A 115,343-nucleotide genomic window follows, 5' to 3' on the forward strand; every position below is an offset into this window, starting at 1 on the left:
TTTGGACTGTAGCTCAAACAAGAGAAAAGGTTGCAAGAAGTTTCTCAACAGTATTAAAGCTTATGGAGGAATATCCAGAATACATATTCATGTCTTCTCAACCTCAACTTTATAAATTCTTAAAAGAAGATCATCCAAAGGTTTATGAGAAAGTTAAAGAAAAAGTAAGAGAAGGGGTTTGGGAACCAGAAGGAGCAATGTGGCTTGAAGCTGATTGTAATGTAACTTCAGGAGAATCTTTAATAAGACAAATATTACATGGAAAAAGATTCTTTAAAGAAGAATTTAATGTGGATAATGAAATACTTTGGCTTCCAGATGTTTTTGGATATTCAGCAGCCCTTCCTCAAATATTAAAGAAATCTGATGTTAATTATTTTATGACAACTAAGATTTCATGGAACCAAATTAATAAAATGCCTTATGACACTTTTATGTGGAAAGGAATAGATGGAACAGAAATATTAACTCATTTTATAACTACAACTTACCCAGATCAAGATCCATTTAAGGAAACTATGACAACATACTGTGGAAATATTCATCCAGGTTCAATAATGGGAGCATGGAATAGATATCAGCAAAAAAATATAAATAATGATGTTTTAGTTGCCTTTGGATTTGGAGATGGTGGCGGTGGTGCTACTTATGAAATGCTTGAAAATGGAAAGAGACTTTCTAAAGGAATCCCAGGAGCACCTAAGGTTAAAATAGGTAAGGCTAAGGATTACTTTAAGAAATTAGAGGAAACTGTAAAAGATAATAATAAACTTCCAAAGTGGGTTGGAGAATTATATCTTGAGTATCATAGAGGAACTTATACTTCAATGGGAAGAAATAAGAGAGATAACAGAGTATGTGAAAATCTATATACATCAGCAGAAAAATTTAACTCAATGGCTATGTTGTTAGGGAAAAATTATCCTTTAGCTGATTTAAATGCTGCTTGGGAAACAATACTTTTAAATCAATTCCATGATATTTTGCCAGGTTCATCAATAAAAGAGGTTTATGATGTAACTAAGGAAGAATATAAGGATTTAATTGAAAAAGGAAATAACTTTGTAGGGTCAGCTTTAGATAATATAACATCAGAAATAAACTTAAAGGAAAGAAGTGTTGTTGTATTTAACTCTCTAGGATTTGAAAGAGATGATATCGCTACTTTTGATGTTCCAGAAGATATAGAAAATCCAGCTGTATTAGATGGAGAGGAAGAAATTATTTGTCAAAGAATAGAGGATGGAGAAAAAGCAATATTCTTTGCTAAAGGAATACCTGCAAATGGATATAAGAGCTTTAAAATAATAGAATCTACCAATAAAGAAGTAGAGAATGTATCTCTAAATGAAAAAGAAGCTGAAAATGACTTCTTAAGAATTAAATTTAATGAAGAAGGAAATATAGTTTCATTATTTGATAAGAGAGCAGAAAGAGAAGTATTAAAAGAAGGAACTTTAGGAAATAGACTTCAAGCTTTTGAAGATAAGCCTATGGAATATAGCAACTGGGATATAGATATATACTATAAAGAAAAAATGTGGAATGTTGATGATGTTAAAAGCATTGAAGTTGTGGAAGAAGGCCCAGTAAGAAGTACATTAAGAATTGAAAGAAAATTCTTAGAGTCTACTATAGTTCAAAATATTTATATTTATAGAGACTTAGATAGAATAGATTTTAATTCATATGTTGATTGGAAAGAGCATGAAGTATTATTAAAAACTTCATTCCCAATAGATTTAAATGCTACAGAGGCTACTTATGAAATTCAGTATGGTAATGTTAAGAGACCAACTCATAGTAATACATCATGGGATGAAGCTAGATTTGAAGTTTGTGGCCAAAAATGGGCTGACCTTTCAGAGGGAGACTTTGGAGTATCCTTATTAAATAATTGTAAGTATGGCCATGATATACAAGATGGAGATATGAGACTTACTTTATTAAAATCAGGAACACATCCATGGACTGAAACGGATCAAGAGGAGCATTTCTTTACTTATTCTATTTACCCTCATATGGGTACATGGAAAGAGGCTCATACAGTTCAAAAGGCTTATGAATTAAATCAACCTTTATATACAAAGGTTTGTGAAAAACATGAGGGAATATTAGATGATACTTTAGGCTTAGTAAAAGTGAATAAAGATAATATCATGATTGAGGTTATTAAAAAAGCTGAAGATACAGATCATTTAATAATTAGAATGTATGAATTCTTTAATAGTAGAACTAAGGCTACTTTAGAGTTCTCAAGGGAAATAGAAGAAGCCTTTGAATGTAACTTAATGGAGAGAAACTTAGAAGAGGCTAAATTTGAAGGAGAGAAAATAGAGTTTACTATAAATCCATTTGAAATAAAAACATTTAAGGTGAAATTAAAATAATAAAAAAAGAGGCTATATCAAAATGAAGTGATTTCATTTTTGATGTAGCCTTTTTCTGTGTTTATTTTTATAGCTTAAAGCCTAAGTAAATTTCAAATACAGCGATTATAATAAAGTAAATACCTATTATAAATGGTGTAGCTATTAAGAATGAGATTGGCTCAAATAATATTAATAATCCTAATATTATCAATAATATAGAATAAAGTGTTGTAGCATTGAAACCAAAGCTTTTATAAGTAAACTCACCAACAAGCAAGAATATACCGTTAACTAATGCCCAAGAACCATAGAATATAATTAATACGTCAATACTTTCTAGTGGAACAAAACATAGCATTAAACCAAATAATACTGATATTATACCTGTAAAAATATATAAGCCTTTTCTTGAAGATTTAAAAGCTTTAATTATTGTAAATATACCTGAACCGATTATTAATATACCTGCTATTATTGTGAAATATAGCAATGAATCAATTGGTTTAATAAAGAATAAGATACCTACAATTGCCATTAGAATTCCTTCTAATATACAAAATATTTGTGCACTTTTTTCCATTTAAATCACTCCTTAATTTTTAAAAAGTCTGTTATCTATAAATTTAAGAAATATTGCTATAAATAAATAATAACATTTGTTTAAAAAATGTTCATATTTTAAATTTAACATATATTTTTAAATTGGCATATAAATTTGATACTTTTCAATTGAAGTAATACAAAAAGTAATAATATTTCTAATGAAAAGGTATTTATTAGAAAAAATATGAAATGTTTTATGGAAGATAATAAATTATATAATTTCATTAAATTTATAAATAGAGAAAGTCAAATAAATATAAAAAAACTCCACTATGAAAATGTTTAAATGGGCTATATAATAAACCTGTAAACGATATTAAGGGATTTGAAAAACAAAGGTTTAATAGGGAGGAAAACATAATGTTAAAATTTAAGAAACTAATAGCTTTAACAGCTTGTGCAATGTTAACTACTTCAGTTGCACTAACTGGATGTGGAGCAGACAAAACAGCAAATGCTGGAGAGGGAGAAACAGTAAAACTTACTTGGTATACAATTGGACAAACACCAAAAGATTTAGACATGGTTCAAGAAAAAGCTAATGAATATTTAAAAGAAAAGATCAATGCTACTATTGATATGAAATTTATTGATTACGGTGATTACACTCAAAAAATGGGAGTTATAATAAATTCAGGAGAACCATATGACTTAGCATTTACTTGTTCATGGGCTAACCCATATTTAGAAAATGCTAGAAAAGGAGCTTTCTTAGAACTAGACGAATTATTAGAAACTAAAGGAAAAGAAATGAAGTCTGTTATAGATGAAAGATTCTGGGCTGGAGCTAAAATAGATGGTAAAACATATGCAGTTCCAAACCAAAAGGAAATAGGGGTTGCACCTATGTGGGTATTTACTAAGGAATATGTTGATAAATACAACATACCATATCAAGATATCCATACTTTAGAAGATTTAGAGCCATGGCTAAAAGTTATCCATGAAAATGAGCCAGATGTTACACCTTTATATATAACAAAAGGATTCTCAGCACCAGCTTACTTCGATCAATTAGTTGATCCAGTAGGAGTTGAGTACGGAGATAAAAGCTTAACAATTAAAAATATGTTTGAAACAGATAAAATGAAGAGCGAATTAGAAACTTTACAAAAGTACTATAAGGAAGGCTATATAAATGCTGACTCAGCTACAGCTAAGGATGATAAATCAGTTAAGAGATTTGTAACTAAAGCTGATGGACAACCATATGCTGATGGATTATGGTCAAAGGATTTAGGATATGAAGTAGTTTCATCACCAATAATGGAGACTCATATCACTAATGGTTCAACTACAGGTTCAATGATAGCTATTTCTAAGACTTCAGAGCATCCAGAAAAAGCTATGGAATTCTTAAACTTATTAAATACTGACGTATATTTAAGAAACTTACTTAACTATGGTATAGAAGATGTTCACTATGAAAAAACTGGTGATACTCAAATAAAATTAACTGATAAAGCTAAAGATTACTCAGTTGGATATTACACTTTAGGTAACTTATTCATAACTTATACTTTAGATAATGAGCCAGTTGATAAATGGAAAGAATTCGAAGCATTCAATGATGCATCAGTTGAGTCACCTGCTTTAGGATTCAAATTCAACACTGAAAAAGTAAGTAATCAAATAGCTGCTATAAACAACGTTCTTGAAGAGTTTAAATCAACTATATACAGTGGATCAGTTAATGAAGCTGAATATTTAGAGAAAATGAACAAGAAATTAAAAGAAGTTGGAATAGATGAAGTAATTTCAGAAATGCAAAGTCAAATAGATGCATGGAAAGCTGAAAACGGAAAATAATATAATTTAAAAATAAGTGTAAACTCTATGCCAAGCATAGAGTTTACTTTTATAAAAATATAAATAAAACTTATGAAAGTATTCTTACATAATCTAAGGAGTAGATTATAAATATATGTATAGCGGGGGATGATTTTATATGAAGAAATATGTTGTTATTGATATTGGAGGAACGAGTATAAAACATGCTTTGATGACTGAAAGTGGAGATATTTTAGAAAAGGGAAGCATGAAAACTGAAGGGGATAATATAGATATTTTTATTGAATCCATAGGAAAAGTTGTTGATTCATATAAAGAAAAAAATGAGGTTTTTGGATTAGCATGTAGTTCGCCAGGTGCTGTAGATGTTAAAACAGGATTTATAGGAGGAGGAAGTGCCATTTCTTGCATACATGGTCCAAATATAAAAGAGCTTTTAGAAAAAAGATGTGGTTTAGAGGTTTCTATAGAAAATGATGCAAATTGTGCTGGATTAGCGGAAGGATGGCTTGGATCAGCTAAAGGAGTAGAAAATTATGCATGTATTGTAATTGGTACAGGAATAGGTGGATGCATAGTTATAAATGGAAGAATTTTAAGAGGAAAGCATCTTCATGGGGGAGAATTTGGTTATATGTTTACTAGAGATAGTGAAGGATTAACAGATAGAATTTGGAGTGAAGTTTCATCCACTAATGCTTTAGTTACAAGAGTATCTAAATTAAAAGGAATAGAAAAATCAGAACTTGATGGAAAGAAAGTTTTTGAAATGGCTGAAAATGGAGATGAGGAAGTTAATAAGGAAATAGAATCATGGTATATGGACCTTGCAAGAGGAATATACAATATTCAATATATAGTTGATCCTGAAAAAATTGTTATTGGTGGAGCTATAAGTGCTAGAGATGGATTTGATAAGAAAATAAATGAAAAACTTGCTTTATTAAAAAGTGATATAGCGACCTTAGATATAAGTGTTGAAAAATGCAAATTTCAAAATGATTCAAATTTAATAGGAGCATTATATAACTTTCTTTTTGTTAGCAAATAAATAAATTTTATTATTTAAAGAAAAATTATATAGATAAAAAGGGGAGTGCCTTATGTCACAATTAAATTATAGAGAAAATCTAAATATGAAATTTAAAGCTTATAATGGGGGATTGAGAGTTTTTAAAAATTATGAGATTAATCATAATAATATAGATATTTATTTTTCAAACATGAAAATAACGCTTACTATATTTGAAAATGATATAGTTAAAGTTTTTATTGGAGATAAATATGAGGAAAGTCTTTCAACTAATGGTGTAGTCGGTGATTTAAGAAAAGGTGAATTTATAGTAGAAGAGGATTCAAACTTTGTAATTATAAAGGGTAAGAAGGTTTTAACTTTTGTAGATAAAAATACTACAGAGATAAGTTTCAAAGACTTAGAAGGAAATATAATAAATGAAGATTTTCAGCCAAGCTTTAAGGATGAAGAAGGAAATGTGTACATATCAAAGGTAAATGATTGTTTAGCATATTATGGACTTGGAGAAAAGGGTGGAGATTTAAATAAAAAGGGATGTTATACAGAAAACTTTAATACTGATGATCCAGAGACTGACGATGATTCCATAACTTATTATAAGACAATTCCTTTTTATGTTGCCTTAAAAGAAGAAGCTACCTATGGAATATTCTTTGATAATAGTTTTAGAAGTTATTTTGATATGGGAATGGAAATGGGAGATAGGATTTTCTTTGGAGCAATAGGAGGACAAATTCAATATTACTTTATTCCAGGAGAAAATATTAAAGAGGTAGTTAAGAATTATACTGCTTTGACAGGAAGAATGGAGATGCCACCTCTTTGGAGCTTAGGATATCAGCAATGTAGATTTAGTTATTTTAGCCAAGAGGAAGTAAGAGAGTTAGTAAAAACCTTTGAAGAAAAAGATATTCCCTTAGATGTAGTTTATTTAGATATAGATTACATGGATGGATTTAGAGTTATGACTTTTAAAACTCCTAATTTTGATGATGCAGCTGGTCTTATTGGTGATTTAAAAGAAAAGGGAATAAGAACTATTACTATTATTGACCCTGGTGTTAAGGTAGATGAAGAGTATCCTGTATTTAAAAGAGGTAAAGAAGGAAATCATTTTACTAAGAAGCTAGATGGAGAAATATTTATTGGAGCAGTTTGGCCAGGTGATAGTGCTTTCCCTGACTTTTCAAATAAGGATTGTAGAGAATGGTGGAAAAGTGAACTTAAAAAATTCATAAGTGAACATGGCATGGATGGAATTTGGAATGATATGAATGAACCATGTGTCTTTAATAATGATCATAAAACAATGTTAGAAACCTGTCTTCATAATAGTGATAATGGAGTTATAGAACATAAGGAATTTCATAATAGATATGGCTTTGAAATGAGCAGATGTTCTAAGGAAGCGCAAGAAGAATTGCATCCTAATGAAAGAGGATTTTCAATGACTAGAGCTACCTATGCTGGTGGACAAAGATATTCATCAGTTTGGACTGGAGATAATATGAGCCTTTGGAGCCAAATGAGAATGTCAATATCAATGAATGCTAATTTGGGAATCAGTGGATTTTCTTTTGTTGGAAATGATGTTTCAGGTTTCGGGTTAGATTCAAGTGAAGAATTATTTATAAGATGGATGGAAATGGGACCATTTATTCCTATATTCAGAAATCACTCAAATATGTACACTAGAAGACAAGAACCATGGGCTTTTGGACCAAGAGCTGAAAAAATAGCAAAGAAATCTATTGAGTTAAGATATGAGTTACTTCCATATATTTATGATTTATATTATATATCACATAAAGAGGGACTTCCTATATTTAGACCTATGATAATGGAATATGAGAAAGATATGAATCTTTTAAATATGAGAGAACAATTTATGTTAGGTGAAAATATGCTTGTTGCACCAGTATTATATGAAGGGGAAAGAAGCAAAACTGTATATTTACCAAAGGGAAGTTGGTTTAATTATTTTACAATGGAGAAGTTACAAGGAGGAAAGTGGTATAAGCTTCCTTGTGAATTAGATGAAATTTTAGTTTTTGTTAAAGAAGGATCAATAATACCAACATATAATAAGAAATTTAGAAATGTTAAAGAAAGACCAAAGAATATACTTCTTAAGGTTTTTGGAGAGAATGCTAAAGGATTCCACTATAATGACGATGGACATACTATGGAATATTTAGAGGGAAAATATACTTATATGGGCATAGAGTTTGTAGATGGAAAAGAAGAATTTAAGCTTATTAATAATGACTATATTATAGAGGATATGGAAATTCAAATAATAAAATAGTCTATTACGAGTTATTTTTTATACGTAGAGAAATAATTGCATTAATTTAACATAATAAATGATATATGGCCACTAATACTTAGAAATATTAGTGGTCATACTTATTACTCTATATTGCTTTAATTTTAATAGGATGTTAAAATTAATGGGTAATATTTAACGTTAAAATAATTTATAACAGATTTTCTATGAATTCTTTTAAAGATGGACAAGTATTTTTAAGAAAATTTATAGGGGAATATTGTGGAAATAATTATTAGGAGGAAAAAGATATGGGCAATAGCAATGATGGAAAGAAGCTTATGTGGTATAACCTTGGTCTAATGGCATTCGTGTCAGTTTGGGGCTTTGGTAACGTAGTAAACAACTTCGCAACTCAAGGGTTAACCGTAGTAACTTCATGGATATTAATTATAGCTTTATACTTCGTACCATATGCACTTATGGTTGGAGAATTAGGTTCAACTTTTAGAGATAGTAAAGGTGGGGTAAGTTCATGGATAGGTAAAACAATGGGGCCTACATTAGCTTACTTAGCAGGATGGACTTATTGGGTAGTACATGTACCTTATTTAGCACAAAAACCACAAGCTGTACTTGTTTCATTAGGATGGGCAGTATTCCAAGATGGAAGCACTATAAAAGCTATAGATCCTAAAATTACTCAAGTAGTATGTTTAGTAATATTCTTATTCTTTGTGTGGATTGCTTCAAGAGGAGTAAATTCATTAGGTAAAATAGGTACAATAGCAGGAACAGCAATGTTCGTTATGTCTATTCTTTATATAGTACTTATGTTAACAGCACCAGCTATTACAGGAACTCATATAGCAAGTCCAAATATGACTTCTATAAAAACTTATATACCAAAATTTGATTTTGCGTATTTTACCACTATAGCTATGTTGGTATTCTCAGTTGGAGGAGCTGAAAAGATATCTCCATATGTTAATAACATGAAAGATTCTAAAAGAGGTTTCTCAAAAGGTATGATAGCCTTAGCTATAATGGTTGCAGTTACAGCACTTCTTGGATCAGTAGCAATGGGAATGATGTTTGATGCAAATAATGTTCCTGATGATTTAATGTTAAATGGTGCTTACTATGCATTCCAAAAGTTAGGTAATTACTATGGAATAGGAAATTCTTTATTAATATTATATGCATTAGCAAACTTTGCAGCTCAAGTTTCAGCATTAGTATTCTCAATAGATGCTCCATTAAAAGTTTTATTAGCAGATACTGATGCAAGATACGTTCCAATATCATTAACTAAGACTAATAAGAATGGAGCTCCAATAAATGGATATATAATGACTTCTATTTTAGTTGGTATATTAATAATAGTACCAGCTTTAGGAATTGGAAACTTCAATGCTTTATTTACTTGGTTATTAAAATTAAATGCTGTTGTTATGCCAATGAGATATTTATGGGTATTCTTAGCTTACATAATGTTAAGAAAAGCTATAAAAGGCCAATTCAAGTCAGATTACAAATTTGTTAAAAATGATAAATTTGCAATGTTAATAGGTACTTGGTGTTTTGTATTTACAGCATTCGCTTGTATCTTAGGTATGTTCCCAACAGATATTAAAACATTCTCAGGAGAATGGATTTTCAGAGTAGGAATGAATATTGGTACACCTTTAGTATTAATAGGATTAGGTTTAATATTACCTAAGATAGCTAAGAAAACTAACGGAAAAGCATATGATGATGCAGTAAGAGAAGCTGCATCATCAAAATTAGAAAATAAATAGTAAAAAAGGCACTCTTTAGAGTGTCTTTTTTTTATATACTTATATCATTATATTTTAGAAAGTTTATTAGATTAATTATAATGACAAAATATATGAAATGTGATAATATGATAATTACAATATATTTTGATAATCAAACAAAATGCTGTTATAAATTAAAAAGAGAAGAGATAAAGCTCTAAAGAAAATATGAGAGTTTAAAAATAATAAATGGAAAGAAGAAGGGAGAGAAATCTTAATGATAGTAGAACCAAAATTTAGAGGATTTATATGTACTACATCACATCCTACAGGTTGCAAAAAAAATGTTGAGAATCAAATAGAGTACGTAAAAGAAAATGGAAAGATAGAAGGTGCTAAAAGAGTACTTGTACTAGGGGCTTCTACTGGATATGGATTAGCAAGTGCTATTGTTGCTTCAGAGGCCTGTGATGCAGAAGTTTTAGGTGTTTCATTTGAGAGAGAGGCAAAAGGTAAGAGAACAGCTTCAGCAGGTTGGTATAACATAGAATCACTAAAGAAATTTACAGCAAGTGAAGGTAAAAAGTTTATATCAGTAAATGGAGATGCCTTTTCTAATGAAGTTAAAAATGAAGTTATAGAATTAATAAAAGAAAATATGGGGAAAGTAGATTTGGTTATATACTCCTTAGCAGCTCCAAAGAGAAAGGATCCAGTTTCAGGAGAAGTTTATAGTTCTTGTTTAAAAACTGTAGGAGCTCCATTTACTAGTAAAACTTTAGATTTCCACACAGGAGAAATACATGATATCACTATTAATCCAGCTACAGAGGAAGAAATAGAAGGTACTAGAAAAGTAATGGGTGGAGAAGACTGGATGCTATGGATTAAAGCATTAAAAGAAGCTGATGTTTTAGAAAAGGGAGTTAAAACAATAGCTTATTCATATATTGGACCAGAAGTTACTTATCCAATATACAGAGAAGGAACTATAGGAAGAGCTAAAAATGATTTAGAAAAAACTGCAGGAGAGATAACTAAGGTTTTAAAATCATTAAATGGAGAAGGATATATATCTGTAAATAAAGCTTTAGTAACGCAAGCTAGCTCAGCTATTCCAATAGTATCTTTATATATTTCAATTCTTTATAAAGTTATGAAGGAAAAAGGTACTCATGAGGGTTGTATTGAGCAAATATACAGAATGTTTAAAGAAATTTACCAAGGAAACTTAAATTTAGACTCAGAAAATAGAATTAGAATAGACGATTTAGAAATGGCTGAGGATGTACAAAAGGCTATTGAGGAAATATGGCCACAAATAACTAGTAAGAATGTTTTTGAATTAAGTGATGCAGAAGGGTTTAAAAAAGAATTCTTCAAGTTATTTGGATTTGGATTAGAGGGAGTAGATTACTCAGAGGATGTTGACATAACAACAGTTTAATATAAAAAATATTATTTCATTAATTTTAAAAAATATGAAAAGGTCATACTTTAGTTAAACTACTAGAGTAAGGCCTTTTATATTTTATTTAAAGTTAATTTAGTTAAGAATTTATAGTTGCTTTTGGTATGTCAAGGTATTTATATTTTGAATAGAACTTAATTGTATCTAAAAAATAATAAATAGTGACAATATAATGATTATTATTCCTGCAATTAAGTTACTGTTTTTTGAAATATTTTTACTTTTTATTGTTTTTGATAAATAGAAGCCTAAAGATATAAATGTCAATGAAATAATAAAGGTTGATATTGTTGTAAAGGCAATATTAAGTCCAGAGATGCTAGCACCTATTCCTAAACCAAAGTTGTTTAATGCTAGGGCTAAGGATAAGGCTAGAGATTCTTTAAAATCAATATTACCAGACTTATCTTTATCTGCAACTTCTGGATTTTCTAATATAAAGGTGGGAGAGGAATTATTTTCACTATTATGTGAGGTTAGGATTTTTTTCTCTTTGAAATAAGAATATATAGAATAAAAACCTAATGCAAGAAGAACTAAACCACCTATAATATCTCCTAATTTAACAGGAATTAAATCCACTAAAAATTGTCCTAATATCATTGAAATAAAAGTTCCTAAAGCAGATATGGATGCTATGACAAGAGTACTTGAAAAATTTATTTTTATGTCTTTTAAACCATATGCTAGAGAAACAACAAGTATATCTAAACTTGCAGCAATTACAAAAAGAAGTATACTTAAAAAGCTCACTTGTTCTGCCTCCAAAATTTTACTGTTAATTCCAATATATTTTATTAATATATAAATTGTGACAATTTTGGAGTGTGAGTAAGTTTAAGACTGAGAAATATAATAAGATAATTCCTTAGGGGGAAATTCTATTTTCTTTACTAACTTTGTTAAATAAACTTTAGCTTTTTCATATTCCTTTTCATTAATAAGCTTTTTAAAATATAGGGATTCTCTATTACTTATATAATCTCTTAAAATATTAAAAGCTAGTTCTAAAGAGTATTTAAAGCCTATAATATCCTTAGGAGATAATAATAATTTATCTAAATAATTATAGAATTCTACTAAACCCTTAGAAAAGGAGTTAAGCTTTTCCTGAAAGTCTTTATCATGTTGGAGCAAAAGTAATTTATAATTTTCTATCTCTTCCCTATAAGCTTTATGATCTAAAGTTTTATTTATTTCTTTTAAGGAGTTTATGCACTTAATTGCAGAAATATCCTTATCCTTAACTTCTAACATTATGTCAGGAGAAAATTCTTTAATCTCTTCATAATATTCTAAAAAACTATTTATAGAAATTGAAGGAGAGTGGGAACCTTTCTTTTTAAAAATATCCTGCTCACTATAATGTACTTTCATATTTCCATCTAATTCTTTATTCCATGTTTTGATAACAAGTGAGTAAATTTCTTTTAAACTATAGGAATTATCCCCATAGCATATATTATGTAAATTATCAAATATAACAGGAATGTTTAATTTACTAGAAATATCTAATACATCATCTAGGGAAAAATTTCTCTCATCATTTTCTATGACCAATCGCTTTTTAGAAGAATCTGAAAGTTTCTTAAATCCCTTTAAAAAGTTTTCCTTTGCTAATTTTTTATCTCCATATACCCCTCCTATATGAAGTATTATTTTATTTTTATAATCTACATTTAAGGAGTCTAAAAACTCACAGTGATACTCAATATCCTTTATAGACTTGTATAATACATCCTCCTTAGGGGTATTTATTACTGTATATTGACCAGGATGCATAGAAACTCTAATGTTATTATTCTTAATAAAAGTTCCTATGAATTCTAACTTATCTTTAAATTCTTTTTGCCAGCTTATATTATTTATTTCATGGGAACCTAAGGGGATAATATCTGAGCTTATTCTAAATAAGTAAATATTATTTTTAATATTCCATTCTAATATTTTTTGTAAATCATCTAAATTTTGTTTTGTAATAGAAAGGAATTTATCCTTAGAAAAATCCTTTAGTAATATTCTGCGATTTGTTCTAGCATTAGTTGTTATTGGAGTACAAGCATATCCTATTTTCATATATAATCAATCCTTTTCAAAATATTAATTATATATTTTGCATTTAAATAAAAAATAAAACAAAAAGCTTTAGAAATATATTATTTTTTTTAAATATAAATAGTAAAATAATTTTAAATTAATAAATCTAAAATTATAGTAATCATTGTTTTTATTTATAAATTAATAAATTTGTAATAATTCATAAGGGGGTTATATGGCAAAATTATATTATGAAAAAAGATATATTTAGATTTAAGGATATATAAGAAGTTTGTAAATTTGGTTTATTGTAATTAAATATATAAATTTAAATTAAATCTAAAGGACAGTGATGTTAATGTAACTATAGGGTATATGAAAATCTTTGTAAAAGGTTTAAAAGATGGGGCTAAGTTTTATACTTAGATTAATACACTGAAAACATGACGATTATATGGTTAGTAAAAGAAAAATAATAAATGCTTATGAGAAAGAAATTTAAAAATTTCTTTGGAAAATTCAAGAGGAACCTTTGAAAAAGAATGGTTGTTTACAATAAAGAGATAAAGCAATTATTTCAAGAAAATATGGGACTAAGTTTTTAGGAATTTAAAACATATTAAATAGATAAATAGTAACATTTTAAATTTTGGTGCAATTGATTCATAAAATATATTTTGTTTTATGAATCAATTGCTATGAAAATTTTACGATGATATTTATTCTAAATTGTTGATTTTATTCCATTTACCATGTTTTTTTGATAATTTATTAAAAGATAACAAAAAATATATTTTACAAAATATATAAACAACTGTTATAATGTCAGAGGTTAATTTAAATTATAGGAGTGGAATTTATGGAAAAGTATATATTTTGGGTAACAGCTATTTTTCAAATAGGCGTATTTGCTCTAATGCTATACTATTTATTCATAGCGTTATTTGGATTCTATAAGAAAAAAGATACAAAGACTTTTGAGCCTCAAAAGAAATTTGCAATGCTTGTAGCAGCCCATAATGAAGAAGTAGTTATAGAAAATCTAGTTGAAAGTTTAAAACATTTAGATTATCCAAAAGAATTATATGATATATTTGTTATTGCAGATAACTGTACTGATAATACTGCTAAGATTGCAAGAGCAGCAGGGGCAAATGTATTTGAAAGATTTAATAAAGAGAAGAGAGGTAAGGGTTTCGCATTAGAATGGATGTTTGATAAAATATTCAAAATGGATACTCATTACGATGGAATAGCAGTTTTTGATGCCGATAACTTAGTTGATAAGAATTTCTTAAAAGAAATGAACAATAAAATGTGTGAAGGATTTAAAGTTGTTCAAGGATATATAGATTCTAAGAATCCACAGGATTCATGGATAACAGAATCTTATGCTATAGCATTTACATCAGCTAATAGAATGCTTCAATTAGCTAAGAGTAATATAGGTTTATCAGCTCAAATAGGTGGAACAGGATTCGTTATAGATACTGCAACTCTTAAAAAGTTAGGATGGGGAGCTACTTGCTTAACAGAAGACTTAGAGTTTAGTTGTAAGCTTATATTAAATGGAGAAAAAGTAGGTTGGGCACATGATGCCATAATATATGATGAAAAGCCATTAACTTTAAAAGCTTCATGGAATCAAAGAAAGAGATGGATGCAAGGATTTGCAGATGTTGCTACTAGATATGGAATGAAACTTTTAAAGAAATCTATAAAAGATAGAAGCTTAGTTGCTTTTGACTGTACTTTATATGTAATGCAACCATTTGTTACTTTAGCAACTGGATTAGCTGGTTTGTTAACTTTCGTACAAATAAGAGCAGTAGATGGTCTTGGAATATTCGTTATAAGTTATTTATTTAATGCCACAGTATGGCAATTATTCTGTGTATTCCAATTCTTATTAACACCATTTGCTTTATTATTTGATAAAAAGATGAGCGGAAAGTTATTCGTAGTTTTAGGACTATATGCATGTAACGTATTTATACAACCATACTTAATAAATCAATTAGGTATATTAGATAATATAATGTTATTAACATTATTCAATGTGGCTTATGTAGGAATATTCTTAATAGGAACATTATTATTCCTAGGAAAGAGAAATTTCCAAATATTCTACAGATACTTAATTTATCCATTATACATATTAACTTGGATACCAATAACAATCCAAGGTATAATCGATAAAGATAAAAAAGAATGGTCACATACTAAACACGTTAGACAAATCGGAATATACGAAGTTTAATTAATATAAGACATCCATTAATGGATGTCTTATATTTTTTCTGTAAAAATGATTATGAGTATATAAAGTTGACAATATTATTAGAAGATATTTATTTAAATAAGGTAAGTTTTTGTATTTTAAAATCTTTTGATATAATTAATAATCGTGAAGTACTATAAAGATATGTTCGATGGGAACAAATGTTTGACAATGTATTTTTAAAGAATTATACTATTTTAGTAAATTGAAAGGATGATATATAAATGTTTGGATTAATAAGTTATGAGGAGATATATGGACATGAGGACGAGTATATCTTTATAGATGTTAGAAGCCAAAAGGAAGCCTTTGAAGAACCTATGATAGGGTCTATAAATATTCCAGTGCTTTTAAATGAAGAGAGAGATGTAGTCGGAACTTTATATGTTAGAGAGAGTGCAGAGGCTGCAAAAGAGCAAGGAATAGAATTCATCTCTAGAAGATTGCCAGAAATATTTAAACAAGTCCAAGAGCTTTATAGAAATAAGCATGGTAAAAAACTTGTTATTTTTTGTGCAAGAGGTGGAATGAGAAGTGGAAGTCTACATTCATTACTAAATAGTTTAGGAATAAATTGTTATAAACTAGAAGGTGGATATAAATCATACAGAAGTTTTATAATAAATAAAATAGAAGAATTCTCAAAGGAAATTGATTTTATAGTATTATATGGAAATACTGGTGTAGGAAAAACTGAAATGCTATATAAATTAGAAGAAAAGGGATATGATGTTTTAGACTTAGAAGGATGTGCAAATCATAGAGGTTCAATTCTTGGAGGAGTTGGATTAGGTGATTGCAACACTCAAAAGAGATTTGATGCATTAGTTTATGATAAACTTAGACATAGAAATTCTAACATTGTATTTATTGAAGGAGAAAGTAAAAGAATAGGAAGAATTCTAATACCAGATCCTTTATTTGAAAAGATGTATGAAGGAGCAAAACTTAAAATAAGTGCTGATCCAGAAGTTAGGGCAGAGAGATTAGTTAGAGAATATACTGCCTTTGAAAATGTAAATGAACAATTAGACGAAGCTTTAGGAGTTCTTAAAAAGCATATAAGTCCAGAAAGAGTGGAACAATATAAAGACTTAGTAGCCAAAGGTGACTATAAGAAAGTAGCCTTAGAACTTATGGAAAAATATTATGATCCTAGATATGGAACAAGCGCAAAGAAAAAAACATTTAGAAATGAATTAGAGATAAATGATATAGAAAATGAATTATTTAAATTAGAGGAAATATATAAAGAGATTTCAGAGGAATTAAGGGAGGATGTATATGAGCAATAAAAATAACAATTATGATGTTACCTCTTTAACTTCTTTAGAAAAGTTAGAACCAGTAAGAGTAAGACCAGGAATGTACATAGGTTCTACAGGAAGCAAAGGACTTCATCATTGTATATGGGAAATATTAGATAACTCTATAGATGAAATATCAAATGGATATGGAAATAAGGCTAAAGTTATTTTAAATAAAGATAAAAGTGTAACTGTAATAGATAATGGAAGAGGAATTCCTACGGGAATGCATCCAATAAAGAAAAAAACTGGTGTTGAGATGGTATTTACAGAGCTTCACACTGGTGGTAAGTTTAATAACCAAAACTATAAGACCTCTGGAGGTCTTCATGGTGTTGGGGCAGCCGTTGTTAATGCCTTATCAAGATGGCTAGAAGTTGAAGTAAAACAAAATGGAAAAATATATAGACAAAGATTTGAGTATGCTTATGACAAAGAGCTTAAAAAAGATATGCCAGGAACACCAGTAACTCCATTAGAGGTAGTAGGAGAATCTAAGGAAACTGGAACAAAGGTTACTTTTTTACCAGATAGGGAAGTGTTTTCAACATCAGATTTTAAATTTGACATAATAGATGAAAGATTACAAGAATTAGCTTTCCAAAATAAAGGAATAAGATTAGAACTTATTGATAATAGAAAAGAAGAAAGTGTAAGTAAAGAATATTACTCAGAAAGAGGACTTTTAGACTTTATAGATTATTTAAATGAAAGTAAAACCCCTCTTCATCCAACTCCTGTTTTATTTGAAGGAGAAAAAGAAGTAAACAACATACAAATGTATGGAGAGATATGTCTTCAATTTACTGATTCAACAACAGAGAATATAGTTAGTTACGTAAATAATATTCCTACTACAGAGGCTGGTACTCATGAGACTGGGTTTAAAACAGGAATGACTCGTGCTTTTAAGGAATGGGCTAAAAAGCTTAACCTTATAAAAGAAAAAGATAAGGAATTTGAAGGCGATGATTTAAGAGAAGGTATGACAGCTATTGTCAGAATAAAAATCACAAATCCAGTCTTTGAAGGTCAAACTAAAACTAAGCTTGGAAATAATGAAGCTTACACAATGATGAATGATTTAGCTTATACTAAGTTTGGTCATTGGATAGAGGATAATAAAGAAGTTGCAACTATGATTATAAATAATGCCTTAGATGCAGCTGCTAGAAGAGAAAAAATTAAAAAGATTAATGATGCAGAGAGAAAGAAAATAGGAAAAGGAACAGCACCTTTAGCAGGAAAGGTTGCAGTATGCACATTAAAAAATAAAGAAGCTAATGAGTTCATAGTAGTTGAGGGAGATTCAGCAGGTGGATCAGCTAAACAAGCTAGAGATAGAAGATTCCAAACAATAATGCCTTCAAAGGGTAAAATAATGAATACAGAAAAACAAAAGTTAGAAAATGTTATAGCTTCTGAGGAATTAAAAATCTTTAACACTGCCATAGGTACAGGAATTTTAGATAATTATAATGAAGAAGATTTAAAATATGACAAAATAATAATAATGAGTGATGCTGACGTAGATGGATATCATATAAGAACTCTTTGGATGACATATATCTATAGATACATGAGACCTCTTATAGCTAATGGTCATCTTTATTTAGCACAACCACCTCTTTATAAAGTTGCTAAATCAGGTAAGGGTAAAGATAAGATTCTTTATGCTTATAGTGATGACGAATTAGAAGAAGTTAAAAAGAAGGTAGGAAAGGGAGCAACTATTCAAAGATTTAAAGGACTTGGAGAAATGAATCCAGACCAATTATGGGAGACAACTTTAAATCCAGAAACAAGAACTTTAGTACAAGTTACTATAGAAGATGCCGCTAAGGCTGAAAAAATGGTTTCTTTATTAATGGGTGATGTTGTTCAGCCTAGAAAGAACTATATGTATAAGTATGCTGAGTTCTAAAGGAGGAGATTAAATGGCTAAGAAGAATATTGAAATACCTAAGGATAATAATATTATCAGAATGCCTCTTGAAGAGGTTATGCCTGATAACTATTTACCTTATGCAGTAGAAGTTGCTAAGGATAGAGCACTTCCAGATGTAAGAGATGGATTAAAGCCTGTACACAGAAGAATTTTATATGGTGCATATATGTTAAAGGCTTTTCCAGATAAACCTTATTACAAATCAGCTAGAATAGTTGGGGATATACTAGGTAAATATCACCCACATGGAGATAGTTCAGTTTATGATGCCATGGTAATTCTAGCTCAAAATTTTAGTACAAGAGCTCCCCTTATTGATGGACACGGAAACTGGGGAAGTATAGATGGAGATGGAGCAGCGGCTATGAGATATACAGAGGCTAGACTTTCTAGTATATCTATGGAGATGCTTAGAGATATAGAAAAAAATGTAGTAGATATGGTTCCAAACTACTCAGATTCTGAAATGGAACCTAAGGTATTACCAGCTAGATATCCAAATCTTTTAGTAAATGGAACTTTTGGTATAGCAGTTGGACTTTCAACTAATATACCACCACATAATTTGAGAGAAGTTATAGATGGTACTTTAGCTTATATAGATAATAATGAAATTACTACTAGAGAATTAATGAACTATATAAAAGGGCCAGACCTTCCAACTGGAGGAGTTTTAATTGGCGAGAAAACTCTATTATCTGCTTATGAAACTGGAGAAGGAAAAGTAACTTTAAGAGCTAAGGCTAAAATTGAAACTTTAGAAAATGGAAGACTTGGAATAGTAATAACTGAATTCCCTTATAGAAGAAATAAGGCTAGAATACTTCAAACAATATCAGATATGACTGGTGACAAGAGACATGCTAAAGCTTTAGATGGAATAGTGGATATTAGAGATGAATCAGATAGAACTGGTATAAGAGCCGTAATAGAATTTAAGAAGGCTGTAGATCATGATATGGCTGATAAGGTTCTTAAGTATCTTTATAAAAAAACTGATCTTCAAGGTAACATAAGCTTTAATATGGTTGCCTTAGCAGATGGAAAACCAGAGACTATGGGATTAAAAACAATAATATCTCACTATGTAAATCATCAAAAGGATGTTGTTACAAGAAGAACAAAAAGAGAGTTAGAAGTAGCAGAAAAGAGATTCCACATAGTTGAAGGTTTCATAAAGGCTATAGGAATAATGGATGAAGTTATAGCTACAATTAGAGCTTCAAAATCAAAGAAAGATGCCCATGAGAATTTAGTTTCAAAATTTGGATTTACTGACTTACAGGCAGAGGCAATTCTAGAATTAATGCTTTATAGATTAACTGGATTAGAGATAAAAGTATTCCAAAAAGAGCATAAAGAATTATCAAAGAAAATAAAGGCGCTTAGAAAAATTTTAGAAAATGAATCAGTTCTTTTAGGTGTTATAAAAGATGAATTAAAAGAAGTGGCTGAAGTCTATGGTGATGAAAGAAGAACTGCCTTAATAGAAGATGAAAGCGAAGCTAAGATAGATTTAGAAGAGTTAATAGTAGCAGAGGATGTTATGGTTACTCTATCAAATGAAGGATTTATAAAGAAGATTCCTCTTAAGACTTATAATCGTTCAAATGTTGATGAAAATGAAATTGAATATAGAGAAGGAGACTATTTAAAATTCCTTATTAAATCAAATACTAAGGATACCTTAGCTATATTCACTGATAAGGGAACTGTTTATCAAATAAAATGTAATTCTGTAGCAGATAAGAAATGGAAAGATAAAGGAGAAAGACTTGAGGATTTAATAAGAGGATTAAGTTTAGAAGATGAAAAAATTATTGCTCTTGAATCAATTGAGAATTTCCTTCCAAACAAATGCTTTAAGTTTATAACTGCTAATGGATTAATAAAGAAGACTACTTTAGATAAATTTGTTACTGCTTACTCAAAACTTATGGCTATAAAGCTTAAAAATGACGATTTATTAGCAAGTGTATCTTTAATAGATTCACAGGATGAAGAAAGATTTGTTGAAATTGAAACAACTAATGGATTAAACTTTGTTGTTTCAGAACCAGAATTAGAGTTCACAGATAGAAATATACTAGGAGTTCAATTAGTACCATTAAAGAGTGGTAACCAAATTAAGAGTATAAGATTTGTAGATAACTATGAATATAAAGAATTCATCATAGGAATAAATAAAAAGGGAAATATAAAAACTTTCAGCAATATGAATAGCAATTCTTATGAAAAGGTAAAGGTTAATTCCTTTAGAAACATAATTGCTTTCTCAAATAAAGGAAAGGTATTTAAATTCCCAGCATACTTACTTCAAAATACAGAAGAAAGTAATATTTCAGATTTAGTAGATGGATTTGAAAAGGATGAACTTATAATAAAAGTAGCTCCTATAAATGAATTTGGAAAAATAGGTGAAGATTTATTTGTTTATTTCTTCTCAAGAGAAGGATTAGTTAAAAAGACATCTTTAAGAGAGTTCTTAGGAGAATTTAATAATCAAATAGCTTATAAGTTTAAAACTCCAAAGGATGAATTAGTAAATGTAGATATAAATTTTGAAAATGCTACAGTAATCTTAGTAACTAAGAATGGTATTGGAATTAAATTCTCAGCTACAGCTATTAATCCAATGGGAAGAGTGGCTTCAGGGGTAACAGGAATAAGCTTAAAAGATGATAATAAAGTCATATTTGGTAAGGTTATACCACCATCTGAAGGTATTGATGATAAAACTTTAGAGGCGTATAATGACTATAAAAAAGAATTAACTAGTAATTATGAAAAACTTATTTTAGAGTCTAAGCAGAAGGAAAAGGCTGAAGTCAATATTGAAGATATTAAACTGCAAAATAGAGCGGGAAGAGGAAGTAGTTTAATGATTTTAGTATTAGAAGACTATATAAGGGACGTAATTATTAAGTAGGAGGTATGGTCATGAAAAAAGTATTAGTATTTTTAGCAGAAGGTTTTGAGACTATAGAAGCATTATCTGTTGTAGATGTTTGTAACAGGGCTAAGGTAACATGTCATGCATGTAGCCTTACAGAAAACAGAACTGTTAATAGTGCTCATGGAACAATGGTGCTTTGTGATAAATTAATATCAGATAATGATTTAGAAACTTATGATGCAATTGTACTTCCAGGTGGAATGCCAGGATCAACAAATCTTAGAGATAATGAGAAAGTACAATCATTAATAAAGAAATATAATAAAGAAAATAAAATTGTTGCTGCAATATGTGCTGCTCCAATAGCTTTAGCTAAGGCTGGCGTTATTGAAGGAAAGAAGGTTACAAGTTATCCAGGATTTAAAGAGGAACTTGGAAATGTTAATTATGTAGAAGAAGACACAGTAGTTGTAGATGGAAACATAGTAACTAGTAGAGGGCCTGCAACTGCCTTAGTATTTGGATTAGAAATATTAAAAAAGTTAGGATATGAAAAAGAAGCAGAGGAAATAAGAGAAGGAATGCTTATTAACTTTTTCTTAGAAAAAGAAGGTAAGTAGCACTTTTATAAATTAAAGAGAGTTGTATCAAAATAACTTAAAAATAAAATTTATAAACATATTTGGAAAATTACTTAGTTAATCTAAGAAGTTTATAGTAAATATTCCATTTATAAATTTTATTTTGAGTTTTGATACGGCTCTTTTTATTTTTTACAAGCTTATTAGGTATGTTAAAATATAATAAGATTTAATATATTTGGAGGGAAATATATGCAAAAAATAATTTTAAATAATGGTGTTAGATTATTATATAAATTTAAAGATATAGAACATACATCTTTTTGCATAAGCTTAGAGAGCGGAGCTAATGCAGAAAATAAAGATGAAATAGGAATGGCACATGCCCTAGAGCATATTTTGTTTAAAGGAAATGAGAAGCTTAAGGAAGATGAGATAAATGAAAAATTAGATGATTTATTTGGATTTAATAATGCTATGACTAATTTCCCTTATGTTATTTATTATGGAACTACTGCAAAGGAAGATTTTGAAGAAGGATTTTCTTTATATTCAGATATAGTTTTAAATTCAAATCTTGAGGAATTTGGTTTTTCAGAAGAATTAAATGTTATAAAACAAGAAAGTGATGAGTGGAAAGAAGATTTAGAGCAACATGTAGAGGACCTTGCTTTAATGAATGGCTTACCAGATGAAAGAATAGGAAACTTAATAATAGGAGAAAAAAATCATATAGAATCTATAAGTTTTAAAGGACTAAAAGATTTTTATGAAAAAAACTATTTAAGTGAAAATATGATTGTCTCAGTTGTTTCCTCTCTTTCTTTAGAAGAAGTAAAAGAGATTGTAGAGAAAAATTTTAATAGAGCAAAAAGTGGAAAAATATCTAAAGATAATTTAGAAAGAAATATTAATTGTGGCATATTCTCTAAAAAGATAGAGGGTAATACTGGGGCAAAAATATGCTGTTTATTTGATATAAATGATTTAAGTATGGAAGAGGTAACTTTACTTAAGGTATTTAATCTTTGGTTTGGTGAAGGGGTAAGCTCCGTATTATATGATGAAATTAGAACTAAGAATGGACTAGCCTATGAAGTTTATAGTGAAGTTAAGTATGAAAAGGGAATAAGATTATTTAAAATTTATTTAGGAACCCCTAAGGAAAAGGAAGAAGAGGCCTTAGGACTTATTGAAAAGTGTATATCAAAGGCTATGGATATAGAAAATTATTTAAGTGAAGAGGGATTAAATAAACTAATAAAGAGATTTAAGCTTAAAAATTCATTAGATTTAGAAAAAAGTATAGTTCTTGCTAATAGAATGGCTATATATGAAACTATGTTTAATAGAGGAGAATATATTTTTGAAGAATTAAACTTAGTTGAAAATTTAAGTTTAAAAGATATGAAAAATTTAATTAAAAGAGTTTTAAAGAAATCCATTGTGCAAATAATTAACTAAGAGGTGATGGCGTGAGAGAGCAGTGGCTACTTAAACAAAGAAAAAGAGATGAAATAGAAAATTTAAAGGAAGAATTAAATATAGATTTATTAACATCTATTCTTTTGGTGAATAGAAATATAAAAGATGAAAAAGATGCACGTGAATTTTTATTTGGTGGAATTGAAAATTTAAATGACCCTTATCTTATGAAAGATATGGAGAAAGGGGTTAAGAGGGTAAAAGAAGCCATAGAAAAAGGAGATAAAATAACCATATATGGAGATTATGATTGCGACGGTGTATCAAGTACTTCAATTCTTTATAAAGGGCTAAAAAGATGCAATGCTAACTTTAATTATCATATTCCAGATAGGGAAGATGAAGGGTATGGTATGAACTCTAAGAGAGTTAAAATTTTAAAGGAAGAAGGCACTAAGGTAATTTTAACTTGTGACAATGGAATTGCAGCCTTTGAAGAAATAGATTTAGCTGAGAAATTAGGCATGGATGTAATATTAACAGATCATCACGATATTCCTTTAGTTAAAGATGAAAATGGAGAGATAGATAAAGAAATTCCAAAGGCCTATGCAGTTATAAACCCTAAACAGGAAGACTGTAATTATCCATTTAAATTCCTATGTGGAGCAGGAATTGCCTTTAAATTTATATGTGCATTATATAAGGAACTAGGGATTCCACAGGAGGAAGCTTTAGAATTATTAGAGATTTGTGCCATTGCCACTGTGTGTGATGTAGTTGATCTATTAGGGGAAAATAGAATAATAGTAAAAAATGGCTTAGAAATGCTTAATAATACTAAAAATAAGGGATTAATAGCCTTAAAAAAATATACAGGTCTTGAAGGAAAGGAAATGGCACAATATCACTTAGGGTTTGTTATAGGCCCTTGTATAAATGCCACTGGAAGACTTGAAACAGCTGACTTATCTGTTGAATTACTTTTAGCTGAAGATGATGAAAAAGCAGATGCTTTAGCTAAGGAGCTTTTTGAGCTTAATCAAAGAAGACAGGAATTAACTAAAGACAGCGTTGATATGGTAATAAAGCAAATAGAAGATAATAATATGGAAAATGACAAGGTTATTTTAGTTTATAATCCTTATATACATGAAAGTATTGCTGGAATTGTGGCAGGAAGAATAAAAGAAAAATATAATGTTCCTACAATAATAATGACTAAGGGAAAAGATATGCCTAAGGGCTCTGCAAGATCTATAGAAGAATATAATATCTTCGAGGAATTATCAAAATGTAAAGAGCTTATAAGCAAATTTGGAGGCCATCCAATGGCTGCTGGTTTATCTGTTGAAGAAAAAAACATACCTATATTAAGAAATATGTTATTAGAAAACTGTAAATTAACAGATTATGATATAATACCAAAGGTTAGAATAGATGTTAAATTGCCTTTAGAAAGTCTAAATTACGGATTAGTAGATAGTTTAGATAAGTTAGAACCCTTTGGAAAAGGAAATTCTAGCCCGCTTTTTGGAGAGAAAGATGTTAAAGTAAGCAGGGTTTGGATAATGGGAAAAGAGCAGAATGTAATTAAATTTAGATGTAAATTAAGGAATAGTTACAAAACCATAGATGCCATAGCCTTTGGAAATAAGGTTGAGGAATTTAAAGAAGATTTTGCTAATAAATATGGAGAAGAGGAATTATTAAGAGTATTAGATGGTGGAAACTGCAACTTTAGCGTTGATTTAATTTATTACCCAAATATAAATGAGTTTAATGGGAATAAATCTATTCAAGCTAATGTAAAATACTTTAGATTATAAAATTAAAGGAGCAATATTTTAAAATATTGCTCCAATGTTTTGTATATAATTAGGCATAAATTAATCATATACAATATCAATATTTAATTTTATTTAATAGTAGACTTTAATAGGTTCAGGTTAAATTCCTTTTTCGTATTGTTCTACCATTCTTTTAACCATTTCTCCACCAACGCTTCCGCATTGTTTAGAACTTAAATCTCCATTGTAATCTGAGAATGGTACTCCCATTTCAGCTGCTACTTCATTTTTGAATTTTGATAATCCGTTTTTTGCTTCTGGTACTAAATGTTGTGACATTTTTCATTCCTCCTTAGTTATTAATTGAGTTTGTATTACTATTAATTGAGTTTGCATTTATATATTGTGCAGAATAGAGTAAAATATGAGAGGGAATTATAGGAGTTATTACAAAAAAATATTTATAAAACCATAGTTTATTTAAAATATTATAAAATCACATTTTATTAAGGGAGTTGATTTTTTGAAAAAGTATAAAATAATTATGACTGGTGGAGGTTCAGCAGGTCATGTTACCCCAAATTTAGCTTTAGTTCCTAAATTAAAAGAGTTAGGGTTTGAAATAAAATATATAGGAAGTAAAAATGGTATAGAAAAAGAAATAATAACTAAGGAGAATATACCTTATTATTCAATATCATCAGGTAAGCTTAGAAGATATTTTGATATAAAAAACTTTACAGATCCATTTAAAGTATTAAAAGGTGTTATGGATGCCTCAAGAATACTTTCAAAAGAAAAACCAGATGTTATATTTTCAAAGGGTGGATTTGTTACAGTACCTGTAGTAATAGCAGCCTCAATGAAAAAAATTCCTGTGGTATCTCATGAATCAGATTTAACCCCTGGATTGGCAAATAAAATAGCATCACCATTTTGTGATACCCTGTGTGTTACATTCCCAGAAAGTCTAAAATATATAAAAGATAATAAAGGGGAATTAACAGGAACACCAATAAGAGAAGACCTTTTAAAGGGAAACAAAGAAAGAGGAAGAAAGTTCTGTAACTTCAAAGAAAATAAAAAAGTTCTTATGATAATTGGTGGTAGTTTAGGTTCAAAAGTTATAAATGAAAGCGTTAGAAAAATTTTAAATGAGATATTAAAAGAATATAATGTTATACATTTATGTGGAAAAGGAAATCTAGATGAATCATTAAAAACCTTAGATGGATATAGACAATATGAGTATATATCAGAGGAACTTCCAGATTTAATGGCTTTAGCAGATTTAGTTATATCTAGAGCAGGAGCAAATACAATATTTGAATTATTAGCTCTTAGAAAGTTAAATATATTAATACCTTTATCAGCTAATGCTTCAAGAGGAGATCAGGTTTTAAATGCTAACTCCTTTGAAAAGAGTGGATATTCTATGGTCATAAAAGAAGAAGAGCTTAATTCAGAATTATTATTAAAATCAATAAAGGATTTAGAAAAAAATAGAGAAAAGTACTTAAATTCCATGAAAATGAGCAAAATAGGCAATGGTGTTAATAATATCATAGATATAATAAAGAAATCGGCACATATGTAAATTTTTATAGATAATTCTTAGCATATAGTAGAAGTTTTACAAGAATTAAGAATAAACTATGAAAATATGTTTCAAAATATCGGAATATGAAACTTGAAAAATTTCTATCAAAGAGTATAATTATTAATGTCGAGTAAAATTAGTTTTGTATCAAATAATATTGGGCTTTAAGATAAAAGATATTATCAAGTATAAGAGGTGTTTTTATGAGTAAAGTATCAGTAATATATTGGAGCAATGGTGGAAATGTTGAAGTATTAGCAAACACTATTGCAGATGAGTTAACAGATTTAGGAGCAGAGGTTTTAATAAAACATGTTTCAAATGCTAAAGTAGAAGATGTACTAGAAGCCGATGCAGTAGCTTTAGGCAGCCCTTCAATGGATAATAATAGAATAGAACAATACGATATGGAACCATTTGTTAATCAATTCAAATTAACTCCAAATAACAACAAAAAAATGATCTTATTTGGATCATATGGTTGGGATAATGGAGAGTTCATGGTTGAATGGGTTAAAAGAATGAAAGATTATGGATTCGACGTTGTTGGAAGTTTAGCTGTAAATGAATCACCAAACGATGATGAAATTAATTCAGCAAAAGAATTAGCAAAAAAATTAATAAAATAATACTTATGCTAATAAGTAATTTTAATTAATTACTTTAAATATATTATAATTTTTAAGATTTTAATTTATATATCTACAAAATTAATGAAAGAGAGGTCATCTCAATGGCAATGAGAAAAATGAAAACTATGGATGGTAACACAGCTGCCGCTTATATATCATATGCGTTCACTGATGTTGCAGCAATATTCCCTATCACTCCATCATCACCAATGGCAGAGTGGGTTGATGAAAACAGTGCAAGAGGATTAAAGAACATATTTGGTCAACCTGTAAAAGTAATGGAAATGCAATCAGAAGCAGGTGCTGCTGGAGCAGTTCACGGTTCATTACAAGCTGGAGCTTTAACTACTACTTACACAGCTTCACAAGGTTTATTATTAATGATACCAAACATGTACAAAATAGCTGGTGAATTATTACCATCAGTATTCCATGTATCAGCTAGAGCATTAGCTACTTCAGCATTAAACATCTTCGGTGATCACCAAGACGTTATGGCTGCAAGACAAACTGGATTCGCTATGTTAGCAGAAGGATCAGTTCAAGAGGTTATGGATTTATCAGCAGTTGCTCACTTAGCAGCTCTTAAAGCTAGAATACCTTTCGTAAACTTCTTCGATGGATTCAGAACATCACATGAAATACAAAAAGTTGAACTTTTACAATACGATGAATTAAAAGAATTAGTAGATATGGAAGCTGTAGAAGAGTTCAGAAGAAGAGCTCTTAACCCTAACAAGCCTGTTACAAGAGGTACAGCTCAAAACCCAGACATCTACTTCCAAGAAAGAGAAGCAGTAAACAAATTCTACGATGCAGTTCCAGAAATAGTTGAGAGCTACATGAAAGAAATCACTAAGTTAACTGGTAGAGAGTACAACTGTTTCGATTACTATGGAGCAGCAGATGCTGAAAGAGTTATCGTAGCTATGGGATCAGTTACTGACTTAATAGAAGAAACTGTAGACTACTTAAACGCTAAAGGAGAAAAAGTTGGTTTAATCAAAGTAAGATTATTCAGACCTTTCTCAAATGAAAGATTAATAAAAGCAATGCCAAAAACTGTTAAAAAGGTTGCTGTTTTAGATAGAACTAAAGAACCAGGTGCTGCAGGAGAACCTCTATACTTAGAAGTTAAGAATGCATTCTACGGATTAGAAAATGCTCCTGTAATAGTTGGTGGTAGATTCGGATTAGGATCAAAAGATACTGTACCAGCTGATATCGTTGCTGTTTACGAAAACTTAAATAAAGAGGATGCTAAAAATGGATTCACTTTATCAATAGTTGATGACGTAACTAACACTTCATTAGAACCAGTTGGAGATATAGATACTACTCCAGAAGGAACTAAAGCTTGTAAGTTCTGGGGATTAGGATCAGACGGAACAGTTGGAGCTAACAAGAGTGCTATCAAAATCATCGGAGACCATACTGACATGTATGCTCAAGGATACTTTGCATATGACTCTAAAAAATCAGGTGGGGTTACAATTTCTCACTTAAGATTCGGTAAACAACCAATAAAATCACCTTACTTAATAAACAAAGCTGATTTCGTTGCTTGTCATAACCAATCATATGTTAACAAATACTTCGTTTTAGATGGATTAAAGAAAAACGGAACATTCTTATTAAACACTATCTGGACTCCAGAAGAAGTTGCTGAACATTTACCAGCAAGCTATAAGAGATTCTTAGCTGAAAACAACATTAAGTTCTACACTTTAAATGCTGTTAAGATAGCTCAAGAAGTTGGTTTAGGTGGAAGAATCAACATGATCATGCAATCAGCATTCTTCAAACTAGCTAACATAATACCAGTAGAAGACGCAGTTAAATACTTAAAAGACGCTGTTGTAACTTCATACGGTAAAAAAGGTGAAAAAGTTGTTAACATGAACCACGCTGCTATAGACAAAGGAATCGACGCTATCGTTGAAATCACTGTTCCAGCTGAGTGGGCTAACGCTAAAGATGAAGTTGTTGAAGCTAAAGAAGTTCCAGCATTCATCAAAAACATTGTTGAACCAATGAACAGATTAGAAGGAGATAAACTTCCTGTATCAGCATTCAACGGAATGGAAGATGGTACTTTCGAACCAGGTACTGCTGCATACGAAAAGAGAGGAATCGGTATAAACATACCAGAATGGATAGCAGACAACTGTATCCAATGTAACCAATGTGCTTACGTTTGTCCTCATGCTACAATAAGACCATTCTTATTAACTGAGGAAGAAGCTAAAAATGCTCCTGCTTCAACTAAGTTAGTTGCTGCTAAAGCATTAAAAACTGAAGAGCCAATGCAATTCACTATGGCTGTAAGTACTTTAGACTGTACTGGATGTGGAAACTGTGCTCAAGTTTGTCCTGCTAAGGAAAAAGCTTTAGTTATGAAACCACAACATACTCAAGAAGATCAAATAGAAGCTTGGGATTACTGTGTAAATGATGTTGCACCTAAGAAAAACCCAATGAACAAAAACACAGTTAAAGGTAGCCAATTCGAGCAACCATTATTCGAGTTCTCAGGAGCTTGTGCTGGATGTGGAGAAACTCCATATGCTAAACTTATAACTCAATTATTCGGAGATAGAATGATGATAGCTAACGCTACTGGATGTTCATCAATCTGGGGTGGATCAGCTCCTTCAACTCCATACACAACTAACCACAATGGTCATGGACCAGCTTGGGCTAACTCATTATTCGAGGACAACGCTGAATTCGGATTAGGTATGTTCTTAGGAGTTAAAGCTATAAGAGAAAGATTAGTTGATCTTGCTGGAAAAGCAATTGAAGCAGGTGTTAAACCAGAAGCTAAAGAAGCTTTAGAAGCTTGGATAGCTGAAGTTGACAACGGAGAAGGAACTAGAGATAGAGCTGACGCTGTTGTAGCTACATTACAAGGTGAAACTAACGAGTTCGCTAAAGAAATATTAAAAGACCAAGACTACTTAGCTAAGAGATCACAATGGATCTTCGGTGGAGACGGATGGGCTTACGACATCGGTTACGGTGGAGTTGACCACGTTTTAGCTAGTGGAGAAGATGTAAACATACTTGTTATGGATACAGAAATCTATTCAAATACTGGTGGTCAGGCTTCTAAATCAACTCCAACTGCTGCTATCGCTAAATTCGCTGCTGCAGGTAAGAGAACTAAGAAGAAAGATTTAGGAATGATGGCTATGAGCTATGGTTACGTATATGTTGCTCAAATAGCTATGGGTGCAGATAAGAACCAAACTCTTAAAGCTATAGCTGAAGCTGAAGCATACAAAGGACCATCATTAATAATAGCTTACGCTCCATGTATCAGCCACGGATTAAAAGCTGGTATGGGTAACTCTCAATTAGAAGAGAAGAGAGCTGTTGAATGCGGATACTGGGCTATGTACAGATTCAACCCAATGTTAAAAGAAACTGGTAAGAATCCATTCTCATTAGACTCTAAAGAACCAACTGGTGATTTCAGAGAATTCATAATGGGAGAAGTTAGATACGCTGCATTAGCAAAAGCATTCCCAGAAGCTGCTGAAGCTTTATTCGAAAAGACTGAAAGAGATGCTAAAGAAAGATTAGAAAACTACAAAAAACTTGCTGCTAACTAGTAAGTAGTAGATAACTAATTACGTTTAATATATATTGATTGAAGTATAAAATAATATAAGAGTTAGAGTGTTAATACTCTAACTCTTATTTTTTTATTTAAATTTACTTGTAAAGGAGAAGAGCTTATATATAAGTAAAAAAACTAATCTTATAAGGTGAAAAGAATTAATATATTTAGTTTTTATAAAAAATTAAAGGATAAATATCAATATAAATTAATAATTAAATATATTGGTATAGATATAAATATTAATAAATTTTAAATATAAAATTATTATATGGTCAATTAGAAAAAATAAAATTTTAAATAAATAAATATTCTTTTTTATATTTATTTAATAAATTTTTAATAAAATGTTAATTAAATAAGTCGCTTAATGATATTAATTTAAATAGCAAGGAAATAAGAGGAAATAGAAGTATTTTGAAGAAAAAGATTATTAATTAGAGAATTTGGTGAGTGATAGAGATAAATGGAAGAATGAAACTTTTGAATAAATTGTTAACAGAGGTTATTATTTAAATATAGTTGGTAGCTATTATTCAAGACAAAAATTTAGAGCATAATAAATTTTTGTCTTAGGTAATAGTTGTTAATTGTTGAGGCTTAGTTATTAAACTTAAGTTTCTAAAATTATAATTTAAACAATAACAACAGAGGAGGCGTTTGTTATGCCAAGTAAATCAAGTGCAAATGCAAAGACACTTACTTTGTTTGGGTTCTTTGCTATGACAGCATCAATGGTAATGACAGTATATGAATACCCTACATTTGCAACATCAGGATTTCATTTAGTATTTTTCTTAATTGTAGGCGGACTTTTATGGTTCTTACCAGTTGCATTATGTGCAGCAGAAATGGCAACTGTAGATGGATGGGAAGAAGGAGGTATCTTTTCCTGGGTAGGTAATACTTTAGGTGAAAGATGGGGATTCGCAGCGATCTTCTTCCAATGGTTCCAAATAACAGTTGGGTTTGTTACAATGATTTATTTTATACTAGGGGCTCTATCTTATGTGCTAAATTGGCCAGCATTAAATAGTAATCCAGTAATAAAATTTATAGGCGTTTTAATAATATTCTGGGGATTAACTTTTTCACAATTTGGAGGAACTAAAAATACAGCAAAAATAGCTAAAGCTGGATTTGTTTTCGGAGTTGTAGTTCCAGCAATTATATTATTTATATTAGGTATAATGTACATAGCAAAAGGTAATCCAGTACACGTTGACTTAAGTGCACATGCTCTTATACCTGATTTTACAAAGGTTAATACATTAGTTGTATTCGTATCATTTATATTAGCATATATGGGAGTTGAAGCATCAGCATCACATGTTAATAAATTAGAAAATGCAAGTAAAAACTATCCATTAGCTATGTTTATACTTGTTGTATTAGCAATAGTTCTTAATACAGTAGGTGGTTTAACAGTAGCAGCAGTTATACCAGCAGATCAATTAAATTTAAGTGCTGGGGTTGTTCAAACATTCCACCAATTAGTAGTTGTAAACTTAGGTGAAAGTTTTGATTGGATAACAAGAGTAGTAGCATTATTATTAGCTTTAGGAGTTATGGCAGAAGTAAGTTCATGGGTTGTAGGTCCTTCAGAAGGTATGTATGCAGCAGCTAAAAAAGGATTATTACCTAAAAAATTAACTGAAGTTAATAAACATGAAGTTCCAGTTCCATTAGTATTAGTTCAAGGGTTAGTAGTTACTATATGGGCAGCAGTTTTAACATTCGGTGGTGGTGGAAATAACGTTTCATTCCTTACTGCCATATCATTAACAGTTGTTATATACTTAGTTGGATATTTATTATTCTTCATAGGATATATTATTTTAATATTAAAACATGATGATTTAAAACGTGCATATCATGTACCAGGTGGAAAAACATTTAAGATGATAGTAGCAATAGTTGGATTTGCTGTATCAGTATTTGCTTTAGTTATTTCATTTGTACCACCATCACAATTAACTGGAAATAGTGTATCAGAATATTTAACTATATTATCTGTAAGTTTCATAGTCACAGTTCTAATTCCATTCATAATTTATGCTTTGCACAATAAATGGAATAAATAAATTAGAGTTATATTTGAAGTAGTCTATAATTTTAGACTACTTCAAATATTTTTAAGAGAAATAATTAAAAATATTTGAAATTTTAACTATGTACTAAGAGAGGTGATGAGTATGAATTATTATATAAGTATATTATTTAGAGCCATACCATTATTAATGGGAATAATATGTCTTACTTATGGATCATATATATATACACTTGGAGATAAATTTGGTAATGGGTATATAATTGCTAGTCATGTAATAATATTTTTTGCTACCATATGTATAGCTTTATTTACTACAGCAGCAACAATAATAAGACAATTGATAAATAAATATAATTCATTTTTTAAGTTTATTTTGCCTACCATTGGATATTTATGTTCAGCAATAAGTATAGTAGGTGGATTATATTTTGCTTTAAACAATGGTGGGAATCCTGCGTATTTTGTAGCTGGTAATATAGGTTTTGGCGTAGGATTAATAGCGTGCTGTGTGTCTACAGTGGCATTATCATCAACAAAATTTTTACTTATACCTAGTAATAGTAAAAATTTAAAAGAAGGAGAAAAACCTAAAGATTGTTTTAGTAACGAATCATCAACTATAATTATATCTATACCAATAATATGTACTATAATAGGTTTATTATTTGCATTTAAACTTTTAATTAATACAGATAAGGTACCTAGTTTAGTAGCTGGATTTGTACTTTTAGGGATATCTTTAGTTTGTGGAAGCTTAATATCACTAGTAGCTAGTGTTTGTAGGCAAATACAAAATACTTTTACTAACAAAGAACGTTGGAAATGGTCCATATTAGTTATTGTATTAGGAAGTATAAACTTTATATTAGGAATATGCGTACTTTTATTTAGTAAAAATCAAACCTTTATAGCACCAGGATATGTATTAATAGGTTTGGGATTAGTATGCTATAGTATTTCAAGTAAGGTAGTATTGCTTGCTTCAGTGTGGAGAAGAGAGAGCAAGTTGTCTAAGAGAATTCCTTTAATACCTGTTATGACAGCATTAGCTTGTTTATTTTTATCCGCATATTTATCAGAGGCTGAATTAGTTAACATGGCATATTTTGTACCAGCTCATGTCATGGTTGGATTAGGAGCTATATGCTTCACATTATTCTCTATAGTATCAATATTAGAGAGTGGTACATCAAATTAAATTTATGTATTTTATAGAAGTGAATTCTTAAAGATTCACTTCTTTTTTTATAAATATCTAATGGAAATAAAGGTTTATAAATATTGAATCTATTAAGGAATTATTGAAAAGAAATTTTTTGCTTAAATGTTTAATAAAATGTTAATGAAATATAAATTTAAAGATATAGTTTACATAAGTATATATTTAATCAACATTTTGTTATATATATATTATTTTATTAAAATATGAAATAATAAGTTTATTTGCAGTAAAATAATAAAATTTATTTGGGTTATTTTGAAATATTATTAATAAAAGTGATTCTAAAATATTTTATAGAGAAAAAAAGAGTAAATTGAAGAAATTAAGAGCATTAAAGAGAAAAACTAAATGTTAATAAATAAATAATAAAATATTAACAAAATGTAACGAATTAACGAATTTAAATATTATATCAAAAGGTGTATTATATAAATAACTTGATGAGGTAATCATTGAGAAAATATAAATAAAATTATTAATATTCCTAAAAATTACTCTTAATTTCTTGAGAGTCATGAAGAGATTAAGAGTGGTTTTTAGCTAAATTAGGAGGTATTTAAAATGCTTTTTGGAAAAAATGAATTAGGTAGTCAATTTGAAACACCAATATTTGGTACTGTAGAAAGTAATGAGTCTATTCCTAAATATGAATTAGCTAAAAAATCAATTGCACCACAAGTTGCATATAGATTAATTAAGGATGATTTATTAGATGAAGGTAATGCTCGTCAAAACTTATGTACTTTCTGTCAAACTTATATGGATGATGAAGCTGTAAAATTAATGTCAGAGACATTAGAAAAGAATGCTATAGATAAATCAGAATATCCTCAAACAACTGATTTAGAAAATCGTTGTGTAAATATACTAGCAGATTTATGGCATGCACCAAAAAATGAAAGTTTTATGGGAACTTCAACAGTTGGATCATCAGAAGCTTGTATGCTTGGTGGTATGGCTATGAAATTTAGATGGAGAAATAGAGCTAAAGCTTTAGGTATGGATGTTACATCAAGAAAACCAAACTTAGTAATTTCTTCAGGATATCAAGTATGTTGGGAAAAATTCTGTGTTTACTGGGATATAGAAATGAGATTAGTTCCAATGGATGAAGAACATATGAGTATAAATGTAGATAAAGTTTTAGACTATGTTGATGATTATACAATTGGTGTAGTTGGAATACTAGGAATTACATACACTGGAAAATATGATGATATTAAAGCTTTAGATAAAAAACTTGAAGAGTACAATAAAACTGCAAAATTAACAGTTCCAATGCATATAGATGCTGCTTCAGGTGGTATGTTTGCTCCATTTATAGAACCAGAACTAGAGTGGGACTTCAGACTTAAAAATGTTGTTTCAATAAGTACATCAGGTCATAAATATGGACTAGTTTATCCTGGTATAGGTTGGGTATTATGGAGAGATAAAGAATACTTACCTCAAGAATTAGTATTTGACGTAAGCTACTTAGGAGGAAAAATACCAACAATGGCAATTAACTTCTCAAGATCAGCTAGCCAAATTATAGGTCAATATTATAACTTCTTAAGATATGGATTTGAAGGATATAGACAAATACATCAAAGAACAAAAGATGTTGCTATGTACTTATCATCTGAGCTTGAAAAGACTGGATTATTTGAGATATACAACAATGGTGAAAATCTACCAATAGTTTGCTATAAATTAAAAGAAGATGCAAAGGTTGATTGGACATTATATGATTTAGCAGATAGATTATTAATGAAAGGATGGCAAGTACCAGCTTATCCATTACCAGCAGATTTACAAGACACTATAATTCAAAGAGTTGTTTGTCGTGCTGACTTTAGTCATAACTTAGCAGAATTATACTTAAGAGACTTAAAAGCTGCTATAGAAGATTTAAATAATGCAAGAGTTTTAAATCAAAAAGCTAAAACAGGAGTACAAGGATTTACTCACTAGTATATAATAAAAAAACTCTCCTTAAGATATTTTCTTTAAGGAGAGTTTTTTATTATAAATTGTAATTATTATAAATATTATTTTTTTATTGATTATAATATTATATTATGTTAAGAATATAATTAAATATTATAAAGAAAATGCTTTTATTATTTTGTATTTAAGGTTACAATTAATATAAAGTAAATTTTCCACAAGGGAGGAAAGATTATGTCAGATAAAGATTTAAACAAATGCTGCGGAGGTAACTGCGGTTGCGGAAGCGAAAAAGAAGAAAAACATGAAGGATGCGGATGTGGTGGACACGGTCACGATCATGGACATGACCATCATGAAGGATGCGGATGCGGAGATGAGCATGTAGAACATTTCGTTGTAGATTTAGAAGATGAAGAAGGAAACACAATAACTTGTGATGTTATTGATGCTTTTGAATATAAAGATGAAGAGTACGTTTTAGTACAACATCCTGATGAATCAGTTTACCTATTCAAATCTCAAGGTGAAGAAGGAGAATTAGTTCTTCCTTCAGAAGAAGAGTTTGATGAAGTTGTTAAATTCTACGAAGAAAATGTAGCTGAATAATAAATAAAAGATGATGTTTTACATCATCTTTTATTTAGTTTATAACACTTTTTATAAATTTTACTTGGAATGTGGAGAATAAAATGGAGAAATTAGCTATATTTGATGTTGACTTTACTTTAACTAGTAAGGAAACTTTACTACAGTTATTTAAATTTTTAATAAAGGAAGATAAGAAAAACTTAAAATTCCTACCAAGGGCTGCTTTTTCAGGACTTATGTATGGATTAAAGTTTTATGATGAAAAAAAAGTTAAGCAATCATTTCTTAAATTTATAGATGGAGTAGAAGAGAATGATTTAAAAATCCTTGTCAAAAAATATTATGATGAGGTTTTAAGTAAAATAATTTATAAAGATTCTATTGATATGATGAAAAAGTTGAAATCAGAAGGATATAAAATTTACTTAATTTCAGCTTCGCCAGAGTTTTATTTAAATGAGCTTTATAATATAAAAGAAGTAGATGTTATAATAGGAACAAGGTTCTCCTTTAATGAAGGAAAGTTTGAAAGAAAGATGGTAGGGGAGAACTGTAAAGGGAAAGAAAAGGTTAGACGACTTAAGGAATACTTACAAGAACATAATATAGAGGTAGATTATAAAAACTCATATATGTTTTCAGATTCACTTTCAGATAAACCTCTATTAGATCTAGTAGGAAATGCCTATTTAATAAATTATAAGAAAAATAATAAGAATTATAAAATTTTAAATTGGAAATAAAAAAGCAATCTCTATTTAGAGATTGCTTTTATTTTAATTAAAATTATTTACTAACTCTTGTTGTGATTATTTGAGTTAATGGTGGTACAACTTGTTTCTTTCTTGAAAGAACTCCAGGTAAGAAAGTAGTTGAGTCCTCTAATTTAACTTTGAATGCTTCTTCAGCTATTTCAGGACTTCTTCCAGCCACTAATATTTGTGAACCTTCATTTATTATGTCAGTAAGTAATAACATAATCATTTCTAATCCCATTGATTCAGCCTTTTGATTCATGTAATCTAACATTTCACCTTTTAAAGGCATGAATCCTTCTATGTCCATTGTGTTAACTTGAGCAACACCTACTTTAACACCTTCAATTGTGAAAGGTTTGAAGTCAGCGTTGAATATTTCTTCAATAGATTTTCCTTTTAATGAAGTACCAGCTTTAAACATTTCTTTAGCAAATGTTTCAGGAACTATTCCTGCTATTTCAGCAAGTTTTCTGCACATTTTCACGTCTTGTGGAGTACAAGTTGGTGATTTAAATAATAATGTGTCTGAAATTATAGCTCCACATAAAAGTCCAGCAGCTTCTCTTGATGGTCTGATTCCATTTTCGAAGAATCTCTTAGCAACTATTGTTGAAGTACTTCCAAGAGGTTCATTTCTGAAGTATATAGGGTTACCAGTTTGGATATCTGCAACTCTATGATGGTCTATGATTTCTAATACTTCAGCATCTTCTAAACCATGTACTGATTGACCTCTTTCGTTATGGTCAACTTGGATAACTTTTTTCTTATGAGTAGAAATTAAGTGGAATCTTGCAATTGAACCAACTACTTTGTTATTTTCATCTATTACAGGATAGTTACTGTACCTAGTTTCACTCATTGTTACTTTTACATCTTCAACTAAATCATCAGTAGATACAGCTACTAAGTTATCTTTAGTCATAACATAGTCTACTGGTAAACTTTGAACGATTAATCTTGATGCAGTGAATGAATCATGAGGAGTTGTAATAACAGTTATGTTATTTTTCTTAGCAAGTTCTATTATTTCTTTAGAAGGTGTATGTCCACCTGTTACTATTAATAAAGAAACTTTTAACTCTATTAATTCAGCTTGTATTTCAGCTCTATCTCCAGCTATAGCTATGTCACCTTCGCTTATGAATTCTTTTAAAGATTCAGCTTGCATAGCAGCAACTACAACTTTTCCTGGGAAGACTTTAATTTCTTCATTTACGTTTTGAGCTTCAGCAGATAATGTATCTAATATGTTATCTAATGAAGTAGCACTTTTAGCAAGAATATTGCTATCCCAAATATCCATGTATGTTGCAGTTATATTTGATGTTGATAACATTCCAAGTAAGTGGTTATTTCCATCAGCAACAGGAATTGATTTTAAGTTTTTATCCCTCATTATGTTCCAAGCCATTTTTAATGAAACTTCTGGAGCTAATGGGGCTATTTTATCCATTTCTAAATCTTCAACTTTTAGTTTAACTGTTTCTAAAAATTGAGGTGCTTCTACACCAAAATAATCAAGTATGTATTGAGTTTCTTGGTTAACATTTCCTAATCTAACTGGTATAGCAGGAGTGTCTTGAGTTTTGTTTTTAAATTCAGCATATGCTAAGGCAGCACATATTGAATCTGAATCAGGATTTTTATGTCCTGTAATGTATATAACATCCTTCATTTAGGTTGCCTCCTTTGTTATTCGAAATTTTTTAATTCATGAATATATTTTAATTCCTAAATTATGAAAAGTAAAGTTTAACAACACTCATTTTATCATAGTTTAATAGAATTTTCTATGAGGTAAAATTTAAGAATTATTCTTAATATAGGGTGTTACATAAGAAAAATTTTAGTTCTAAAAACAAGTTGTTTAAACATATATTACAATAGATTGCTAGGAAAAGAAGGAGGAACAAGAAGTTATGCATGAGAAAGAACTCTTTAGAGGGTTAACAACTCAAGAAGCTAAACAACGAATAGAAAAATTTGGATTAAATGAAATAACAGAAAAGAAAAAGGTATCTGCTATAAAAATATTATTACAACAATTTAATGATTTTATAATATGGGTTTTAATTGGAGCTACTATTATATCGGGACTTATGGGCGATGTTGCAGATGCTATTACTATATTTGTTATTGTTGTAATAAACGGAATTTTAGGATTTGTACAAGAATTTAAGACAGAAAAATCTTTAGATGCTTTAAAGTCCTTAGCAGCACCTACTTGTAAGGTATTAAGAGATGGGAATATTAAAGTAATTAATGCTAATGAATTAACTATAGGGGATGTTGTAATATTAGAGGCTGGAGATAGAGTACCTGCTGATGGAGAAATTTTTGAGTGTACAAACTTTATGATTGATGAATCATTACTTACTGGAGAATCAGTTGGAGTTAACAAAACAAATAATTCTAAAGAAGCTTCTCTAATTTACATGGGGACTAAAGTATTAAAAGGTAAAGGAAGATTTAGAGTAACAGCTATAGGTATGAGTACAAAAATGGGATCTATAGCAGATATGTTACAAGACATAGAAGAGGAAAAATCTCCTCTTAAAGAGAGATTAGATGGGTTAGGAAAAATTTTACTTGTATTATGTTTAGCTATATGTGCTTTAGTTACTATATTAGGTATTATAAGAGGAAATGATTTAACAGAAATGTTTTTGCTAGGTGTTAGTTTAGCCGTGGCAGCTATACCAGAAGGATTGGCCGCTATAGTAACAGTTTCTTTAGCTTTAGGAGTTTCTAGAATGTTAAAAAGAAATGCCTTAGTAAAGAAATTACCAGCTGTTGAAACTCTAGGATGTACCTCAGTTATATGTAGTGATAAGACTGGTACATTAACTCAGAATAAGATGACTGTTAAAGAAATTTTTGTAGATGGAAAGCATTGTAGACTAGATGTGGATAAAATTCCAAATTCACCTATTTTAATGAAAGCTTTTGTTTATTGTAATGATTGTAACTATGATTTTTCAAAGGATAAATTAGATGATGTATTAAATGGTGATCCTACAGAAACAGCTTTAATAAAGGCATATTTTAATAATGTAGATATATTAAAAAATACAGTATCTAATGTAAATAGAGTTTTTGATATACCTTTTGATTCAAGTAGAAAAATGATGTCAGTTATAGTTAAGGAGAATGGAAGAGAAGCTTGTTATGTAAAAGGTGCTCCAGAAAGACTTATAAATAAATGTAGATATATACATGAGGAAGGTAGGGTTAAATTACTAACTTCTCAGAAAAAACAACAAATATTGAATGTTGTGGAGAATATGAGTAATAGAGCATTAAGATGTATAGGAGGAGCATATAGAGTAGAGAATTTAACTAGAAGTGAAAGTCTTGAAAATGAACTTATATTTCTTGGAATTGCAGGGATAATAGATCCACCTAGACCAGAGGTTAAGGACTCAGTTATAAAATGTAGATTAGCAGGAATAACTCCTGTAATGATAACTGGTGACCATAAAAACACTGCTTTTGCCATAGGAAAAGATTTAAATATTGCTAAGTCTCAGGATCAAGTAATAACTGGAGAAGAATTAGACAAATTAGATGATAAAGAACTTAAAAAGAGAGTTAATAAGTTAAGAATATTTGCTAGGGTTACTCCTAATCATAAGCTTAGAATAGTTAAGGCATTTAAGCAAAATGGAAATATAGTTGCTATGACTGGAGATGGAGTAAATGATGCTCCAGCTATAAAAGAAGCTGATATTGGGGTTGCTATGGGAATTTCAGGTACTGATGTTACAAAGGAAGCTTCTTCAATGATTTTAATGGATGATAACTTTGAAACCATAGTATCAGCAGTAGAAGAGGGAAGAATAATATATGATAATATAAGAAAATTCATAAGATATTTATTGTCATGTAATTTAGGAGAAGTTTTAACAATGTTTTTAGCTACCATATTCTATCTTCCAACTCCTATGTTACCTATACAAATACTTTTTGTAAATTTAGCTACAGATGGACTTCCTGCAATAGCTTTAGGAGTTGATCCTGCTGATAAGGATATAATGAATCAACAGCCTAGAAGTAAGAAAGAAGGTATATTTGCTAGAGGACTTACTGAGAAAATTTTAGTAAGAGGATGTTTAATTGGAATATGTACTTTACTAACTTTTATTGTTGGTGGATTATACGGAATGGATTTAAATACATGTAGAACTATGGCTTTATCAACATTAGTTATGTCTCAATTATTACATGTTTTTGAATGTAGATCAGAAAGGCATTCAATTTTTGAAATAAAATTATTTACTAATATGTACTTGGTAGGTGCAGTAGCGATATCCATACTTATGTTATTAAGTATTATTTACATTCCTTTCTTTAGTGGAATATTCCATACTACAGTATTAGGTATAAATCATTGGTTAATAGTTTTATTCTTCTCAACAATAATATTCTTTATAAATAGCTTATACTTATTTATCAAAGTAAAGAAATAAATTTAATACGATATATAAATTATTATTTTTAAATTTTAATATAAAAAGGGTGTGTATCAAAATAAGTTTTAAATAAAAAAAGCTGTATTAATATACAGCTTTTTATCTTTGTTTAAATTGTTGTTGTCTAGCTTTCTTTAATTGTGAATGGTCTACAGGTACTAAATCTTGTTTAGTAGTTAAGTTAAGTATGTTATTTAGAGCAATATACTCTTTTTCATTTTCCTTATTTGATTTAAGTCCTTGAACTATAACATTATTTCCTTTTTTCACACTTATGAAAGTAGGCTTTTTAAACCAACGATTCTTCTTATATACGCATTTTATTATTTGTTTACTTCTTTCAGGTTTAACTATTAAAGTAACAACTAATTTGTGGAATATCCAAAGAATAGTTTTTTCTTCGACTTTTTCAGAAATTACGCTTCCTTGAAATTGAGCCATTCTATCGCCGTATTTTTCAAGATAAGAATCAGTGTAATATTTAGATAGTTTTTCTTTGAAACCCATAATTATAACTCCTTTTAAGTTGACGAATTTACATTTATTATTACTATAAATACATATTATATGATAGATAGTATTATAACATAATATTAAATATATTAAAATACTTTGATAGTGTCCAAAAGCCCATAGAATAAGAATTTTATATAAATATATAGTGTTAAATTTATTAAATGTAAATATTTAAATTATGGACTTATTACAATTTATATTCTATAATTAAATATGTAATGAAAATGTTATCTTAGGAGGAAGTATTATGGATAAACAACAATTAGCAAAAATGATAGACCATACTATATTAAAACCAGAAGCTGATAAGGCATCAATAGAAAAGCTTTGCAAAGAAGCTTTAGAATACAATTTTGCTTCAGTTTGCATAAACCCTACTAATGTAGAATTAGCAGCTAAACTTTTAAAAGGCAGCGAAGTAAAGGTTTGTACAGTAATAGGTTTCCCTTTAGGAGCAAACACTATGGAAGTTAAAGCTTTTGAAACTAAAGATGCAATAGAAAAAGGTGCAGATGAAGTTGATATGGTTATAAACATAGGAAGATTAAAAGATAAAGATTATGAATATGTAGAGAAAGATATAAAAGCTGTTGTAGATGCGGCTGATAAGAAAGCGCTTACAAAAGTTATAATAGAAACTTGTCTTTTAACTGAAGAAGAAAAAGTTAAAGCTTGTGAATTAGCTAAAAAAGCAGGAGCAGATTTCGTTAAAACATCAACTGGATTCTCAACAGGTGGAGCAACTCCAGAAGATATTAAATTAATGAGAGAAACTGTAGGACCAGATATGGGAGTTAAAGCATCAGGTGGAGTAAGATCAATAGAAGATGCTGAAGCTGTAATTAAAAATGGTGCTACTAGAATAGGAGCATCAGCTTCAATAGCTATATGTGAAGGAAAAGTTTCAGATTCAACATATTAATATATAACTAAATTAAATAAGATATTTGCTTAGTAAAGCCTATAGAAAAATTTCTATAGGCTTTTTTGTCGAAGAAAAAAATAAATAAAAAATAGAAAATGATGGCTAATTTTAAAGTTAGAGAATATTAATATAATAAAGTACTTATAAAGAGGAGGTTACTCTATTAAAGCTAATATTAGTTTTATGAGTGAATTTTTATGAGAAGAGAGTTAACTCCAAAAGAAGTAATTTATAATGAAGACTTTACTAGTGGGATAGGTGAGAAAGAATCCTATGGTAATGAATATGAAGGGGTTTTTAAGAAAATTGATGAAGCATTAAGCATAAATAAAGAAGGATTTAATGTTTACTTAATTGATGAATTTTCAAAACAAAAGCTTAAAGACATAATGGTACATCTAAAAGATAAAATGAAAAGTAGAGGCAAGCCTAAAGATATATGTTATGTTACCTTAGAAGATATTAGGGTTCCTAAGGTTATATTTTTAGAAAATGGAATGGGAGAAAAGTTAGAGGAAACTTTAGAATATGTAAAATCTTTTTATTATGATGAAATATATGCTTTTTATAATTCTTCAATAAATAAAGAAAAAGAAGAAATTATAAATGATATACAAAAAAAGAGAAATTATTATATAGGTGACTTGATAAAAAGTGCAAAGGAAGAGGGATTTGATTTAAAAGCTACTTCTTCAGGCTTTGCATTTATTCCTTTAGTAGATGGAGAAGCTATGACAGAAGAGGAGTTTGATGATCTAGAAGAAAACAGTAAAGGGGATATTTCTGTAAAGGCTGATAAGTTAAAAGAAGGAGCAGAAGGAGTTCTTGAAGAATTAAAAAATATAGAGTTAGATTCTATTGAAAAATTAAAGGGGATACTTAGAACCTATTTAGAAACTGAGTCAGCAAGTGTTAAAGAAAAAATAAAGGATAATTTTAAAGAAGAGAATGAAGCTTATAACTATCTTATAGATGTTTGTGAAAGCTTAGAAAATTTATTTATTGATAATTACACAATAAATTTTGATGATGATGAAGAAAAGATAAATGATATTATTTCAAAATATGTTTGTAATATCATAAAAAACAGCAAAGGGCAAGAAGCTCCTAAGGTTATTTTTGAAGAAGATCCAAGCTTAAATAATCTTTTAGGAACCATAGAGTATGAAAATCATAATGGTGTGTATTCAACTGATGTAAAACTTATAAAATCAGGTTCATTGCTTGAAGCAAATGAAGGATGCCTAATAGTTAGATTAAGTTCTTTAGTTAATAATGCAAATAGCTATTATTATTTGAGAAGAGCATTACTTCATGGAAAGATAAATTATGATTTTAATAGAGGATATTTAGAAGTGCTTTCATTAAATGGATTAAATCCAGATCCAATACCTATTAAGGTCAATGTGATTTTAATAGGAGATTTTGAAAGTTATGATATTTTATATAACCATGATGAAGACTTTAAGAAAATATTTAGGATTAGAGCTGAATTTTCAAACTTAATAGGAATAGAAAAAAATAAAAAGTCCTTAGTAGATCTTGTTGATAAAGTCATAATAGATAATGATTTATTAAAAATCTCTACTTCTGGAATTAATGCTATTGGAAAACAATTAGCAAGAAAAGCTGGAACAAGGAAGAAAATTCTTTGGGATATTGATGAAATAGAGAGAGTATTACTTCTTGGAAATGAAGAAGCAAAAAACAACAATAAGTCATTTATAGATAAGGAGTCAATAGAAGCGGTTGTAAATCAATGTAGTGAAATTGAAAAAGATTATTTAGAAATGTATGAAGATAAGAAGATAATTTTAGATATAGAAGATAGAATTATTGGAAGTGTAAATGGATTATCTGTTATAGATTTTGGTTATATGAGCTTTGGAAAGCCTATGAGAATAACTTGTACTTGTTATAAAGGTAGTGGAAAAATTATGGATGCACAAAGAGAAAGCAATTTAAGTGGAAACATTCATAATAAATCTTTAAATATTCTAAGAGGCTTTTTAAGTAGTTTCTTTAATTCTTATGAAGCTTTACCTGTGGATTTTCAACTAAGTTTTGAGCAGCTTTATGGAAAGATAGAAGGAGATAGTGCTTCTGTGGCTGAGGTAATTGCTATGATTTCTTCTTTAAGTAAAATACCTGTAGATCAGAGTATTGCAGTAACAGGTTCATTAAATCAATTTGGACAGGTGCAACCAATAGGTGGAGTAAATGAAAAAATAGAAGGATTTTTCAATGTATGCAAAAAAATTGGCACTTATATTGGAAAAGCTGTTTTAATACCAGAAAGCAATAAAGATGAGCTTATATTAAATAGTGAAATAGAAGAGGCTGTAAGAAAAGGAGAGTTTAAGATATATCTTATGAAAGATATAAATGAAGCTCTTAGTACATTGCTTCTAAATGACACTATGTCTCTTGAAGATATAGGAAATAAAATTAGTGAAGAAATTAAAAAATTTAAGGACAATTAATATCTTATTAAGCCTATAGAGTTTGTTTCTATAGGTTTAATTTATTTTAGTATTATTTGACATAAATAATTAAAATATGTTAAAATATGGAAAAGAAGCTGTGTGGGAGGTGTAACTCTATAAGAGTGATTGTATGTGGTTAGATTTTGAGAAAATAGGAAATGTTTTAGTTGTAAGTTTAATTGGAGAATTAGATCATCATAGTGCAGAAGAGGTCAGAGTAAAAATTGATGATAGGATTAGTAGAGAGAATATAAGAAAGCTTGTATTAGATTTTTCAGGTGTAACTTTTATGGATAGTTCAGGAATTGGTGTTATTATTGGAAGGTATAAAAAGATAAGTATGCGTTCAGGTGAAGTTAACATAATATCTGTAAGTAAAAGCATAAAAAGAGTTTTTGAGTTATCTGGAATATTTAAGATAATAAAGTATTACGAAAATTTGGATGAAGCTCTAAAAGTGGGTTAATGGAGGGTTAGATATGGATAATAAAATGAGATTAGAGTTTTTGGCTAAATCTGAAAATGAAGGGTTTGCAAGGGTGAGTGTATCAGCTTTTATTGCTCAATTAGATCCGACTATTGAAGAATTAACTGATATAAAGACTGCTGTTTCTGAGGCGGTAACAAATGCTATAATTCATGGATATGAATGTGATGAAAGCAAAGTAGTTATTATTGAGGCTAGTATTTGTGAAGATGAAATAAGTATAACTATAGAAGATAATGGTATAGGAATAGAAAATTTAGAAGAAGCAAGAGAACCCTTATATACATCAAAACCAGAATTAGAGAGATCAGGTATGGGATTTACTGTTATGGAAACATTCATGGATTCTTTAGAAGTTTATAGTGAAAAGGATAAGGGTACAAAAATAATAATGAAGAAAAAAATGAATACATAGGCAGGTGAATAAAGTCTATGGATATAAGTAGTATTGAGAAAGATAATTTTAATTATGACAAAAATACAACTCTCATAGTTATGGCTAAAGAAGGAAATAAGGAGGCAATGAATAAGCTTATAGAAGTTAATACTCCTTTAGTCTCTTCAATATGCAAGAGATTTACAAATAGAGGGTATGACTATGAGGATATATTTCAGATTGGGTCAATGGGATTAGTTAAAGCTATAAACAACTTTAATGATAGTTTTAATGTTAAATTTTCCACTTATGCTGTGCCTATGATTATAGGTGAAATAAAGAGATTCTTAAGGGATGATGGAATAATAAAGGTAAGTAGAAGCACTAAGACTTTAGCTAAAAAGCTTCATTACAACAAGGAAGAACTAATAAAAAAATTAAATAGGGATCCTACTGTAGATGAATTAGCTGAATACTCTGGTGTCGATAAGGAAGAGGTAATAGTAGCATTAGAATCAGCAAGTAGTATGCAATATCTATATGATACTATACACCATGATGAAGGAACGCCGGTTCTCTTAATAGATAAACTTAGTGAGAAGGGTGAAGATGATGACATGGTTAATAAAATAGCTTTGAAACAAGCTATTAGTTCCTTAGATTCAAAGGGTAAGCAAATCATAATGCTTAGGTATTTCAAGGATAAAACTCAAATTCAAGTTGCAAAAATGCTTGGGATAAGTCAAGTTCAAGTTTCTAGAATAGAGAAAAAGGTACTAAAAATTATGAAAGAAAAATTAGAAGAGGATTGATTATAAATGAAATGTTTTAGGAGCATTATTTTATGTGAAAGTAATCATATAAAATAATGCTCATTTTTTTGTATATATTAAAAATAAGAACAAATAATATAAGTATATTTTAATAGAAAAGGGTGATTAATATAGCTATGTATGAAAATGACAAAAAAATAAGGACTAAGTTTAATCAACTTGAACAACAAATAAGACCAAAACCAAAGCTTCTTAGAAATTGTATAATGGCATTTATAGTGGGTGGATTAATTTGTGTAATAGGACAATTTGTGAGAAATACTTTTCTATACTATGGCTTCACAGAAGAACAGGTTAGTAGTTTAACACCTATGACTATGGTTTTTTTAGGAGCTCTTTTAACAGGACTTGGATTATATGATAGAATAGCGGCTAAGGCTGGAGCAGGTACTATAGTTCCTATTACTGGTTTTTCAAATGCCATGGTGTCACCTGCTATAGAATTTAAAAAAGAAGGCTTTGTAATGGGAGTGGGGGCTAAAATGTTTACTATTGCAGGTCCTGTTTTAGTTTATGGTACAGGAACCTCTGTAATAGTTGGACTAATATATTACTTATTACTTAGATTTGGAATTGTGGGGTGATAAGAATGAGTAATAATACAAAAAGAGTAGGATCTCAAACAATAGAATTAAAAAGTAAACCTAGAATAATAGCTACATATAGTGTGGTTGGTCCTAGAGAAGGTCAGGGGCCTTTAAAAGAATATTTTGATAAAATATTGCAAGATGACTGTAATGGATGTGAAAGCTTTGAAAAGGCTGAAAGTAGTTTAATGATAACTGCTATAGAAGGAGTAATTAAAAAGGGGAATGTAAAAGAAGAGGATGTAGATTATCTTTTTAGCGGTGATTTATTAAATCAGTTAACATCAACAAATTTTGTTGCTAGAGAATTTAAAATTCCTTTTTTTGGTGTGTATGGGGCTTGTTCTACTATGGCTGAATCATTAAGTTTATCATCAATGATTATGGATGGTGATTTTGCAAAGTATGCAATTGCTTCCACATCATCTCACTTTAGTTCTGCAGAAAGACAATTTAGATTTCCTTTAGAATATGGATGTCAAAGAAAAGAATACTCTCAATGGACTGTAACTGGCTCCGGAGCTATGCTTTTAGGAAAGTCAGGAGATTATCCTTATGTTACCCATGTAACCACAGGAATTGTTAAGGACTATGGAATTAAGGATGCAGATAATATGGGAGCTGCTATGGCACCAGCTGCTGTAGATACTATATATAAGCATTTTGTTGATACAGGAAGAAAACCTGAAGATTATGATGTAATAGCAACTGGAGACTTAGGGGCTGTAGGAAAGAAATTAACAGAGGAATTATTAAAAGAGTATGGATATGATATTAGTAAGGTTTATATAGATTGTGGAGAAAAGATATTTGATAATGAAAAGCAAGGAACTTTTGCAGGTGGAAGTGGATGTGGATGCTCAGCCGTTGTAGCCTGTGGATATTTATATAGAATGTTAAAAGAGAAAAAGTTAAAAAGAGTTTTATTAGTTTCCACAGGAGCTTTATTAAGTTCTACATCTGCCTTACAAGGAGAAAGCATACCAGGAATAGCTCATGCTGTAGCTATAGAATATATTTAAACTAAGTTAGCTATTTTGTGTGAATATTTTGTTATAGAAATTTAATAATGAGGAGATGAGAATTTTGCAAGATTACATAAATGCCTTTTTAATGGGTGGTGCAATCTGTGTAATAGGACAGATATTAATAGATAAAACTAAACTAACACCAGCTAAAGTATTAGTTGCATTTGTTTCAATAGGTACAATATTAGGAGCTTTAGGAATATATGAAAAACTAGTCCAAATAGGTGGAGCTGGAGCAACAGTTCCATTACCTGGTTTTGGTTATGCCTTAGCTAAAGCAACTATAAAAGAAGTGAATGAACAAGGATTAATGGGAGCATTTACTGGTGGACTAAAGGGTGCAGCAGGTGGAATAACTGCAGCTATTTTCTTTGGTTACTTAATGGCATTAATATTTAATCCGAAAACTAAATAAATGATTATAATTTCTATAAAAGGTCAATAATTTTTTCGAAGGAGAGATTCTATGAAAAAGTTTGAGAAAGTTATTGTAAATAGACCTTTAGGATTAATTTGTATTTTTACTATTTTAGGAATTATAACATACTATTTTGGTAGTTTTAACTTAATAGGTACAGCTTTTTTAGTTGTACCTTTAATTTTGTTTAGTTATCTTTTATTAGATATAGAAAATTTTAATATAGGAATAATATTTTTCCTTATATCTATTTTAAGTTGCACTATCTATTATGAGCCAAAATTTCAACAAGAAGGGGTTAAAGAAATAAGAATAATAGAAGTTACAGATAAAGTTATAATAGGAAAGATAGATGGAAGAATAGTTGAAGTAAGAAATCAAAGTGGAAGTGAAATTGAATATGGAGAAAAGATATATGGAGTTTGTAAATTCAAGAGAGGAATTAATTTAGATAGAGGTCATGTTGGACAGGTTTTCTTAAAAAAAGTATTAAAAAGAGAAAATGACTTAATCTATAAAATAAAAAATATACCAAAGAAGTATTATGAAAACTTAAGTGAAAACTTTTCATCCTCTGAAAGTGCACTTTTAAATGCTGTTTTATGGGGAGATAAAGAAAATTTAACCTATAATCAAAAGGATTTTTTATCAGACTTAGGAGTAATTCATTTAATATGCATATCAGGGTTTCATATAGCCTTACTTTTTTCAATAATTTATAAAAAGTTTTCTTTTAAGATAGCTTTAAGTATATGTACTATTTATGTAATTTTAGTTGGAGCATCTAGTTCAGCATTAAGAGCTTTAATTATGATAACCTTATTAAAGTCTTCTAAAAGGATATTTAAGACCTATGACCCCTTAAGTTCTATATCCTTAGGGGCAATAATACTACTTATTTATAAACCTTATAACCTTTTTAGCATGGGATTTTTATTATCCTTTGGTGGAACATTAGGCATAATTTTATTCTATAAAAAATTATTAGAGGGATTTTATATGTTACCACCAAAGTTAAATGAATACTTAAGTTTAGGATTATCTGCACAAGCTTTTATATATCCTATTTTGGTAATTGCTTTTGGAAAATTTTCTATTAACTTTTTAATATCAACCTTTTTAGTAACTCCAATAATAGTAATATTATTACAGATACTATTAATTTCTATTTTAATTGGTGGAAATTTAATTGGAATTATAGTATTTTTAATAAATATAATATTCATGGTATTTAGAGGGATTTTAGTATTTTTAGATAAGGTGGTATGGGTTACCCCTTATTTATCCCCAGTATTTGCAATTGCTTATATGACTATGTTCTTATGGATTTACATGAGTCTTAAAGGATTTAAAAAGTTTAAAATAGGAGTTTATTTAGTCATACCTGTTTTGCTTTTAAATTTATATGTATTTGGAGCTAAAATTAGAGTTGTTGAAGATAAATGGAATAAGGCTATAGTTATAGAATCTGGATTTAAGAAAGTTGCCTTAGTAAACAATAATAGTGATTATTTTAAAAAATCCATAATGAAAAAGGAATATGTTAATGAGGTTATTCATTTGAAAAAAGAGTCTCAATTTGAACTGACAAAAAGATATTCAATATCCATAGAAGATAATTTTAATACAATAACTTTAATGCCAGAGAATAGTGATTATGATATAATTGATTTGATTCAAAAGAAAAGTGCGTATATACTTTAACTTATGTAAATAAGTAGCTGGGATTTGAAAGGTTGATATTTTAATGATAGATTTAGACGGTTTATATGAAAATTTGAAAAAAGGAAATATAGAAAAAAGTTATATATTAGTTGGATTAGATGAGCTTTTAATTAAAGAAGGTATAGAAAATATAATTGATAATGTACTAGATGAAGGATTTAAGGATTTAAACCTAATTAGATTAGATGGGAATAACCTTAATTTTGATGATTTCATGAATGCTTGTGAAACATTGCCTTTTATGAGTGATAAAAAAGTAGTAGTTTTAAATAGAACTAATATATTTAGGGATAAACAAGATAAAGAAACTGAAAAATTATATAAGCAATGTGTAGAATATTTTCAAAATACACCAGAACATTGTGTTTTAATAGCATATACAACTTTAAAGGACAAAAGGGATAGAGTTAATAGATTAAGCAAACTAAAAAAACTTGAGAAAAGCAGTTGTATAGTTTCTGTTGAAAAGTTAAAAGGGGCAAAACTGCAACAAAAGGTAGGAAGAATCTTTCAAAGATATAATAAAAACATAGGAAAAATAGAATTAAAGTACTTTTGTGACTCAGTAGAAAATAACTTTGATGTTATAGAAAGAGAAGTTGATAAAATAGTAAACTATGTAGGGGAGAGAGAAATAACTAGAAAAGACATAGATTTACTACTTCCTCCTAGGTATGAGGACGATATATTTGATTTAGTTGAGCTTATTTCAATTAAAAGAGCAAAGCAAGCCATAGACTTAATGGATGAATTAATAGGTAGAGGACAAGATCCTATATTTATACTGAGTCAAATCAGAGAGCAATTTCAAAAGTTACACAGGGTAAAAATAAGACTTTCTGAAAAGTATAGAATTGATGAAATAAAGAAAGATTTTTTAGAAGCTAGCAGGGTAAATTTACCTGACTTTGTAATAGAAAAATTTATTAATCAGAGTAAGAAATTTTCTAATAAACAGCTTAATAAATGTATTAATCTATGTTTATATACAGAAAAGAAACTTAAGAGTAATTCAAACTTAAATAAAAAAACAGAGCTAGAACTTATGATTGTAAGTACTGTAATATAAAAAATCCAGATTAGATAATTCTAATCTGGATTTTTTACTTAAAGAAATACTTCTAATAAAAGAAAATGGTGTTAGAAATTCTAACACCCATATAATTAAGCCATAGCGTTTAACTTAGCAGCTAATCTTGATTTCTTTCTAGCAGCCATGTTTTTATGAACTACTCCTTTAGAAGCAGACATATCTAAAGCTCTAGCAGCTTCAACGTATAAAGTTGCAGCTTCTGCTTTGTTATTAGCTTCAACAGCTACTTCAAACTTCTTTATAGCAGTTTTAAGAGCTGACTTAATCATCTTATTTCTTAAAGTTTTCTTTTCAGTAACTTTTATTCTTTTCTTTGCTGATTTAATATTTGCCATTCTAGTTCACCCCCTTCAACTTTTATAGCGTATCTGCAGTTTTGGGGAATCTGCGTACGAGTTCATTATTAACAAAGGTAATTATAACATCATAAATATATAAGTTCAAGTCTTTTTTCGTGTTTATCGACATAATTATCATTTTTAAGGAGATTATATATAATATATCAATTTAAATTAAAAAGAGGTGGAAAAATGTACAATGTAAGAACTGATTTAGCTGTTGAAAGTAGAGAGATTTATAAACATAGATATAATAGGGAAATTGATGGGGTAGTTTTTGAAGAAAAGACTGTGGAAGAGGATATTAAAGTTACAAATGTTGACATATTAAACGAGGAAGGCGCTAAAGCTATGGGAAAACCTATAGGCAGATATGTTACCATAGATATCCCTGAGTACACTCATTATGATGGGGGCATTATGGATGAGGTTTCTCATGTGGTGGCAGCCTCCTTAGAAGAACTTATTAATTTACCAGAGGAGAGAACCGCTTTAGTAGTTGGGCTTGGAAACTGGAATGTTACACCTGACGCCATAGGACCTAAGGTTGTAGGAAAATTAATGGTAACAAGACACTTAAAGAAAGTTATGCCAGACATAATAGATGATTCAGTAAGACCAGTTTGTGCCATAGCACCTGGAGTTTTAGGTATAACAGGAATTGAAACTGGAGAGATAATAAAATCATTAGTTGAAAAAATAAAGCCAGATTTAGTAGTTTGTATTGATGCCTTAGCTTCAAGAAAACTTGAGAGAGTGGCTAGAACTATTCAAATAAGCAATACTGGAATATCACCAGGTGCTGGAGTTGGGAATCATAGAATGAAAATAAATGAAGAAAGCTTAGGTATCCCTGTTATTGCCTTAGGAGTACCAACTGTTGTTGATGCAGCTACTATTGCAAATGATGCCATGGATTTAGTTTTAGATGAAATGATAAATCAAGCAGAGGCTGGCAAAGAATTTTATAATATATTAAATAACATAGATAAAAATGAAAAGGGAATGATGATAAAGAGCCTTTTAGACCCTTATGTAGGAGACTTAATGGTTACTCCAAAAGAAATAGACGATATAATAGAATCAGTTTCAAAAATAATAGCAAATGGAATCAATATAGCCCTTCAACCTAATATGGTATTAGAGGATATAAATAAATTTTTAAACTAAGATTGTGTTTAAAATTAAAAGTTTTATTAAGATATTTTTTAGAATTATGAGTGAATTTGAAGAAGAATAAATTAAATATTTACCTAAAGAGAGTAACATAATATTTAACTTAACCTCATATAAATGAAAATATGAGGGAGGGGATAATGTGAGAGGTATTAATAAAAGAGAGATACCCATAGGAGTGATTGTTCTTTTATCTTTACTTATAATATTTATGTTTAGATTTATGAAGATTGCAGCAAGTAAAGACATGAGAGAGAATTTATCATATATACAACTTTTAAATGCAGGAATGCCTGTTGCAAAGGGAACATATTACGATGAGAATGCTTATTTAGAAAGTAATATTACATTAAAAAGTTTAGCCTTAGAAACTTTAAATATAAAGCCTCTAGATCCGATAGAGTTAGTAATGAATGAAGTTCCTTACTTTGGTGCAGTAAATAAAATAGCTTCAATTGATAAAGTTAATTATGTTTCTGCTGAAAAAGTATCTTCATTTGATTTAAATAAAGATAGTATAGATATAGTTTCTGAGGAAGAATCTAAGGAAAGTGCAGAATTAGAAGCTAGTAAAAATAGTGAAGTTTATGATCCAAGTTTAAAAAAGGAACTAGATCAGTCTAAGCCAGAGGTGCTTATTTATCATACTCATAATTCAGAGGGGTATAGTGAAGAGAGAACTTCAAATAATGAAGAACATAACGTAGTTGGAGTAGGAACTTTAGTCGCAAAAGAACTTGAAGAAAACTATGGTATATCAGTTATTCATGATAAAACAAATCACTCAGCTTCATATGAACAATCTTACAATAAATCTAGAGAGACAGTTAAAAAATATACTAACGAATATGATGATTTTAAGATGGTAATAGATATTCATAGAGATTCTGTTGGAGAGCATAACAAAAAGAATTTAACTGCCAATATAAATGGAGAAAATTTAGCTAAGGTTATGTTTGTTACAACTAGGAATAACCAATATTTTAATGATGCTGAATCCTTGGCCTATAGATTTATTAATAAAGCCAATGAGCTTTTTCCTGATATTTTAAGAAGACAGGAAACCTATAAGTATAATAGGGGACAAAATGCATTTAACCAAGATTTCAATAAGAATTCAATGCTTATTGAAGTTGGTGCAGAAGTAAATACTTCTAAAGAGGCTCAAGCTACAGCAAAGTATATAGCTAGATTAATAGCAGAAGAATTAAACAGAAAAAGTGAATAAAATAAAAGAATTTTGAACATCCTTATAGATAGTAATCTATGGGGGTGTTTTATTTTGAAAAAATTTATGACTATTGTAACTCTTGGCATAATAGTTTTTTCTATAATTTCTTGGGGGTTTATAGGTGTTAACATAGAAAATACAGAGGCATTTAATAATCAAAATTATGAATTAAGCGAAAAAGTGGATTATGATAGAATAAAAGAAGAAACAGGTATGGATTTAACTATATTTAGTGAAGATAATAGTCCAGTAAAAATATATGAAAATAAAGATGAGGTTTATTTAGTTTTTAAAGAACATACTTTAAACTTAAGTAAAGGCTTATTTGGCAACATACTAATTGGTACTTTTAACCTAGTAAATAAATTAATAAATGATATTAATCAATTTATAGGAAACTATATAATAATGTAAAGTAAAGTATATTGACAGTTTAATGGCACATTGTGATATAATGTAACTTGACTTATTCTACAATGTGGGGGTGAAAACTGTTCAAAAACTTTTTAAATAGTTTAGAGAGCAGGTTTAGATATGGATAAAAAGAAGTATATAAGAAACTTTTCAATCGTAGCTCATATAGATCATGGTAAATCAACATTAGCAGATAGACTTTTAGAGAAAACTGGAACATTAACTCAAAGGGAAATGGAACAGCAAGTATTAGATACTATGGAGCTTGAAAAAGAAAGAGGAATAACAATAAAGTCTCAAGCAGCAAGACTTATCTATAAGAGAGAGAACGGCGAAGAATATATATTAAATCTTATAGATACTCCAGGTCACGTAGACTTTACATATGAGGTTTCAAGAAGTTTAGCAGCCTGTGAAGGTGCTATTCTTGTAGTAGACGCTACTCAGGGGATACAAGCTCAAACTTTAGCAAACTGTTACTTAGCATTAGATAATGATTTAGAAATAGTACCTGTTATAAATAAGGTTGACTTAGCTAGTGCTAGACCAGATGAAATAAAGCAAGAAATAGAGGATGTTATTGGAATAGAAGCAGAGGATGCTCCTTTAGTGTCAGCTAAAACTGGATTAAACATAGAAGATGTTTTAGAAGAAATAGTTGAAAAAATTCCAGCACCAGAGGGTGATGAGAATGCTCCTCTTAAGGCTTTAATATTTGACTCATACTATGATAGTTACAAAGGAGTTGTATGTCATATAAGAGTTAAAGATGGTAAAGTTAAACCAGGAACAAAAATTAAACTAATGTCAACAGACAAGGTTTATGAAGTAGTTGAAACTGGAGTATTTACACCAGCTTTAATGCCTTTAAAAGAAGGATTAAGTGCAGGGGAAGTTGGATACATAACAGCTTCAATAAAGAATGTTAGAGATGCCAGAGTAGGTGATACTGTAACAGAGGCAGGTAGACCAACAGAGGAAGCATTACCAGGATATAAACCAGCTATACCAATGGTTTACTCAGGTATATACCCAGTTGATGGAGCTAAGTATGAAGAATTAAAAGAAGCATTAGAAAAGCTTCAAATAAATGATGCTGCATTATCATTTGAACCGGAAACATCAGTAGCTTTAGGATTTGGGTTTAGATGTGGATTCTTAGGATTATTACACATGGAAATAATTCAAGAGAGAGTTGAAAGAGAATTTAACTTAGATATAATTACAACTGCACCATCAGTTATATACAAAGTAACTAAGACAAATGGAGAATCTTTTGATTTAACAAACCCAACAAACCTTCCTCCAATGACAGAGATTGCATACATGGAAGAGCCTGTTGTTAAGGCTTCAATTATAACTCCAACTGATTACACTGGAGCTGTAATGGAATTATGCCAAGATAGAAGAGGTAAATTCATAGATATGCAATACTTAGAGGAAACAAGAGTTGTTATACATTATGAAATTCCATTAAATGAAATAGTATATGACTTCTTCGATACTCTTAAATCAAAAACAAGAGGATATGCTTCATTAGATTACGAATTAAAAGGATATGAGCAATCAAAACTTGTTAAGTTAGATATCTTATTAAATGGAGACAACGTAGATGCTTTATCTATGATAGTTCCAGAAGTTAAGGCTTATCAAAGAGGTAGAGCTATAGCTGAAAAACTTAAAGAAATAATTCCAAGACACATGTTTGAAGTTCCAATTCAAGCAGCTGTAGGTTCAAAAATTATAGCTAGAGAAACTGTTAAAGCTATGAGAAAAGACGTATTAGCTAAGTGTTATGGTGGAGATATTTCAAGAAAGAAAAAACTTCTTGAAAAACAAAAAGAAGGTAAGAAGAGAATGAGACAATTAGGAACAGTTGAAGTTCCTCAAGAAGCATTCATGTCAGTTTTAAAAGTTGACTAATTAAATTTCTTTATATAGAGGCAATGATGAATAGTATTAAGTATTCATCATTGCCTTTTGTTTTTAAACAATTAATAACAGTAATTAAATTTTTGATTATTCTTATAAATGTTTGTAAGTTATTTTTTCAGTATATACAAACATTTTGATAGCTCTTAATAAAAGATATTTATAAGTATGGGCATTTATTTAATTTTAAAAATTTAATATATATATATAATTTGCAAAGTAGTTAATCTTTTATGATTAGCTTATTTTTAGATATATTGAATTTAAATTTCTAAAATAAATATTTTTTATTTAGTCATTAAAAAGAAATATCCTCAATATATTTATAGTAAATTAATAAAAGTTATGTAGAGGAGAGGTATTCTTATGTTAAATGCTAATAAAAGAGATGTTAAAATTAAGTGCAGAAAGTTTAGAAATAATGGGAAGGCAACTGGTGTTATAAATAGAAAAAATGGAGATAATATTTCTATCAGTGTTAAAATTTCTGATTTAGATAAGTTTTTAGCTAAGCATGGAGATCATAGTGATTTAGAGATAAATTTAGAAGGTGAAGTAATAAACACTTCAATTATAGAAGTTCAAAGAGATTTATTAGTTCACAATGCTATAAATATAAATTTAAGAGAGATATAAAGCTAAAAATATTTTGAGTAAACTTATTTATATTTTAGTAAACTTATTTAAATAGCAATATTAATCTTAAAGGTTAATATTTTAGTTTTATCTAAAGGTATATATTTAATTTTGTGAAAGAATCATATAAAAGTCATGGGTTTATTCACTCATGACTTTTTTTATTGTAATATGAAAGAAAGACTCATAACTAATAATTTGTATTTAACTACAAAATTTATTTTATATTAGTTAAAAAGTTTATTTATTTTACATGGAGGTAAGTAACTATGGACAAAATTTCTTTATATATACACATTCCTTTTTGTGTACAAAAGTGCCTTTATTGTGATTTTCCTTCCTTTGCTAGGAAAGATCATTTAAGAAAGGCCTACATAGAAGCTTTAAATAAGGAAATAATAAGTTTAAGAGAGAAACATAATAATCTAGAAATAAACACGATATTTATTGGAGGGGGAACACCAAGTGTTTTAGAGGCTGATGAGTTAGAATGTTTATTAAAAGAAGTAGCTAAACTTAATATGGCAAAAGATATAGAGTACTCTATGGAGTGTAATCCAGGGAATTTAACAGAAGAAAAGCTAGAAGTCATGAAAAAGTATGGTGTAAATAGAATTAGTATGGGGCTTCAAGCTAAGCAGGATAATCTTCTTAAAGGACTGGGAAGAATACATAATTATAAAACCTTTAAAGAAAATTTTTTATTAGCTAAAAAGGTTGGTTTTAATAACATAAATGTTGATTTAATGTTTGGCTTACCAAATCAAAGATTAAATGAATGGGAAGAGACTTTAAGAGAGATAATATCTTTAGAGCCAGCACATATATCAGCATATAGTCTAATTATAGAAGAAGGAACTGCTTTTTATAATTTATATGAAAATGATAAGTTAAAGCTACCAACAGAAGAAGAAGAGAGAAAAATGTACCACCTAGCAAAGAAAATTTTAGAGGAAAATGGATTTAATCAATATGAGATCTCTAATTATGCTAAAGAGGGAAAAGAATGTAGACATAATTTAGCATATTGGAATATGGATAACTGGATAGGAGTAGGGTCAGCAGCTGCTTCTTATATTAATGGGAAAAGAATTAAAAACAAAAGTAGTGTTGAGGAATATATAAATTCTATCAATGAGAAGGGAGAAGCCGTAGAAGAAATAATAAATAATTCAAAAAATGATAATATGGAAGAATTTATGTTTATGGGGCTTAGAAAAATTAATGGAATAGATGAAAATGAATTTAAAAAGAGATTTAGTATGAATATAAATGATGTTTATGGAGAAATACTAAATAAGTATATAGATGAAGGGCTTTTAATAAGAGAATCAGGAAGGATATTTCTAAGTGAAAAAGGCATAGAAATATCTAATATAATAATGGCTGATTTTCTATTATAAAATTAAAAATAGGTTATTGTATAAATTGAAGCAAATAAAAGAAAAATAAAGATATTGAAGAATAAATAAGGTAAAAATCAAAATTTTCATTTGAAATGATAAAAAATGGAATTGACAAAAAACTTGGTAGGTAATATATTAATAGTGTACTAGTTAGCACTCGTTAAGAGTGAGTGCTAATAAAGAGGTGAGATTAGTGATAGATGATAGAAAGCTTCAAATATTAAGAGCTATAATTCAAGACTATATATCAACTGGAGAGCCCGTTGGTTCAAGAACTATCGCTAAAAAATATAATCTTGGAGTAAGTTCAGCTACCATAAGAAATGAAATGGCTGACTTAGAGGATATGGGATTTTTAGAACAGCCTCATACTTCGGCAGGAAGAATTCCATCAAGCAGAGGATATAGATTATATGTTGATAGAATGATTGAGTTCGAAAGATTATCCTCTGAAGAGGAAGGGCTTATTAGAAATTCAATAATAGATGGTACCTTGTATGAAGTTGATAAAATAATCAAACAAACTAGTGCTCTTCTATCGGAACTTACTAAAATGACTTGTATAGTAAAAGCGCCTTCAGTACATAAGAGCTTTGTAAAATCAATTCAACTTTTAAAAGTTGATGATGTAAGTATTTTATGTGTTTTAGTAACTGATAATGGTGTAATAAGAAATACAGTTATAAAAGTAAAGAGTGTTCCTATATCTGAAGAACTTATTAAAATTAGTAAGATAATAACTGAAAGGCTTAAAAACCTTACTATTGAGCAAATAAACTTAGAGGTTATTAGTAATCTCAATAGAGCTTTAAGCGGATATGAAGATATAGTAAATGCAGTTTTACCTGCTCTTTATGAGAGCTTAAAAGGTGATGAAACTTCTGAGGTATTCTTAGAAGGAACAATTAATATATTCAATTATCCTGAATATAATAATATTCATAAGGCAAAAGAGATTTTAGAGCTTTTACATGATAAAAAAAGTATTTCAGAACTTATAAGTGATAGTGATGATATGACTGTAAAAATAGGTGATGAAATATTTGTACCAGAAGCAAAGGAATGTTCCATAATATCAGCTGGATATCATGTAGGAGATAGATCTTTAGGTACAATAGCTTTAATAGGTCCTAGAAGAATAAATTATTCTAAAGTCTTATCAATCATGACTGAAGTTATGAAAGAGTTAAATGAAACTTTAAAGAATAAGTAAGTAAAAAAAGAGAAGAGGTGTGGCTGCTTTATGATGGATAATAAAGATTTTAACGAAGAGTTAAAGGAAAATATCCAAGAAGAATTAGATAACGAAACAAAAGCTGAAAATCCTAATATTGATGAAGAGGTAGAAGAAGTTTCAGAAGATATTAAGGCTGATGAAAAAGTTATTGATTTTGAAGAATTAAAGGCTTTAAAGGAAGAAAATACTATGTTTAAAAGTAAAACAAAGAAATTAGAAAATGAATTAGAGGCCTTAAAAGATAGATTATTAAGAATATCTGCAGAGTATGAAAACTACAGAAAAAGAACAGATAAAGAAAAAGAAAGAATATATACTGATGCATGTGAAGATGTTTTAATCAAAATGCTTCCAGTATTAGATAACTTAGAAAGAGCCTTAGCTGTAGATGGAACTGTTGAAGATCTTAAAAAAGGTGTTGAAATGACAGTAAGACAATTTGAGGATGCTTTAGAAAAGCTTCAAGTTGAAGAAATATCTACAGAAAATGGTTTTGATCCAGAATTACATCAAGCAATGATGGTTGTGGAACAAGAAGGCGCAGAGCCAAATCAAGTAGCTCAAGTATTCCAAAAAGGATACAAGAGAGGGGATAAGGTTATCAGACATTCAATGGTAACTGTAACTAAATAATTTAATTAGCATTTAACAGGTTTAAATTATAGATATTGTTAGAGGAGGAATTAACAATGAGTAAAATAATCGGTATAGATTTAGGAACAACAAATTCATGCGTAGCTGTTATGGAAGGTGGAGAACCAGTAGTTATCACTAACTCAGAAGGTGCTAGAACAACTCCATCAGTAGTTTCATTCCAAGCAAATGGAGAAAGATTAGTAGGTCAAGTTGCTAAAAGACAAGCAATAACAAATCCTGACAAAACAATAATGTCAATAAAAAGACACATGGGAACTGACTATAAAGTTAATATAGATGGAAAAGATTATACACCACAAGAAATATCAGCAATGATACTTCAAAAATTAAAAGCAGATGCAGAAGCTTACTTAGGAGAAAAAGTAACAGAAGCTGTTATCACAGTTCCAGCTTACTTCAATGATGCTGAAAGACAAGCAACTAAGGATGCTGGTAGAATAGCTGGTTTAGATGTTAAGAGAATAATCAACGAACCAACAGCGGCATCATTAGCTTATGGATTAGATAAAATGGATAGTGCTCACAAAATCTTAGTATATGACCTAGGTGGTGGTACTTTCGACGTATCTATCTTAGATTTAGGAGATGGAGTATTTGAAGTTGTATCAACAAATGGAGATGCTAGATTAGGTGGAGATGACTTCGACCAAAGAATTATAGATTATATAGCAGAAGACTTTAAAGCTCAAAACGGAATTGATTTAAGACAAGATAAAATGGCTCTTCAAAGATTAAAAGAAGCTGCTGAAAAAGCTAAAATTGAGTTATCATCATCAACTCAAACATTAATTAACTTACCATTTATAACTGCTGATGCAACTGGTCCAAAACACATAGATATGACATTAACAAGAGCTAAATTCAATGAATTAACTCATGACTTAGTTGAAAGAACAATCAACATAATGAAAGAAGCCTTAAAATCAGGTAATGTTTCATTAAATGATATAGATAAAGTAATCTTAGTTGGTGGATCAACAAGAATACCAGCAGTTCAAGAAGCTGTTAAAAACTTCACTGGAAAAGAACCTTCAAAAGGAGTTAACCCAGATGAGTGCGTAGCAATGGGTGCTGCTATCCAAGCTGGTGTATTAACTGGTGATGTTAAAGACGTATTATTATTAGATGTTACTCCATTAACATTAGGAATCGAAACTTTAGGAGGAGTTGCAACTCCATTAATCGAAAGAAATACAACTATCCCTGCGAGAAAGAGCCAAATATTCTCAACTGCAGCAGATAACCAAACTTCAGTTGAAATTCACGTAGTACAAGGTGAAAGACAAATGGCAGCTGATAACAAAACTTTAGGTAGATTTACTCTATCAGGAATTGCTCCAGCTCCAAGAGGAATCCCTCAAATAGAAGTTGCTTTCGATATAGATGCTAACGGTATAGTTAAAGTTTCAGCAACTGATAAAGCTACTGGAAAAGAAGCTAACATTACAATCACAGCTTCAACTAACTTAAGCGATGCTGAAATAGATAAGGCTGTAAAAGAAGCAGAACAATTTGCTGAAGAAGATAAGAAGAGAAAAGAAGCTATAGAAGTTAAAAACAATGCTGAGCAAACTGTTTACCAAACAGAAAAAACTTTAAATGAACTTGGAGATAAAGTTTCAGCTGAAGAAAAAGCAGAAATAGAAGCTAAAATCGAAGAAGTTAAAAAAGTTAAAGATGGTGACGATATAGAAGCTATCAAGAAAGCTATGGAAGATTTAACTCAAGCATTCTACAAAGTATCAGAAAAATTATACCAACAAAATGGTGGAGCACAAGGTCAAGGATTCGATCCAAACAACATGGGTGGAGCTAATGCTGGAGCAGGTGCTACAAACAACAACGATGACAATGTTGTAGACGCTGATTTCGAAGTTCAAGATGATAAATAATAATTAAAACTATCACAAGACTTAAAGCTTTGATATAATATAAAAAGAATTAATAGAGGGAAGGCTCAATAGTCTTCCCTTTTTATAAGTAAACTTATAGGTGGTGAATAACAGTGGCTAAAAGAGATTACTATGAAGTGCTTGGGCTTCAAAAAGGTGCCTCAGATGATGAGATAAAAAGAGCTTTTAGAAAAATGGCTATGAAATATCACCCGGATAGAAATCCAGGAGATAAGGAAGCGGAAGAAAACTTTAAAGAAGTAAATGAAGCATATGATGTTTTAAAAGACCCTGATAAAAAAGCTAAATATGATCAATTTGGTCATGCTGCTTTCGATGGAAGCGGTGGCTTCGGTGGTGGCGGATTTGGTGGCTTTGATGCTGGTGGATTCGACTTCTCAGAAATGGGTGGATTTGGAGATATTTTTGAATCATTCTTTGGTGGCGGATTTGGTGGCGAATCATCTAGAAGAAGAAATGCTCCACAAAGAGGTGCTGATTTAGAATATAGATTAAATATAACATTTGAAGAAGCTGTATTTGGATGTGAAAAAGAAATATCTATAACTAGAACTGAAAATTGTGAAACTTGTCATGGTACAGGGGCTAAAGAAGGTACATCTCCTAAGACTTGTCCAAAATGTAACGGTTCAGGTCAAATAAGAGTTCAAAGACAAACTCCTTTAGGAAGCTTTGTATCTACAACAACTTGTGATCAATGTGGTGGAACAGGTAAAGTAATTGAAGATCCATGTCCAGATTGTAAGGGAAAAGGAACTGTTAGAAAGAATAGAAAGATAACAGTTAAGATACCAGCAGGTGTAGATACTGGAAATATAATACCTTTAAGAGGACAAGGTGAGCAAGGTGCTAATAATGGACCTGCAGGAGATTTATATATAAGAGTAAATGTTGCTCCATCTAAGATATTTAGAAGAGAAGGTTCAGATATTTACTATGATTACAAGATAAGCATGGCTAAGGCTGCATTAGGAGCAGAAATAACTGTTCCAACTGTAGATGGAAATGTTAAATATAAGGTTCCAGCAGGTACTCAACCAGGAACTAAGTTTAGATTAAAAGGAAAAGGTGTTCCTCACGTTAATGGTGGAGGAAGAGGAAACCAATACGTTCATATGGTAGTAGAGGTTCCAAAACATCTAAATAAAGAGCAAGAAGAAGCATTAAAAGCCTTTATGAAGGCATCTGGGGAATCAGTTGATGATATAGATGAAAAAGATGAAGGATTCTTCTCAAAATTTAAAAAGAAAAAATAGTGAATTTTAAATACTCTAGTTAGAAATAACTAGGGTATTTTTTTGTTATTTTAAGATTATTTAAAATAAATATAAGTTAAATATTTACAAGATTATGTACTAATGTTATAATACACTCAGACGAAGTGTATTAGTTGAATAATACATAAATGCATTCCATGCTAATTATTAAAATTTTAGGGGTGAAAATATGATAGAAGTTATTGATATTAGTAAAAGTTTTAGAAGAAAAAATGTTTTAGATGGAATTTCTTTTAAGTTAAATAAGGGAGAAATTACTGCGTTATTGGGAATAAATGGAGTGGGAAAATCCACAACTTTAAAAATTATTATGGGACTTATTAAACAAGATAAAGGAAAAGTTTTAGTTGATGGGAAGGAATTAACTTATGATAATTTAGATAAATTAGCGTTTATTCCAGATATTAAAAATACTTTTAGAGGAATGAGAATAAGGGAAAGTTTTGAGTATATGGAATGCTTTTATAATAATTGGAATAAGAAAAAAGCTTATGAAATGCTTGAAGGATTTGAACTTAATAAAGAAGATAAATTAGATAAGTTATCAAAAGGAAATTTAGCAAAGGTAAAAATAATATTAGGCTTTGCTCAGGAGGCAGAATATATTCTTATGGATGAGCCTTTTTCTGGAATTGATATTTTTACTAGAGAAGATATTTTAGAGTCATTAATAAATTATATTAATGAAGATAATGGAATTCTTATAACTACTCACGAGATTGCAGAAATAGAAGGGGTTGCAGATAGAGTACTACTTATTAATGAAGGGGCTATAAAAGCAGACTTTTATGTTGAAGATATGAAATGTGATGAGCAGCTTTCATTAATTGATAAGATGAGGGAGGTGTTTTTAGATGAGTAAGAAAAACAAATTTCTTTCCTTGCTTCAGTATGAGGCTTCTAGAAATTTTATTATTATACTTTTAAATTCTTTAATTACAATGATGTTTACTATATTTATTTATTGTAGAAATATTTTCTCGTTTGCGGATGGAGTTACTTGGAAGATAGCTCCGGAAGAATTTATAAATGAAATTGCATTGAGAAATTTAGGAATTAATAATGAAACCACATACACTTTCTTTTTAGAATTTTTATTAGTATTTATATTTTCAATTTTTATCTGGGCTAGAGAATTTTATTTTGAGCATAAAACAAGTTATAGAACTCTAAGCTTACCAGTAAAAAGATTCAATTTTATTTTAAGCAAAAGCTTAGTTGTATGGCTTTTCTTTGCAATGTTTTTATTAGGACAATTTTTCTCAATAATTATAAATTGGTTTATATTAAGAGTAAAAGTTGGAAGTAGTGTTAATATAGGAATTAACTATTTAAGTAAGGCCCTTTTTGACAATATTAGCTACGAATTTATTTCAATGGATATAGCCAATTTAATAGTTATGTTTATTATTATATTTGCAATAAGTTTAGTTGGGGCATTAGTTGTATTTTTAAAGCAAAGTTTTGGAGTAAGAGGAATAATACTTTGGATTTTATATGTAGCATTTTCAATATGGATATTCTTATATATACCAGTATTTAAATTGCATTTTTTTGCAATAGAATTTCTTTTATTATATACAATAGGGCTTTTAATTTACATTGGAATTACATTTTGGATAAATAATTACTTAATAAATAAAAAGGTAAATGTTTAGAAAGGAGGATGATTAGTATGAATAAGAGGTTTTCAAATATAATTTTTATTAGTGCTTTAGCTGTACTTGCTATAATTTTAGGAATTAATATAATAAATGGATTTAGAAGTATAGAGATTAAAGATATATATGGAAATAGATCTGAGTTGGGAGATATTGATGTTTCTGTGAAAAAAAATTTAGGAAGTTTCTTTTTAAAAAATTATAATGTTGGAGCTAATTCAATAACTTCTAACACAATGTTTGTAGATGAAGATGAACAGGGAATAGATGTTTACAAAAATAAAGATGCTTTAAGAGGAATTTTTATTAGTGATGCTAATTCTTATGATGGAAAAGATTTTCTAGCCATTGTTAACACTAAGTATGGCACAAATATATTAGAACTTTTACTTAAGGATAAAACAACTGGGGAAATAAAAAAAGCATCAGTTAGGAATGATGGAGGATCACAGATTTTAGCCGTTTATGCAGAGAAAGATAAAATAAAAATTCTAATGCCTGAAAGTGAAGAAGAACCATGTTCTCTAGTTGTAAAGGAGTATAATTTTGAGACAAAAGGTTTTAATGAAGTTGAAAAGTTTGGTTCTTATTGTGAAAAAGTAGGTTTAGAATATAAAGACGGAAATGATTTTTATATTGAAAAAATAGTTAGAAATTATAATGAAGAGAAACAAGTTGAAGAAATTAATGATTTAAATATATATAAGATTAATTTAAAAGAAAACACATTTAAGGATTATAATGTAAAAAAAATATTAGAAGAAAATAAAATTGATTTAACTGGAAAAATTTTAGAGTCAGCAGAATGTGATGGAAACTTAATTTATGTAAAAATATCAGATTTAGATGAGTGGGAGAAATTAGCTAAAGATGAAAATAAAATTATGAAATATAATGGCATAAAATCAGACATTCCTAAGGTGTATTCATTAGCTACTATTAACATAAATGATCTTAAAGTTAATTATTATAAGGATATTATAGATGAAAATAAGATAGAAAAATATACAGGTAGGATAACTAAACCTATAAACTTAAGAATTTTTAATAATAAGTTGTATTTTGCATCATCTACGGAAAATAGCAGTCTATTAGTGATTGGAGTTGCAAATCTAAAAAATAGTGACTTAGTTTATTTAGGTGAAATTAATAATGTTAGGCTGAATGGTTTCTATGATGAAAAGTAAGATGAAATGGGGTGAAAAGATGCTTGAAGTTAAAGGAATAAAAAAGAAATTTAGAAGAAAAGAAGTTTTAAATAATGTTTCTTTTTATGGTAAGAAGGGAGAAATAACAGCTCTTCTTGGGATAAATGGGGTTGGAAAATCAACATTATTAAAAATAATTATGGGACTTATTAAAGAAGATGATGGAGAAGTTCTTTTTGATGGTGAGAAGAGAACTTATAAAACTTATGAAAAAATAGCTTTTGTACCAGATGTTATTAATACTTATGGCGGAATGAAAATAAAAGATGCTTTTGAATATATGAGTGTAATGTATGAAAGATGGGATATGAATAAAGCTTATGAAATGCTTAAGGATTTTAAGCTTAATGAAGAAGACAAAATAAATAATCTTTCTAAAGGGAACATAGCTAGAGTCAAAATAATTTTAGGGTTTGCAAGAAATCCAGATTATTTGTTATTAGATGAGCCTTTTTCAGGTATAGATATATTTACTAGAGAAAAGTTTATAGCATCACTTGTTTCATACATGAATGAAGATATAGGGATTATATTAACCACACATGAAATAAAAGAGATAGAAAATGTAGTGGATAAGGTAGTGTTTTTAAGTAATGGAAAAGTCAAAAGTGAATTCTATGTGGAGGATATTAGAGAAAAAGGTTTATCTTTAGTTGATAAAATAAGGGAGGTGCACAAAGATGGTAAAAAGTAATTTAAAAAGATTTTCTTATCTTTTAAATTCTCAGATAATAAGAGACTTTAAAATAACCTTAGGAACAGCTATAGGATTAATGATTTTAAATATATTTTGGTTTATTCACGTTTTAAATGGATTTTTAGAAGGATATCTTGAAAATTTAAAATATCAAAAAGAAATATTAAATGGAGGAGTAAATACATTTACATCCTTTAATATTAATCATAATAGAATGTCAATATCTTTTATATTACTATTATTATTATGTTTTTGTTTATATTGTTGTTATTTATGGTTTGGTGAGTTTTGGGGAGAGAATAAGACTTCATACACCCTTTTAAATTTGCCTATTTCTCAAAAGTTTATTATTTTATATAAACTTCTAGCAGCATTTTTCTTTTATATAGCATTAGTATTTTTTCAAATATTAGGAATTGTTATAGAATACTTTATTTTTAATGCTAGATTTCCAAAGGAATTTTTAAAATATGAAAGTTTTAAAGAACTAATAATATATTCAAAATTTAATTTTAGTTATATTATTCCAGATTATTACTTAAATATAATTTGGCTTATTATTAGCTTAATAGCACTAGTTTTAGTTATTTTCTTATTTTCGCTTTTGACAAGAAGTTTCGGAATAAAGGGAGGAATATTAGGCGCTATAATAGGATGTTCTTTAATATTTGTTTATTATATACTTCCAAGTATTATAAAATTATACTCCGTTGAAAGATTCTTTTGGATGATAGGAATAAGTATAGTTTATATAATTATCGGATGGTTTGGGTCTAATTATTTATTAAAAAATAAGGTTCATGTTTAGAGGAGGTGAGTATATGAAAAAGAAAATGCCATTAATTTGCACTATAATATTTCTGTTGGGAATTTTTGTTTGGTCAGGTATAACTATAAAGGCTAATGAAAGTAATATTAAATTTTCTAATTTATACGGAGAAAGAAGTGAATTAGAGAATGTTCAGTTTAATTTAGCAAAAACTAAAGGAATAATGATGGAAGACCTTATAATTAATAGCAGAGAGATAAAATCTGAAACTTCATTTTCTGAAAGTGGATTTGATAGTATATATTCAGGATTTGATGTATTAGATGATAAAAAGTTCTTTAGAGGTCTATTTATTACATCTGAAACTTTTTATGAAGATAAGGATATTAAGGTAGATGTTACAAATAAAGCTTATGAAAATAATCCATATTTTAAAGTTAGAATTAAGTATAAGGAAACTAATACTTATGAAAATTTTGAGGTTGCAAGTAAGTTTAATATAAGTCAAGAATACAATATAATAGGAATTTCTTATGAAAATGATAAAATAAATATTTTATTTACTAAAAATAACAATGAAGATTTAATAATATTTGGAGAGATCAATGTAAAAACTAAAAGCTTCAATATTTCAGAACCTATAGATTTAAATAAAGAATTTAATATAGAGAGTCCATATTTATTTTCTAGTAAGGGTAGAAGCTACAATGGTAAAGTTTATTTTGATATATTTGAAGATGATGAGGAAGTCAATAATAAAAAGGATGGAAATACTATTTTAAATGGTTTATTAGAAATAAATATTAATACTAAAAAAATTAATTTATATAAGCCAGATGAAAAAATAAATAATGAAATTAAAGAAATATATAAAGATGGGCATAAAGGACAATCATATATTCAAGGAGATAATATTTATTTTTCTTTTTATGATAAAGAGGAAAAGAATATATCAATATTAGCTTTTAATTTTAATACTAAAGAGTTTACTTTTTATAGGGACCTTATAGAAAAATATAGATTTGAAAGATATGGCGTTAATTTTGATGACATAGGAGGAATTCTTATAAAAGGAAATAAAGTATTTTTAGATTTAACTAATTTTAATGAGGAAGAATTAGTTTATTATAATGGATATATCAGTGTTGTAGATATAAATAGCAAAAATCCACTTTATATAGGAGAATATAATGATGGAAGATTAAGAAGTATTAGCTTGATGGGAGGTAAGTAAAATGTTTTTTGAAGTAAATGATAGGGAACCAATTTATCTCCAAATAATAAGACATATAAAACAATCTTTAGTTATTGGAAATTTAAAGCCAGGGGATCATATACCATCAAGAAGGGAGCTTGCAGAAATGTTAAAAGTAAATCCTAATACAGTTCAAAGAGCATATAGAGATATGGAGACTATGGGACTTATAGAAACAATAAGGAATAAACCAAGTACTATAACAGAAGATGAAGAAATACTAAAAAACATAAGAAAAGAGCTTGTAGAGGATGCATTAGATGGATTTATAGAAAGTATGAAAGCTATAAAATTAACTAAGGAAGAAGTTTTAGAAATTATTAGAGAGAGATATTAAATAACTAAATGTAAGAAGCTATATAAATTTTAAACAATTTATATAGTTTCTAATTTTATTAATATATTTGAAATTATAGTCAATATTTTAGTTTTGTTTACAATAAAAGTGTTTTGAAAGTTTTAGCTTGTTGAAATTAAAAGATTAAGATAAAAGGGTGAGTTTGGTGTGGAAGAAGATTATTAATGTATTGTTTTTTGTAAGTTTTATATTCTATATTTCATTTTTATTATGGAATATACTTTTTAAATATGTTTCTCCTATTGAGTTATTCAGCAGTGAAAGAGAATTTTATAGAAGTTTAAACTTAATTCCTTTTAATGATATTATGGAGGGGAATTATAATCAACTTGATGTTATAGGAAATGTTATTTTGTTTATACCTTTAGGAATTTATGTATATATGTTTTTAAAGAAACTTAAATGGTATGAAAATATAGTGATAATAGCATTAATATCTTTAGCTTTTGAAGTAAGTCAATATATATTTGCTATAGGAGCAAGTGATATAACAGATATAATAACTAATACTGTTGGCGGTAGTATTGGAATAGGAATATACTTAATAATTAAAAAGATTTTTAGAGAAGATATGAAAGTAAAGAGCTTTGTATCTATTTGTAGTACATTAGTTATGATTCCTGTTGCTTTTATTATAGTAATGATTTTTATTTATAATTAAATATTTAGAGGAATTAAATAAGATTAAGTTTAAAGGTTATGTCAATAATAGACTATAGCCTTTATTTTTTTTATGTGTGATAATAAAAATAATGATAAGAAGTTTATCTTAGAAATTTTAATAAAGCATATGAAACATAATAATGCTTATAAGCTAGACAGATACTACACTAAAGTGTAAAATAAATTATTAGTCAAAGTAGCATAAGAAAGGATTGATACATAAATGGAAGGAACTTGGATTGAAGTTAGAGTAATAACTAAAAGTGAGGCATTAGAACCTATATCAGGAATATTTTACGGATTAGACTGTAAGGGTGTTGCTATAGAGGATCCAAATGATATATTAGGAAGAGAACAAGGACCTTTAACTTGGGATTTTGCAGATATAAACATATTAGAACATAAGGGGAAGGTTGCTGTTGTTAAAGGTTATTTCTCAGAAGAGGATAACATTGATGACGTAATAGCTTATGTTAAGGAAAGAGTAGAAGAGTTAAAAGAGTCAGGATTAGATGTTGGTGAAGGAACAGTTGAAGCAGAAAAAATGTTTGAAGAAGACTGGGCTAATAACTGGAAGAAATACTATAAACCAATAAAGATTGGAGAAAAAATAGTTATAAAACCAATATGGGAAGAGTATGAACCTACTGGAGAAGAAATGGTAGTAGAATTAGACCCAGGTATGGCTTTCGGTACTGGTGACCATGAAACTACAAGAATGTGTGTTCAAGCTTTAGACAAATATGTTAAGGCTGATACTACTGTATTTGATATTGGAACAGGTTCAGGAATACTTGCTTTAGTTGCTTCTAAACTTGGTGCAAAACATGTTATAGGAGTTGATTTAGATCCAGTTGCTGTAGATTCAGCTAAGGAAAATATATCATTTAACAATGTTGATAATATAGAAGTATTATACGGAAATCTTTTAGATGTTGTAGATGGAAAAGCTGATATAGTTGTTGCAAATATAATAGCTGAAATAATCTGCATACTAGTTGATGATGTTAAAAAAGCATTAAATAAAGATGGGATTTTCATAACTTCAGGTATAATACATGAGAGAAGACAAATGGTTATAGATAAATTAGAACAAGAAGGTTTTGAAGTTATGGAAGTTAACAAAGATGGAGAATGGAACTGTATTGTTGCTAAGTTAAAATAATTTAGTAAGGGAGTATAAAATTATGCATAAGTTTTTTACACCAGCGCATATGTTTTCAGACACTCATGCAAAAATAACAGGGGAAGATGTAAAACATATTTATAAGGTTTTAAGGGTAAAACTAGGTGAGAAGGTTGTTGTAAATAACCTTGAAAGTGAAGAGTTTTTAGGTGAGGTAGAAGAGGTTAATAAACAAGAGGTTTCTATCAAAATCTTAGAGAAGCTTGATGTAAACAATGAAAGTAATTTAAAAATTACTTTATTTCAAGGAATGCCAAAGGCTGCAAAAATGGATTTAATAGTTCAAAAATGTGTAGAACTTGGTGTTTCAGAAATAATTCCAACAATAACTGATAGAGTAGACGTTAAATTAAAAGGTGAATTTAAAAAATTAGATAGATTAAATAAAATCGCTTTAGAGGCATGTAAACAAAGTAAAAGAACGGTAATACCACAAGTATTAGAACCAATGGACTTTAAAGGGGTTTTAGAAAAGATAGATCAATTAGACCTTATGGTTATTCCTTATGAAAATGCTACAGGATACGGAATAAGAGCTATGGTTAACTCTATAGAGAATAAAGATAGTATAAAAAATGTTGGAATAATAGTTGGACCAGAAGGCGGATTTGAAGAAAGTGAAATAGAAGCCCTAAAAGAAAAAGGAGCTCATATTGTAACTTTAGGACCAAGAATTTTAAGAACAGAGACAGCAGGATTTACCTGTATTTCTCTTATTCAGTATGAGCTTGGTGATTTAGGAGGAAATATTTAATGAAAGTTGCATTTGCTACACTAGGGTGTAGAGTTAATACATATGAATCAGAAGCGATGACTGAAAAATTTGTTAGAGAAGGCTATGAAGTTGTAGATTTTAATGAAATGGCAGATGTTTATGTAGTTAATACTTGTAGCGTAACTAACATGGGAGATAAGAAATCAAGACAAATAATAGGAAGAGCTAGAAGACAAAATCCAGAGGCTATTATAGCTGTAGTTGGATGTTATGCTCAAATAGCACCTACAGAGGTTTCAGGAATTGAAGGCGTAGATGTAGTTTTAGGTTCAAGAAATAAAGGTGAAATAGTTTATTATGTAAATAAGGCTAAAGATGAAGGCAAGCAACAAGTTAAGGTTGGCGCTGTTTTAAAGAATAAAGTTTTTGAAGACCTAAAAATTGAAGAGTATAATAATAAAACTAGAGCTTTCTTAAAAATACAAGATGGATGTAATAGATTCTGTGCTTATTGCTTAATTCCATATACTAGAGGTTCTGTTTGTTCAAAAGACCCTAAGAAAGTTTTAGAGGAAATAAGAAGCTTAGCAGATCATGGATTTAAAGAAATAATATTATCAGGAATTCATACAGCATCTTATGGTGTTGATTTAGATGAAAAAGTAACATTAGTTGATTTACTAGAAGAGATAGAAAAGATTGATGGAATAGAAAGAGTTAGAATAGGTTCAATAGATCCTACATTCTTTACAGAGGATGTTGTAAGAAGAATATTAGCTCTTAAGAAACTATGTCCTCATTTCCACCTATCACTTCAAAGTGGATGTGATGCTACTCTAAAAAGAATGAATAGAAGATACACTGCTAAAGAGTATGAAGATATAGTAAATCTTTTAAGAGATAAAATAGAAGATGTTTCTATAACAACAGACGTAATTGTTGGTTTCCCTGGAGAAACTGATGAAGAGTTTGAAGAAACTTATGAATTCTTAAAGAGAATAGCTCTTTCAAAAACTCACATATTTAAATATAGTCCTAGAAAAGGTACTAGAGCAGAAAATATGGAAAATCAAGTTGATGGAAATAAGAAAGATGAAAGAAGTAAAAAACTTATTGAATTAAATAGAATTAATGAAAAAGCCTTTGCTGAAAAATATATAGGTGAAGTTATTGATGTTTTATTTGAAGAAGAAGTTGAATTAGGTAGTGGTGTTTACACTGGATATACAAGAAACTATATAAAGGTAAATGCTAAGGCTGATTGTAATGTTTCAGGTAAAATATTAAATGTAAAAATTAATTCTTTTGAGGGAGAAGTAGCCTACGGAGAAATAGTATTATAAAAAGAAGATTTTTACATTCAAAATGAGTTATAATAGATAATAGATTCATTGCTTAGGAGGTGAAATTTATGTCAGATTGTATTTTTTGCAAAATAGTAGCTGGAGAAATTCCAAGCAAAAAGATTTATGAAGATGATAAAGTTTTAGCTTTTCATGATATAAGTCCAGAAGCACCAGTACATTTTTTAGTTATTCCTAAAGAACACATAGCTAGTTTAAATGAAGTTGATGAAGAAAATGCAGAAGTATTTGCACACATTTTCAAGACTATTAATAAACTAGTAAGAGAACAAGGAATTGCAGAGGATGGATACAGAGTTGTCACTAATTGCGGAGAACAAGGAGGGCAAACAGTAGGACATATCCATTTCCATGTTCTTGGAGGAAGAAATTTAAATTGGCCACCAGGCTAAAATTTAGATTTAACTTCTTGACATTAAAGAAAATTATGTTGTATAATATAGCGTGTGTTATTTAGCCCATGGCTGTGAATTACATTAATAATTTACGCTAGCGGAGGGAGGGATAAAGAATGTCAGAAATCAGAGTAAAAGAAAACGAATCATTAGAGCAAGCATTAAGAAGATTTAAGAGACAATGCGCTAGAGCTGGAGTTCTTTCAGAAGTAAGAAAAAGAGAACACTACGAAAAGCCAAGCGTAAAGAGAAAGAAAAAATCAGAAGCTGCAAGAAAGAGAAAATTCAAATAGTTTTTGGTTTAAATTTATAGAATAATTTCTTTTGAAAGAAGGTATACAAATGCCAACTATTAAAGAAAGACTTCAAGAAGACTGGAAGCAGGCTTTAAAGGCTAAGGATAAGTTCAAGGCTGGAGTTTTAAGTACTGCTAAGTCAGCAATACTTTTAGTCGAAAAGACTGATGGTGTTAAGCTTGAGGATGAACAGGTTATAGAAATATTAGCAAGAGAAATCAAGCAAAGAAGAGAAGCTGCGCTTGAATTCGAAAAGGGAAATAGACAGGATTTAGTTGATCAAAACAATAGTGAGATTGCAATCTTGTTAGATTACCTTCCTCAGCAGTTAAGTGAAGAAGAAATAAAAGATATCATAAAGCAAGCAGCTGAAGAAGTGGGCGCAAATAGCATGAAAGACATGGGAAAAGTTATGTCAAAGGTTAGACCGCAAACAGTTGGTAGAGCTGATGGTAAACTTGTAAGTCAATTAGTTAAAGAATATTTAAATAAGTAAGAGAGTTCATTAGAACTCTCTTTTATTTTTATAATTTAAAGTTTAGTTTTAAAAAGGGATTATAAATAGTTAGAAGTTTTTAAAAAGAAAACTTTTGAATTATTTTAAAAGGCATATAAATAGCTAAAAGGGCTATTTATATGCCTTTTTATATTGCTTAGTTTTCTTTATATAAGAATAAAAAAATATAAATTTTCATAGATTTAGTATGAAAATATTTTATGGGAGGTATAGATATGGGTGATAAATTAAGACAGGTAACTAATAAAATTGCAGAGGAATTAGATTTACCTAAGGAGATAATAAATGGTGAGCCTAAAATAGTTGTACATGGAAAAAGTGAAATTATTATAGAAAATCATAAGGGTATAGAGGTTTTTAAGGAAAATGAAATTAAGATTAATAGCAATCTAGGTGTTATTATAATCGAAGGAACAAAGTTAGAGATAAGATTTATAGGTACTGAAACTATTGCCTTAACAGGAAGACTTAAGAATTTAAGTTTTGAGGAGGCATAAGATGAATTTAGAGTTTTTAAAAAAAGGACAAGTAAAGGTTGAAATAAAAACTTTTGATATAAATAAACTTTTAAATGTTTTATGGAGAAACGGTATAAATGTTGAAAATGTAAGGAAAATAGATGTAGTAACTATAACTTTAAATGTGGATTATTCTGACTATGGAAAATTAAAAAGCTATGTTAAAAGACTTAATGGAAAGGTAAAAATAATATCTTCAAAGGGAATTATATTTTTCTTATCTAGAGCTAAAAAGTCTATAAGCATATTTGTAGGAATTTTAATATTTTTAGTAGGATTATACATTTATTCTGGTTTTATATGGCGAATAGATATAGAGACAAAGAAAAATATAGCTCCTTTTGAGATAAGAACCATGTTAAATGATTTTGATATTAAACCAGGAGTTAAGAAAAGTAGTGTAAATGTTTATGGATTAGAAAGAAAATTAGAAAATGGACATGGAGACATAATGTGGATAAATGCTCGTATAGAGGGTGGAACTTTAAAAATAAAGGTTGAGGAAAAGGTTAGTCCAAAAATAAAAGAAGGAAATGAAAATAAAGAGTTTAAGAATATAGTAGCATCTATGGATGGGGAAATAAAGAGAATATACACAACCTCAGGTACCGCTGTTGTAAAGGAAGGAGATGTTGTTAAAAAGGGAGATATTTTAATAATACCACAGCAAGGAATAGAGGGTGGTGAATATGAAGTTGATGCAGAAGGAGAAGTTACTGCTAATACTTTTTATGAAAAGACTATAGAATTGCAAGTTGAGGGTAAAAAAGAGGAGAGGACAGGAGAGGTAGATAGTGATATTTATTTAGAAATAATGGGTAAGAAAATTTATCTAAAAAAGCCTACTAAAGAGTTTGGTAAGTATGATAAAATAGAAAGTACAGGAAAGTTTATAAATAGAAACTTATACTATGAGAAAGTAGATAAAGATATAGTTGATGATAGGGAAACCATAATAAATAAAGCTGTTGAGTTGATGAAAAACTCAATAAACAAAGAAATAAGTAAGCAATCCAAAATAGTTGATAATATAATTACAACTGAGGATTTAGGGGAAGGGAAGATTAGATTAAAGGTTCTTTTCGTAGTAGAACAAAATATAGCTTTAAGTTACTAGATAAATTAGGACCTAATGAGGAGAAGATGAGTAATTATGGGGAAATTGAAGGAAAAAACATTTAATATATTTAAAGATTATAAAAAAATAATCTTATATATAATAACCTTTATAGTTTTATACTGTACTTTGATGACTGGTATAATAACCAGAAAGTATGATCTAAAGGTTGGAGATATACCTAAGTCAGATATTAAGGCACATAGAGAAATTATTGATGAATCAGCTACTGAAGCAAGAAAGAAAGAAGCAGAAGAAAAGGTTGATAAACAATATTCTTTAAGGACAGATGTTCAGAAGCAAAGTGAAGAAAAGATAAAGGGTTTCTTTTCTTCAGTTGAAAAAGTTTTAGCTCAAGATAAGTCAGAAGAAGAAAAGGCTAAACTTATTCCTAGAGCACCATTTAAAATAACAGATGCACAGGCAAATAAAATTGCCTCAATGAATGAGCAAAATACTAAGAAATTAGAAAGCGTATGCATAGATGCTCTAAATAAGGCATATGAGGCGCCAATTGAAGATGGAAATGATCAGGATTTAAAAGATGCAAAAAAGGAATATACAGATTTTATATCTTCTAGTGATTTGAATGATTCAGAGAAGGCTATTGCATTAAACTTTGTTAGCGTAATAGAACCAAACTTTTTCTATGATAAGGAAAAAACTGATGAATTGATAAAAGAAACCTTAAAGCAAGTTCCACCAGTTATGATAAAGAAAAATCAAATAGTAGTAAGTGAGGGTGAGCCAGTTACAGCACACCAATTGGAGCTTTTAGGAACTTTAGGATTATTAAGCGATTCAGCTTCAGCGCTATATATTTATATTGCTCTAGGAGTTTTAGTAATAATAGTTATGTATCTTCAATATGGATACATAAATAAATATTATCCAGATATAAATAAAGAGTTTTCCAAAATAGTTATGATAAGCATATTAAATGTATTTCCAGTAATACTAGCTAGACTTTTTGGTATGATGTCAAACTATATAATACCACTAGCATGTATGCCTATGCTTATAACGCTTCTACTAAATTACAAAATATCCTTGGTATTTAGTATGTTAAATGTAATTTTAATAGGAGGAGCAGTAGGATTTAATCCTAATATAATAATCCTTGCTATCTTAAATGTTGTTTTAGGAGGAACATTATTAAGAAAAATGCAACAGAGAAATGATATATTATATTCTTCAATAACTGTTGCAGTTTTAAGTTCAATATTAACTTTTAGTGTTGGTACTTTAACAACTAATAACTTTATGGAAATACTTGCAGATAGTACATTTGCAGCGGCAGGAGCTATACTTTCTGGAATACTTACAATAGGTGTTTTACCATTCTTTGAGTCGACATTTGATATAGTAACTAATGCTAAATTATTAGAATTATCTAATCCTAATAATCCATTACTTAAAAAATTACTTATGGAGGCTCCAGGAACATATCATCATAGTATTTTAGTAGCAAACTTAGCAGAGTTAGCTGCTGAGCAAGTAGGAGGAAATCCTCTATTAGCTAGAATAGGAGCTTATTATCATGATGTGGGTAAAACTAAGAGACCATATTTCTTTAGAGAAAATCAGTTTGGAAAGAAAAATCCACATGATAGGTTAAAACCAGAAGTAAGTAGTAAAATAATAATATCTCACGTTAAAGATGGATCAGAATTAGCCAAGGAATATAATTTACCTAAGACTATACATGATTTTATAGTTACACACCATGGAGAGACTTTAGTTAAATATTTTTATTTAACAGTAAAAAATAACTCTGAAAATCCAGATGAGGTTAAGGAAGAGGATTTTAAATATCCAGGACCAAAACCTATGAGCAAAGAACAAGGAATTGTTATGCTAGCAGATTCAACAGAGGCAGCTGTAAGATCAATTAATGAACCTACTGAGGAGAAAATCGAAAAAATGGTCAATAATATTATTGATGATAAGTTAGCATCTGGACAACTAGATAATTGTGATCTTACTCTTAGAGATATAAGTAAGATAAAAAAATGTTTCCTAAAGGCATTAAATGGAATACATCATGAAAGAATAGAATATCCAGATGATAACAAGAAGGAGAAAAAATAAAATGATATTCATAGATAATAGACAGAATAAATTTGAAGTTACAGAAGAATTAACTAAGAAGTTAGAAGAAGTTATTTCTTTTGTACTAAAAGAAGAAAAAGTTAAAGAGAATTGTGAAGTTTCTTTAGTCTTTGTAGACAACGAAGAAATTAGAGGAATAAACAATGAAACTAGGGGAATAGATAGAGCAACCGATGTTTTATCATTTCCAATGATTGATTATCCAGAGGATAAAGTTTATAAAGATGTTTATTTAGAGCATGAATTTGATAAATGCTATTTTGATGGAGATGAACTTATCTTAGGAGATATAGTTTTATCTCTAGAAAGAACTAAAGAACAAAGTATTGAGTTTAATCACTCATTTGAAAGAGAAGCTTGCTACTTAGTAACTCACTCAGTTTTACATCTTTTAGGGTATGACCATATGGAAGAGGAAGAAAAAGCTAGAATGAGAGGAAGAGAAGAGGAGTTACTTGGTAAGTTAAATATAACAAGGGAAAGCTAAGGTATGAGAATGGTTTAGGAGAATATTATGAAGGTAAGAAAACTTATTGATAGCTTTAATTATGCAATAGATGGTATAATATATGCCTTAAGAACTCAAAGAAATATGAGGATACATTTTATAGTAGCTTTAATTATATTATCAGCTTGTTTTGTTTATGATATAAGCAAGATAGAGTTTATAATACTAGCCATAACAATAACCATGGTAATAGCAGCAGAATTAGTTAATACTGCTATAGAAAGCGCTATAGATTTAAGTACAAATTACTATCATCCTTTAGCTAAAGTAGCTAAAAATACAGCAGCTGGGGCAGTACTTATAACTGCAATAAATGCTGTCTTAGTAGGGTATATTATATTTTGGGATGAACTTACCAATGTAACTTTTAGAATTATGGATAGGGTAAAGGCCACAGAGCCTTATATTATATTTATCGTCTTAGCCATAGTATGCATCGTTGTGGTTGCAGCAAAGGCTTATTTTGGAGAAGGAACCCCATTAAAGGGTGGAATGCCATCTGGACATAGTGCTATAGCCTTTTCTATAGCTACGGCTATATCACTTATAAGTAATTCTCATATTATAATTATACTTAGTTATTTAATGGCTTTAATAACTGCCCAGAGCAGAGTGGATTCAGAAGTCCATAGTGTATGGGAGGTTATTGCAGGAGCAATATTAGGAACGCTTATAACAATTTTAATTTTTAAAATATTTAGTTGATAAATTTAGTGTCTAGATTTTAGGATGGAGGATGAATTATTATGAAAAAAGAACTTATAAAAAAAGCTTTAGAGGCAAGAGAATTAGCATATTGTCCATATTCAAATTTTAAGGTAGGTGCAGCTGCTTTATTTGAGGATGGTAACATATATACAGGATGCAATGTTGAAAATGCATCATTTGGAGCAACAAACTGTGCTGAAAGAACTGCTATATTTAAAGGGGTTTCAGAAGGAGCAAGAGTCTTAAAGGCTATGGCTTTAGTAGGAGATTTAAATTCATACACATATCCATGTGGTATATGCAGACAAGTAATAGTAGAGTTTGCAGAAGATAAAGATATAAAAATATTCATAGTAAAAAGTGAAGATGATTATATAGAGACAACATTAGATGAAATTTTACCTGGATCTTTTACTAAAAATGATCTGGAAAAATAGGAGGAAATATGTTTAAATCAGGATTTATAACAATTGTTGGTAGACCCAATGTAGGTAAGTCAACATTAACAAACTTATTGATGGGAGAAAAACTTTCAATTGTTTCTAATAAACCACAAACAACAAGAAATAACATTCAAACAATATTAACTGGAGATGACTATCAAATGATTTTCGTTGATACTCCAGGGATACATAAGCCTAAACATAAATTAGGTGAGTATATGGTAAATAGTGCTACAGATTCTATAAAAGATGTAGATCTAGTATTATTTTTAAGTAATCCATGTGAGGAAGTTGGTAGAGGGGATAAATTTATAATAGAGCAGCTTAAAAATCAAAAAGCTCCTGTTATATTCGTATTAAACAAAGTTGATGAGAGTTCACCAGAAAAGGTTGCTAAAACTTTAGAATTATTCTCAAAAGAGTATGACTTTGCAGAAATGATTCCAATATCAGCTATGAAAGGTAAAAATACAGATAAACTTTTAGAGCTTATGGTTAAATATTTACCAGAGGGTCCTAAATACTATCCAGATGATATGATAACAGATGTTCAAGAAAGATTTGTTGTAGCAGAGATAGTTAGAGAAAAGGCTCTTAAAAATTTAAGCCAAGAAGTTCCTCATGGTATTGCTGTAGATGTTATACAAATGAAACAAGATGATAATGGTAAGTATAACATAGAAGTAGATTTAATATGTGAAAAAGCATCTCATAAAGGAATAATAATTGGTAAAAATGGTCAAACACTTAAGAAGATTGGTTCTACAGCTAGATATGAATTAGAAAGATTCTTAAGAGCAAAAGTAAATATAAAAATATGGGTGAAAGTTAGAAAAGAGTGGAGAGATAATACTTCACTATTAAAGGAATTAGGTTATAAAAAACTTAAATAGGAGGGATAGCTTCTGGCACTTATAGAGAGTGGTGGAGTTATCATTAAGGCTCAAGATTATAAAGAGAACGATAAATTGCTTTGGATTTTTACCGAGAAAATGGGTAAGATAACAGCTATAGCTAAGGGTGCAAAGAAAAGTAAAAGTAAACTCTTTTCATTAACGCACCCTTTATGCTATGGCGATTATTTATTATTCAAGGGAAAGGGTTTATATAGGTTATCTGAAGGAAAAATAAGAACTTCATTTCAGACATCTTTAACTGACCTAGAAAAGCTTACTTATGCATCTTACTTATGTGAGCTTATTGATATATCACTACAGGATGAAGAAGAAAATTTTAATTTATATAAAGAGTTTATAACATGTCTTTATTTAATAAATACTGAGGCTATAAGTTATGAACTATTAATAAGAGCTTTTGAGCTTAAATTATTAAAATACACTGGGTATGGATTAAGATTTGATAATTGTGTATTTTGTAAAAATAAATTAAGTGTTTCAAACTACATTAGTTTAAGATATTTTGGAGGCGTTTGTGATAAATGTCCCAAGGAACATGGGCTTTACATAAATAAAGCCACATATAATGCCTTAAGATTCTTAAATAATACTTCTTTGGATAAAGTATATAGATTAACATTAACAGAAGAGGTTAAGGCAGAACTTTTTAAGGTTACTAGTTTTATAATATCTTCTGTATATTCAAGAAAACCTAAAAGTTTAGAAATGTTAAAGTTTATAAAGGAGTGATTTACATGAGTGAAATAACATTAGAAAAAGTAGATCAAGTAATAGAAAGAACATATGCTACTTACGCAGAAGCTAAAGAGGCATTAGAAGCTTGTGATGGTGATGTTGTTAATGCATTAATATATATTGAGAAAAAAAGAGAAGAAGAAAGTAAAGTAGAAGAAGAAAAGGTAATGGAAGAAAAGGCAGAAAGCTTTGAAGATATAAAAAAATTCTTAAAGGATTTAATTGATAAGGGAAATGTATCTAGAATAAGAATTCTTAAGGATGAAAAAGTATTAACTGATATGCCAGTTAATGCAGGAATAGCTGCAGGAGCCATTGCTGTAATATTTCCAAGTATATTAGCCCTAAGTGTGGTAGCCGCTATTGCAACAAAGATTACAATAGAAATAACTAAGGCTGATGGAAGCGTTGAGATTGTTAATAAAATAGTCAAAAATGCAGCTAATGATATTAAAGGAAAAGCATTTGGACTAAAGGAAAAAGCTTTTAGTGTAGCAAATGATATGAAAGAAAAAAGAGAAAATGGAAAAACAAATGAGAATAAAATAAACAAATTTCATAAACATAATAAGTTAGAAAATGAAACAAGTTTTACATATACAGTAAAATTTGATGATGTTGACTAGCAAATAAATGTAAAATAAAGGAAAATGGAATAAAGAGGAAGAAACTGTATGATTTTAAGTGATAATTATCAGATTTGAATGATTTTTCAGAAAATTTGCTATACTAAAAAGATTTAGGTTGTGTTACAATTAATATATAAAAAGTCACTTTAATATAAAAATTCCTTTTTGTTCCTAGTTTATTTAAGGAAGGAGCATTCAAATTGAAATTAACACCAAGGCAGGAAGAAATAGTTAGACTTGTAAAAGAAGGTCAACCAATAACTTCAGAAGCTTTAGCAGGAAAGTTAGGGGTTACAAGAGCAGCCTTAAGACCAGACCTTGCAATACTTACAATGATTGGCGTATTAGATGCAAGACCAAAGGTTGGATATGTATATTCAGACAAACCTTCGAACAGTTTCATCTATGAAAAAATAAAAAATATAAAGGTTAAAGACATAATGTCTAAACCGGTTACAGTATGTGAAGAAACTATGCTTCATGATGCTATAGTACATCTATTTTTAAATGATGTAGGAACTATGTTTGTAGAAAATGGAGGAGTTCTAACAGGAGCTGTTTCCAGAAAAGACTTTTTAAAGGTCGCTATAGGAGGAACAGATATTTATAAAGTTCCTGTTGGTGTTATAATGACAAGAATGCCTAACATAGTATGTGCTGTAGAAGAAGACTGCGCTTTTGATGTAGCAAAAAAGATAATAGAACATGAAATAGACTCCGTACCAGTTGTAAAAAGAATTGAAGAAAATGAGGGAAAAGAGAGATTAGAGATCATAGGAAAAATTTCTAAGACTAACATAACAAAGTTATTTGTTAAGCTTGGAGAAAATTAAATTTATGGTTAAAAAGAAAGATTAAATGGGTAGCTATCGGGGGTAATACTCTGTTAGTATATAAAAATTCAACTATAGTATTGAACGGAGGAGTATTGAGATGGAAAAAAAGCAGTATGTTTATCTTTTTAATGAAGGTAACGCAAGTATGAAAAATTTATTAGGTGGAAAAGGTGCTAACTTATCCGAGATGACTATTTTAGGGATACCAGTTCCACAAGGATTTACAGTAACAACTGAAGCATGTAATAAGTATTATGAAGATGACAAAAAGATTTCTCAAGATATTATTGAAGAGATTGAAAATAAAATGTCTGAGTTAGAAAAAATAACTGGCAAAAAATTTGGTTCTCTTGAAAATCCATTATTAGTATCAGTTAGATCTGGAGCAAGAGTTTCAATGCCAGGTATGATGGATACAATTCTAAACCTTGGATTAAATGATGAATCAGTAGAAGCTATGGCTAAATTAACAAATAATCCAAGATTTGCTTATGATTCATATAGAAGATTTATTCAAATGTTTGCTGATGTTGTAATGGGTGTTGAAAAAAGACTTTTTGAAGATTTACTAGACGAAGTTAAGGAAGAAAAAGGTTATAAAATAGATACTGATTTAACAGCAGAGGATTTAAAAGATTTAGTAGTAAAATTTAAAGCGCTTTATAAAAAGGAAAAGGGCGAAGATTTCCCAAGTAATCCAAAAGAGCAGCTTATAGAGGCAGTTACAGCTGTATTTAGATCATGGAATAATCCAAGAGCTATTGTTTATAGAAGATTAAATGATATTCCAGGAGAATGGGGTACAGCAGTTAACGTTCAAGAGATGGTATTTGGAAATAAGGGAGAAACTTCAGGAACTGGAGTTGCATTCTCAAGAAACCCAGCTAATGGGGATAATGAATTATATGGTGAGTATTTAATGAATGCTCAAGGTGAGGATGTTGTTGCAGGTATAAGAACACCAGAGCCAATAAGTCATTTAGAAGCTCAAAACCCTACAATATATAAACAATTTACAGATATAGTTAATACATTAGAAAAGCATTATAGAGATATGCAAGACATGGAATTTACAATAGAAGATGGAAAGTTATATTTCCTTCAAACTAGAAATGGTAAGAGAACTGCTCAAGCAGCTTTAAAAATAGCTGTTGATTTAGTTGAAGAAGGAATGTTAACTAAGGAAGAGGCTATATTAAAAGTTGAGCCTAAACAATTAGATACATTACTTCATCCTGCTTTTGCATCTGATGGCTTAAAAGAAGCTAAAATAGTTGCAAAGGGGTTACCAGCATCACCAGGAGCTGCATGTGGTAAAATAGCTTTCACAGCTGAAGAAGCTAAGGAAAGAAAAGCAAATGGTGAAAAGGTTGTATTAGTAAGATTAGAGACTTCACCAGAAGATATAGAAGGTATGATTGCCGCAGAAGGTATCTTAACTGTTAGAGGAGGAATGACTTCTCATGCAGCCGTTGTAGCAAGAGGAATGGGTACTTGCTGCGTAGCAGGATGTGGAGAATTAAAAGTTAATGAAGAAGCTAGAACTTTAGAAGTTAATGGACAAGTATTAACCTTTGATGATTATATATCAATAGATGGTTCAACAGGACACATCTATGCTGAACAAGTTAAGACAGTATCTCCTGAAATTACAGGACATTTTGCTACATTTATGGGATGGGCTGATGAAATAAGAAAATTAAAGGTTAGAACTAATGCTGATACACCAAGAGATACTAAACAAGCTGTTGAATTTGGTGCAGAAGGTATTGGATTATGTAGAACTGAGCATATGTTCTTTGCTGAGGATAGAATTTTAGCTGTTAGAGAAATGATCTTAGCTAAAAATGAGGATAGTAGAAGGATTGCATTAGAAAAACTTTTACCAATGCAAAGAGAAGACTTTATAGGAATGTATGAAGCTTTAGAGGAAAGACCAGCTACAATCAGATTCTTAGATCCACCTTTACATGAATTCTTACCAAGTGAAGAGGAGGATATAAATGCCTTAGCTAAAGAAATTGGAGTAAGTCCATCTGAGATTAAGAATGTAGTTGCTGAATTACATGAATTTAACCCAATGATGGGTCATAGAGGATGTCGTTTAGCAGTATCTTATCCAGAGATAGCTGAAATGCAAACAAGAGCTGTTATAGAGGCTGCTATAGAAGTTAAGAAGAATAAAGGATACAATATAGTTCCTGAAATAATGATTCCTTTAATAGGTGAAATAAAAGAATTAAAATATGTTAAAAATGTAGTTGTTGAAACAGCTAAGACAGTAATGGAAGAGAAAGGTGTTCAATTAGATTATAAGGTTGGAACAATGATTGAAATTCCAAGAGCTGCTTTAACAGCTGATAAGATAGCAGAAGAGGCTGAGTTCTTCTCCTTTGGAACAAATGATTTAACTCAAATGACATTTGGATTCTCAAGAGATGATGCAGCTAAATTCTTAAAAGATTACTATGAAAAAGGAATATATGAGCAAGATCCATTTGCTAAATTAGACCAAGAAGGCGTTGGAGAGCTTATGAGAATTGCTTGTGAAAAAGGTAAGGCAACAAGACCTGATATTAAATTAGGTATATGTGGAGAACATGGTGGAGATCCTTCATCTGTTGAATTCTGCCACAACTTAGGATTAAATTACGTAAGTTGTTCACCTTATAGAGTTCCATTAGCAAGACTTGCAGCTGCACAAGCACAAGTTAAAAATAAAAGATAATAAATAAGATTATATAAAATAAAGGAGTATTCATTATGAATACTCCTTTATTTAAACTTTAATTTTAAATTCAGTAGAAAACAATATTCTAAGTTCTTCAACAAATCTAACCTGAGCATAAGTATCTAGTGCAACTTCCTTAAGAGATTCTACAAACATTGATTTATTACATTTTTTTATGTTATTATAATAGTCCTTTGATAAGCGCCAATATTTTTGTGGAAATGCTAGATATGAAAAAACATATTTGAAGTCATCCTCTGTAAGAGGAGCAATTGAATTATATGTTTTAATTATCTTTCTTGTTAAGTCTATATCCCAATTAGTATTTGATCTTTTTAATAAACGTCTCATAAAATAACATAAATCATACATAGAATAATTTAAGGATGCTTTATCAAAATCAATTACCCAAACATCAGTATTATCAATTAAAATATTTTTATTTACATAATCTCCATGGCAAAGAGATCTACTTAAATTTTTGTCATTAATAGAACCTGAAACTAAGAGAGCTTCTTTAGCTAGATAAATATTTTCATCAAAAACATCTAAAAATATTGATGAAAACTTGTCCTTATGTTTCATTTTAGTTGCAGTATTAAATGATGAAAGAATCTTATTAAAGTGTTTTAATGTGGATATGTAGAGACTATCAAATCCAGTTTTAATTAAACTACCTTCAATTGCTTTAAAGTTTCTTGAACAATTATGCATTTTAGCTAGATTTTCTATGGATAGTAAGATATGTTGTAAGTTATCGAAGTTACATTTTTCACCTTTAACCCATGGACAGAGCATAAAAAGCATATTATTTGCTTTAACAAATCTACCATTAAACTTTGAAGGGAGCATTTTTGGAAGCTTAATTTCATTTCTAGCAAACCATTCCATAACTGAATATATGAATAAGAGAGTCCCTTCATCATAATAAACCTTTTTTAAGCAAAAGGTATTTTTAGGATTATTAATATCATCAATTAATTTATAAACAGCTCTATTTTTATCTGTATTTTTAAATTTTATATTCTCTATAGAATAGTTTTCTAAATTATACATAGGTAAAACTATGGATTCTACAGCATTAAAAATTTCATCAGCTTCATTAAACTTTTTAGAATGCTTTCCCATGATTAACCTCCTAATAAAAAATTCCTTATTATAAGAATATTATGATTAACTTTAGATTATACTTTAAAATGTGAAATACTTTGATTTAAAGTCAAAAAATTCATTGAGAGTTTGTTTTATAAAAAAATATAAAGTTTTAAATCTCTAGAATTATAAAAGGATTTTAAATAGGTACATAGAATATATATAGTAGGTGATGCTATGAAAATAAGAGAGAATATTGAAAATTTTGAAAGAATAAAGTTAAATAAAGTCGCAAAGTTCTCAGATGAATCTGTAGGAAGAGAACGCTTAGAAGAACCAGATGAGATAAGAACCTGTTTTATGGTAGATAGGGATAGAATAATTCATAGTAAATCTTTTAGAAGATTAAAAAGAAAAACTCAGGTTTTTATAAGAACCTATGGGGATCATTATAGAACAAGGCTTGTTCATACTTTAGAAGTTTCTCAAGTAGCAAGAACGATAGGAGTAGCTCTATCATTAAATGAATATTTAATAGAGGCTATTGCTTTAGGTCATGATTTAGGGCATGCAGCTTTTGCTCATATTGGAGAGGATGTTTTAAATGATTTTCTTCCAGGTGGGTTTAAGCATAATGAACAAAGTGTTAGGGTAGCAAAGAAAATAGAGAAAAATGGCTTAGGTCTTAATTTGACCAAGGAAGTTTTAGATGGAATATTAAATCATAGTGGTTTTTCAAATGTTAGTAAGGTAGCAGGAACTTTTGAAGGACAAGTAGTTAGATTTGCAGATAAAATAGCATATGTAAATCATGATATAGACGATTCAATTAGAGCGGGAATTTTGAAAGAAGAGGATTTGCCTAAGAATATTATTGAAATCTTAGGTGCTAGTGGTAGTGAAAGAATAGACACTTTAGTTAAAGATTGTGTTTTTAATACAATTGATAACATAGATAAAGGAGAGCCTAGGGTATCTTTAAGTAATGAAATAGGAGATGCCTTTGTTCAGCTTAGAAAATTTTTGTTTGATAATATATATTTAGGGAAATACTTAGAGGATGAGAGGAAAAAAGCAGAATTTGTACTAAGTAAGGTTATAGAATATTATTACAAGAATTGGGGAGAAATGCCTGAATTATATAGAAATATATGTGAAGAGGAAGGTATACATAGAGGGGTTACGGATTACGTTGCAGGAATGACAGATGATTACTGTACAAATGAGTTCAATAAAATATATATTCCAAAGTTTGTGATGTATTAAATATTTTTGGAATAATTAGGGCTAAATATTGCTAAAATATAATTATTATGCGTTTACACTTGAAAAATATTAAAAAAAAAGTTATATTTAAAATTTGAGAAGGATTTTATCAATTGATGTCGAATAATAATTAATTGTCAAAAAATATTAAGAAGGTGAGTAGATTTCTTGCGAATTTCAGAAGAAATTATAGAAAAAGTTAAAGAGCAGAACGATATTGTTGATGTTGTTTCTGATGTGGTAAGACTAAAAAGAGCTGGAAGAAATTTTTCTGGTTTATGTCCATTCCATAATGAAAAAAGTCCATCTTTTAGTGTTTCTCCTGACAAACAAATATTTAAGTGCTTTGGATGTGGGGAAGCTGGAAATGTAATAAGTTTTGTTATGAAAACTAAAAATTTAAATTTTGTAGATGCTGTTAAAGAGTTAGCTGATAGGGCTAATATAATAATACCTATAGAAGATGGTAAGCAAAGCGAATCTCAAAAGAAAAAGCAGGTTTTATATAACATAAATAAGCAAGCTGCAAGATATTACTTTTCTAATCTTCAAAATAATAAGGAAGCTAAGGAATATTTTTTAAGAAGGGGAATAAAAGAAAATATATTAAAAAGCTTTGGTCTTGGATACGCTAAAGAAGGGTGGCAAAATACCATAAACTATCTTAGAAAACAAGGCTTTAGCAATGAAGCTATTGAGGCAGCTGGATTAGGGATTAAGAGTGAAAAGGGAACTTTTTATGATAGATTCAGAAATAGAGTTATTTTCCCTGTATTTGACTACAAAGGAAGTGTAATAGGTTTTGGTGGTAGAGTTTTAGATGATTCTAAACCAAAATATTTAAACTCTCCAGAAACATTAGTCTTTCACAAAGGAACTAATCTATATGCTTTAAACTTTGCTATAAAGCATGGATTACAGGAAAGAACATTAATAATAGTTGAAGGATATATGGATTGTATATCACTTCATCAATATGGAATAACTAATGTAGTTGCTTCTTTAGGTACTGCATTGACAGACAATCAAGCTAGGTTATTAAAAAGGTATGTAGACAGAGTAATAATATCATATGACGCAGATATTGCTGGGCAAATGGCTACTATACGTGGACTTGAGATATTGCAAAATGCAGGATTAGATGTTAGAGTACTAACTGTACCAAAAGGCAAAGATCCAGATGAATTTATAAGAGCTAATGGTAAAGAGGCTTTTATAAAGTTAATTCAATCTGCAAAAAAACTTATAGATTATAAGCTTCATAGAGCTAGAATTGGTATAGATTTTTCAGATAATAATGGATTAATAAAATATGCTGAAAGAGTTGTTAATATACTATCAGATTTAAATCCTATAGAAAAAGATGTCTACATAAAGAGGATTTCAGAAGAAACATCCATAAAAGAACAAGCATTTTATGATTTATTAAATAAAAACTTAATAAATAGTAATAAAAACCATGAAAATGTGAATAATAAGGAAGAATATGGAACAAAATTATATGTAGAACCTCCTTATGTTAAATGTGAAAGAAGTGTTTTAAAACTTCTTTGTATGGAGGAAAACCATTCATTAGTAAAGAAATACTTAGAAGAGGATGATTTAATATCTCCTAATATTAAATCCTTAGAAAAGATAATCAATGATTCAATTGAGGAAATAGGATTTAATAACTTAGGAAAACATGTAGAAGCTAAGTGTGAAGATCCAAAAGTTTTAAAGGAATGGTTAGAAGTAAAAGACTTACTTATTCTAGATCATTCTTCTAATATAGAAGTTCTTGTTAAAGATTATATTAATCTTATTAGAAAATATAAGTTAGAACAGGAACAGACTACTGTACTTAAAGAATTAAAAAGATGTGAACAAAACAATATGTTTAAAGAGTCACTTGATTTAGTAAAAAGAGCTAAAGAAATAAGTGATAAATTAAAAGAACTAGAAAGGAGTAAGTAGTTTTAATGGCGGAAGGAGGTAATAAAATGAAAGCTAAAACAACAAAAGCAAAAAAAGGTGAAGGTAAAGAAAAAGTTGACAAAATGGTCTTAGTAAAAAGACTTATAGATAAAGGTAAAAAAAGCGGTTCATTGACTTACAAGGAGATAATGGATGAGCTTGATGAAATAGAATTAAACCCAGAACAAATAGAAAAAATCTATGAGGTTCTAGAATCAATGGGTATAGAGGTCATAAGTGAAATCGAGCAAGAAGAGGAAGAGGAGGAAGAATTAGATCTTTCTGTTCCAGAAGGTATTGCTATTGATGACCCTGTAAGAATGTACTTAAAAGAAATAGGTAAAGTTCCACTATTATCATCAGAGGATGAAATAGAGCTTGCTAAAAAAATAGAAGAAGGAAGCAACTATGCTAAGAAAAAATTAGCAGAGGCTAACTTAAGACTTGTTGTAAGTATAGCTAAAAGATATGTTGGTAGAGGAATGTTATTCCTAGATCTTATACAAGAAGGTAACTTAGGTCTTATAAAGGCTGTTGAAAAATTTGATTACAGAAAAGGATATAAGTTCTCAACATATGCTACATGGTGGATAAGACAGGCGATAACTAGAGCTATTGCTGACCAAGCAAGAACTATAAGAATACCAGTTCATATGGTAGAAACTATAAATAAACTTATAAGAATACAAAGACAATTAGTTCAAGAGTTAGGAAGAGATCCATTACCAGAGGAATTATCAAAACAAATGGATATGCCAGTAGATAAGGTAAGAGAAATCTTAAAAATAGCTCAAGAACCAGTTTCATTAGAAACTCCAATTGGTGAAGAGGAAGATTCACATTTAGGTGACTTTATACCAGATGATGATGCTCCAGCACCAGCAGAGGCAGCAGCATTTACAATGTTAAAAGAACAATTAATAAATGTTTTAGATACTTTAACTCCTAGAGAGGAAAAAGTATTAAGATTAAGATTTGGATTAGATGATGGAAGAGCTAGAACTCTTGAAGAAGTTGGTAAAGAATTTAACGTAACTAGAGAGAGAATTAGACAGATTGAAGCAAAAGCTTTAAGAAAATTAAGACATCCAAGTAGAAGTAAAAAGTTAAAAGATTATTTAGATTAGTATCTTAAGATTAGTGCCTTAAAGGTGCTAATCTTTTTTTAGTTAATACTTTAAAAAGTTTTAATGTTATATAAGGTGAGAAGTTTTAAATTATATGAAAAGATTCTGAGTTTAAGAAAATGAATAGATAAAAATTATGATTCATATAAAGTATAGAGGTAATAATAAAAGCTAAGAGCTAGTTTCTGAATAAAGCTTTATTTTATGATATAATTACAATGAGGTGAAGTAGTAAATGACAAAATTTAAGGCTAGAAGAGGCCATGGCGTATTTGAAGTCTTGGCATATCTTTTATTAGGAAATGCACTATTAATCATATTAAATAACATAGTGAATGGTTATTTAGAGAGGAACTTAGTAATAGTATCAAGCTTTGTTTATAGCATTGTATGCATTTATTACATTTTACTTGATTTATCCTTAGTTTACGAAGTTAATGATGATTACATTGAAATAAATTGTTTTAAAGGATTAAAAAAATTTAGGATAAATTTTAAAGATGTAAATGGTTTTTTAGAACAAGATAAAGTTATAAATGGATTTAAATTATCTGGTTTTGGAAAACATAAATATTGTTTTGGCAGATGCGTTGTTCATAATGTAGGTCTTGCTCGTATGTTTGTAACTTCTAGTAAGAGGGTTATATATATACATACAGAGGATATAAGTTATGGATTATCTCCAGATGAATTTGAAAAGTTTAAAGATTTAATAGTATCAAAGGGCATAAAGGAAGAAAGTTTCAAGGTAAAAGTTAATAATGCAAGAGCAATAATAAGGGATAAGGGATTTTATATTCCTTTTATAATAACATCCTTATTAATATTAGGCATTATATTAATACCTTCTATATTATATTTATCAGGAGTTATGCCTGATAAAATGCCAATTGATTTTAGTGCACATTTTATACCTTGTACTATTGGAAGTGCGAAGGATTTTGTAGGAAGACAAATTATATATGGAATAATGAATATGATTCTGTTAGTATGTATTTATTATGCAAGTCATTTTTGTGCTAAATATGATAAAAAGTTAGCTCAAAGATATATTTATTTGTCTTTAATAATATCATTGGTGTTTTTAATTTCTCAAATACAAACACTGGTAAATTATTTGTAGAAAGTGGGATAATATGGAGTTAAGTAAGAGATTAAAAAGAATAGCAGAACATGTTGATAAATGTGAAAGTGTAGCTGATATAGGTACAGATCATGGATACATACCTATATATTTAGTTAAAGAAGGAATATGTGAAAAAGCAATAGCTTCAGATATAAATAAAGGACCTATAGAAAAAGCAAAGGTTAATGTTGCTTTTGAAGGGGTTTCAAATAAGATTAAATGTCTTTTAGGACCAGGGCTTAATCCTTTAAAAGTAGGAGAAGTAAATGGAGTTATATTAGCTGGAATGGGTGGAAATCTAACTAGAGATATTTTATTAGCTGATATGGAGAAGGTAAAAAAGTATGATTTTATAATATTACAGCCAGCTCAAAATCCAGAGGTTTTAAGAGAGTTTTTATATAAGAATGATTATGAAATAATAGATGAAGACTTAATTAAAGATGAAGGTAGATTTTATGAATTATTTAAAGTTAAATACAATGAAAATTCAGAAAAACTAGTATTTGAGGATGAATTAGAATATGAAGTAAGTCCTTTATTAAGAGAAAAAAATCATCCATTATTTAAGGAATTTATAGAAGAAAAAATAAATAGATGTGAGACTATATTAAGTTTTATAAAAGAAGATACAGAGGCTGCTAAGAAGAGAAAAAGCGATTTAGAAGAAAAGATAAATAAACTTAAGGGGATGTTATAATGAAATTAAATGACATTATAAATATAATAGAAGATATTGCCCCAGTTAATTTAAAAGAAGGCTTTGATAATGTAGGTCTTATGGTTGGGGACAGAGAAAAAAATATAACTAAGGTTTTATTAGCTTTAGATTGTACTGAAGAGGTTATTAAAGAGGCTAAGGAAATTGGTGCAGAGCTTATTTTAACTCATCATCCACTTTTATTTAGAAAGCCAAGTACAATAACAACAGACACTCTATTAGGTAGAAAAATTATAAGCTTAATAAAAAATGATATAAATCTTTATTCAGCGCACACTAACTGGGACTCAGTTAAAGGCGGGTTAAATGATACCTTAGTTGAAACCTTAGGATTTAATGAAGGAATCATAATGGATAAAAGTCCAGTTGATTCTGAGGCTGGAATTGGTAGAGTAGTAGAGTTAACTAAGAAAATGACTGTTCTAGAAATAATAAACCTTATAAAATCATCTTTAGGTATTAAGAATTTAAGATATGCAGGAGATTTAAATGAAGTTATTAAGAAAATTGCTATTGTAAATGGCAGTGGGCAAGATTTCTTTGGAGATGCAAAAAAACTTAGGGCAGATCTAATAATAACTGGGGATACAACATATCATTTTGTTTCAGATTATAAGGAAATGGGATTAAATATTCTAGATATAGGACATTTCAATTCAGAGTGGCCTGTTTTAATTAAGGTAAGTGAAAAAGTAAAAGAAAAATTAGATTCAGATGTGGAATTTATTATTTCAAAAGAGGCTAAAGATCCCTTTGAATTCATATAATTTTTTTAGTATATAATATTACAATTAAAACATAATATTGGATAAATAACATTATTTGAATTTATGTGATTTTATTATATAATAGGTATGGTGTGGTATTACGCCATACCTAAAATTTTATAAAAAAATCCAATGTAATTTGGTAGAGGTTCGTAACCATCCCTCTATAAAAAACTAAGGGCTGTAACTGTATTATAGGATAGTTATACTCTTTAGTATGCCTGTAATATAGTTTTTATTATTTTTAGGCTGAATTTATAAGCTTTTTTGTAAGTGAATGTGGATTTTTAAATAGCTATTAATAACTAACTTAAATTTTAATTAAGATTATTAAAAAGTATAAATGAAGAGTTAAATTATGTTTTTAATAGGTGATTAATTTTTTTAGGATTATTATAAAGCTTAGTAAGATGAATTTTAAAATTTATCTTAGTAAAAAGATAGTTATAAGGAAGCTTAAAGATAATAACAGTTCCTTTTGGTGAAGTTAAATCAAAGGGAGGAAATTAAAATGGATAAGAGAAAGGTAATTATTGATTGTGATCCAGGGATAGATGATGCTTTAGCCATTATTCTTGCATTAAAGTCAAAAGAGATTGAGGTTATAGGAATAACCACTGTATCAGGAAATGTTGAAAGTTTACAGGGAGCTAAAAATGCCTTAAAGGTACTTAAGCTTTTAGGTAGATTGGATATTCCTGTTTACTTAGGAGAAAGTAAGCCAGTTAAAAGAGAGCTTGTAACAGCACAGGATACTCATGGGGAAGATGGCTTAGGAGAAACTTTTTTAGAAGAGGTCTCTAGTGAATATATTAGAGAAAATGGTGTTGATTTTATTTTAAATACTTTAAAAAATGAGGAGAATGTTAGTATTATTGCTCTTGGACCCCTAACAAACCTATGTAGAGCTATAGAGAAGGATTCAGAAACTTTCCATAGAGTTAAGGAAATAGTTTCTATGGGTGGAGCTTATAAAAGCCATGGAAATTGTTCACCAGTAGCTGAATTTAATTACTGGGTAGATCCTCATGGGGCAAGAGAGTTTCTAAAAAAGTTTAATGGTGAATTTACTATGGTTGGTTTAGATGTTACAAGAGAGATAGTTTTAACACCAAATTTAAGAGAAATGATACATCAATTTAAAGATGAAATTGGTGATTTTATATATGATATTACTAGATTCTACGTTGATTTCCATTGGGAACAAGAGAGAACACTTGGATGTGTTATAAATGACCCCTTAGCAGTAGAGTATTTTATAAATAGAGAGCTTTGTGATGGATTTAAGGCTTATGTGGACATAGCTTGCGAAGATATATCAATGGGGCAAAGTGTTGTTGATGTTGCAGATTTTTATAAGAGAAGAAAAAATGTATTTGTCTTAGATAAAGTTAATAGCAAAGAATTTATGGTAAGTTTTCTTAATAAAATATTCCAAAGCCATAAAGAGGATATTAAAAATGTACTTAATAATCCAAAGTATGGTATTTAATAGGGAGGGAATATTAATATGAGAAATTCAAAAAGTTTAAAGTTAACAATAATGGGAATAGGAATAGCATTAAATATAATTGGAGCTTTTATAGCCTTAAATTTAAGATTACCTATTTATTTAGATTCTATAGGTACAATTATGGTTGGATTTGTATTAGGACCTGTTTATGGAATGGTAACTGGAGTCTTAGGAAGTGTGGTTAGTGGAATAACCTTTGATATATATTCTTTATATTTTGCACCAGTTCAAATATTTACTGGATTTTTTGCAGGATATTTTTATGAAAAAGGGCTTATGAAAGGAAAGAAATTATTTTTAAGCGTCTTTGTAATGACTCTATTTGTAAGTTTTACAGGAGCTTGTTTAACTGCCTATATATTTGGTGGTATTACTTCATCAGGTTCTAGTTATATAATAGTTATTTTAAATAATTTAGGGATTAACCCTGTGGTAAGTGCTTTTATAACACAATTTTTAACAGATTATTGTGATAAATTAGTAGCAGTTTTAATAATGTTACAGGTTGTTGTAAGATTGCCTAAAAATATTTTGTTAAGAGTACAGAATAATTAAATGGAGATGAAAAAATTTTGGATAGATATAATGTTATAGATAATAAAAATAATAGAGAGATAGTTCTTCTAAAATCTTTTCCTTGTGTATGGGGAAAGTGTGCCTTTTGTGATTATATAGAAGATAACTCAAAAAATACTGAAGAGATAATAAAATTAAATAAAGAAGTTCTTAGCAATGTAAAAGGAATTTATGGCGTTCTAGAAGTAATAAACTCTGGAAGTGTTTTTGAACTTCCAAAGGAAACCTTAGAAGAGATAAAAAGGATTGTGGAGTTTAAAAATATTAAAAAACTTTTCTTTGAAGCACATTGGTGTTATAGAAATAGATTAAAAGAAATAGAAGAATATTTTGGGGTTCCTATAATATTTAAAACTGGTATTGAAACCTTCGATGATCATTTTAGAAATGATATTTTAAACAAGAATGCTAGATTTAATGATGTAGAAGAAGTAAAAAAATACTTTAAGTCAATATGCTTAATGGTTGGAATAAAGGGCCAAACTAAGGATATGATAAAAAGAGATATGGACATACTTTTAAATAATTTTAAGTATGGAACAGTTAATATATGGACTGAAAACACAACTTCTTTTAAAAGGGATGAGGAGCTTATTAAATGGTTTGAAAAAGAGTATTCTTTCTTAAAAGATAATAAAACCATAGAAGTATTATTTGAAAATACAGATTTTGGAGTAGGAGATTAGTATTTTTAGATATAAATACATTAAATTATTATAATAATATAAATAAATATAATATAGAAACATAATTTTATAATAAACTTTTAAGAAAAAGAACTTGTTTTATGGAGAAAACAAGTTCTTTTTCATATAATGGTGTATAAGTAATACTTAGGGTGGAGAATTATGTGGTCCAATTTTGGAAATAGATTTAATGGAGACTGCTTTAAAGACTTAAGGAGAGATTTCAATAGATTAATTAGAAATTTTAGAAGAAATGCTTGTAAAAGGTGGCTTATTAATAATTGTTATTTCAGGAATGCCTTAAAGTGGGGGGCTGTAGGTGGCATATTAACTTTCCTTATAATAAGTCAAATAGGAGTTCCTTTAGCAATTGTTTGTATTGGAATAGTAGCAATATTTGTGATTTGTAATAAATGGTAGAAAAAATAATTTGAAAAAAATAAGTATATATGTTAATATTAATCTTGCGAGTAAGCCAGACAATCGCTGCTAGTCTTAGAACTAGGAGAGGAAAGTCCGAGCTCCATAGGGCAGGATGCTGGATAACGTCCAGTGGAGGTGACTCTAAGGATAGTGCAACAGAAATAAACCGCCTAGATTTATCTAGGTAAGGGTGGAAAGGTGAGGTAAGAGCTCACCAGGGTATAGGTGACTATACTGCTATGTAAACCCCATCTGGAGCAAGACCAAATAGGAGGACATATAGGGGCTGCCCGTCCCGTCCTCGGGTGTGTCGCTTGAGCCTATCGGCAACGGTAGGCCTAGATAGATGATTGTCAAATACAGAACTCGGCTTATAGACTTATCTCGTATTTATAAAACACTAGGTTATAATACCTAAGTGTTTTTTTATTTTACAAAAAAATATACTAATAGTTTCTTTCCTTATTAACTTTAATCTTACAGTATTAATTTAATTTTATTGGATATATCTAATAGAGGAGATTACAAATTTGAAAGGAATTCGTAATTTAGAAAAATATGAATTCATAACTAATAAATTCATAAGTGTTTTGTAAGAATTTAAAGGAGTCGAAACGAATGAAAAAAGTATTTGAGATTATAAAAGTTATATTTTTTGTTTTATTTTTAGGATATGATGAAAGAAAATTTAATTTATAGATAAAAATTATATTAATAGCTATTTATGAATTAATTATGAGATTTTTAAAAAAATAGATAATTTTAATAAATAAAATAGAACTTTGTAATAATATTGTATTAAAAATAATGTATAATAGATAGGTGATATTTTAAAAACAATAGAATGTAAGGGTTAGTTGGTTTAAATTACAGATGAAATTTAATTATTTTAAATTAAGGAGGAAAAATGGGGAGAGATAGTAGAAAGAAGAGGAGAAGTAAAAAGAAGTGGAAGACAATAGCAATGTTTATTGCTTTTGAATTTATATTCACTGCTGTTACAGCACCTTTTATACTTTTATATGGACCATTTGAAAATGCTAAAAGGACTTATGTAGGGGCAGCCATGACTAGCTTTAGTCATCAGTGGATGGCAACTACATTTTTATCAGATGAAAAAATTAATGAGATATTAAATTCTAATATTGAAGATACAAATACAAATCATAAAAATACAAATATAAATACAAATGTTAATTTACCAACTAAACATGATAATAGTATAGAATTATACTCTTTTGAAAACTTTAAATATAGTGGATATTATATAGTAGTAAAAGATCCTACTAGAGTAAAAATAGGAGTTTCTAAATATCTTGGAGAAGAAGGACAAACTACTTCTGAAATAGCCAAGGAATACAATGCTGTTGCGGCTGTAAATGGAGGAGCTTTTACAGATAAATCTAGTACTGCTCAATGGACTGGTAATGGTGGAACTCCTGCTGGAATAGTTATATCAGAAGGGAAATTGGTTTATAAAGATGTACCAGACGATGAAAAAATTGAGTTAGTTGGAATAACAAAAGAAGGAAAAATGATTGCAGGTATGTATTCATTTAATAATCTTAAAGAATTAAATGTTAAGGAAGCTGTAAGTTTTGGACCTGTTTTAGTTAAAGAAGGAGAACCTACACCTATGAAAGGTGATGGTGGATGGGGAGTTGCTCCAAGAACTGCTATGGGACAAAGAGCTGATGGATCAATAGTAATGTTAGTTATTGATGGTAGAAGTTTAACAAGTGGAGGAGCTACTTTAAAGGAATTACAGGAAGTGTTATTAAATACTTGTAATGTAGTTACTGCTATAAACCTTGACGGAGGTAAATCAACTACTATGTACTTAAATGGAAAAGTAATAAATAATCCAGCATCAAATGTAGGAGAGAGATCTATTCCTTCAGCTATAATAGTAAAATAACAAAGAGGAGAATTTTATGGATAAATTAAAGCAATTTTTAAAGTGGGGACTATTGTCTGTAATTTTACAATGCTTAGTTTTATTTGTTTTTGATAAATTTTATTTTAAGTTAAATTCTGATGTAAATGTAAAAGCTATAGATATAGCTAGTCAACATACAAAAGAGAATAATGATGTAAAATTACCAGGGAATATGATGGATAAAAAGATATCTTATGATGGAGAATATATAGCATATTTAAATAATAATGATGAACTTAAAGTATTTAATACTCTTAAAGAGGATGAAATTAATGTTGATATAGAAAATGAAAAAGCATCCTATTATACTTGGCTTAGAGATAGAAATAGACTTATTGTAATTACAAATATTAAATATAATAATAAAAAGAATACAGTTAATTTATATTCTATTGATGTAGATACCAATAAAACTAAAAAAATTGAACTTGGTAATATGAATTCTTCTTATAAAGTTAATGAGATAACAGTTTCAACTAAAACAGGAGTTATATACATTGAATTTAAGAATGAAGATACAAAAGAGTCTATAGTTAAGAGAATAGATAACAATGATGATGTAACTGATGTAAAGCTAGTAACTAATTCACCAGGAAATATTGAAATAATGCCAAGGGCAGATAGATTAGTATATGACAGTGAAAAGGAATCAGGAATATATCTTACACAACCAAATAAGAAATTAGGAATTAATCCTGTATATAAAGTTAGACTTTTAGGTGTTGATGAAACTGGGAATATATACTTTGGGGAAATAAAAGACAATAAGGTATTTAAAATAGTTTATGGAAATGTAGAAAAGCCAATTGATACTTGGAACAAAATACCTCTAGAAAAAAACTTAGAGCTAAATAACATCCATATAGGAAAGGATGGAGAAATATACGTTTTAGAAGAAGAACAAAAGATTGTTAAAGATATTAAAAATGGAAAAGAGTATAAATATGAAGGTGACTTCTTACAAATGTATTCTAATGGATTTGCAACAATTATAAATGGAAATAAACTTCATAGAGTATATTTTGATTCATCTCAAAATACTTAGTGGAAATATTATATAGAATCTAAAATGGATTTAAAATAGTTGATATAAAAAAGGCAAAGAATAATTTACATTAAATAAGTTATTCTTTGCCTTTTACTTTAAATTAGCATATGTTTTTAAATATTAAAATGCCCAGTTACCATCTTTAAATACTGGAATTTCAATATTATCATGAGTTAAACCTGTGATTTTTAAATCTTTAGTTCCTATCATGAAATCTACATGAGTTAATGAATCATTAGCCCCAGCTTTTTCAAGTTCTTCATTAGTCATATTTTCACCATCTTTTATGCATAGAGAATATGCTTTACCAAAAGCTAAATGACAAGAAGCATTTTCATCATATAGAGTGTTGAAGAAAATTATTCCTGAGTTTGATATAGGAGAATTATAAGGAACAAGAGCTACTTCTCCTAAGTATTTAGCACCTTCATCAGTATCTAGAAGATGTTTTAAAGTATCGTATCCTTTTTCAGCTGTGAAATCAACAACTTTTCCATCTTTAAAAGTAACTGAGAAATTATCTATTAAATTTCCACCGTAGTTTAAAGGTTTAGAACTAAATACTATTCCATTAACTCCAAACTTAGAAGGCATAGAGAATACTTCTTCAGTAGGCATATTAGCTATGAATTCAACCCCACCTTGAGTATATTCAGCTCCACCAGCCCAAAGGTGATTTTCTGGTAATTCTATAGTTAAATCAGTTCCAAGTGAATTTTCAAAATGAAGTGATTTTAAATTCTTTTCATTTAAATAATCCATATGGTATTTTAATGTTTCTTTATGTTTATTCCAAGCTTCAACAGGGTTATCTGTATCAACTCTAACTATTTTAAAGATTTCATTCCATAATTTGTCCACTGCTTCTTCTTCAGGTAAATCAGAGAAAACTTTTTTAGCCCAAGCTTTAGTTGGAATAGAAACTATTGACCATGCGTTTTTATTGCTCATTAACATTTCACTAAATTCTTTTAAAGCTGTACTTGATGATTTTCTAAAGGCTGCTATCTTTGCAGGGTCTATATTTTTTAGAAGTTCAGGATCAGAGGCAGAAATACTTAAGAAGCAAGCTCCTTCTTTAGCATAGCTTAATCTTGATTCTTTCATCCAATCTGGGAAGTTTTCAAAAACTTCTAATGGAGAGTGTTCATATTTAATTTTGCCGCATATTTCATCATTCCATTGAACAACAACATCCTTTGCTCCTTTTTCATAAGCAGATTTAACAAGCATTCTTGTAAAGTCTGCACATTCTACAGGAGAAGATATAACAAGGGTTTGACCCTCTTGAACATTTACTCCTATATGAGTAGCTAACTTTGCATAATTTTCTAACATGCTCTCAAATTTGTTCATAATATCAGTCCTTTCTTTACAAATTCTTACCATTATTATAATGCAGTAAAATTTATAAAACAATTAATTAAAAAAGATTATTTTATAAAAGTCCATTTATTTTCATGATAAGGTCGTAATATAAGTCGCCTTCTTCAGAAGTACAACCATAATCTATTAAATAATAGGTATCATTTATAATTCCCCAAGAACTGTGAACATATAAATCTTCTTTAAATAGAAAATATTTTTCTCCAAGGGTATAAATATCTTCTTCTATAGAATTTTCTTCACGCAATTTTTTTAAATCAACAAAAGTTTTTCTTCTTATGTTAGGGAAAATCTCAGCCCTAGGCATTATTAAAATCCTTTTATTATAAAGAAGTACAGGACATAAATATCTTTTTAGCTTATAAGGAGCATTTTTAAAAATATAGGATTCAACAAAATTTTGATGGAGACCATCTTCACCCTTAGCAACTTTAACAACTAAATTTTTATTTAAAGCAAAAACTTTTCTTGCGATTCCCTCTCCTAAAAAAGTAAATCTCTTTTTATATTCTTTCATTGGAAGGTTGGTTAGATATTTCATAAGTATATTAATATCATCTATATCCATAATAAAAAAACCTCAAAGCTTTTTATTATATATTCTATGAAGGAACTTTAATAAAAGTTGATTGAAGTAATATATTATTGGAATAATAAACATAAATTACTAATATTTTTTCTTGTAGTACATATAGAACATAAAAGTATTTTAAAAGATTTATAATAATTCGTTGAAAATGTTATAATGTTTATATATTAATTATTAATTTATTGAATAAAAAAAATTAAACTAAGGAGCGAACAAAAGTGAAAAATTTTCTTGAGAGTTTAATAGAAAATAATAGACAATATGTTGAACATGGAAAACTAGCATCTTATATTCCAGAATTAGAAAAAGCTAATAAAGAAGATTTAGGTATATATATAGTTACTCTTGATGGAAAAGAGGTAGGGGCAGGAGAGTATGAGAAAAAATTTACTATTCAGAGTATATCAAAAGTAATAACTTTAATGCTTGCAATATTAGATAACGGAAAAGATAGAGTCTTTTCAAGAGTAGGTGTTGAACCAACTGGAGATAGTTTTAATAGTATAGTAAGTTTAGAGAGAAAGCCTTCTAAAAAACCTTTTAACCCTATGGTTAATTCAGGAGCTATATTAACAACATCTTTAATTGAAGGTGATAGTGAAGAGGAAAAGTTTGAGAGAATTTTAGAATTTACTAGAAAAGTAACAGGAAATGATGATATTCAATTAAATGAAGATGTTTATTTATCTGAAAAGGAAACTGGAGATAGAAATAGAGCTTTAGCATACTTTATGAAAAGTAATGGAGTTATAGAAGGAAATATAGATGATATATTAGATTTATATTTTAAACAATGTTCTTTAGAAGTTAATGCTAAAGATTTAGCTAGATTTGGTGCTATGCTTGCTAATGATGGAGTATTACCTTGGAATGGAGAAAGAGTAATATCTAGAGAAATTTGCAGAATAATAAAAACAATAATGGTTACTTGTGGTATGTATGATGATTCAGGAAAATTTGCTGTACATATAGGAATTCCAGCTAAGAGTGGAGTTGGTGGCGGAATAATGGCTGCTGTTCCAAGAAGAATGGGAATAGGTATTTTTGGCCCTTCTTTAGATGATAAGGGAAATAGTATAGCAGGAACACATGTTATGAAGGATTTATCTGAGGAATTAGATTTAAGTATTTTCTAAAATGTGTTAATATTATTAGAACTAATGGGAAAAATCATTAAAAGAGATGATTGTTTAAAAACTTTAAAAATAAAATTATAAATATATTACGAGAATTACTAGATTTTAAGTGAAAGTCCAAATTTTAATTTGGTTCTTGAACTTATACAATGGAACTTTAGTTACATTGTAGTCATTATTTATAGCAATTACTTCTAATAATTTGTTAAAGCGAAAAAACTCCCTTCGGTCAAACAGATTTCGCTTATTACGCAAATTATTATACGTAATAGCTTAAATTCTAAAATTCATCTAGATATTCTCTTCATATTATTTATAATTTTATTTTAACTACTTTTTACAGAGTAGATTAGAAGTGAAATTTATTAATAGTAAAGTTTTTTGTTAGATTAATAGAATAATATATTGGAGGATTAGAATGAAAAGATTATTGATATTAGACGGGAACAGTCTTTTAAATAGAGCCTTTTATGCTGTGCCTTTGCTTAGCAATAGTGAAGGAACTCATACAAATGCTATTTATGGTTTTACAAATATGCTTTTTAAGATGAGAGAGGATATAAAACCTGATTATATAGTTTGTACTTTTGATAAAAAAGCACCAACTTTTAGACATTTAGAGTATGGGGATTATAAGGCTGGAAGAAAGAAAATGCCTCCTGAATTAGCAGAACAATTTCCAATTGTTAAGGAAATGCTAAAGTTATTTTCAATAACAACTTACGAATTAGATGGCTTCGAAGCAGATGATATTATAGGAAGTTTAGCTAAGGTGGCTGAAGGTGAAGGAATCGAAGTTTATATTATGACTGGAGATAAGGATGCCCTTCAGCTAGCAGCTAAGGATATAAACGTATGTATAACTAAGAAGGGTGTTTCTGAAATAGAAGTCTATAACTATGATAGAATGGTTGAAGAGTATGGAGTTACTCCTACTCAGTTCATAGATGTTAAAGGACTTATGGGAGATAAATCTGATAATATTCCAGGGGTACCAGGAGTAGGGGAAAAAACAGCCTTTAAATTAATAAAAGAGTATGGTTCAGTAGAGGCAGTTTTAGAAAATATAGATAACATAAGTGGTAAAAAGTTAAAAGAAAATTTAACTGAGTACAGCGAACAGGCTATATTCTCTAAAAAGTTAGCTACTATTATGACTAATGTTCCTATAGATTTTGATTTAGATGAGATTAAATCAAAGGATGATTATAATAAAGATCAGTTAAAAGCTTTATTTACAAAGCTTCAAATGAAATCTATATTAGATAAATTATCAAATGGAGAAAAAGAAGAGCCAGAAATAGAAGTTAAAATAACTAATATAGAAAGTAATAAAGAATTAGAAGATTTATTTAAGAATATAAACGAAGAAGTATATATTAATTTTACTTACTTAAATAAAGAAAAGTATTCTACTATAGAGATTGATAAAATATTTATTAATTATGATGAGAAAAATTATTTAATTAACTTTAAAGAGTTAGTAAAAGAAGAGGAGAATATTAAATCCTTTAAAGAATTTTTTGAGAATGAAGCTATATTAAAAAATGGCTATAGTATAAAAAATGCCTTAACAGCATTAAAAAAATTAGGAATAGATTTTAATGGATTAGCCTTTGATTGTGAATTAGCAGCATATTTAATAGATTCATCTAAGGGAGAATATACTCTTTTATCATTAATAAATAACTATCTTTCAAAATTCCCTAATGTAAAAGAGGGAGAGGAAGACCTAGTTGGAATTTCATTTATGAAAGAGTTGACTTTAGTTTTAAAGAAAAAGATAGAAGAAGAGAAAATGGAAAGACTTATGTATGATATTGAGCTTCCTTTAGAAACAGTTTTATCTTCTATGGAATCAATAGGATTTAAAGTAAATAAAGATATTTTAGATGAGCTATCTATTAAGTTTAAAAGAGAGTTAGAGGAAACACAAAAAGAGATCTTTGAACTTGCAGATGAAGAGTTCAACATAAATTCTCCAAAACAATTAGGTAAGATATTATTTGAAAAATTAGATTTACCAGTTATAAAGAAAACTAAAACTGGCTATTCAACTAACGCAGAAGTTTTAGAAAAGCTTAAGGACAAACATCCTATAATAGAAAAAATAACATATTTTAGACAGCTTTCAAAAATATATTCAACTTATGTTGAAGGATTAAAGTCTGTTATAGATACAGATGGGTCTATACATTCAACATTTAATCAAACTGTAACTACTACAGGTAGACTTTCATCAACAGAGCCTAACCTTCAAAATATACCTATAAAATATGAAATGGGTAGAGAAATAAGAAAGGTATTTATACCAAAAGAAGAAGGGGATTTATTAATATCAGCTGACTACTCACAAATAGAACTTAGAGTTTTAGCTCATATTTCTGGTGATGAAAATATGATAAATGCATTTAATCATCATTCAGATATACACACTAAGACTGCTTCTGAAGTATTTAAAGTGCCAGTTGAAGAGGTAACTCCATTAATGAGAAGTAGAGCTAAGGCTGTAAACTTTGGTATAGTATATGGAATAAGTGACTTTAGTCTTTCACAGGATTTAAATATTCCAAGAAAAGAAGCTAAAGAATATATGGATATATATTTTGAAAGGTATCCAAAAATTAAAGAGTATATTTCTAAGGTTATTGAAGAGGCTCAAACAAAGGGATATGTATTAACTATGTTAAATAGAAGAAGATATATACCTGAAGCAAATGCTTCAAATAAAATAGTAAAAGCCTTAGGAGAAAGACTTGCAATGAATGCTCCAATACAAGGAACAGCAGCAGATATAATAAAACTTGCTATGGTAAATGTATATAACAAGTTAAAAGAATTAAATTTAAATAGTAAGTTAATATTACAGGTTCACGATGAACTTATAATAAATGTTGTAAAAGGAGAATTAGATATTGTTAAGAAACTTCTAAAAGAGGAAATGGAAAATACAATTAAATTAAGTGTACCATTAGATGTTGATGTTAATGTTGGAGAAGATTGGTATAAGTTAAAATAAGGAGGGTACTGATTCTATGATTAAAGTAGGCCTTACAGGAGGAATATGCTCAGGTAAAAGCACTATTTCTTCTATGATAAAAGAGGCAGGAATACCAGTTATAGATGCAGATATTATTGCAAGAGAAGTATTAGAAAAATACCCAGATATACTTTTAAGGGTAAGAGCTACTTTTGGAGGTCATTTCTTTGATTGGAGAGGTGATTTTAGAAGAAGAGAGTTTGGAAACCATATTTTTAGATTTCCAAAGGAAAGAATAAAGTATGAAGAAATCATAATGCCTTATATAAAAGAGGAAATAGAGATTAAACTTAAAGAATATGAAAAAATAAATACTAAGCTTGTAGTTGTAGATGGGGCAACCTTAATAGAAAATGATATGCATAAAGATATGGATATGCTTATTCTAGTTTGGGTAGATAAAAGTAGCCAAATAGAAAGAATGGGATTTAGAGATAAGCTTAGCAAAGGGGAAGCTATAAATAGAATAAATTCTCAATTAAGTCTTGAAAGAAAAAAAGATTATGCTAACATAATAATTGATAATAGTGGTAATTTAATTAAAACAAAGGAACAAATTGATGATTTGTTAGAATTTTTTACTTTATACCAGTAGGAGAGTTATATGAAGAAAATTATAAGGCTAGTTATAATTGTTTTAGCCATATATTTACTATTTTTAGGGAGTGGATATATATTAAAAAATGTTATATTTCCACTAAAATATATGAATTATGTAGAGAAATATAGTAAAGAATATAATTTGGATCCTTATTTTGTTATGGCGGTTATGAAAGCAGAAAGTAACTTTGATGAAGATGCTAAATCTAATAAGGATGCAAGAGGGCTTATGCAAATTACCACCTCTACTGGAAAGTGGATAGCTGAAAAGCAAGGGATTATTGATTTCAATACCGATTTATTATTAGAGCCAGAAGTTAATATAAGGTTTGGATGTTGGTATTTGAATAATCTGCATAAAGAGTTTGGAGATTGGGACCTTGTAATTGCAGCTTACAATGCAGGAAGAGGACGGGTTCAAGAATGGCTTAATAGTACTGAACATTCTGATGATGGAAAAAATCTTACTTATATACCATTCAAAGAAACTGACAAATATGTTAAAAAAGTAAATGTTTATTACAATATATATAGGTCACTTTATTCTTAAGTGACCTATGTATTTTAATATACTATGGATAAAGCTTTGGGAGGGGATGTTTTGAAAAAATGGCTAATAGCTATAGGTGGTATTTTAATAATTGCTATTTTTATATTATTTTTTAATAGAGAGTATTTAAAACCGGTACATATGGATGTTAATTGGAATGATAATTTTAATCCACCAGAAGAAAAAATGCTTTTTGATTTTATAGAGAAGGATTTAAGTAAAAGTGGATATGGAATATATACAAATTATATAGATAAAAGTTCAGAAGGAGATATAACTAAGGGTCACTCAGTATTATCAGAGTCAGAGGGGCTTATGATGTTATATTCAGTAAATGCTAATAATAAAGAATTATTTGATGAGCATTTTGACATAGTAAAAGGAATGAGGCTAAAAAATGGACTTATTAGCTGGAGAAAAGAAGGAAATGAAAATTCCCCTTCCTCTGCAACCATAGATGAACTTAGAATAATAAAAGCTCTTCTTTTAGCTAACAACAGATGGAATAGTTTTTATTATAAATTTTATGCTATAAATATTGCTAACTCTTTACTTAAACATGCAGAAGAAAATGAAACTTTAGTAGATTATATAGATAACTATGGAAAAGGTAATACAACTACTTTATGTTATTTAGACTTACCTACTATGAAATTATTGAGTCAAGTAGATAAGAAGTGGGAAGGAATTTATGAAAAATCTAACAGTATAATAGAAAATGGAAAAATATCTGAAGAGGTTCCTTTATACAGAAAAGTATTCTATGAAGAAACTCAAAAATATGATGAAGAAGAAAATGTTGATTTCTTATTATCTACAATAGTAATTTTAAATAGAATTGAAGCTGGAGAAAATGAAGAAGCATCTATTAAATGGATAAAAGAAAAGTTTAAGAAAGATGGATTCTTAGTAGCTACATACAATACTAAAAATGGAGATGCTACCTCACAGATTGAATCTCCATCAATATACTCTAATGTAGCTTTAATAGCAAATCACATTGGAGATAAGGAGTTATTTAATAAGGCCATAGATAAATTAAAATATTATCAAATAAAAAATAAAGATAGTGTACTTTATGGTGGATTTGGAGATGAAAAGACAAATAGCGTATATTCTTTTGATAATTTAAATGCACTACTAGCTTTTCAAAAATATAAGGATTAAAATAATAAGTAATAATATAAATAATATTGTTCATATACTTAAAATGGACAATATTTTATGCAGATATGGTGGAATGGCAGACACGATATCTTGAGGGGGTATTACTTCTAGGAGTGTGCGGGTTCAAGTCCCGCTATCTGCACCAATTTAAAATTATTATGTATTAAAGAATAATATAACTTAAATTTTTATATATTTATTCAAGGTGACTAATTTCTTAATTAAGAAATTAGTCATTTTTTATTATAAAAAATGTATAATATAGTATTAAGCACTTATTAATAAGAGGGGTAAAATGAGTAAAAATTTTGATTATAGCCTTAAAGATATAAGTAGTAATTTAGAAAAATCTTTAAAAGAAGCAGAATTATTAGGAGAGGGGCATAATGGTGTTGTATTTCTCCTTAAAAATAATAAAGCAATAAAAATTTTTAGAAGAATGAGTGTTTGGAAAGATGAAAGTAGTATATTAAAACGAGTTAGAAAGTCTAGATTTTTTCCAAGGATATATGAAGCTAAGCCAGGATATATTATACGAGAATATGTTGATGGGATTAGATTAGATAAGTATCTAAGAAGAGGAAATCTAGATGAGGAGCTTTGCAAGGAATTATATTTAATGATTTTAGAATTTGAAAGATTGGGATTTAAAAGAATTGATATAAGGTGTAAGGATATATATATACAAGATGATTATACTCTTAAAATAATAGATCCTAAAAATAACTATAAAAAGAGGGTTTTATTTCCTAGACATCTTTTTAAGGGGCTTTTTAAAAGAGATGAGTTAAATAGATTTTTAAATTATGTAGCAGAAATTGATGAAAAAAGAGCTCATATATGGAGAGAAAAGTTTGAAATTTATGCAGAGGATAAAAATTTGTTAATATAATATTAATAAGTTAATAAAAAATAGTAAATCACTTAAAGTATCTGTTTAAAGATTTTAGATTAAGTAGTATCTTAGTATTAAGAAGATTTTTATACTACATAGTCTAAAAGGAGTTGATAGATTTGAGAGAGAATTTTATATTTAAAGATAATGAAGGGTTAGAATTACAAGGATATAAATGGAGTAATGGTAAAGAATTTAAGGCAGTTATTCACATATTACATGGAATGACAGAGGATGCTATTAGATATAATGAATTTGCAGAAAAACTTGTTGAAGCAGGATTTTTAGTTTATGCTCATGACCATAGAGGGCATGGCTTTACAGCTAAGGATTTAGATTCTTTAGGATATCAAGCAGAAAATGATGGATTCCAATGGATGATTGATGATGCTAAAACTTTAATAGAATCTTCTAAAGAAAAACATAAAGGATATAAAATAATACTTTTTGGACATAGTATGGGATCTTTTGTAAGTCAGAGGCTAGTTCAAGAATATAATGATTTAGTTGATGTATTAGTTTTATCAGGAACTAATGGTGAGCCAGATAAGTTAGCCCCGCTTGGAGAATTTGTAGCTCAAGTAGAAATGTCATTAAAGGGCAGAGAACATAAAAGTAAGCTTATGGATAAGTTGATTTTTGGAGGCTTTAATAAGAATTTTAAACCAAATAGGACAGATTTTGATTGGCTTTGTAGTGTAGAAAGTGAAGTGGACAAGTATATAGAAAATGAAAGATATGGTTTTATATGTTCAAGTTCCTTTTATTATGATTTGTTAAGAGGGGTAAGAAGCATACATAAAGCTGAAAATATGAGTAGAATAAATAAAGAAATGCCTATTTATATTTTCGGAGGAGATAAAGATCCAGTAGGTAATTTTGGTAAAGGTGTAATCAACTTAAAAGATAAATTAGAAGAAGTAGGAGTAAAAAATATTGAGTATAAGCTATATGAAAATGGAAGACATGAAATGTTAAATGAAAAAAATAAAGTAGAAGTTATGGAAGATACTATTCAGTGGATGTTGAAAAATATTTAAAAGATATATATAATTAATTAGAGTATTAATTAGGAGTGTGTCAAAATTTTGATACCTCCTTTTTGCTTTATGTAATCTAAGATGATTTTGATATAATAGATTAGAAAAATAGGAGAAGATATGGATAATAACTATAGAATTATAGATAATTATATACGTAGTGGTGATAAAGCCCATGATGAAGGGAATTTAATAAAGGCCTTAAATTATTATTTAAGAGCAGAGGAGCTTCTAGAAGGAGAAAGAGATATTGATTTAATAATAAGTATAGCTTTAATGCTAGATGAGTTAGGAGATACTGAAAAGGCCAAGGAAAAATATGAAGAGGCCTTAAGTATAAATAGTTTTGAGGTTAGAGCTTATTATGGATTAGCAGTAATTTATGATGAAAAAGAGGATTATGTAAAGGCTATAGAGTTATATAAAAAGGCTATAGATATAAATCCTGTTTATGATAGAGCTATATTCTTCTTAGCAAATGCATTAGATAATGTGGGAGATAAAGAAGGGGCAATAGAGTATTATAAAAAGACAATAGAGGTTTGCAAAGAAGACTTTTGGGCTCATATAAATTTAGGATCCATATATGAAGAAAGGGATATGCTTCAAGAGGCTTATAGAATGTTTTCTAAAGCTCTTCAAATAGATGGAGAGCACTATTTAGCTCTTTTTAATATGGGAGTAATATATAAGAGATTAAATGTATATGATAAGGCTAAGAAATTTTATGAGAAAGCCATTAAAAAGAATTTTGGTTATGCTTTTTCATTCTTAAATTTGGCGGTTATATATAAGGAAGAAAATAATATAGAAAAGGGAATAGAAATATTATCATTAGGTTTAAGATTTAATCCGGAAAATCATTTTTTATATTATAATAGAAGCTGCTTTAAGGCTATTTTAGGAAATGATTTAGAAGATGCCACAGAGGATTTAATTAAAGCTGTTGAGTTTTATCCAGAATTTATGAAATATATAAATAAAGATAATGATTTAATTGAGGTAAGAAATAGTAATAAGTTTAAAAGTTTCTTAGAGACCTTAGATATTGGTTAATGCCAATATTTAAGGTCTTTTTTTAATTACAATTAAATACAATAATTTACAAAAAATAAATAATTTCATTTGTTTTTTTATGATAATGTATATTTATATGGTTGAATTTAAGGGGGAAGGGTATTGGAGTGTATAGAAAATGATTATATGTATTTGAAACTTAGTAAAGTTAGAAAGTTAATTAGTATTTTTATATGGGTAACAATTATTTTATATACTGTATATTTTTTTAGTCCACATATAGCTATTAACTTATCTAAAGGTATTGAGACTGTATTAATATTTGCTATAACATTTATTGCAACAACGATATTTAAATTTTCTAATAAAAAGATTTTTAAATTAATAAGTATTTGTTTATTGATTGTTGCACTATTAAGGTTTAATACACTTATTTATTTAATAGCTTATTTTGAAGAAAAAGAAATACTTGAATATTTAACTTTAAAACCTATTTCTCTTTGTATTGTTTTAGAAAGTATATATTGTTTTATGGTAATAGCATATGTTAAGGCAATAGATTTAAATATAAAAATAACTGTTTGTTTTTTTACTGTTATTTCATTAATTAGTGTTTTTTTAGATAATATATATGTTTTTTGGATATTTTCAATATTGCTATTTTCAATAATTTTATATGTTTTAAGAGATTTTAAGCTTTGTAAAAATAACTCGTTAAATCATTTGAAATTATTAGTGCTAACTAATCTAGTTTTAATAGTACTAGATTTTTTAACATATAGATTAGGTTTAGAGATAATTATCTTATTAAATTATATAATGAAGATATGGCTATATTTTCTTATATATGTTTGGATTTCTGATATGCTTATTAGAAAACCATATGAAACTTTAAATCAAGATATAATTGATGAAAATAGAAAACTAGAAATATTAAATAAAAGAATAGAAGAAAGTAATAATGAATTTAAAGAATTTAAAAAGAACTTAAGAGATAAGGAAAATTATTTTAAAAATTTTTTAGATAATGTTCCAATGTCCATGGTGATTTTAAATAGCAATAATTATAGGATTTTTACAGTAAATAAAAGGTTTATGAATGAATTTAATTTAAAAAATAAGAGAGATATAATAAATAAAAATTTATTTAAAATATTAAATATTAAAAACAAAGAAGAATTCCTGATAACTAAAAAATGTGAAGCTTCATTTGTTGAATGTGGAATAGAAGTTTTTTTTGAACTGGATATATTATTAAATTCAAATGATTATTTAATCATATCGATGAAAAATGTAACCGAATTAAAATATTCAGAAAAGATAAAAGATGATTTAAGAAAAAGAGTCCTAGAGGAACAAATAAAAAGTGATTTTTTATCAAGTATCTCTCATGATTTAAAGACACCTATAAATGTTATATATTCATCAGTTCAGGTGCAAGAAAAGTTTTATAGTAATCAACATATTGAAAAAGTTGATTATTATAACCAAGTTAATAAAGAAAATTGTATGACTTTAATGAGATTAGCCAATAATTTAATCGATTCATCTAAAATTAATTATGATTATTTAAAACCAAATCTTAAAACTTATAATATAGTAACATTAATTGAAGATTCTATAGGGATGTTAGCTGAATATATAAAGGAAAAAAACTTAACTTATGTATTTGATACTAATGAGGAAGAAGTATATGTTAAGTGTGATCAAGAGTTTGTTCAGAGAATTATTTTAAACTTAATTTCAAATTCAATAAAGCATACAAGGGAAGGTGGAATTGGAGTAGAGATTAAGGCGAAGAAAAATAAGGTTTTGATTAGTTTTACAGACACGGGGGAAGGTATGGATAAAGAGTTTTTAGAAAGGGCTTTCTTAAGATATAGTAAAGGAAATAAAAAAGGGGTAAAAAATAAGAGTACAGGGATTGGTCTATATATTGTTAAAAATTTAGTTGAATTGCAGAATGGAACTATAAAAATAAATTCAATTAAGGACACAGGAACAAATATAAGATTGGAATTTAATAGGGAGAAAAGGTGTGGAATATAAAGTAAAATATGAAAATCCTAAATTACAATATTATATATTAAGACTAATATATGTACTAATAATACTATCAGCAGTAGTTTTTATAGGAGAAAAAAGATATATTACGTTTTATAAATTTCTAGATTTATCTTCAGCAATAATGTTAGG

The 115,343-nt window shown here is 28.8% G+C and carries 99 protein-coding genes, 1 tRNA gene, 1 other RNA gene and 1 riboswitch (2 of these 102 cut by a window edge); of the genes, 91 read left to right on the forward strand and 10 right to left on the reverse strand.

The genetic code is table 11. The features are described 5' to 3' along the window. On the forward strand, window positions 1-2,390 hold the 3' portion of the coding sequence (locus tag QP548_RS00515; RefSeq protein WP_061429032.1) for an alpha-mannosidase. The gene continues 745 nt to the left of window position 1, outside the view; the window shows 2,390 of its 3,135 coding nt (coding positions 746-3,135); its start codon lies beyond the left edge, outside the window; the stop codon is at window positions 2,388-2,390. 67 nt (window positions 2,391-2,457) lie between these two features. Here the strand turns inward: QP548_RS00515 and QP548_RS00520 are convergent, their stop codons facing one another. Then, window positions 2,458-2,952, reverse strand: a complete 495-nt coding sequence (locus QP548_RS00520; protein WP_061429031.1) for a DUF308 domain-containing protein — start codon at window positions 2,950-2,952, stop codon at window positions 2,458-2,460. 383 nt (window positions 2,953-3,335) lie between these two features. On the opposite strand from QP548_RS00520, the gene QP548_RS00525 reads away from it, so the two are divergent. From QP548_RS00525 to fabV, 5 genes are all read left to right on the forward strand, one after another. Beyond that, entirely contained in the window at window positions 3,336-4,784 is a 1,449-nt protein-coding gene (locus QP548_RS00525; RefSeq protein ID WP_061429030.1) for an ABC transporter substrate-binding protein, read from the forward strand. 139 nt (window positions 4,785-4,923) lie between these two features. Next, a complete protein-coding gene (locus QP548_RS00530; RefSeq protein WP_061429029.1) occupies window positions 4,924-5,817 on the forward strand; it encodes an ROK family protein in 894 nt (297 codons plus the stop codon). 52 nt (window positions 5,818-5,869) lie between these two features. Next, the gene (locus QP548_RS00535) at window positions 5,870-8,110 is read left to right on the forward strand and encodes a TIM-barrel domain-containing protein (RefSeq protein WP_061429028.1); all 2,241 of its coding nucleotides are present in this window, start codon (window positions 5,870-5,872) and stop codon (window positions 8,108-8,110) included. 272 nt (window positions 8,111-8,382) lie between these two features. Continuing rightward, on the forward strand, window positions 8,383-9,873 hold the full coding sequence (locus QP548_RS00540; protein WP_061429027.1) for an amino acid permease: 1,491 nt from the start codon (window positions 8,383-8,385) through the stop codon (window positions 9,871-9,873). A 238-nt stretch (window positions 9,874-10,111) separates the two neighbouring features. Next, entirely contained in the window at window positions 10,112-11,281 is a 1,170-nt protein-coding gene (fabV, locus tag QP548_RS00545; protein ID WP_061429026.1) for an enoyl-ACP reductase FabV, read from the forward strand. Window positions 11,282-11,449: 168 nt separating this feature from the next. On the opposite strand, the gene ytaF is transcribed toward fabV, so the two are convergent. Both ytaF and uvsE read right to left on the reverse strand, forming a co-directional pair. Further along, window positions 11,450-12,073 (reverse strand): sporulation membrane protein YtaF, encoded by a 624-nt coding sequence (gene ytaF, locus QP548_RS00550; protein WP_075808088.1) that lies wholly within the window; start codon window positions 12,071-12,073, stop codon window positions 11,450-11,452. Between the two features lie 69 nt (window positions 12,074-12,142). After that, the gene (uvsE, locus tag QP548_RS00555) at window positions 12,143-13,381 is read right to left on the reverse strand and encodes a UV DNA damage repair endonuclease UvsE (RefSeq protein ID WP_061429024.1); all 1,239 of its coding nucleotides are present in this window, start codon (window positions 13,379-13,381) and stop codon (window positions 12,143-12,145) included. 820 nt (window positions 13,382-14,201) lie between these two features. Here uvsE and QP548_RS00560 point away from each other — a divergent pair. The 7 genes from QP548_RS00560 (at window position 14,202) to recJ (ending at window position 25,609) form a co-directional block, all read left to right on the forward strand. Beyond that, a complete protein-coding gene (locus QP548_RS00560) occupies window positions 14,202-15,602 on the forward strand; it encodes a glycosyltransferase family 2 protein (RefSeq protein ID WP_057231925.1) in 1,401 nt (466 codons plus the stop codon). A gap of 245 nt (window positions 15,603-15,847) precedes the next feature. Then, window positions 15,848-16,918 carry a tRNA 2-selenouridine(34) synthase MnmH gene (mnmH, locus tag QP548_RS00565; RefSeq protein WP_061429023.1) on the forward strand — a complete coding sequence of 357 codons (1,071 nt, stop codon included), beginning with the start codon at window positions 15,848-15,850 and terminating at the stop codon, window positions 16,916-16,918. Next, entirely contained in the window at window positions 16,908-18,854 is a 1,947-nt protein-coding gene (locus QP548_RS00570; RefSeq protein WP_003451434.1) for a DNA gyrase/topoisomerase IV subunit B, read from the forward strand. Before mnmH ends, QP548_RS00570 begins: the two co-directional genes overlap by 11 nt. Window positions 18,855-18,867: 13 nt before the next feature. Next, the gene (locus tag QP548_RS00575; RefSeq protein ID WP_061429022.1) at window positions 18,868-21,807 is read left to right on the forward strand and encodes a DNA topoisomerase IV subunit A; all 2,940 of its coding nucleotides are present in this window, start codon (window positions 18,868-18,870) and stop codon (window positions 21,805-21,807) included. Window positions 21,808-21,818: 11 nt separating this feature from the next. Beyond that, window positions 21,819-22,394: a DJ-1 family glyoxalase III gene (locus tag QP548_RS00580; protein WP_061429021.1), complete on the forward strand. Its 576-nt coding sequence runs from the start codon at window positions 21,819-21,821 to the stop codon at window positions 22,392-22,394. Window positions 22,395-22,607: 213 nt separating this feature from the next. After that, window positions 22,608-23,819, forward strand: a complete 1,212-nt coding sequence (locus QP548_RS00585) for a M16 family metallopeptidase (protein ID WP_061429020.1) — start codon at window positions 22,608-22,610, stop codon at window positions 23,817-23,819. Between the two features lie 11 nt (window positions 23,820-23,830). After that, the gene (recJ, locus tag QP548_RS00590) at window positions 23,831-25,609 is read left to right on the forward strand and encodes a single-stranded-DNA-specific exonuclease RecJ (protein WP_061429019.1); all 1,779 of its coding nucleotides are present in this window, start codon (window positions 23,831-23,833) and stop codon (window positions 25,607-25,609) included. A gap of 120 nt (window positions 25,610-25,729) precedes the next feature. Here recJ and QP548_RS00595 read toward each other — a convergent pair whose 3' ends face one another. Next, a complete protein-coding gene (locus QP548_RS00595; protein WP_003451068.1) occupies window positions 25,730-25,909 on the reverse strand; it encodes an alpha/beta-type small acid-soluble spore protein in 180 nt (59 codons plus the stop codon). A 184-nt stretch (window positions 25,910-26,093) separates the two neighbouring features. Here QP548_RS00595 and QP548_RS00600 point away from each other — a divergent pair, with 184 nt between their 5' ends. The 8 genes from QP548_RS00600 (at window position 26,094) to QP548_RS00635 (ending at window position 37,968) form a co-directional block, all read left to right on the forward strand. Continuing rightward, window positions 26,094-27,167, forward strand: a complete 1,074-nt coding sequence (locus QP548_RS00600) for an undecaprenyldiphospho-muramoylpentapeptide beta-N-acetylglucosaminyltransferase (protein ID WP_061429018.1) — start codon at window positions 26,094-26,096, stop codon at window positions 27,165-27,167. Window positions 27,168-27,373: 206 nt separating this feature from the next. Then, window positions 27,374-27,799: a flavodoxin gene (locus QP548_RS00605; RefSeq protein WP_003451301.1), complete on the forward strand. Its 426-nt coding sequence runs from the start codon at window positions 27,374-27,376 to the stop codon at window positions 27,797-27,799. Window positions 27,800-27,909: 110 nt separating this feature from the next. Beyond that, window positions 27,910-31,419 (forward strand): pyruvate:ferredoxin (flavodoxin) oxidoreductase, encoded by a 3,510-nt coding sequence (gene nifJ / locus QP548_RS00610; RefSeq protein WP_061429458.1) that lies wholly within the window; start codon window positions 27,910-27,912, stop codon window positions 31,417-31,419. A gap of 673 nt (window positions 31,420-32,092) precedes the next feature. After that, window positions 32,093-33,511, forward strand: a complete 1,419-nt coding sequence (gene gadC / locus QP548_RS00615; RefSeq protein ID WP_061429017.1) for a glutamate:gamma-aminobutyrate antiporter — start codon at window positions 32,093-32,095, stop codon at window positions 33,509-33,511. A gap of 111 nt (window positions 33,512-33,622) precedes the next feature. Next, window positions 33,623-34,678, forward strand: coding sequence for a DUF2776 family protein (locus QP548_RS00620; RefSeq protein WP_061429016.1), 1,056 nt, complete (start codon window positions 33,623-33,625; stop codon window positions 34,676-34,678). 585 nt (window positions 34,679-35,263) lie between these two features. Next, window positions 35,264-36,658, forward strand: a complete 1,395-nt coding sequence (locus QP548_RS00625) for a glutamate decarboxylase (protein WP_061429015.1) — start codon at window positions 35,264-35,266, stop codon at window positions 36,656-36,658. Window positions 36,659-36,868: 210 nt separating this feature from the next. After that, a complete protein-coding gene (locus tag QP548_RS00630) occupies window positions 36,869-37,243 on the forward strand; it encodes a DUF1292 domain-containing protein (protein WP_061429014.1) in 375 nt (124 codons plus the stop codon). An 83-nt stretch (window positions 37,244-37,326) separates the two neighbouring features. Continuing rightward, complete coding sequence (locus tag QP548_RS00635) at window positions 37,327-37,968, forward strand: HAD-IB family hydrolase (protein WP_061429013.1); 642 nt, start codon at window positions 37,327-37,329, stop codon at window positions 37,966-37,968. Window positions 37,969-38,011: 43 nt separating this feature from the next. Here QP548_RS00635 and QP548_RS00640 read toward each other — a convergent pair whose 3' ends face one another. Then, window positions 38,012-39,661 carry a putative manganese-dependent inorganic diphosphatase gene (locus QP548_RS00640; RefSeq protein WP_061429012.1) on the reverse strand — a complete coding sequence of 550 codons (1,650 nt, stop codon included), beginning with the start codon at window positions 39,659-39,661 and terminating at the stop codon, window positions 38,012-38,014. Window positions 39,662-39,905: 244 nt separating this feature from the next. On the opposite strand from QP548_RS00640, the gene QP548_RS00645 reads away from it, so the two are divergent. Then, window positions 39,906-42,455, forward strand: coding sequence for a calcium-translocating P-type ATPase, PMCA-type (locus QP548_RS00645; RefSeq protein ID WP_061429011.1), 2,550 nt, complete (start codon window positions 39,906-39,908; stop codon window positions 42,453-42,455). Between the two features lie 102 nt (window positions 42,456-42,557). On the opposite strand, the gene QP548_RS00650 is transcribed toward QP548_RS00645, so the two are convergent. Then, complete coding sequence (locus QP548_RS00650) at window positions 42,558-42,965, reverse strand: hypothetical protein (protein WP_061429010.1); 408 nt, start codon at window positions 42,963-42,965, stop codon at window positions 42,558-42,560. Window positions 42,966-43,221: 256 nt separating this feature from the next. Here QP548_RS00650 and deoC point away from each other — a divergent pair, with 256 nt between their 5' ends. The 10 genes from deoC (at window position 43,222) to holA (ending at window position 52,908) form a co-directional block, all read left to right on the forward strand. After that, the gene (deoC, locus tag QP548_RS00655) at window positions 43,222-43,896 is read left to right on the forward strand and encodes a deoxyribose-phosphate aldolase (RefSeq protein WP_061429009.1); all 675 of its coding nucleotides are present in this window, start codon (window positions 43,222-43,224) and stop codon (window positions 43,894-43,896) included. Window positions 43,897-44,096: 200 nt separating this feature from the next. Then, the gene (locus tag QP548_RS00660; RefSeq protein WP_061429008.1) at window positions 44,097-46,382 is read left to right on the forward strand and encodes an AAA family ATPase; all 2,286 of its coding nucleotides are present in this window, start codon (window positions 44,097-44,099) and stop codon (window positions 46,380-46,382) included. Window positions 46,383-46,515: 133 nt separating this feature from the next. Further along, window positions 46,516-46,851, forward strand: coding sequence for an anti-sigma F factor antagonist (spoIIAA, locus tag QP548_RS00665; protein ID WP_003451156.1), 336 nt, complete (start codon window positions 46,516-46,518; stop codon window positions 46,849-46,851). A gap of 13 nt (window positions 46,852-46,864) precedes the next feature. Beyond that, window positions 46,865-47,287 carry an anti-sigma F factor gene (gene spoIIAB, locus QP548_RS00670; protein WP_061429007.1) on the forward strand — a complete coding sequence of 141 codons (423 nt, stop codon included), beginning with the start codon at window positions 46,865-46,867 and terminating at the stop codon, window positions 47,285-47,287. Window positions 47,288-47,304: 17 nt separating this feature from the next. Then, window positions 47,305-48,060 carry an RNA polymerase sporulation sigma factor SigF gene (gene sigF / locus QP548_RS00675; protein WP_061429006.1) on the forward strand — a complete coding sequence of 252 codons (756 nt, stop codon included), beginning with the start codon at window positions 47,305-47,307 and terminating at the stop codon, window positions 48,058-48,060. 137 nt (window positions 48,061-48,197) lie between these two features. After that, window positions 48,198-48,665, forward strand: coding sequence for a stage V sporulation protein AC (gene spoVAC / locus QP548_RS00680; protein WP_061429005.1), 468 nt, complete (start codon window positions 48,198-48,200; stop codon window positions 48,663-48,665). A 5-nt stretch (window positions 48,666-48,670) separates the two neighbouring features. Further along, entirely contained in the window at window positions 48,671-49,690 is a 1,020-nt protein-coding gene (spoVAD, locus tag QP548_RS00685; protein WP_003463083.1) for a stage V sporulation protein AD, read from the forward strand. Window positions 49,691-49,745: 55 nt separating this feature from the next. Further along, window positions 49,746-50,111 carry a stage V sporulation protein AE gene (gene spoVAE / locus QP548_RS00690; RefSeq protein WP_060795896.1) on the forward strand — a complete coding sequence of 122 codons (366 nt, stop codon included), beginning with the start codon at window positions 49,746-49,748 and terminating at the stop codon, window positions 50,109-50,111. A gap of 51 nt (window positions 50,112-50,162) precedes the next feature. Next, complete coding sequence (locus tag QP548_RS00695; RefSeq protein WP_061429004.1) at window positions 50,163-51,818, forward strand: ComEC/Rec2 family competence protein; 1,656 nt, start codon at window positions 50,163-50,165, stop codon at window positions 51,816-51,818. Between the two features lie 43 nt (window positions 51,819-51,861). Then, window positions 51,862-52,908 carry a DNA polymerase III subunit delta gene (gene holA / locus QP548_RS00700; protein WP_061429003.1) on the forward strand — a complete coding sequence of 349 codons (1,047 nt, stop codon included), beginning with the start codon at window positions 51,862-51,864 and terminating at the stop codon, window positions 52,906-52,908. Window positions 52,909-53,003: 95 nt separating this feature from the next. Here holA and rpsT read toward each other — a convergent pair whose 3' ends face one another. Further along, entirely contained in the window at window positions 53,004-53,267 is a 264-nt protein-coding gene (rpsT, locus tag QP548_RS00705) for a 30S ribosomal protein S20 (protein WP_003451389.1), read from the reverse strand. Between the two features lie 195 nt (window positions 53,268-53,462). Between rpsT and gpr the strand changes: the two genes are divergently transcribed. The 35 genes from gpr to ppdK all read left to right on the forward strand — a co-directional run bounded on the left by gpr (window position 53,463) and on the right by ppdK (window position 87,484). Further along, the gene (gene gpr, locus QP548_RS00710) at window positions 53,463-54,440 is read left to right on the forward strand and encodes a GPR endopeptidase (RefSeq protein WP_061429002.1); all 978 of its coding nucleotides are present in this window, start codon (window positions 53,463-53,465) and stop codon (window positions 54,438-54,440) included. A gap of 148 nt (window positions 54,441-54,588) precedes the next feature. After that, on the forward strand, window positions 54,589-55,674 hold the full coding sequence (locus tag QP548_RS00715; protein ID WP_061429001.1) for a stage II sporulation protein P: 1,086 nt from the start codon (window positions 54,589-54,591) through the stop codon (window positions 55,672-55,674). Between the two features lie 54 nt (window positions 55,675-55,728). After that, on the forward strand, window positions 55,729-56,091 hold the full coding sequence (locus QP548_RS00720) for a hypothetical protein (protein WP_061429000.1): 363 nt from the start codon (window positions 55,729-55,731) through the stop codon (window positions 56,089-56,091). A gap of 120 nt (window positions 56,092-56,211) precedes the next feature. After that, window positions 56,212-58,014 carry a translation elongation factor 4 gene (lepA, locus tag QP548_RS00725; RefSeq protein ID WP_061428999.1) on the forward strand — a complete coding sequence of 601 codons (1,803 nt, stop codon included), beginning with the start codon at window positions 56,212-56,214 and terminating at the stop codon, window positions 58,012-58,014. Window positions 58,015-58,389: 375 nt separating this feature from the next. Further along, window positions 58,390-58,659, forward strand: coding sequence for a hypothetical protein (locus QP548_RS00730; protein ID WP_003455177.1), 270 nt, complete (start codon window positions 58,390-58,392; stop codon window positions 58,657-58,659). Window positions 58,660-58,928: 269 nt separating this feature from the next. Beyond that, window positions 58,929-60,062, forward strand: coding sequence for a radical SAM family heme chaperone HemW (gene hemW / locus QP548_RS00735; RefSeq protein WP_061428998.1), 1,134 nt, complete (start codon window positions 58,929-58,931; stop codon window positions 60,060-60,062). A 196-nt stretch (window positions 60,063-60,258) separates the two neighbouring features. Beyond that, window positions 60,259-61,278 carry a heat-inducible transcriptional repressor HrcA gene (gene hrcA / locus QP548_RS00740; protein WP_003461790.1) on the forward strand — a complete coding sequence of 340 codons (1,020 nt, stop codon included), beginning with the start codon at window positions 60,259-60,261 and terminating at the stop codon, window positions 61,276-61,278. Between the two features lie 30 nt (window positions 61,279-61,308). Continuing rightward, complete coding sequence (gene grpE / locus QP548_RS00745) at window positions 61,309-61,935, forward strand: nucleotide exchange factor GrpE (RefSeq protein WP_060795900.1); 627 nt, start codon at window positions 61,309-61,311, stop codon at window positions 61,933-61,935. Between the two features lie 56 nt (window positions 61,936-61,991). Then, window positions 61,992-63,851, forward strand: coding sequence for a molecular chaperone DnaK (gene dnaK, locus QP548_RS00750; RefSeq protein WP_061428997.1), 1,860 nt, complete (start codon window positions 61,992-61,994; stop codon window positions 63,849-63,851). Between the two features lie 113 nt (window positions 63,852-63,964). Next, on the forward strand, window positions 63,965-65,128 hold the full coding sequence (gene dnaJ / locus QP548_RS00755; protein ID WP_061428996.1) for a molecular chaperone DnaJ: 1,164 nt from the start codon (window positions 63,965-63,967) through the stop codon (window positions 65,126-65,128). Between the two features lie 190 nt (window positions 65,129-65,318). Further along, window positions 65,319-66,011 carry an ABC transporter ATP-binding protein gene (locus tag QP548_RS00760; RefSeq protein ID WP_057231897.1) on the forward strand — a complete coding sequence of 231 codons (693 nt, stop codon included), beginning with the start codon at window positions 65,319-65,321 and terminating at the stop codon, window positions 66,009-66,011. Next, window positions 66,004-66,807, forward strand: coding sequence for an ABC transporter permease (locus QP548_RS00765; RefSeq protein ID WP_061428995.1), 804 nt, complete (start codon window positions 66,004-66,006; stop codon window positions 66,805-66,807). Before QP548_RS00760 ends, QP548_RS00765 begins: the two co-directional genes overlap by 8 nt. Before the next feature lie 17 nt (window positions 66,808-66,824). Next, window positions 66,825-67,997 carry a hypothetical protein gene (locus tag QP548_RS00770; RefSeq protein ID WP_061428994.1) on the forward strand — a complete coding sequence of 391 codons (1,173 nt, stop codon included), beginning with the start codon at window positions 66,825-66,827 and terminating at the stop codon, window positions 67,995-67,997. After that, entirely contained in the window at window positions 67,984-68,712 is a 729-nt protein-coding gene (locus QP548_RS00775) for an ABC transporter ATP-binding protein (RefSeq protein ID WP_338012345.1), read from the forward strand. The genes QP548_RS00770 and QP548_RS00775 overlap by 14 nt, the downstream gene beginning before the upstream one ends. Beyond that, a complete protein-coding gene (locus QP548_RS00780) occupies window positions 68,699-69,523 on the forward strand; it encodes a hypothetical protein (RefSeq protein WP_061428993.1) in 825 nt (274 codons plus the stop codon). The genes QP548_RS00775 and QP548_RS00780 overlap by 14 nt, the downstream gene beginning before the upstream one ends. A 13-nt stretch (window positions 69,524-69,536) precedes the next feature. Further along, window positions 69,537-70,718 (forward strand): hypothetical protein, encoded by a 1,182-nt coding sequence (locus QP548_RS00785; RefSeq protein WP_061428992.1) that lies wholly within the window; start codon window positions 69,537-69,539, stop codon window positions 70,716-70,718. 1 nt (window position 70,719) lies between these two features. Beyond that, window positions 70,720-71,076, forward strand: a complete 357-nt coding sequence (locus QP548_RS00790) for a GntR family transcriptional regulator (RefSeq protein ID WP_003451353.1) — start codon at window positions 70,720-70,722, stop codon at window positions 71,074-71,076. A 166-nt stretch (window positions 71,077-71,242) separates the two neighbouring features. Further along, window positions 71,243-71,758 carry a VanZ family protein gene (locus tag QP548_RS00795; RefSeq protein WP_061428991.1) on the forward strand — a complete coding sequence of 172 codons (516 nt, stop codon included), beginning with the start codon at window positions 71,243-71,245 and terminating at the stop codon, window positions 71,756-71,758. 225 nt (window positions 71,759-71,983) lie between these two features. Beyond that, window positions 71,984-72,925: a 50S ribosomal protein L11 methyltransferase gene (prmA, locus tag QP548_RS00800; RefSeq protein ID WP_003470658.1), complete on the forward strand. Its 942-nt coding sequence runs from the start codon at window positions 71,984-71,986 to the stop codon at window positions 72,923-72,925. Between the two features lie 22 nt (window positions 72,926-72,947). Next, entirely contained in the window at window positions 72,948-73,700 is a 753-nt protein-coding gene (locus QP548_RS00805) for a 16S rRNA (uracil(1498)-N(3))-methyltransferase (protein WP_061428990.1), read from the forward strand. Beyond that, window positions 73,700-75,004 (forward strand): tRNA (N(6)-L-threonylcarbamoyladenosine(37)-C(2))-methylthiotransferase MtaB, encoded by a 1,305-nt coding sequence (gene mtaB / locus QP548_RS00810; protein ID WP_061428989.1) that lies wholly within the window; start codon window positions 73,700-73,702, stop codon window positions 75,002-75,004. The genes QP548_RS00805 and mtaB overlap by 1 nt, the downstream gene beginning before the upstream one ends. Window positions 75,005-75,072: 68 nt before the next feature. Continuing rightward, window positions 75,073-75,417, forward strand: coding sequence for a histidine triad nucleotide-binding protein (locus QP548_RS00815; RefSeq protein WP_061428988.1), 345 nt, complete (start codon window positions 75,073-75,075; stop codon window positions 75,415-75,417). A 119-nt stretch (window positions 75,418-75,536) separates the two neighbouring features. Continuing rightward, the gene (gene rpsU, locus QP548_RS00820; protein WP_003451446.1) at window positions 75,537-75,713 is read left to right on the forward strand and encodes a 30S ribosomal protein S21; all 177 of its coding nucleotides are present in this window, start codon (window positions 75,537-75,539) and stop codon (window positions 75,711-75,713) included. 49 nt (window positions 75,714-75,762) lie between these two features. Next, window positions 75,763-76,212 (forward strand): GatB/YqeY domain-containing protein, encoded by a 450-nt coding sequence (locus tag QP548_RS00825; RefSeq protein WP_003451322.1) that lies wholly within the window; start codon window positions 75,763-75,765, stop codon window positions 76,210-76,212. 236 nt (window positions 76,213-76,448) lie between these two features. Next, window positions 76,449-76,730 (forward strand): sporulation protein YqfC, encoded by a 282-nt coding sequence (gene yqfC / locus QP548_RS00830; protein WP_061428987.1) that lies wholly within the window; start codon window positions 76,449-76,451, stop codon window positions 76,728-76,730. Between the two features lies 1 nt (window position 76,731). Then, a complete protein-coding gene (gene yqfD, locus QP548_RS00835) occupies window positions 76,732-77,868 on the forward strand; it encodes a sporulation protein YqfD (RefSeq protein WP_284904661.1) in 1,137 nt (378 codons plus the stop codon). Window positions 77,869-77,904: 36 nt separating this feature from the next. Further along, window positions 77,905-79,959, forward strand: a complete 2,055-nt coding sequence (locus tag QP548_RS00840; protein ID WP_061428985.1) for an HD family phosphohydrolase — start codon at window positions 77,905-77,907, stop codon at window positions 79,957-79,959. Window position 79,960: 1 nt separating this feature from the next. After that, a complete protein-coding gene (gene ybeY / locus QP548_RS00845) occupies window positions 79,961-80,467 on the forward strand; it encodes an rRNA maturation RNase YbeY (protein WP_061428984.1) in 507 nt (168 codons plus the stop codon). 27 nt (window positions 80,468-80,494) lie between these two features. Beyond that, a complete protein-coding gene (locus QP548_RS00850; RefSeq protein ID WP_060795913.1) occupies window positions 80,495-81,193 on the forward strand; it encodes a diacylglycerol kinase in 699 nt (232 codons plus the stop codon). 41 nt (window positions 81,194-81,234) lie between these two features. Next, window positions 81,235-81,633: a cytidine deaminase gene (locus QP548_RS00855; RefSeq protein WP_061428983.1), complete on the forward strand. Its 399-nt coding sequence runs from the start codon at window positions 81,235-81,237 to the stop codon at window positions 81,631-81,633. An 8-nt stretch (window positions 81,634-81,641) separates the two neighbouring features. After that, the gene (gene era, locus QP548_RS00860) at window positions 81,642-82,532 is read left to right on the forward strand and encodes a GTPase Era (RefSeq protein WP_061428982.1); all 891 of its coding nucleotides are present in this window, start codon (window positions 81,642-81,644) and stop codon (window positions 82,530-82,532) included. A gap of 21 nt (window positions 82,533-82,553) precedes the next feature. Further along, window positions 82,554-83,285 carry a DNA repair protein RecO gene (gene recO, locus QP548_RS00865; RefSeq protein WP_136002319.1) on the forward strand — a complete coding sequence of 244 codons (732 nt, stop codon included), beginning with the start codon at window positions 82,554-82,556 and terminating at the stop codon, window positions 83,283-83,285. Between the two features lie 5 nt (window positions 83,286-83,290). Further along, complete coding sequence (locus QP548_RS00870) at window positions 83,291-83,917, forward strand: DUF4342 domain-containing protein (protein WP_003451685.1); 627 nt, start codon at window positions 83,291-83,293, stop codon at window positions 83,915-83,917. A gap of 203 nt (window positions 83,918-84,120) precedes the next feature. After that, on the forward strand, window positions 84,121-84,753 hold the full coding sequence (locus tag QP548_RS00875) for a helix-turn-helix transcriptional regulator (protein WP_003451073.1): 633 nt from the start codon (window positions 84,121-84,123) through the stop codon (window positions 84,751-84,753). A gap of 100 nt (window positions 84,754-84,853) precedes the next feature. After that, on the forward strand, window positions 84,854-87,484 hold the full coding sequence (ppdK, locus tag QP548_RS00880) for a pyruvate, phosphate dikinase (RefSeq protein WP_061428981.1): 2,631 nt from the start codon (window positions 84,854-84,856) through the stop codon (window positions 87,482-87,484). 51 nt (window positions 87,485-87,535) lie between these two features. On the opposite strand, the gene QP548_RS00885 is transcribed toward ppdK, so the two are convergent. Then, complete coding sequence (locus QP548_RS00885) at window positions 87,536-88,615, reverse strand: CotS family spore coat protein (protein ID WP_061428980.1); 1,080 nt, start codon at window positions 88,613-88,615, stop codon at window positions 87,536-87,538. A gap of 201 nt (window positions 88,616-88,816) precedes the next feature. Here QP548_RS00885 and QP548_RS00890 point away from each other — a divergent pair, with 201 nt between their 5' ends. The 13 genes from QP548_RS00890 to QP548_RS00950 all read left to right on the forward strand — a co-directional run bounded on the left by QP548_RS00890 (window position 88,817) and on the right by QP548_RS00950 (window position 101,724). Continuing rightward, window positions 88,817-89,845 (forward strand): deoxyguanosinetriphosphate triphosphohydrolase, encoded by a 1,029-nt coding sequence (locus tag QP548_RS00890; protein ID WP_061428979.1) that lies wholly within the window; start codon window positions 88,817-88,819, stop codon window positions 89,843-89,845. Between the two features lie 168 nt (window positions 89,846-90,013). Then, window positions 90,014-91,801 carry a DNA primase gene (gene dnaG / locus QP548_RS00895; protein ID WP_061428978.1) on the forward strand — a complete coding sequence of 596 codons (1,788 nt, stop codon included), beginning with the start codon at window positions 90,014-90,016 and terminating at the stop codon, window positions 91,799-91,801. 26 nt (window positions 91,802-91,827) lie between these two features. Next, on the forward strand, window positions 91,828-92,928 hold the full coding sequence (gene rpoD / locus QP548_RS00900) for an RNA polymerase sigma factor RpoD (RefSeq protein ID WP_003451215.1): 1,101 nt from the start codon (window positions 91,828-91,830) through the stop codon (window positions 92,926-92,928). Between the two features lie 235 nt (window positions 92,929-93,163). After that, complete coding sequence (locus tag QP548_RS00905) at window positions 93,164-94,051, forward strand: PH domain-containing protein (RefSeq protein ID WP_061428977.1); 888 nt, start codon at window positions 93,164-93,166, stop codon at window positions 94,049-94,051. A 13-nt stretch (window positions 94,052-94,064) separates the two neighbouring features. After that, window positions 94,065-94,754 (forward strand): tRNA (adenine(22)-N(1))-methyltransferase, encoded by a 690-nt coding sequence (locus QP548_RS00910; RefSeq protein ID WP_061428976.1) that lies wholly within the window; start codon window positions 94,065-94,067, stop codon window positions 94,752-94,754. Beyond that, the gene (locus QP548_RS00915; protein ID WP_061428975.1) at window positions 94,754-95,542 is read left to right on the forward strand and encodes a Nif3-like dinuclear metal center hexameric protein; all 789 of its coding nucleotides are present in this window, start codon (window positions 94,754-94,756) and stop codon (window positions 95,540-95,542) included. The genes QP548_RS00910 and QP548_RS00915 overlap by 1 nt, the downstream gene beginning before the upstream one ends. A gap of 139 nt (window positions 95,543-95,681) precedes the next feature. Beyond that, window positions 95,682-95,726: riboswitch (PreQ1 riboswitch) on the forward strand. A gap of 327 nt (window positions 95,727-96,053) precedes the next feature. Then, window positions 96,054-97,034, forward strand: coding sequence for a nucleoside hydrolase (locus QP548_RS00920; RefSeq protein WP_061428974.1), 981 nt, complete (start codon window positions 96,054-96,056; stop codon window positions 97,032-97,034). Between the two features lie 18 nt (window positions 97,035-97,052). Continuing rightward, the gene (locus QP548_RS00925; protein WP_061428973.1) at window positions 97,053-97,610 is read left to right on the forward strand and encodes an ECF transporter S component; all 558 of its coding nucleotides are present in this window, start codon (window positions 97,053-97,055) and stop codon (window positions 97,608-97,610) included. A 17-nt stretch (window positions 97,611-97,627) separates the two neighbouring features. Then, window positions 97,628-98,317, forward strand: a complete 690-nt coding sequence (locus tag QP548_RS00930; RefSeq protein ID WP_061428972.1) for a hypothetical protein — start codon at window positions 97,628-97,630, stop codon at window positions 98,315-98,317. 162 nt (window positions 98,318-98,479) lie between these two features. Continuing rightward, the gene (locus tag QP548_RS00935) at window positions 98,480-98,737 is read left to right on the forward strand and encodes a hypothetical protein (RefSeq protein ID WP_061428971.1); all 258 of its coding nucleotides are present in this window, start codon (window positions 98,480-98,482) and stop codon (window positions 98,735-98,737) included. A 47-nt stretch (window positions 98,738-98,784) separates the two neighbouring features. Continuing rightward, an RNA gene (gene rnpB / locus QP548_RS00940) (RNase P RNA component class A) lies at window positions 98,785-99,131 on the forward strand. Window positions 99,132-99,647: 516 nt separating this feature from the next. Then, complete coding sequence (locus QP548_RS00945) at window positions 99,648-100,658, forward strand: phosphodiester glycosidase family protein (RefSeq protein WP_061428970.1); 1,011 nt, start codon at window positions 99,648-99,650, stop codon at window positions 100,656-100,658. A 16-nt stretch (window positions 100,659-100,674) separates the two neighbouring features. Further along, on the forward strand, window positions 100,675-101,724 hold the full coding sequence (locus QP548_RS00950) for a hypothetical protein (RefSeq protein WP_061428969.1): 1,050 nt from the start codon (window positions 100,675-100,677) through the stop codon (window positions 101,722-101,724). Between the two features lie 123 nt (window positions 101,725-101,847). Here QP548_RS00950 and QP548_RS00955 read toward each other — a convergent pair whose 3' ends face one another. Next, window positions 101,848-103,083 (reverse strand): aminopeptidase, encoded by a 1,236-nt coding sequence (locus QP548_RS00955; RefSeq protein WP_061428968.1) that lies wholly within the window; start codon window positions 103,081-103,083, stop codon window positions 101,848-101,850. A gap of 82 nt (window positions 103,084-103,165) precedes the next feature. Then, entirely contained in the window at window positions 103,166-103,681 is a 516-nt protein-coding gene (locus QP548_RS00960; RefSeq protein ID WP_061428967.1) for a hypothetical protein, read from the reverse strand. Window positions 103,682-103,920: 239 nt separating this feature from the next. Here QP548_RS00960 and glsA point away from each other — a divergent pair, with 239 nt between their 5' ends. The 11 genes from glsA to QP548_RS01015 form a co-directional block, all read left to right on the forward strand. Continuing rightward, window positions 103,921-104,838, forward strand: a complete 918-nt coding sequence (gene glsA / locus QP548_RS00965; protein WP_061428966.1) for a glutaminase A — start codon at window positions 103,921-103,923, stop codon at window positions 104,836-104,838. Between the two features lie 418 nt (window positions 104,839-105,256). Further along, the gene (gene polA, locus QP548_RS00970) at window positions 105,257-107,857 is read left to right on the forward strand and encodes a DNA polymerase I (protein ID WP_061428965.1); all 2,601 of its coding nucleotides are present in this window, start codon (window positions 105,257-105,259) and stop codon (window positions 107,855-107,857) included. Window positions 107,858-107,873: 16 nt separating this feature from the next. Beyond that, complete coding sequence (gene coaE / locus QP548_RS00975) at window positions 107,874-108,473, forward strand: dephospho-CoA kinase (protein ID WP_061428964.1); 600 nt, start codon at window positions 107,874-107,876, stop codon at window positions 108,471-108,473. A 9-nt stretch (window positions 108,474-108,482) separates the two neighbouring features. Beyond that, the gene (locus QP548_RS00980; protein WP_061428963.1) at window positions 108,483-109,028 is read left to right on the forward strand and encodes a lytic transglycosylase domain-containing protein; all 546 of its coding nucleotides are present in this window, start codon (window positions 108,483-108,485) and stop codon (window positions 109,026-109,028) included. A 51-nt stretch (window positions 109,029-109,079) separates the two neighbouring features. Then, window positions 109,080-110,195, forward strand: coding sequence for a glycosyl hydrolase family 8 (locus QP548_RS00985; RefSeq protein ID WP_061428962.1), 1,116 nt, complete (start codon window positions 109,080-109,082; stop codon window positions 110,193-110,195). 59 nt (window positions 110,196-110,254) lie between these two features. Continuing rightward, window positions 110,255-110,340 (forward strand) — tRNA-Leu (locus QP548_RS00990). 150 nt (window positions 110,341-110,490) lie between these two features. Continuing rightward, window positions 110,491-111,087, forward strand: coding sequence for a hypothetical protein (locus QP548_RS00995; protein ID WP_061428961.1), 597 nt, complete (start codon window positions 110,491-110,493; stop codon window positions 111,085-111,087). A gap of 122 nt (window positions 111,088-111,209) precedes the next feature. Next, complete coding sequence (locus tag QP548_RS01000) at window positions 111,210-112,130, forward strand: alpha/beta fold hydrolase (RefSeq protein ID WP_061428960.1); 921 nt, start codon at window positions 111,210-111,212, stop codon at window positions 112,128-112,130. Window positions 112,131-112,250: 120 nt separating this feature from the next. Further along, a complete protein-coding gene (locus QP548_RS01005; RefSeq protein WP_061428959.1) occupies window positions 112,251-113,186 on the forward strand; it encodes a tetratricopeptide repeat protein in 936 nt (311 codons plus the stop codon). 123 nt (window positions 113,187-113,309) lie between these two features. Beyond that, window positions 113,310-115,196 carry a sensor histidine kinase gene (locus QP548_RS01010; protein ID WP_061428958.1) on the forward strand — a complete coding sequence of 629 codons (1,887 nt, stop codon included), beginning with the start codon at window positions 113,310-113,312 and terminating at the stop codon, window positions 115,194-115,196. Further along, window positions 115,186-115,343 carry the beginning of a sensor histidine kinase gene (locus QP548_RS01015; RefSeq protein WP_061428957.1) on the forward strand. 1,879 nt of this gene lie beyond the right edge of the window, so the window shows 158 of its 2,037 coding nt (coding positions 1-158); it begins with the start codon at window positions 115,186-115,188; its stop codon lies beyond the right edge, outside the window. The genes QP548_RS01010 and QP548_RS01015 overlap by 11 nt, the downstream gene beginning before the upstream one ends.

The organism is Clostridium sp. UMB9555A (genome assembly GCF_030222355.1).
In the GTDB taxonomy this organism is placed as follows: domain Bacteria; phylum Bacillota; class Clostridia; order Clostridiales; family Clostridiaceae; genus Sarcina; species Sarcina perfringens.

Bases quoted from the DNA above. Each gene is read 5' to 3' on its own strand.
- QP548_RS00920 (WP_061428974.1), top strand. From the start codon at position 96,054: ATGGATAAGAGAAAGGTAATTATTGATTGTGATCCAGGGATAGATGAT.
- QP548_RS00570 (WP_003451434.1), top strand. From the start codon at position 16,908: ATGAGCAATAAAAATAACAATTATGATGTTACCTCTTTAACTTCTTTA.
- QP548_RS00535 (WP_061429028.1), top strand. From the start codon at position 5,870: ATGTCACAATTAAATTATAGAGAAAATCTAAATATGAAATTTAAAGCT.
- mtaB (WP_061428989.1), top strand. From the start codon at position 73,700: ATGAAAGTTGCATTTGCTACACTAGGGTGTAGAGTTAATACATATGAA.
- QP548_RS00955 (WP_061428968.1), bottom strand. From the start codon at position 103,083: ATGAACAAATTTGAGAGCATGTTAGAAAATTATGCAAAGTTAGCTACT.
- QP548_RS00760 (WP_057231897.1), top strand. From the start codon at position 65,319: ATGATAGAAGTTATTGATATTAGTAAAAGTTTTAGAAGAAAAAATGTT.
- QP548_RS00855 (WP_061428983.1), top strand. From the start codon at position 81,235: ATGAAAAAAGAACTTATAAAAAAAGCTTTAGAGGCAAGAGAATTAGCA.
- QP548_RS00640 (WP_061429012.1), bottom strand. From the start codon at position 39,661: ATGAAGGATGTTATATACATTACAGGACATAAAAATCCTGATTCAGAT.
- QP548_RS00950 (WP_061428969.1), top strand. From the start codon at position 100,675: ATGGATAAATTAAAGCAATTTTTAAAGTGGGGACTATTGTCTGTAATT.
- spoVAC (WP_061429005.1), top strand. From the start codon at position 48,198: ATGTATGAAAATGACAAAAAAATAAGGACTAAGTTTAATCAACTTGAA.
- QP548_RS00560 (WP_057231925.1), top strand. From the start codon at position 14,202: ATGGAAAAGTATATATTTTGGGTAACAGCTATTTTTCAAATAGGCGTA.
- spoIIAA (WP_003451156.1), top strand. From the start codon at position 46,516: ATGTGGTTAGATTTTGAGAAAATAGGAAATGTTTTAGTTGTAAGTTTA.
- QP548_RS00790 (WP_003451353.1), top strand. From the start codon at position 70,720: ATGTTTTTTGAAGTAAATGATAGGGAACCAATTTATCTCCAAATAATA.
- QP548_RS00825 (WP_003451322.1), top strand. From the start codon at position 75,763: ATGCCAACTATTAAAGAAAGACTTCAAGAAGACTGGAAGCAGGCTTTA.
- QP548_RS00960 (WP_061428967.1), bottom strand. From the start codon at position 103,681: ATGGATATAGATGATATTAATATACTTATGAAATATCTAACCAACCTT.
- QP548_RS00995 (WP_061428961.1), top strand. From the start codon at position 110,491: ATGAGTAAAAATTTTGATTATAGCCTTAAAGATATAAGTAGTAATTTA.
- QP548_RS00650 (WP_061429010.1), bottom strand. From the start codon at position 42,965: ATGGGTTTCAAAGAAAAACTATCTAAATATTACACTGATTCTTATCTT.
- QP548_RS00530 (WP_061429029.1), top strand. From the start codon at position 4,924: ATGAAGAAATATGTTGTTATTGATATTGGAGGAACGAGTATAAAACAT.
- QP548_RS00775 (WP_338012345.1), top strand. From the start codon at position 67,984: ATGATGAAAAGTAAGATGAAATGGGGTGAAAAGATGCTTGAAGTTAAA.
- QP548_RS00850 (WP_060795913.1), top strand. From the start codon at position 80,495: ATGAAGGTAAGAAAACTTATTGATAGCTTTAATTATGCAATAGATGGT.
- QP548_RS00780 (WP_061428993.1), top strand. From the start codon at position 68,699: ATGGTAAAAAGTAATTTAAAAAGATTTTCTTATCTTTTAAATTCTCAG.
- rpsU (WP_003451446.1), top strand. From the start codon at position 75,537: ATGTCAGAAATCAGAGTAAAAGAAAACGAATCATTAGAGCAAGCATTA.
- lepA (WP_061428999.1), top strand. From the start codon at position 56,212: ATGGATAAAAAGAAGTATATAAGAAACTTTTCAATCGTAGCTCATATA.
- gpr (WP_061429002.1), top strand. From the start codon at position 53,463: ATGTACAATGTAAGAACTGATTTAGCTGTTGAAAGTAGAGAGATTTAT.
- gadC (WP_061429017.1), top strand. From the start codon at position 32,093: ATGCCAAGTAAATCAAGTGCAAATGCAAAGACACTTACTTTGTTTGGG.
- QP548_RS00580 (WP_061429021.1), top strand. From the start codon at position 21,819: ATGAAAAAAGTATTAGTATTTTTAGCAGAAGGTTTTGAGACTATAGAA.
- yqfC (WP_061428987.1), top strand. From the start codon at position 76,449: ATGGGTGATAAATTAAGACAGGTAACTAATAAAATTGCAGAGGAATTA.
- QP548_RS00730 (WP_003455177.1), top strand. From the start codon at position 58,390: ATGTTAAATGCTAATAAAAGAGATGTTAAAATTAAGTGCAGAAAGTTT.
- QP548_RS00540 (WP_061429027.1), top strand. From the start codon at position 8,383: ATGGGCAATAGCAATGATGGAAAGAAGCTTATGTGGTATAACCTTGGT.
- QP548_RS00630 (WP_061429014.1), top strand. From the start codon at position 36,869: ATGTCAGATAAAGATTTAAACAAATGCTGCGGAGGTAACTGCGGTTGC.
- QP548_RS00805 (WP_061428990.1), top strand. From the start codon at position 72,948: ATGCATAAGTTTTTTACACCAGCGCATATGTTTTCAGACACTCATGCA.
- QP548_RS00910 (WP_061428976.1), top strand. From the start codon at position 94,065: ATGGAGTTAAGTAAGAGATTAAAAAGAATAGCAGAACATGTTGATAAA.
- QP548_RS00980 (WP_061428963.1), top strand. From the start codon at position 108,483: ATGAAGAAAATTATAAGGCTAGTTATAATTGTTTTAGCCATATATTTA.
- QP548_RS00935 (WP_061428971.1), top strand. From the start codon at position 98,480: ATGTGGTCCAATTTTGGAAATAGATTTAATGGAGACTGCTTTAAAGAC.
- uvsE (WP_061429024.1), bottom strand. From the start codon at position 13,381: ATGAAAATAGGATATGCTTGTACTCCAATAACAACTAATGCTAGAACA.
- prmA (WP_003470658.1), top strand. From the start codon at position 71,984: ATGGAAGGAACTTGGATTGAAGTTAGAGTAATAACTAAAAGTGAGGCA.
- QP548_RS00770 (WP_061428994.1), top strand. From the start codon at position 66,825: ATGAATAAGAGGTTTTCAAATATAATTTTTATTAGTGCTTTAGCTGTA.
- yqfD (WP_284904661.1), top strand. From the start codon at position 76,732: ATGAATTTAGAGTTTTTAAAAAAAGGACAAGTAAAGGTTGAAATAAAA.
- QP548_RS00595 (WP_003451068.1), bottom strand. From the start codon at position 25,909: ATGTCACAACATTTAGTACCAGAAGCAAAAAACGGATTATCAAAATTC.
- holA (WP_061429003.1), top strand. From the start codon at position 51,862: ATGATAGATTTAGACGGTTTATATGAAAATTTGAAAAAAGGAAATATA.
- sigF (WP_061429006.1), top strand. From the start codon at position 47,305: ATGGATATAAGTAGTATTGAGAAAGATAATTTTAATTATGACAAAAAT.
- QP548_RS00915 (WP_061428975.1), top strand. From the start codon at position 94,754: ATGAAATTAAATGACATTATAAATATAATAGAAGATATTGCCCCAGTT.
- hemW (WP_061428998.1), top strand. From the start codon at position 58,929: ATGGACAAAATTTCTTTATATATACACATTCCTTTTTGTGTACAAAAG.
- fabV (WP_061429026.1), top strand. From the start codon at position 10,112: ATGATAGTAGAACCAAAATTTAGAGGATTTATATGTACTACATCACAT.
- deoC (WP_061429009.1), top strand. From the start codon at position 43,222: ATGGATAAACAACAATTAGCAAAAATGATAGACCATACTATATTAAAA.
- ppdK (WP_061428981.1), top strand. From the start codon at position 84,854: ATGGAAAAAAAGCAGTATGTTTATCTTTTTAATGAAGGTAACGCAAGT.
- QP548_RS00645 (WP_061429011.1), top strand. From the start codon at position 39,906: ATGCATGAGAAAGAACTCTTTAGAGGGTTAACAACTCAAGAAGCTAAA.
- QP548_RS00635 (WP_061429013.1), top strand. From the start codon at position 37,327: ATGGAGAAATTAGCTATATTTGATGTTGACTTTACTTTAACTAGTAAG.
- QP548_RS00695 (WP_061429004.1), top strand. From the start codon at position 50,163: ATGAAAAAGTTTGAGAAAGTTATTGTAAATAGACCTTTAGGATTAATT.
- QP548_RS00885 (WP_061428980.1), bottom strand. From the start codon at position 88,615: ATGGGAAAGCATTCTAAAAAGTTTAATGAAGCTGATGAAATTTTTAAT.
- QP548_RS00905 (WP_061428977.1), top strand. From the start codon at position 93,164: ATGACAAAATTTAAGGCTAGAAGAGGCCATGGCGTATTTGAAGTCTTG.
- grpE (WP_060795900.1), top strand. From the start codon at position 61,309: ATGATGGATAATAAAGATTTTAACGAAGAGTTAAAGGAAAATATCCAA.
- polA (WP_061428965.1), top strand. From the start codon at position 105,257: ATGAAAAGATTATTGATATTAGACGGGAACAGTCTTTTAAATAGAGCC.
- rpsT (WP_003451389.1), bottom strand. From the start codon at position 53,267: ATGGCAAATATTAAATCAGCAAAGAAAAGAATAAAAGTTACTGAAAAG.
- coaE (WP_061428964.1), top strand. From the start codon at position 107,874: ATGATTAAAGTAGGCCTTACAGGAGGAATATGCTCAGGTAAAAGCACT.
- QP548_RS00815 (WP_061428988.1), top strand. From the start codon at position 75,073: ATGTCAGATTGTATTTTTTGCAAAATAGTAGCTGGAGAAATTCCAAGC.
- QP548_RS00520 (WP_061429031.1), bottom strand. From the start codon at position 2,952: ATGGAAAAAAGTGCACAAATATTTTGTATATTAGAAGGAATTCTAATG.
- spoVAD (WP_003463083.1), top strand. From the start codon at position 48,671: ATGAGTAATAATACAAAAAGAGTAGGATCTCAAACAATAGAATTAAAA.
- dnaK (WP_061428997.1), top strand. From the start codon at position 61,992: ATGAGTAAAATAATCGGTATAGATTTAGGAACAACAAATTCATGCGTA.
- QP548_RS00525 (WP_061429030.1), top strand. From the start codon at position 3,336: ATGTTAAAATTTAAGAAACTAATAGCTTTAACAGCTTGTGCAATGTTA.
- spoVAE (WP_060795896.1), top strand. From the start codon at position 49,746: ATGAGAATTTTGCAAGATTACATAAATGCCTTTTTAATGGGTGGTGCA.
- QP548_RS00785 (WP_061428992.1), top strand. From the start codon at position 69,537: ATGAAAAAGAAAATGCCATTAATTTGCACTATAATATTTCTGTTGGGA.
- QP548_RS00625 (WP_061429015.1), top strand. From the start codon at position 35,264: ATGCTTTTTGGAAAAAATGAATTAGGTAGTCAATTTGAAACACCAATA.
- spoIIAB (WP_061429007.1), top strand. From the start codon at position 46,865: ATGGATAATAAAATGAGATTAGAGTTTTTGGCTAAATCTGAAAATGAA.
- QP548_RS00585 (WP_061429020.1), top strand. From the start codon at position 22,608: ATGCAAAAAATAATTTTAAATAATGGTGTTAGATTATTATATAAATTT.
- rpoD (WP_003451215.1), top strand. From the start codon at position 91,828: ATGAAAGCTAAAACAACAAAAGCAAAAAAAGGTGAAGGTAAAGAAAAA.
- mnmH (WP_061429023.1), top strand. From the start codon at position 15,848: ATGTTTGGATTAATAAGTTATGAGGAGATATATGGACATGAGGACGAG.
- QP548_RS00925 (WP_061428973.1), top strand. From the start codon at position 97,053: ATGAGAAATTCAAAAAGTTTAAAGTTAACAATAATGGGAATAGGAATA.
- QP548_RS00605 (WP_003451301.1), top strand. From the start codon at position 27,374: ATGAGTAAAGTATCAGTAATATATTGGAGCAATGGTGGAAATGTTGAA.
- QP548_RS00890 (WP_061428979.1), top strand. From the start codon at position 88,817: ATGAAAATAAGAGAGAATATTGAAAATTTTGAAAGAATAAAGTTAAAT.
- nifJ (WP_061429458.1), top strand. From the start codon at position 27,910: ATGAGAAAAATGAAAACTATGGATGGTAACACAGCTGCCGCTTATATA.
- QP548_RS01005 (WP_061428959.1), top strand. From the start codon at position 112,251: ATGGATAATAACTATAGAATTATAGATAATTATATACGTAGTGGTGAT.
- QP548_RS00765 (WP_061428995.1), top strand. From the start codon at position 66,004: ATGAGTAAGAAAAACAAATTTCTTTCCTTGCTTCAGTATGAGGCTTCT.
- era (WP_061428982.1), top strand. From the start codon at position 81,642: ATGTTTAAATCAGGATTTATAACAATTGTTGGTAGACCCAATGTAGGT.
- QP548_RS00575 (WP_061429022.1), top strand. From the start codon at position 18,868: ATGGCTAAGAAGAATATTGAAATACCTAAGGATAATAATATTATCAGA.
- QP548_RS00620 (WP_061429016.1), top strand. From the start codon at position 33,623: ATGAATTATTATATAAGTATATTATTTAGAGCCATACCATTATTAATG.
- QP548_RS00840 (WP_061428985.1), top strand. From the start codon at position 77,905: ATGGGGAAATTGAAGGAAAAAACATTTAATATATTTAAAGATTATAAA.
- ybeY (WP_061428984.1), top strand. From the start codon at position 79,961: ATGATATTCATAGATAATAGACAGAATAAATTTGAAGTTACAGAAGAA.
- QP548_RS00945 (WP_061428970.1), top strand. From the start codon at position 99,648: ATGGGGAGAGATAGTAGAAAGAAGAGGAGAAGTAAAAAGAAGTGGAAG.
- QP548_RS00870 (WP_003451685.1), top strand. From the start codon at position 83,291: ATGAGTGAAATAACATTAGAAAAAGTAGATCAAGTAATAGAAAGAACA.
- QP548_RS00660 (WP_061429008.1), top strand. From the start codon at position 44,097: ATGAGAAGAGAGTTAACTCCAAAAGAAGTAATTTATAATGAAGACTTT.